The sequence below is a fragment of the Psychrobacter sp. H27 genome (assembly GCF_059072655.1).
On sequence record NZ_JCACRX010000001.1, the window covers coordinates 2,537,543 to 2,652,885 of the forward strand.

Annotated in this window: 120 protein-coding genes and 2 tRNA genes (2 of these 122 running past the window's edge); 88 read left to right on the forward strand and 34 right to left on the reverse strand. The window is 42.1% G+C overall.

The window, feature by feature from the left end:
* From AC5JPY_RS10355 to AC5JPY_RS10365, 3 genes are all read left to right on the forward strand, one after another.
* On the forward strand, positions 1-298 hold the 3' portion of the coding sequence (locus AC5JPY_RS10355) for a TPM domain-containing protein (RefSeq protein ID WP_493852413.1). 881 nt of this gene lie to the left of the window's left edge; the window shows 298 of its 1,179 coding nt (coding positions 882-1,179); the start codon falls outside the window, past its left edge; the stop codon is at positions 296-298.
* A gap of 68 nt (positions 299-366) precedes the next feature.
* Positions 367-915, forward strand: coding sequence for a TPM domain-containing protein (locus AC5JPY_RS10360; RefSeq protein WP_493843681.1), 549 nt, complete (start codon positions 367-369; stop codon positions 913-915).
* Positions 916-1,147: 232 nt separating this feature from the next.
* Entirely contained in the window at positions 1,148-2,146 is a 999-nt protein-coding gene (locus AC5JPY_RS10365) for an adenosine deaminase (protein WP_493852414.1), read from the forward strand.
* Positions 2,147-2,245: 99 nt separating this feature from the next.
* Here the strand turns inward: AC5JPY_RS10365 and AC5JPY_RS10370 are convergent, their stop codons facing one another.
* Positions 2,246-3,046 carry an NAD-dependent deacylase gene (locus AC5JPY_RS10370; protein ID WP_493852415.1) on the reverse strand — a complete coding sequence of 267 codons (801 nt, stop codon included), beginning with the start codon at positions 3,044-3,046 and terminating at the stop codon, positions 2,246-2,248.
* Between the two features lie 35 nt (positions 3,047-3,081).
* Between AC5JPY_RS10370 and AC5JPY_RS10375 the strand changes: the two genes are divergently transcribed.
* Positions 3,082-3,441 (forward strand): hypothetical protein, encoded by a 360-nt coding sequence (locus AC5JPY_RS10375; RefSeq protein WP_493852416.1) that lies wholly within the window; start codon positions 3,082-3,084, stop codon positions 3,439-3,441.
* 604 nt (positions 3,442-4,045) lie between these two features.
* On the opposite strand, the gene AC5JPY_RS10380 is transcribed toward AC5JPY_RS10375, so the two are convergent.
* Positions 4,046-5,515: an ATP-binding protein gene (locus AC5JPY_RS10380; RefSeq protein WP_443527192.1), complete on the reverse strand. Its 1,470-nt coding sequence runs from the start codon at positions 5,513-5,515 to the stop codon at positions 4,046-4,048.
* Position 5,516: 1 nt separating this feature from the next.
* Positions 5,517-6,236, reverse strand: a complete 720-nt coding sequence (locus tag AC5JPY_RS10385; protein ID WP_493852417.1) for a heavy metal response regulator transcription factor — start codon at positions 6,234-6,236, stop codon at positions 5,517-5,519.
* Positions 6,237-6,456: 220 nt separating this feature from the next.
* Here AC5JPY_RS10385 and AC5JPY_RS10390 point away from each other — a divergent pair, with 220 nt between their 5' ends.
* The 14 genes from AC5JPY_RS10390 to AC5JPY_RS10455 all read left to right on the forward strand — a co-directional run bounded on the left by AC5JPY_RS10390 (position 6,457) and on the right by AC5JPY_RS10455 (position 19,505).
* Positions 6,457-6,783: a hypothetical protein gene (locus AC5JPY_RS10390; protein WP_189585232.1), complete on the forward strand. Its 327-nt coding sequence runs from the start codon at positions 6,457-6,459 to the stop codon at positions 6,781-6,783.
* A gap of 134 nt (positions 6,784-6,917) precedes the next feature.
* Entirely contained in the window at positions 6,918-7,196 is a 279-nt protein-coding gene (locus AC5JPY_RS10395) for a hypothetical protein (RefSeq protein ID WP_201588556.1), read from the forward strand.
* Between the two features lie 105 nt (positions 7,197-7,301).
* Positions 7,302-7,895, forward strand: a complete 594-nt coding sequence (locus tag AC5JPY_RS10400) for a c-type cytochrome (protein WP_371532719.1) — start codon at positions 7,302-7,304, stop codon at positions 7,893-7,895.
* A gap of 139 nt (positions 7,896-8,034) precedes the next feature.
* Positions 8,035-8,670: a DUF411 domain-containing protein gene (locus AC5JPY_RS10405; RefSeq protein WP_371532718.1), complete on the forward strand. Its 636-nt coding sequence runs from the start codon at positions 8,035-8,037 to the stop codon at positions 8,668-8,670.
* A gap of 118 nt (positions 8,671-8,788) precedes the next feature.
* Positions 8,789-10,489, forward strand: a complete 1,701-nt coding sequence (locus AC5JPY_RS10410; RefSeq protein WP_290176791.1) for a copper resistance system multicopper oxidase — start codon at positions 8,789-8,791, stop codon at positions 10,487-10,489.
* Between the two features lie 25 nt (positions 10,490-10,514).
* The gene (locus AC5JPY_RS10415) at positions 10,515-11,657 is read left to right on the forward strand and encodes a copper resistance protein B (RefSeq protein WP_493852418.1); all 1,143 of its coding nucleotides are present in this window, start codon (positions 10,515-10,517) and stop codon (positions 11,655-11,657) included.
* Between the two features lie 27 nt (positions 11,658-11,684).
* Positions 11,685-12,170: a DUF305 domain-containing protein gene (locus AC5JPY_RS10420; RefSeq protein ID WP_290176789.1), complete on the forward strand. Its 486-nt coding sequence runs from the start codon at positions 11,685-11,687 to the stop codon at positions 12,168-12,170.
* Between the two features lie 476 nt (positions 12,171-12,646).
* The gene (locus tag AC5JPY_RS10425; RefSeq protein WP_443526904.1) at positions 12,647-12,880 is read left to right on the forward strand and encodes a DUF5676 family membrane protein; all 234 of its coding nucleotides are present in this window, start codon (positions 12,647-12,649) and stop codon (positions 12,878-12,880) included.
* 140 nt (positions 12,881-13,020) lie between these two features.
* Positions 13,021-15,690 (forward strand): copper-transporting P-type ATPase, encoded by a 2,670-nt coding sequence (locus tag AC5JPY_RS10430; protein WP_290176788.1) that lies wholly within the window; start codon positions 13,021-13,023, stop codon positions 15,688-15,690.
* Positions 15,691-15,767: 77 nt separating this feature from the next.
* On the forward strand, positions 15,768-16,040 hold the full coding sequence (gene tatA, locus AC5JPY_RS10435; protein ID WP_240216650.1) for a Sec-independent protein translocase subunit TatA: 273 nt from the start codon (positions 15,768-15,770) through the stop codon (positions 16,038-16,040).
* Between the two features lie 58 nt (positions 16,041-16,098).
* The gene (tatB, locus tag AC5JPY_RS10440) at positions 16,099-16,470 is read left to right on the forward strand and encodes a Sec-independent protein translocase protein TatB (RefSeq protein ID WP_240216649.1); all 372 of its coding nucleotides are present in this window, start codon (positions 16,099-16,101) and stop codon (positions 16,468-16,470) included.
* A gap of 113 nt (positions 16,471-16,583) precedes the next feature.
* On the forward strand, positions 16,584-17,300 hold the full coding sequence (tatC, locus tag AC5JPY_RS10445) for a twin-arginine translocase subunit TatC (RefSeq protein ID WP_443526905.1): 717 nt from the start codon (positions 16,584-16,586) through the stop codon (positions 17,298-17,300).
* Between the two features lie 147 nt (positions 17,301-17,447).
* Positions 17,448-18,740 (forward strand): ATP-grasp domain-containing protein, encoded by a 1,293-nt coding sequence (locus tag AC5JPY_RS10450; RefSeq protein ID WP_240216647.1) that lies wholly within the window; start codon positions 17,448-17,450, stop codon positions 18,738-18,740.
* Positions 18,741-19,082: 342 nt separating this feature from the next.
* Positions 19,083-19,505, forward strand: a complete 423-nt coding sequence (locus tag AC5JPY_RS10455; RefSeq protein WP_371532716.1) for an ion channel — start codon at positions 19,083-19,085, stop codon at positions 19,503-19,505.
* A 120-nt stretch (positions 19,506-19,625) separates the two neighbouring features.
* Here the strand turns inward: AC5JPY_RS10455 and AC5JPY_RS10460 are convergent, their stop codons facing one another.
* The gene (locus tag AC5JPY_RS10460) at positions 19,626-20,123 is read right to left on the reverse strand and encodes a hypothetical protein (protein WP_443526826.1); all 498 of its coding nucleotides are present in this window, start codon (positions 20,121-20,123) and stop codon (positions 19,626-19,628) included.
* 264 nt (positions 20,124-20,387) lie between these two features.
* On the opposite strand from AC5JPY_RS10460, the gene AC5JPY_RS10465 reads away from it, so the two are divergent.
* Positions 20,388-20,777 (forward strand): DUF6122 family protein, encoded by a 390-nt coding sequence (locus AC5JPY_RS10465; protein ID WP_290176786.1) that lies wholly within the window; start codon positions 20,388-20,390, stop codon positions 20,775-20,777.
* A gap of 209 nt (positions 20,778-20,986) precedes the next feature.
* Here AC5JPY_RS10465 and AC5JPY_RS10470 read toward each other — a convergent pair whose 3' ends face one another.
* From AC5JPY_RS10470 to AC5JPY_RS10490, 5 genes are all read right to left on the reverse strand, one after another.
* Positions 20,987-21,580 carry a hypothetical protein gene (locus AC5JPY_RS10470; protein WP_290176785.1) on the reverse strand — a complete coding sequence of 198 codons (594 nt, stop codon included), beginning with the start codon at positions 21,578-21,580 and terminating at the stop codon, positions 20,987-20,989.
* The gene (locus AC5JPY_RS10475) at positions 21,577-24,642 is read right to left on the reverse strand and encodes a tyrosine-type recombinase/integrase (protein ID WP_443526827.1); all 3,066 of its coding nucleotides are present in this window, start codon (positions 24,640-24,642) and stop codon (positions 21,577-21,579) included. The genes AC5JPY_RS10470 and AC5JPY_RS10475 overlap by 4 nt, the downstream gene beginning before the upstream one ends.
* On the reverse strand, positions 24,642-27,179 hold the full coding sequence (locus AC5JPY_RS10480; protein ID WP_371532714.1) for a hypothetical protein: 2,538 nt from the start codon (positions 27,177-27,179) through the stop codon (positions 24,642-24,644). The genes AC5JPY_RS10475 and AC5JPY_RS10480 overlap by 1 nt, the downstream gene beginning before the upstream one ends.
* A 118-nt stretch (positions 27,180-27,297) precedes the next feature.
* A complete protein-coding gene (locus AC5JPY_RS10485) occupies positions 27,298-28,473 on the reverse strand; it encodes an Arm DNA-binding domain-containing protein (protein ID WP_371532758.1) in 1,176 nt (391 codons plus the stop codon).
* Between the two features lie 2 nt (positions 28,474-28,475).
* Positions 28,476-28,691 (reverse strand): hypothetical protein, encoded by a 216-nt coding sequence (locus AC5JPY_RS10490; protein ID WP_021813684.1) that lies wholly within the window; start codon positions 28,689-28,691, stop codon positions 28,476-28,478.
* Between the two features lie 124 nt (positions 28,692-28,815).
* Here AC5JPY_RS10490 and AC5JPY_RS10495 point away from each other — a divergent pair, with 124 nt between their 5' ends.
* The 5 genes from AC5JPY_RS10495 to AC5JPY_RS10515 all read left to right on the forward strand — a co-directional run bounded on the left by AC5JPY_RS10495 (position 28,816) and on the right by AC5JPY_RS10515 (position 34,710).
* The gene (locus tag AC5JPY_RS10495) at positions 28,816-29,037 is read left to right on the forward strand and encodes a helix-turn-helix domain-containing protein (RefSeq protein ID WP_225735171.1); all 222 of its coding nucleotides are present in this window, start codon (positions 28,816-28,818) and stop codon (positions 29,035-29,037) included.
* A 225-nt stretch (positions 29,038-29,262) separates the two neighbouring features.
* Positions 29,263-29,541 carry a hypothetical protein gene (locus tag AC5JPY_RS10500; protein ID WP_371532712.1) on the forward strand — a complete coding sequence of 93 codons (279 nt, stop codon included), beginning with the start codon at positions 29,263-29,265 and terminating at the stop codon, positions 29,539-29,541.
* A gap of 31 nt (positions 29,542-29,572) precedes the next feature.
* Entirely contained in the window at positions 29,573-29,893 is a 321-nt protein-coding gene (locus tag AC5JPY_RS10505; protein WP_427568370.1) for a hypothetical protein, read from the forward strand.
* Positions 29,894-30,031: 138 nt separating this feature from the next.
* The gene (locus AC5JPY_RS10510) at positions 30,032-32,086 is read left to right on the forward strand and encodes a hypothetical protein (protein ID WP_493852419.1); all 2,055 of its coding nucleotides are present in this window, start codon (positions 30,032-30,034) and stop codon (positions 32,084-32,086) included.
* A 38-nt stretch (positions 32,087-32,124) separates the two neighbouring features.
* Positions 32,125-34,710, forward strand: coding sequence for a hypothetical protein (locus tag AC5JPY_RS10515; protein ID WP_493852420.1), 2,586 nt, complete (start codon positions 32,125-32,127; stop codon positions 34,708-34,710).
* A gap of 298 nt (positions 34,711-35,008) precedes the next feature.
* Here AC5JPY_RS10515 and AC5JPY_RS10520 read toward each other — a convergent pair.
* Positions 35,009-35,085, reverse strand: a tRNA-Arg gene (locus AC5JPY_RS10520).
* Positions 35,086-35,452: 367 nt separating this feature from the next.
* Here AC5JPY_RS10520 and AC5JPY_RS10525 point away from each other — a divergent pair.
* The 4 genes from AC5JPY_RS10525 (at position 35,453) to queF (ending at position 39,166) form a co-directional block, all read left to right on the forward strand.
* Positions 35,453-36,115, forward strand: a complete 663-nt coding sequence (locus AC5JPY_RS10525; protein ID WP_493852421.1) for a c-type cytochrome — start codon at positions 35,453-35,455, stop codon at positions 36,113-36,115.
* Positions 36,116-36,426: 311 nt separating this feature from the next.
* On the forward strand, positions 36,427-37,389 hold the full coding sequence (locus tag AC5JPY_RS10530; RefSeq protein WP_493852422.1) for an ABC transporter ATP-binding protein: 963 nt from the start codon (positions 36,427-36,429) through the stop codon (positions 37,387-37,389).
* Positions 37,390-37,418: 29 nt separating this feature from the next.
* Positions 37,419-38,192 carry an ABC transporter permease gene (locus AC5JPY_RS10535; protein WP_319051792.1) on the forward strand — a complete coding sequence of 258 codons (774 nt, stop codon included), beginning with the start codon at positions 37,419-37,421 and terminating at the stop codon, positions 38,190-38,192.
* A gap of 89 nt (positions 38,193-38,281) precedes the next feature.
* A complete protein-coding gene (queF, locus tag AC5JPY_RS10540) occupies positions 38,282-39,166 on the forward strand; it encodes an NADPH-dependent 7-cyano-7-deazaguanine reductase QueF (RefSeq protein WP_493852423.1) in 885 nt (294 codons plus the stop codon).
* A 100-nt stretch (positions 39,167-39,266) separates the two neighbouring features.
* On the opposite strand, the gene AC5JPY_RS10545 is transcribed toward queF, so the two are convergent.
* Positions 39,267-40,985 (reverse strand): proline--tRNA ligase, encoded by a 1,719-nt coding sequence (locus AC5JPY_RS10545; RefSeq protein ID WP_493852424.1) that lies wholly within the window; start codon positions 40,983-40,985, stop codon positions 39,267-39,269.
* Positions 40,986-41,563: 578 nt separating this feature from the next.
* On the opposite strand from AC5JPY_RS10545, the gene AC5JPY_RS10550 reads away from it, so the two are divergent.
* Positions 41,564-42,304 carry a DUF4230 domain-containing protein gene (locus AC5JPY_RS10550; protein ID WP_493852425.1) on the forward strand — a complete coding sequence of 247 codons (741 nt, stop codon included), beginning with the start codon at positions 41,564-41,566 and terminating at the stop codon, positions 42,302-42,304.
* A gap of 22 nt (positions 42,305-42,326) precedes the next feature.
* On the opposite strand, the gene AC5JPY_RS10555 is transcribed toward AC5JPY_RS10550, so the two are convergent.
* Positions 42,327-43,949, reverse strand: coding sequence for a cryptochrome/photolyase family protein (locus AC5JPY_RS10555; RefSeq protein WP_493852426.1), 1,623 nt, complete (start codon positions 43,947-43,949; stop codon positions 42,327-42,329).
* Positions 43,950-44,130: 181 nt separating this feature from the next.
* On the opposite strand from AC5JPY_RS10555, the gene AC5JPY_RS10560 reads away from it, so the two are divergent.
* From AC5JPY_RS10560 to AC5JPY_RS10595, 8 genes are all read left to right on the forward strand, one after another.
* Positions 44,131-44,883, forward strand: coding sequence for a phosphoribosylanthranilate isomerase (locus tag AC5JPY_RS10560; RefSeq protein ID WP_493852427.1), 753 nt, complete (start codon positions 44,131-44,133; stop codon positions 44,881-44,883).
* A 130-nt stretch (positions 44,884-45,013) separates the two neighbouring features.
* Complete coding sequence (trpB, locus tag AC5JPY_RS10565) at positions 45,014-46,288, forward strand: tryptophan synthase subunit beta (protein ID WP_319051732.1); 1,275 nt, start codon at positions 45,014-45,016, stop codon at positions 46,286-46,288.
* Positions 46,289-46,445: 157 nt separating this feature from the next.
* The gene (locus AC5JPY_RS10570) at positions 46,446-46,934 is read left to right on the forward strand and encodes an HNH endonuclease (protein WP_493852428.1); all 489 of its coding nucleotides are present in this window, start codon (positions 46,446-46,448) and stop codon (positions 46,932-46,934) included.
* Between the two features lie 24 nt (positions 46,935-46,958).
* A complete protein-coding gene (trpA, locus tag AC5JPY_RS10575; protein WP_493852429.1) occupies positions 46,959-47,783 on the forward strand; it encodes a tryptophan synthase subunit alpha in 825 nt (274 codons plus the stop codon).
* Between the two features lie 380 nt (positions 47,784-48,163).
* A complete protein-coding gene (gene accD, locus AC5JPY_RS10580) occupies positions 48,164-49,108 on the forward strand; it encodes an acetyl-CoA carboxylase, carboxyltransferase subunit beta (RefSeq protein WP_319051791.1) in 945 nt (314 codons plus the stop codon).
* A 181-nt stretch (positions 49,109-49,289) separates the two neighbouring features.
* Entirely contained in the window at positions 49,290-50,648 is a 1,359-nt protein-coding gene (locus tag AC5JPY_RS10585) for a bifunctional folylpolyglutamate synthase/dihydrofolate synthase (RefSeq protein ID WP_493852430.1), read from the forward strand.
* Positions 50,649-50,823: 175 nt separating this feature from the next.
* A complete protein-coding gene (locus AC5JPY_RS10590) occupies positions 50,824-52,077 on the forward strand; it encodes a LysM peptidoglycan-binding domain-containing protein (protein WP_493852431.1) in 1,254 nt (417 codons plus the stop codon).
* Between the two features lie 304 nt (positions 52,078-52,381).
* A complete protein-coding gene (locus tag AC5JPY_RS10595) occupies positions 52,382-52,915 on the forward strand; it encodes a DUF2726 domain-containing protein (RefSeq protein WP_319051728.1) in 534 nt (177 codons plus the stop codon).
* 149 nt (positions 52,916-53,064) lie between these two features.
* On the opposite strand, the gene AC5JPY_RS10600 is transcribed toward AC5JPY_RS10595, so the two are convergent.
* From AC5JPY_RS10600 to gatC, 14 genes are all read right to left on the reverse strand, one after another.
* Positions 53,065-54,030, reverse strand: a complete 966-nt coding sequence (locus tag AC5JPY_RS10600) for a DUF1853 family protein (protein ID WP_493852432.1) — start codon at positions 54,028-54,030, stop codon at positions 53,065-53,067.
* 102 nt (positions 54,031-54,132) lie between these two features.
* Positions 54,133-54,312, reverse strand: coding sequence for a hypothetical protein (locus AC5JPY_RS10605; RefSeq protein ID WP_493852433.1), 180 nt, complete (start codon positions 54,310-54,312; stop codon positions 54,133-54,135).
* A 100-nt stretch (positions 54,313-54,412) separates the two neighbouring features.
* A complete protein-coding gene (locus AC5JPY_RS10610; protein ID WP_493852434.1) occupies positions 54,413-55,306 on the reverse strand; it encodes a hypothetical protein in 894 nt (297 codons plus the stop codon).
* Positions 55,307-56,527: 1,221 nt separating this feature from the next.
* Positions 56,528-57,676 carry a RelA/SpoT-related domain-containing protein gene (locus tag AC5JPY_RS10615; RefSeq protein ID WP_493852435.1) on the reverse strand — a complete coding sequence of 383 codons (1,149 nt, stop codon included), beginning with the start codon at positions 57,674-57,676 and terminating at the stop codon, positions 56,528-56,530.
* Positions 57,663-58,106 carry a Panacea domain-containing protein gene (locus tag AC5JPY_RS10620; protein ID WP_493852436.1) on the reverse strand — a complete coding sequence of 148 codons (444 nt, stop codon included), beginning with the start codon at positions 58,104-58,106 and terminating at the stop codon, positions 57,663-57,665. The genes AC5JPY_RS10615 and AC5JPY_RS10620 overlap by 14 nt, the downstream gene beginning before the upstream one ends.
* A gap of 1,245 nt (positions 58,107-59,351) precedes the next feature.
* On the reverse strand, positions 59,352-61,901 hold the full coding sequence (locus AC5JPY_RS10625; protein WP_493852437.1) for a DUF927 domain-containing protein: 2,550 nt from the start codon (positions 61,899-61,901) through the stop codon (positions 59,352-59,354).
* Between the two features lie 25 nt (positions 61,902-61,926).
* On the reverse strand, positions 61,927-62,442 hold the full coding sequence (locus tag AC5JPY_RS10630) for a KilA-N domain-containing protein (RefSeq protein ID WP_493852438.1): 516 nt from the start codon (positions 62,440-62,442) through the stop codon (positions 61,927-61,929).
* A 3-nt stretch (positions 62,443-62,445) separates the two neighbouring features.
* The gene (locus AC5JPY_RS10635; protein ID WP_493852439.1) at positions 62,446-62,730 is read right to left on the reverse strand and encodes a helix-turn-helix transcriptional regulator; all 285 of its coding nucleotides are present in this window, start codon (positions 62,728-62,730) and stop codon (positions 62,446-62,448) included.
* A gap of 114 nt (positions 62,731-62,844) precedes the next feature.
* Positions 62,845-63,621, reverse strand: coding sequence for a hypothetical protein (locus AC5JPY_RS10640; RefSeq protein ID WP_493852440.1), 777 nt, complete (start codon positions 63,619-63,621; stop codon positions 62,845-62,847).
* A gap of 116 nt (positions 63,622-63,737) precedes the next feature.
* Positions 63,738-64,979, reverse strand: a complete 1,242-nt coding sequence (locus AC5JPY_RS10645) for a tyrosine-type recombinase/integrase (RefSeq protein ID WP_493852441.1) — start codon at positions 64,977-64,979, stop codon at positions 63,738-63,740.
* 161 nt (positions 64,980-65,140) lie between these two features.
* Positions 65,141-65,217 (reverse strand) — tRNA-Pro (locus tag AC5JPY_RS10650).
* Between the two features lie 114 nt (positions 65,218-65,331).
* Entirely contained in the window at positions 65,332-66,858 is a 1,527-nt protein-coding gene (gene gatB, locus AC5JPY_RS10655; RefSeq protein WP_493852442.1) for an Asp-tRNA(Asn)/Glu-tRNA(Gln) amidotransferase subunit GatB, read from the reverse strand.
* The gene (gene gatA, locus AC5JPY_RS10660) at positions 66,858-68,354 is read right to left on the reverse strand and encodes an Asp-tRNA(Asn)/Glu-tRNA(Gln) amidotransferase subunit GatA (RefSeq protein WP_493852443.1); all 1,497 of its coding nucleotides are present in this window, start codon (positions 68,352-68,354) and stop codon (positions 66,858-66,860) included. The genes gatB and gatA overlap by 1 nt, the downstream gene beginning before the upstream one ends.
* Positions 68,355-68,448: 94 nt before the next feature.
* Entirely contained in the window at positions 68,449-68,763 is a 315-nt protein-coding gene (gatC, locus tag AC5JPY_RS10665) for an Asp-tRNA(Asn)/Glu-tRNA(Gln) amidotransferase subunit GatC (protein WP_443526862.1), read from the reverse strand.
* A 615-nt stretch (positions 68,764-69,378) separates the two neighbouring features.
* Here gatC and AC5JPY_RS10670 point away from each other — a divergent pair.
* From AC5JPY_RS10670 to rplQ, 33 genes are all read left to right on the forward strand, one after another.
* Positions 69,379-70,416: a rod shape-determining protein gene (locus AC5JPY_RS10670; protein ID WP_319052277.1), complete on the forward strand. Its 1,038-nt coding sequence runs from the start codon at positions 69,379-69,381 to the stop codon at positions 70,414-70,416.
* Positions 70,417-70,633: 217 nt separating this feature from the next.
* Positions 70,634-71,491: a rod shape-determining protein MreC gene (gene mreC / locus AC5JPY_RS10675; protein WP_493843638.1), complete on the forward strand. Its 858-nt coding sequence runs from the start codon at positions 70,634-70,636 to the stop codon at positions 71,489-71,491.
* 154 nt (positions 71,492-71,645) lie between these two features.
* Positions 71,646-72,131, forward strand: coding sequence for a rod shape-determining protein MreD (mreD, locus tag AC5JPY_RS10680; RefSeq protein WP_493843637.1), 486 nt, complete (start codon positions 71,646-71,648; stop codon positions 72,129-72,131).
* A 143-nt stretch (positions 72,132-72,274) separates the two neighbouring features.
* Positions 72,275-72,928 carry a Maf family protein gene (locus AC5JPY_RS10685; RefSeq protein WP_493852444.1) on the forward strand — a complete coding sequence of 218 codons (654 nt, stop codon included), beginning with the start codon at positions 72,275-72,277 and terminating at the stop codon, positions 72,926-72,928.
* A gap of 167 nt (positions 72,929-73,095) precedes the next feature.
* Positions 73,096-74,700, forward strand: coding sequence for an Rne/Rng family ribonuclease (locus AC5JPY_RS10690; protein ID WP_493852445.1), 1,605 nt, complete (start codon positions 73,096-73,098; stop codon positions 74,698-74,700).
* 419 nt (positions 74,701-75,119) lie between these two features.
* A complete protein-coding gene (gene rpsJ / locus AC5JPY_RS10695; protein WP_010196670.1) occupies positions 75,120-75,431 on the forward strand; it encodes a 30S ribosomal protein S10 in 312 nt (103 codons plus the stop codon).
* A 42-nt stretch (positions 75,432-75,473) separates the two neighbouring features.
* The gene (gene rplC, locus AC5JPY_RS10700) at positions 75,474-76,112 is read left to right on the forward strand and encodes a 50S ribosomal protein L3 (RefSeq protein WP_319052266.1); all 639 of its coding nucleotides are present in this window, start codon (positions 75,474-75,476) and stop codon (positions 76,110-76,112) included.
* 14 nt (positions 76,113-76,126) lie between these two features.
* Entirely contained in the window at positions 76,127-76,729 is a 603-nt protein-coding gene (rplD, locus tag AC5JPY_RS10705) for a 50S ribosomal protein L4 (RefSeq protein WP_319052267.1), read from the forward strand.
* Positions 76,726-77,076 carry a 50S ribosomal protein L23 gene (gene rplW, locus AC5JPY_RS10710; protein ID WP_319052268.1) on the forward strand — a complete coding sequence of 117 codons (351 nt, stop codon included), beginning with the start codon at positions 76,726-76,728 and terminating at the stop codon, positions 77,074-77,076. The genes rplD and rplW overlap by 4 nt, the downstream gene beginning before the upstream one ends.
* An 11-nt stretch (positions 77,077-77,087) precedes the next feature.
* Positions 77,088-77,915, forward strand: a complete 828-nt coding sequence (gene rplB, locus AC5JPY_RS10715) for a 50S ribosomal protein L2 (RefSeq protein ID WP_319052269.1) — start codon at positions 77,088-77,090, stop codon at positions 77,913-77,915.
* Positions 77,916-77,927: 12 nt separating this feature from the next.
* On the forward strand, positions 77,928-78,203 hold the full coding sequence (rpsS, locus tag AC5JPY_RS10720; RefSeq protein WP_010196682.1) for a 30S ribosomal protein S19: 276 nt from the start codon (positions 77,928-77,930) through the stop codon (positions 78,201-78,203).
* A 10-nt stretch (positions 78,204-78,213) separates the two neighbouring features.
* A complete protein-coding gene (gene rplV / locus AC5JPY_RS10725) occupies positions 78,214-78,543 on the forward strand; it encodes a 50S ribosomal protein L22 (protein ID WP_021813373.1) in 330 nt (109 codons plus the stop codon).
* 3 nt (positions 78,544-78,546) lie between these two features.
* The gene (gene rpsC, locus AC5JPY_RS10730; RefSeq protein WP_057758704.1) at positions 78,547-79,269 is read left to right on the forward strand and encodes a 30S ribosomal protein S3; all 723 of its coding nucleotides are present in this window, start codon (positions 78,547-78,549) and stop codon (positions 79,267-79,269) included.
* A 3-nt stretch (positions 79,270-79,272) separates the two neighbouring features.
* Complete coding sequence (rplP, locus tag AC5JPY_RS10735; RefSeq protein ID WP_025644399.1) at positions 79,273-79,686, forward strand: 50S ribosomal protein L16; 414 nt, start codon at positions 79,273-79,275, stop codon at positions 79,684-79,686.
* Positions 79,686-79,883 carry a 50S ribosomal protein L29 gene (rpmC, locus tag AC5JPY_RS10740; protein WP_102094164.1) on the forward strand — a complete coding sequence of 66 codons (198 nt, stop codon included), beginning with the start codon at positions 79,686-79,688 and terminating at the stop codon, positions 79,881-79,883. Before rplP ends, rpmC begins: the two co-directional genes overlap by 1 nt.
* A complete protein-coding gene (rpsQ, locus tag AC5JPY_RS10745) occupies positions 79,880-80,155 on the forward strand; it encodes a 30S ribosomal protein S17 (RefSeq protein ID WP_319052270.1) in 276 nt (91 codons plus the stop codon). The genes rpmC and rpsQ overlap by 4 nt, the downstream gene beginning before the upstream one ends.
* 182 nt (positions 80,156-80,337) lie before the next feature.
* Positions 80,338-80,706 carry a 50S ribosomal protein L14 gene (gene rplN / locus AC5JPY_RS10750; RefSeq protein WP_010196702.1) on the forward strand — a complete coding sequence of 123 codons (369 nt, stop codon included), beginning with the start codon at positions 80,338-80,340 and terminating at the stop codon, positions 80,704-80,706.
* Positions 80,707-80,714: 8 nt separating this feature from the next.
* Entirely contained in the window at positions 80,715-81,032 is a 318-nt protein-coding gene (gene rplX / locus AC5JPY_RS10755; protein ID WP_011279796.1) for a 50S ribosomal protein L24, read from the forward strand.
* Between the two features lie 21 nt (positions 81,033-81,053).
* Complete coding sequence (rplE, locus tag AC5JPY_RS10760; RefSeq protein WP_443526867.1) at positions 81,054-81,590, forward strand: 50S ribosomal protein L5; 537 nt, start codon at positions 81,054-81,056, stop codon at positions 81,588-81,590.
* A gap of 12 nt (positions 81,591-81,602) precedes the next feature.
* Positions 81,603-81,908: a 30S ribosomal protein S14 gene (gene rpsN / locus AC5JPY_RS10765; protein WP_193006033.1), complete on the forward strand. Its 306-nt coding sequence runs from the start codon at positions 81,603-81,605 to the stop codon at positions 81,906-81,908.
* Between the two features lie 11 nt (positions 81,909-81,919).
* Positions 81,920-82,318: a 30S ribosomal protein S8 gene (rpsH, locus tag AC5JPY_RS10770; RefSeq protein WP_319052272.1), complete on the forward strand. Its 399-nt coding sequence runs from the start codon at positions 81,920-81,922 to the stop codon at positions 82,316-82,318.
* Between the two features lie 176 nt (positions 82,319-82,494).
* Positions 82,495-83,028, forward strand: a complete 534-nt coding sequence (gene rplF, locus AC5JPY_RS10775) for a 50S ribosomal protein L6 (protein WP_201599217.1) — start codon at positions 82,495-82,497, stop codon at positions 83,026-83,028.
* 11 nt (positions 83,029-83,039) lie between these two features.
* Positions 83,040-83,390, forward strand: a complete 351-nt coding sequence (gene rplR, locus AC5JPY_RS10780) for a 50S ribosomal protein L18 (protein WP_319052273.1) — start codon at positions 83,040-83,042, stop codon at positions 83,388-83,390.
* A 2-nt stretch (positions 83,391-83,392) separates the two neighbouring features.
* Positions 83,393-83,908 (forward strand): 30S ribosomal protein S5, encoded by a 516-nt coding sequence (gene rpsE / locus AC5JPY_RS10785; protein WP_010196711.1) that lies wholly within the window; start codon positions 83,393-83,395, stop codon positions 83,906-83,908.
* Between the two features lie 20 nt (positions 83,909-83,928).
* Positions 83,929-84,108 carry a 50S ribosomal protein L30 gene (rpmD, locus tag AC5JPY_RS10790; RefSeq protein ID WP_057758718.1) on the forward strand — a complete coding sequence of 60 codons (180 nt, stop codon included), beginning with the start codon at positions 83,929-83,931 and terminating at the stop codon, positions 84,106-84,108.
* Positions 84,108-84,548, forward strand: coding sequence for a 50S ribosomal protein L15 (gene rplO / locus AC5JPY_RS10795; protein WP_443526868.1), 441 nt, complete (start codon positions 84,108-84,110; stop codon positions 84,546-84,548). The genes rpmD and rplO overlap by 1 nt, the downstream gene beginning before the upstream one ends.
* Before the next feature lie 19 nt (positions 84,549-84,567).
* Positions 84,568-85,899: a preprotein translocase subunit SecY gene (gene secY, locus AC5JPY_RS10800; protein WP_443526908.1), complete on the forward strand. Its 1,332-nt coding sequence runs from the start codon at positions 84,568-84,570 to the stop codon at positions 85,897-85,899.
* A gap of 30 nt (positions 85,900-85,929) precedes the next feature.
* Entirely contained in the window at positions 85,930-86,046 is a 117-nt protein-coding gene (rpmJ, locus tag AC5JPY_RS10805) for a 50S ribosomal protein L36 (RefSeq protein WP_010196721.1), read from the forward strand.
* A 251-nt stretch (positions 86,047-86,297) separates the two neighbouring features.
* A complete protein-coding gene (gene rpsM, locus AC5JPY_RS10810; protein WP_021813384.1) occupies positions 86,298-86,654 on the forward strand; it encodes a 30S ribosomal protein S13 in 357 nt (118 codons plus the stop codon).
* Positions 86,655-86,674: 20 nt separating this feature from the next.
* A complete protein-coding gene (gene rpsK, locus AC5JPY_RS10815) occupies positions 86,675-87,064 on the forward strand; it encodes a 30S ribosomal protein S11 (protein ID WP_045454458.1) in 390 nt (129 codons plus the stop codon).
* A gap of 48 nt (positions 87,065-87,112) precedes the next feature.
* Positions 87,113-87,754: a 30S ribosomal protein S4 gene (gene rpsD / locus AC5JPY_RS10820; protein WP_443526869.1), complete on the forward strand. Its 642-nt coding sequence runs from the start codon at positions 87,113-87,115 to the stop codon at positions 87,752-87,754.
* Between the two features lie 80 nt (positions 87,755-87,834).
* Complete coding sequence (locus tag AC5JPY_RS10825) at positions 87,835-88,842, forward strand: DNA-directed RNA polymerase subunit alpha (protein ID WP_201599219.1); 1,008 nt, start codon at positions 87,835-87,837, stop codon at positions 88,840-88,842.
* 19 nt (positions 88,843-88,861) lie between these two features.
* Positions 88,862-89,221, forward strand: coding sequence for a 50S ribosomal protein L17 (gene rplQ, locus AC5JPY_RS10830; RefSeq protein ID WP_021813387.1), 360 nt, complete (start codon positions 88,862-88,864; stop codon positions 89,219-89,221).
* 85 nt (positions 89,222-89,306) lie between these two features.
* Here rplQ and AC5JPY_RS10835 read toward each other — a convergent pair whose 3' ends face one another.
* Entirely contained in the window at positions 89,307-89,927 is a 621-nt protein-coding gene (locus AC5JPY_RS10835; protein ID WP_319052276.1) for an L-threonylcarbamoyladenylate synthase, read from the reverse strand.
* 260 nt (positions 89,928-90,187) lie between these two features.
* A complete protein-coding gene (locus AC5JPY_RS10840) occupies positions 90,188-90,916 on the reverse strand; it encodes an elongation factor P hydroxylase (RefSeq protein ID WP_443526870.1) in 729 nt (242 codons plus the stop codon).
* Positions 90,917-91,115: 199 nt separating this feature from the next.
* Here AC5JPY_RS10840 and AC5JPY_RS10845 point away from each other — a divergent pair, with 199 nt between their 5' ends.
* The 6 genes from AC5JPY_RS10845 to lysM all read left to right on the forward strand — a co-directional run bounded on the left by AC5JPY_RS10845 (position 91,116) and on the right by lysM (position 95,640).
* A complete protein-coding gene (locus tag AC5JPY_RS10845) occupies positions 91,116-91,709 on the forward strand; it encodes a YceD family protein (protein ID WP_443526871.1) in 594 nt (197 codons plus the stop codon).
* Between the two features lie 318 nt (positions 91,710-92,027).
* Positions 92,028-92,210: a 50S ribosomal protein L32 gene (gene rpmF / locus AC5JPY_RS10850; protein WP_057758809.1), complete on the forward strand. Its 183-nt coding sequence runs from the start codon at positions 92,028-92,030 to the stop codon at positions 92,208-92,210.
* 423 nt (positions 92,211-92,633) lie between these two features.
* On the forward strand, positions 92,634-93,602 hold the full coding sequence (gene fabD, locus AC5JPY_RS10855) for an ACP S-malonyltransferase (RefSeq protein WP_443526872.1): 969 nt from the start codon (positions 92,634-92,636) through the stop codon (positions 93,600-93,602).
* Positions 93,599-94,327 carry a 3-oxoacyl-ACP reductase FabG gene (fabG, locus tag AC5JPY_RS10860; RefSeq protein WP_057758813.1) on the forward strand — a complete coding sequence of 243 codons (729 nt, stop codon included), beginning with the start codon at positions 93,599-93,601 and terminating at the stop codon, positions 94,325-94,327. Before fabD ends, fabG begins: the two co-directional genes overlap by 4 nt.
* 260 nt (positions 94,328-94,587) lie before the next feature.
* Positions 94,588-94,824: an acyl carrier protein gene (acpP, locus tag AC5JPY_RS10865; protein ID WP_057758815.1), complete on the forward strand. Its 237-nt coding sequence runs from the start codon at positions 94,588-94,590 to the stop codon at positions 94,822-94,824.
* Positions 94,825-95,130: 306 nt separating this feature from the next.
* Entirely contained in the window at positions 95,131-95,640 is a 510-nt protein-coding gene (lysM, locus tag AC5JPY_RS10870) for a peptidoglycan-binding protein LysM (RefSeq protein ID WP_071003170.1), read from the forward strand.
* A gap of 122 nt (positions 95,641-95,762) precedes the next feature.
* Here lysM and queG read toward each other — a convergent pair whose 3' ends face one another.
* Complete coding sequence (gene queG, locus AC5JPY_RS10875) at positions 95,763-96,935, reverse strand: tRNA epoxyqueuosine(34) reductase QueG (protein ID WP_443526873.1); 1,173 nt, start codon at positions 96,933-96,935, stop codon at positions 95,763-95,765.
* Positions 96,936-97,132: 197 nt separating this feature from the next.
* Between queG and AC5JPY_RS10880 the strand changes: the two genes are divergently transcribed.
* On the forward strand, positions 97,133-98,956 hold the full coding sequence (locus tag AC5JPY_RS10880; RefSeq protein ID WP_443526874.1) for an NAD(P)H-hydrate dehydratase: 1,824 nt from the start codon (positions 97,133-97,135) through the stop codon (positions 98,954-98,956).
* 15 nt (positions 98,957-98,971) lie between these two features.
* Here the strand turns inward: AC5JPY_RS10880 and AC5JPY_RS10885 are convergent, their stop codons facing one another.
* Positions 98,972-99,469: a DUF4124 domain-containing protein gene (locus tag AC5JPY_RS10885; RefSeq protein ID WP_443526875.1), complete on the reverse strand. Its 498-nt coding sequence runs from the start codon at positions 99,467-99,469 to the stop codon at positions 98,972-98,974.
* 970 nt (positions 99,470-100,439) lie between these two features.
* Here AC5JPY_RS10885 and AC5JPY_RS10890 point away from each other — a divergent pair.
* The 8 genes from AC5JPY_RS10890 (at position 100,440) to AC5JPY_RS10925 (ending at position 108,178) form a co-directional block, all read left to right on the forward strand.
* On the forward strand, positions 100,440-102,152 hold the full coding sequence (locus tag AC5JPY_RS10890) for an acetolactate synthase 3 large subunit (protein ID WP_443526909.1): 1,713 nt from the start codon (positions 100,440-100,442) through the stop codon (positions 102,150-102,152).
* Positions 102,152-102,649, forward strand: coding sequence for an acetolactate synthase small subunit (ilvN, locus tag AC5JPY_RS10895; protein ID WP_319052058.1), 498 nt, complete (start codon positions 102,152-102,154; stop codon positions 102,647-102,649). Before AC5JPY_RS10890 ends, ilvN begins: the two co-directional genes overlap by 1 nt.
* A 149-nt stretch (positions 102,650-102,798) precedes the next feature.
* Positions 102,799-103,815 (forward strand): ketol-acid reductoisomerase, encoded by a 1,017-nt coding sequence (gene ilvC, locus AC5JPY_RS10900; protein ID WP_238038758.1) that lies wholly within the window; start codon positions 102,799-102,801, stop codon positions 103,813-103,815.
* Between the two features lie 255 nt (positions 103,816-104,070).
* Positions 104,071-104,496, forward strand: coding sequence for a hypothetical protein (locus AC5JPY_RS10905; protein ID WP_443526876.1), 426 nt, complete (start codon positions 104,071-104,073; stop codon positions 104,494-104,496).
* Between the two features lie 369 nt (positions 104,497-104,865).
* The gene (locus tag AC5JPY_RS10910) at positions 104,866-105,078 is read left to right on the forward strand and encodes a cold-shock protein (RefSeq protein WP_057758834.1); all 213 of its coding nucleotides are present in this window, start codon (positions 104,866-104,868) and stop codon (positions 105,076-105,078) included.
* Positions 105,079-105,330: 252 nt separating this feature from the next.
* Positions 105,331-105,903 (forward strand): DUF421 domain-containing protein, encoded by a 573-nt coding sequence (locus AC5JPY_RS10915; protein ID WP_443526877.1) that lies wholly within the window; start codon positions 105,331-105,333, stop codon positions 105,901-105,903.
* 445 nt (positions 105,904-106,348) lie between these two features.
* Positions 106,349-107,098, forward strand: coding sequence for an electron transfer flavoprotein subunit beta/FixA family protein (locus tag AC5JPY_RS10920; protein WP_443526878.1), 750 nt, complete (start codon positions 106,349-106,351; stop codon positions 107,096-107,098).
* A gap of 147 nt (positions 107,099-107,245) precedes the next feature.
* The gene (locus AC5JPY_RS10925) at positions 107,246-108,178 is read left to right on the forward strand and encodes an electron transfer flavoprotein subunit alpha/FixB family protein (protein ID WP_443526879.1); all 933 of its coding nucleotides are present in this window, start codon (positions 107,246-107,248) and stop codon (positions 108,176-108,178) included.
* Between the two features lie 206 nt (positions 108,179-108,384).
* Here AC5JPY_RS10925 and AC5JPY_RS10930 read toward each other — a convergent pair whose 3' ends face one another.
* Positions 108,385-109,179: a TrmH family RNA methyltransferase gene (locus AC5JPY_RS10930; RefSeq protein WP_443526880.1), complete on the reverse strand. Its 795-nt coding sequence runs from the start codon at positions 109,177-109,179 to the stop codon at positions 108,385-108,387.
* A gap of 105 nt (positions 109,180-109,284) precedes the next feature.
* Positions 109,285-110,268 carry a class 1 fructose-bisphosphatase gene (locus tag AC5JPY_RS10935; RefSeq protein WP_493852446.1) on the reverse strand — a complete coding sequence of 328 codons (984 nt, stop codon included), beginning with the start codon at positions 110,266-110,268 and terminating at the stop codon, positions 109,285-109,287.
* Positions 110,269-110,652: 384 nt separating this feature from the next.
* Between AC5JPY_RS10935 and AC5JPY_RS10940 the strand changes: the two genes are divergently transcribed.
* Genes AC5JPY_RS10940 through AC5JPY_RS10950 form a run of 3 tightly spaced genes read left to right on the forward strand, consistent with a single transcriptional unit; the run spans position 110,653 to position 113,537 of the window.
* Positions 110,653-111,726 (forward strand): aspartate carbamoyltransferase catalytic subunit, encoded by a 1,074-nt coding sequence (locus AC5JPY_RS10940; protein ID WP_493852447.1) that lies wholly within the window; start codon positions 110,653-110,655, stop codon positions 111,724-111,726.
* 58 nt (positions 111,727-111,784) lie between these two features.
* Entirely contained in the window at positions 111,785-112,996 is a 1,212-nt protein-coding gene (locus AC5JPY_RS10945) for a dihydroorotase (protein WP_493852448.1), read from the forward strand.
* A 22-nt stretch (positions 112,997-113,018) separates the two neighbouring features.
* A complete protein-coding gene (locus AC5JPY_RS10950; protein ID WP_493852449.1) occupies positions 113,019-113,537 on the forward strand; it encodes a DUF2127 domain-containing protein in 519 nt (172 codons plus the stop codon).
* A 75-nt stretch (positions 113,538-113,612) separates the two neighbouring features.
* Here AC5JPY_RS10950 and AC5JPY_RS10955 read toward each other — a convergent pair whose 3' ends face one another.
* Positions 113,613-114,887 (reverse strand): cation:proton antiporter, encoded by a 1,275-nt coding sequence (locus tag AC5JPY_RS10955; RefSeq protein ID WP_493852450.1) that lies wholly within the window; start codon positions 114,885-114,887, stop codon positions 113,613-113,615.
* A gap of 135 nt (positions 114,888-115,022) precedes the next feature.
* Positions 115,023-115,343, reverse strand: partial view of a DUF2254 domain-containing protein gene (locus AC5JPY_RS10960; protein ID WP_493852451.1) — the 3' end only. Its footprint extends 1,299 nt past the window's final position; the window shows 321 of its 1,620 coding nt (coding positions 1,300-1,620); its start codon lies beyond the right edge, outside the window; it ends in the stop codon at positions 115,023-115,025.

The window sequence follows — 115,343 nt, forward strand, 5'->3', positions numbered from 1 at the left end:
CCGAGTGTTTGGCTCGATTGTCACGGCAGGTGGATTTTTTGCTGGTTCGTTGGCATTAGGCGGCGGCTTTTTTATGACGCTGATTATGGCGATATTTATATGGATGTTCTTGATTTCGCGTGGCGGCGGTGGTGGTAAAGGCGGCGGCGGTAAAGGTGGACGCAGAGGTGGTATGATCTTCTTGCCTGGTATGGGCGGTGGAAGTGGTGGCGGCTTTGGCGGCGGTGGTTTTGGTGGCGGCGGCTTCGGCGGCGGCGGTGGTGGTTTTGGTGGCGGCGGCGCTGGTGGCTCGTGGTAAGTGCCCATTAAGTTCTACGTAATAGACCAAAACAACCATCAGAACGATATATTTGAGGAAATAATATAATGGCAGAAAACCACGCTACAAACTCCGTTTCAACTTCTAGCTCGACATCCAGCTTTGCTCGCTGGTGGCGTCAGGTCTTGTTTGTCCCGTTACTACACAGTAAGTGGCTAACAGCAGCAGCTCGGGCACGTCTCACAGAAGCAGTGACACGAGCTGAGCTTGGACACCGCGGTGAGGTTTTTTTGATTGTAGAAAATCACTTGCCTATTCAAGATGCCTATCACATGGATTGCCGAGAGCGTGCGATTGATTTGTTCAGTGAGTATCGAGTTTGGGATACTGAAGAAAACACAGGCGTTCTAATTTACGTCAATATCTGTGAGCATCAGCTAGAGATTGTCGCTGACCGCGGTATTAGTGCTCACGTTAGCCCGACTGTTTGGCGTGCCATGTGCGAAAAGGCAGTATCAGGTATTGCCAGTCAAAAAACAGAAGAGAGTTTGGCTGACTTACTCGATGAGGTAGGACAGCTACTGCGTCAGTATTATCAGCTCGAACATGACCCAGCAGGCAATGAGCTGTCTGATACCGTGGTATTTTTAAAATAGCAGTGACCTGTAAGCTGTGTATATGATAGTTGGCTCTATAAATAGGGTGACTGCTTGATTTACATGAGCAAAGGGTATGAGCAAAGCGTTTTGTTTTAGGCGATATGATTTTGATGCTAAAATAGAGCCTCTAGCGATAAATAATGCCTGATATATGTACGGTTGGAATACAGTACAAGAATATATAGCATTGATGACAAGCACGTCTCGATAACACCATTATTGGAATACTATGATTGAATTAATAAAGAAACTACCAAAAGCTGAGCTACACCTACATATTGAAGGGTCATTGGAGCCTGAGCTGATGTTCAGACTGGCCAAAAAGAACAATGTGGAAATTCCTTACAAAGATATAGAAGACGTACGCAACGCTTACAACTTCACCAATTTGCAAACCTTTTTGGATATCTACTATGCGGGTGCAAATGTATTACTTACCAAAGATGATTTCTACGATTTGACGTGGGAATATATTTTGAAGTGTGTCGAAGACAATGTCGTTCATACAGAGATATTCTTTGATCCGCAGACACATACAGAGCGCGGCGTGCCATTTGATGCGGTAATCACAGGTATCAAAGAAGCGTTAGCAGACGCTAAAGAAAAGTATGGCATCACTTCTTGCATCATCATGTGTTTCTTGCGCCATTTATCGCAAGAAGAAGCATTTGAGACCCTAGAGCAAGCACTAGATTACAAAGATGACATCATCGGGGTTGGTCTTGACTCTTCAGAATTGGGTAACCCACCATCGAAGTTCAAGGAAGTCTTCAAAAAAGCCAAAGAAGAAGGCTTTAAATTGGTGGCACATGCAGGCGAAGAAGCAGATTTTTCATATATTTATGAAGCACTTGATCTGCTAAATATCAATAGAATCGATCATGGCGTACAGTCTATAAAGAGCCCAGAGCTGATGCAAAGACTCAAAGACGAGCAGATGCCGTTGACCGTTTGCCCAAACTCAAACATCGAATTGAGAGTGTTTGATACTTATAAAGAACACAATATCAAAGAGCTCTTAGACTATGGTCTCAATATCAGTGTCAATTCAGATGACCCTGCGTATTTCAAAGGCTACGTGAACCAAAACTTTATCAATCTACATGAGAATCTACCAATCACAGAAGAAGATATTGTCAAATTGGTAAAGAACTCTTTTAGATCTGCGTTCATCAGTGATGAGCTAAAAGACGCTTATTTAGCGAAAGTTGATCTGGCGCTGGATTAGGCGTTACAGAATTTTTAATCGAAAAGGCTTAACGGTTTTTATAAATCGTTAAGCCTTTTTTATTGTTTATCCCGCAATAATATTTATCAGTAGTAGCTATTATAAAGACGTAATCTCTTCTATAAGTAATGGCAAGATGACGCCAGCCTTTTCTGCTAATGTGATATCGACTATGGTATTGGGTGTTGGGTCGGGGTTTATCTCAATGAGTTGCGCGCCGTTTTGTTTGGCTAACTGTGATAACCCAGCAGCAGGGTAGACCAAGCTTGAGGTACCGATACTAATAAACACATCACATTTGGCAGCTGCTTTTTCTGCAGTCTCCCACGCCTGCGCGGGCAACGTCTCTCCGAACCATACAATATCTGGTCTAATATAGCCGTTGCAATGTGGACAAGTAATCAGCTCATCTTCAAAACTTACAGTATCTTGGCCATCGTATGATGCTCTTAATGGATCTTGGTAGGGTATCTCACACTGTCCACAACGATTGCGCCATAGATGACCGTGTAAGTGAGTAAGCGTACTGCCTGCTTGCTCATGCAAATCATCGACATTTTGGGTGATAAGGGTCACTTGCTGATCGGAGGTTTGTGCATGATACTGCCACTGGGCCAGCGCATGATGTGCTGAGTTAGGTACTTTGTCTGCGACTATCTGTCTGCGCCACTGATACCATGACCATACTAGCTCTGGATCTCGAGCAAACGCATCAGGTGTGGCTAAGTCTTCGACACCGTAGTTTTCCCACAGTCCAGTTTGTTTATCTCGAAACGTAGGGATACCGCTCTCTGCTGAGATGCCAGCCCCAGTCAAGATACAGATACGTGATTGTGCTGCCAACAGTTTTGCTGCACGTTTTACTTCTGCTATTAACGCTGGTGATAATTCTGCTAACATGAGCCAACCCTTGCTAATAATGGATATTTTTTCTTATGATAGACGGAATTTGGTGGCTTGTCATACTGTTTGCGGTCATTGCAATCTTGTGGTTTATTGCAAAGTCCCGCGGAGTAAAGACAAGTAAAAAGAGTGGTAACCAGTCAAAAAGAACAACACCTAATGATGCCTTGCACAAGACATCCGCATTATTAAAGCAGTATTTCCCTGATTACAACGTTGCCCGCAAGGTGAATCATTTGCTTATTAGCAAACAAGGCAGAAAAGTCGCGATGATTACGATCGATAAGAAGATTGCCGCAAGTCAGCGCCGTCTAGGAGATGTGCCAGTGATCAATTATCACCGTGTACCCAGCCGTGCTCAACTGACTGCCAATTTGCAAGAGGCAGAGTAGGCTTGTATAAAGTATATGGACACAGAAACGCCAGCACTTAGAAGTATTACCTTGCTATGTACTTATCTGTAGCAGATAGTGGATGTCATGCTAGGGAAGGGTGAAACACAATGATTGGTGCGCTCGGCGGGAATCGAACCCACGACCCTCGGCTTCGGAGGCTGGAACCACCATATTTCGTTAAATGACTTTGATGTATATAAACCTACTATACATTATAAATAAAGGGATAGGAAGGATTTTATGCCATGACGTTTAGCGTATTTTAAAGTATTTTATAGCAACATTGATATCAATTTTGGTCACTAGTTAAGTATATAATTAAATCATTTTTTATAGTATTAATGTACGTATTTTATACTTAACTTTTTCAGAAATTACTGATTAAGCGAATTATTAACTCATCAAAGTAATATTGGAAGAAATTACTGTAGAAATGGGCTGCTATAATTTCGAAAAAATAGTCAGGTATTTCAGCCGTAGTTTAGATCTTAACGATTTTTCGAATGCGTTGAAGAAACGGTTCTGGACTACACTTGCAAATACTCTGATATTGAGTTTTTGACAACAACGTTTTGAGTTTATCTTCTTTTGATTTACCTTGTTAAGCCATCAATAATCCTACAGTAACCTCAAAAAAATACTCATCTTTGATAGTGATACCAACCGTACCTTTATGTGCATTAGCGATAGCCTGCACGATAGACAATCCCAACCCTGTACCTGCATACTTATGGCTAGTTCTATCATGACGATAAAATCGCTCGAATAATTTATCGGCTTGACTCTGATCTAACGGTTTGTCTAAACGATTGGTTATCGTTAGTCTTAACCATGGCTGCTGTGAGGGCCGAACCTCGTCTTCTGCTACATTAATTGAGGTGGTTGAGGTGAAGACGGTAGCGGATATCATGATAGTACTATCACTAGCTGCGTAATAAATGGCATTTGACATCAGGTTGGCAAACAGCCGTTGCAATAAGCCTTCATCACCTAATACTCTTTCGAAATTACCCGATTTCTCAAAAATTATCCCTCGATCTTCTGCAATCATTTCATAGTAATCAACGAGCTTTGTAATTAAGCTGACTGTATCCACGTGACTGATTTGCGAGTCACTTAATCCTTTCTGAGTTTTTGCCAGTAGCAACATATTGTTTATCATAGCCGACAGCTGCTCTAACGTATCATGCTGATGATGTAGCTGCTCAATGTATTCATCGCCAGCTCTTGGCTTAGTTAACATGACCTGCGTTTGTGTACTAAGCGTCGCTATTGGCGTACGTAGCTCATGAGCGATATTGTCTGAAAATCGTGACAAAGATTCAAAGTTGCTTTCAAGCTTGACCATCATCGAATTATAAGACTCTGCTAGTGGCCGCAGTTCTAACGGCATATCGTCAACCCCAACTCTTTCGTCTAACCTTTGGAGGTTTATGCCTTTCATTTTTTGTACGATAGTGGCCAGAGGAGCAAAACCCCAATAAACACTTAATGCCGCTACTGAAACTAATAATAAGGTGATGGCAGTAAGTATCAAGCTCAGCTGGCGATTGAACTGGATAAGATATTGATGATGCACATCGATAGGTAATGCAATAAACGCCAAAACCTCTTGATTTGGAATAATAATTGCTCGGTAATGCCTATTATTTATCTTGATCATAAACTGCTGATCGTGATGATCCTGCCATAGTGATAACAAGCTAAAATCGGGCGGTAAATTATGAATGAAATTACTAGGGTCACTGGATAATAATTTGCCTTTTTTATCTGCTACTAAGGTTTTTAAATCATAATCTAGCCAAGAGGAATGCAAGTGATTGTCATTAATGAGTGATTGGGACTTTGACACTGTGAATGGTTCTATGTGATCGTTAACATCAATCATGCGTTTGCGCAGGTTAAAAGCCGCATGGGTGATAATCTCTGAGTCCATTTGCTCAAAGTGTCCACTCACAGAGCGCTGCACCCACGCATAGATGATGACCTGAGAGATGATAACGAAGACTGTCAATAAGAAAATAGTTCGCCATAGCAATGACCAGCGCCGATTTTTGAGTTTATAGTTCATGCTATTTAGAATAGTCTCCGTCCGCACCACTTTGGACTTCAGTAGCTAGTGCCTCCAATCGGTAACCCATACCACGCACAGTATGAATCAGCTTCGCCTCATGCTCATCGTCTATTTTTATACGAAGCCGCCTGATCGCCACATCAATCACATTGGTATCATTTTCAAAGTTCATATCCCATACTTGAGAGGCGATGACTGAGCGTGGTAGGACTTCACCTCGGCGCTCTAATAAAAACTGTAATAATGAGAACTCTTTTGCGGTCAATTTAATAGGCTGGTCTCTTCTATGTACGGTACGCTTTGCAATATCCATTTTGAGATCTGCTATTTGCATGATCGTACTTTGATAATCGACTTGATTGGCACGTCGCAATAAGCTTTTTATTCTGACTATCAATTCTGCAAATGCAAAAGGCTTGGTTAAATAATCATCGCCACCAATCTCAATCCCTCTTATCTTATCGCTTAAGTCATCTTTTGCCGTTAAAAATAGCACGGGAGTATGCTTACCTGCAGCTCGGTAGTTACGCACCAGCTCAAAGCCACTAACATCCGGTAGCATGACATCCATCAGTATCACGCTAAATTCTTCAGTCATCAATGCGTGATAGCCATCTAGGCCTGTTAGATGATGATCCACAATAAACCCAGCTTCAGTTAAGCCTTTTTTTATATATTCGCCAAGCTTCAACTCGTCTTCTACCAGCAGTACTTTCATAGTAATTCCTCAGTACGATTATAATTATTTAATGTTTTAACCCACACAGATGACAAAACTGACTGGTAGCTGACAAAGATGTCATCTGTTCGTAATCAGATTGTCAGTCTTCTTTTGCTAATCTGTATGAATGAAACATAGTTGTTCATACCTAGCGACTATGAATTATTTTCACAGGTAATCAATTCAAATATCTAACAACTTACAAAAGAGGTTTTACATGAAAACATATGGTTCATTCAAAAAAGCAGTACTGCTATCGGCTTCTGTACTTATTGGTATTACTGCGGCTAATGCGCACACTACCGAGCTAAGTACTTCAGTCATCAATAACTGTGATGCGGTTACTGACTTTGCAAAAAACTTGGATCACAACGATGCTCAAGTTTCTAGTACGCAAATGAAGCGCTATAATGATGCACGAGTGGCTTGTGAGATCGAACACAAAGATCAGCATCTACAGTCTGAAAAGTATTTCGTAGATAAGTATGGACGTGATCGTGATTCTAATGCTGCCTCAATACTAAATGAATACAAGCAACATTAAAAACTAAAAACAGCAAGATGACAATATTGTAATCTTGCTGTCATCTCTCTGTCAGAATCAATGAAGTATGCTTTAAAATAACTTAACACCCCAAAGATTTTTTGACTTTATACCAAATCAAATAAGGATTTACCATGTCATTATTCAAATCAATGCCACTATCTAAATCAATCGTAGCCACTGCTATAGCCTTAGTTGTTTCAACGTCAGCTTTGGCACATGACCCAAAAATGCATGCGCAGAAAGATCAGATGAACTGCGAAAAGATGGAAAAACACATGGATATGATGGGAAAAATGGATCATAGCAAAATGGATATGAACGATCCTGCTATGAAAGCCATGATGACCAACATGAGCAAAATGAAAGCGATGTATCAAAAGCACTGTGTTACTAGTAAAAGTGACTCTTAGGCATTGATCTTATAGAAGTGGATCGTAGAAATTCAATATTATTGTTAGATGGTTTTGTCGAGCAGTAATTGGATATTAACAAAAATGGATTTTTAGGACAAACCTATGAAGTTTTTACTAGGAATACTGTTTACCGTCTTTGTCGCGATTGTGGGTATTTTTATTGTAGTGACTAGTGGTGTGATAAATATCGGCGCTGATCAAGCCCATAGTCCGCTAGTTTACAATTTTTTAGAGACTGCCCGCACGCGTTCAATAGCGAATGCTAGTAAGGACATTACGGTTCCCAACTTAGAAAAGACAGAAATGATCAGCTCGGGCGGTGCCGATTACAAAGATATGTGTGCAGGGTGTCACTTGTCTCCTGGGGTGGAAAGCACTGATTTTAGCGCCAGTTTATATCCTAAGCCGCCAAGTTTTACCAATGTTGACTTGGTTAAACGCTATAAGACCGATGCCGGTGCTCAGCAAGCTTTTTGGGCCATCAAACACGGCATTATGGCATCAGGTATGCCAGCATGGGGCGCTTCGCACGATGACGATAGAATGTGGGCAATGGTTGCTTTTATCAGATCGTTACCTGACTTAGATGAAAATCAGTACACCATGCTAACGACTAGGATAGACGATGATGTGTTGGACATGTCATTTGATGGTGAGATGGATATGTCTGGTGATGGATCCGGCATGCAACATTGATTATTCGTAAGAAATGCAGTACTCAAGAGTGCTGCCTTTTGCGATTTGAGTTTTAAGCTTTACCAATACCACTTTGGTCAGTGTTACGGCTTTAATTTTTATAAATTTGATCGTCAGATAAATGCTCAGGAGTGATTTTATGAGACGCTATACCAATATATTTTCTAGTGAACACAACCGGTTATCTGGTCGTGTTCTTTTAGTGATGATGACATCTTCACTATTATTAGCGGCTTGTAGTCAACCTAACGCTGCTGCTGACTCAACACCAGCGACTGAGCCAACTACCGCTACGCAAACCGCGCAAACAGAGCAACCAAAAGCGGAAATAATGCCTGTCAGTGCTCATTCAGACACCCAGCCAACTATCCTAAAAAATATCTCAGTCACCGTTTATAAAGATGCCAATTGTGGCTGCTGTAAAGAATGGGTCGGTTATGCCGAAGGTCATGGCCTAAATGCAACCGCACAGAACGTCGAAGATTTGTCCTTGTTTAAAGAGCGCTACAGCGTACCGCAGCAGATGCGCTCTTGTCATACCGCTGTCACTACTGACGGCTACGTATTTGAAGGTCATGTCCCTGCCAAATATATGGCACAGTTCCTAAAAAACCCACCAAGTGATGCGATCGGTCTTGCCGTACCTGGGATGCCAGTTGGTAGCCCTGGTATGGAATATCAAGATAAATTTATGCCGTATAAAGTGATGCAGCTTAACAAAGATGGCTCAACAGCCATTTATGCAACCATTGAGTCACCGCAGCAGCAATTATAGTTTGAGTGACGTTTAAATAGCTTATCCAGCTCTACTAATGGGCTGTCGAAGACATAAGCTTGACTGATAAATATATAGACTCAACTCCCATTTCATGGATTAAGTTAGGTAAATAATTATGAACAAGAATATGCTTAACCGCAGGCGTTTTTTGACAGGGTCCTCTACTCTATTAGGGGCATCCATGCTATCCACACTGCCATCTATTGCCAATAGTGCGCTCGGTAAAGGTCAACAAAACGTAGCCGTCAACAGTGATAAATCTGACCATATCGTACCTATCCTAACCGGTAATGAGTTTGACCTGTATGTCAGCAAGAAGCCCGTTACTGTCAATGGCAAGTCGAGTATGGCAACCCTCATCAATGACTCGCTGCCAGCGCCAACGCTAAAGATGCAAGAAGGTGATACCGTGACCATCCGTGTCCATAACCAGATGAATGAGTCGACCTCTATTCACTGGCATGGCTTGCTCGTCCCATTTGAGATGGATGGGGTGCCAGGTATCAGCTTTGATGGTATTCCTGCGAACAGTACCTTTACCTATAAATTCAAACTCATTCAATCGGGTACGTATTGGTATCACTCCCATACTGGCTTTCAAGAGCAAACTGGAATGCGCGGCGCTATCGTCATTGAGCCTAAAGGCCGCGAACGTCATCCAGTCGCCGAAGATCACGTGATTTTATTGAGTGATTGGACACATCGTGATCCGCATAACTTGCTAAAGCTATTAAAGCAGCGCGCTGACTTTGATAACTACCACTTGCCAGATTTTAAAAAGCTATTGTCTGATATTGCCGCAACAGATTTAGAAGCCGCTTATGACAAGCGCAAAATGTGGAATAAGATGCGCATGATGCCGACAGATTTTACGGATCTGTCTGGTGAGAAGACATTCACTTACCTTATGAATGGTAAAACCACCGCCGCCAATTGGACACAGCTAGTGAAAGCGGGACAGCCCGTCAAACTGCGCTTTATCAATGGCTCGGCGCAGACGATATTCGATGTGCGTATACCGGGTCTGAAGATGACAGTCGTCTCAACGGATGGTAATGATGTCGCGCCTGTCGATGTTGATGATTTCCGCATTGGGGTGGCTGAGACTTATGATGTCATCGTCACGCCGACCAAAGATGCACATACCATATTTGCCCAAAACATTGATCGTTCGGGCTATGTCGCGACCACGCTTGCGACCAAAAAAGGCGCTCGTGCTGCAATACCTGCTATGGATAAGATCGAATGGCTGACCATGGCTGATATGATGGGGGCTATGGGTGACAAAGGCTACAAAGCAAAGCACGCTAAGACCGAGTACGACTTTAAATCTGATATGCGTGTCGACAGTCCACGTATGAACCTCGATGACCCCGGTATTAACCTGCGTGATATTAATAGAAAGGTGTTGACTTATGACCAATTGCGCTCCGTGGATGAGCAAGTACTGGCAGAGCAGCGCAAACCTACTAGAGAGATCGAATTACATTTGACTGGCAATATGGAACGCTATATTTGGGCGTTAGATGGTGTCATGTTTAAGGATGCAACGCCTGTCAATATTAAACCTAACGAGCGCGTACGCATTACCTTAGTCAATGACACCATGATGAACCATCCGATGCACCTGCATGGTATGTGGAGCGACTTGCGAACCCCATCTGGAGACTTTCAGGTACGTAAGCATACGATTGTGGTGCAGCCAGCGCAAAAGATTAGCTTCGATGTGACGGGTGAAGTTGGACGATGGGCATGGCATTGCCATCTGCTTTATCACATGGAAGCCGGTATGTTCAGAGAAGTTGCCGTCGTTTAACAAACCTTCGAATATGAGGCTTATTATGAAAATATCTAAGAAAAATCTGCCATTCATTGGTTTGTCATCGCTAGTCTTGCTCACATCATCGTTTGCAACGGCTGCTGATATGTCTGGTATGGATCATAGCGGTATGGATATGTCAGGCGATATGTCTGGTATGGACCACAGTGGCATTGACATGTCAGGCGATATGTCTGATATGGATCACAGCGGCATGGATATGTCTGGTATGGATCACAGTGGCATGGACATGTCGGGCGATATGTCTGATATGGATCATAGCGGTATGAGTATGTCGGGCGACATGTCTGGTATGGATCACAGTGGCATGGACATGTCGGGCGATATGTCTGGTATGGATCACAGCGGTATGGATATGTCAGGCATGGATCACAGCGGTATGGATATGTCAGGCATGGATCACAGCGGCATGGATATGTCTGGGATGCAAGGCGGGCAGCCGCCAGCCGATGCTCGTAGTCCAGACTATTCAAATGGGGTTCCCTACGGGCAGTATGGTAAGCCAATGATGATGGGCAGCATGCCATTATGGGGAGTATCAGTAGACGACTTGGGCTATCAGTTTGATGAGGATCAAATCAACTTCGAGGCGACGGGTTGGTATGGTACTGACAGTAATCGTATCAGGCTACGCACGGAAGGTAGTGCTCAGACTAAAGATGATAAAGAAATCGATAGCTTGAGCTCGCTTGCTTATTGGAAACCACTGAGCATTTTCTGGAATGGTGAAGCTGGTGTCGCTTACGATACTGAAAACGATAACGCTGCCCTTATGGCAGGTATTGTCGGTACCGCGCCGTATTTTATCGAAACAGATGCGAGAGCCTATTTATATACCGATGGTCAACTTCGTCTTGATTTAGGCGCAGAGTACGAATGGCGTTTGGATCAGCATTGGGTGGTCATACCGGAGGTGGGACTGACTGCCTTTAGTAAAGATGACCATGATAATGGCATTACCAAGGGCTTTAATGAAATGGAAGCCGAGGTTAGGCTGACTTATGAGACGTTCAGTCGCCAGCTAGCCCCTTATGTGGGTGTGAGTTATGAGACAGCGCTTGGCAAGGCTCGTGGTCAACGACGTCAAGAAAATGAATCGGTTGATAGCAGTAGTTTGACTGCGGGGGTCAAATTCTGGTTCTAATATTATTAAAATAATAGGGGATATACTATGAATGCTTCAGATCAAAACACCATGGATCATCAACAGGGCATGAACCCTTATGTAAAGTTCACTCTGATGATTGTGACGTCTACGATTGTGATGTACATCATGATGTATTTCAATACTTATGAATGGGATCATATTTATTTTAGTGAAACCCGAGCTTACATGGCGCTCTACATGGGTGCCGGTATGGCAGTGGTCATGTTGGCATTTATGACGAATATGTATAAGAAGACCAAAGTCAATTTAATGATCTATGGTCTAAGCGTATTGATGTTTGCTGTTGGTATTTGGGGTGTTAGATCACAAGCAACTGTCGATCAAGTCGATTGGATGCAAGCGATGATACCGCATCACTCGATTGCCATTCTCACTAGTAGTCGCGCTGATATTGAAGATCCGCGTGTACAAAAGCTTGCTGACGATATTATTAAAGCGCAAAAGCGTGAAATCGCTGAGATGAAGCAATTGATTGATGAGCTTGAATAACGATCTATACTGATAGGAATATTTTAAACAAATAAAATAATGGTCTATCAAATGATAGACTTAAGCATATAGGTCTTTTTATTCAAAGCTACTTTCACTACAGAATCAAAACATTGCTCATGAAAAAGCAATAAAAGGCTGAGTATGCATGGTTCACTTTCCCTACTGGCCTTCTGGCTGCTGCAATTGTTGTCTCTTTTAGTGCTTACTCCTATATCAAAATCTCTAACGCTTACCCGTCAGCTGGCGGTGCTGCGACGTACTTGCATCAAGTATATGGAGACTGTTTGACGACCGGTTTTAATGCTCTACTGATGTAATTTTCTATAATTATTGCGCAAAGCTTTCTGGCTCGGATGCTCGGGTCATATACCATACCGTTGTTTGGTAGTGACGAAAGCGGTGTATAGCATCCACCAAGGAGAGTCAAGATAAACGAATTGAATTCAAAAGCGAATACTTTAAGAATTGGTCCTGTGGGCAATAGCGTTTCTCTGTTTCTGCTCATTAGCTATCTCTTGTGCATAGGCTTTGGCCTACTCGCACCTGAGCAGATAAGCATGCATGAGGCTTGGGCACCGCTGCTACCTGGTTTTGAATGGCTGACATGGTCAGGTTTCCTAATTGGATTTGTCGAATCCTATCTTTATGGTTGGTATTTTGCGATTGTGTTTGTACCGCTATATCGCTGGTTTGCTAAAGCAGGATGAGTCTAGCGTAGCCATTGAATCTTCGGCTCAGATAGGTCAGCTATGCTGAGAAAGACGAACAGTGCACCAATCTTGAATGGGATCAAAAGCTAGCGACTTAGCCCTAAACTATCATTGCAATCAATAACGGGAACATAGTCATGAAACACGATACGACAAAAAATACTTCGGACAGCGAAGCCCCTGATTGCTGTGACAGTACAGCGAATACAGGCATAGAATCTAATAAAGATACCACTTACGATAAGGTGCCAACTTGCTACAGTGGAACCATTTATACCTGTCCGATGCATCCGGAAGTCAGAGACATTACAGATAGAGGCTGTCCCATATGCAAAATGTCTCTTAAACCTGAAGACACTGTTGCCGAGATGGTAGCAATGAAAGATGACCATGCAAGCTGCCATAGCATGTCAAATACCGATGCCCATCCTACTAAAGAGAGTAATTACGACAAAGTACCTGAAAATTATAGCGGAACCGTTTATACCTGTCCTATGCATCCAGAAGTGAGAGATGTGGAAAAAAGCGATTGCCCAATATGCGGTATGTTTCTCAAACCTGAGAACGAGGTTACTGATGAAGACAGTCATGCACACTGTCATGGAAAGGATACTTCTAACAGCACTGATGTAAAATCTATCAAAGGCGGTAAATACGACAAAGTTCCTGCTGATTATGATGGCACGGTCTACACCTGTCCTATGCACCCTGAAGTCAGAGATGTTGAGAATAGTGGCTGTCCAATATGCGGCATGGCACTTGAGCCTGAAACGCTTACTATCGGTGAAGAAGATACCTCAGAGCTCGATGATATGACTCGTCGATTCTGGGTTTGTACAGTACTGACTGTACCGCTATTAATATATGTGATGAGCGGTATGTTTGACGTAAACGTAGTTAATTTCAGTCAGTATGGTATCTCATCACAGATCTTACAATGGGCTGAGTTAGTGCTTGCGACCCCTGTCGTGCTTTGGGGCGCCGCCCCGTTTTTTGTCCGTGGTTGGCAGTCTATAAAAAGCCGCAATCTCAATATGTTTACTTTGATTGCGATAGGCGTAGGCGCTGCTTATATTTTTAGTATTGTCGCGACCTTTTTTCCCAATATTTTCCCAGACAGTTTCAGAGACGCTAATGGTCAAGTCGGTGTGTATTACGAAGCGGCAGCTGTCATTGTAACCTTAGTACTTTTGGGTCAAGTATTAGAGCTCAAAGCCAGAAGTCAAACTTCAGGCGCGATTCGAGCATTGCTTGAGCTCGCACCGCCGACTGCAAGACGTGTCGATGAAAATGGCAACGAAGTCGAAGTCTCGCTTGATGAGGTCGTCACTGGCGATAAGCTACGGGTTAAACCGGGTGAGAAACTACCCGTAGATGGTACAGTGATCGATGGCAATAGTAATGTTGATGAATCAATGGTAACGGGTGAGCCAATCCCTGTGTCAAAAGCACAAGGAGATACGGTTACTGGCGGTACGGTAAATGGCACTGGAACGCTATTGGTCGAAGCGGTCAATGTTGGAGCAGATTCGGTATTATCCAAAATTGTACAAATGGTTGCCGAAGCTCAGCGTAGCCGCGCACCTATACAGAAATTGGTAGATAAGGTAGCTGGGTGGTTCGTACCGATCGTGCTTATCTGCTCCGTCATTACCTTTATTGTCTGGGCGATATTCGGCCCTGAGCCCGCTATGGCCTTTGCACTGGTCAACGCTATTGCAGTGTTAATCATCGCTTGCCCTTGTGCTTTAGGACTCGCCACACCTATGTCGATTATGGTCGGTACTGGCAAGGGTGCTCAGAATGGCGTGCTTATCAAAAATGCTGAAGCGTTAGAGAGTATGGAAAAAGTCGATACTATTGTCGTCGACAAGACCGGAACACTGACCGCTGGTAAGCCCGAGCTTACTGCAATTGACGCGCAGGTAGGTCAAGATGAAGACGAGTTCCTCGCATTGGTAGCCGCAGTAGAAAGTGCAAGCGAGCATCCTTTAGCAGAAGCTATCGTTAGAGCGGCTCAAGAAAGATCACTCATTATTCCTAAAGCTACTGACTTTAATTCGACTACTGGCGAAGGCGTACAAGCCGTGGTCGATGGTAAGAAAGTCGCTATTGGTAACTCTAAGCTTATGGAAAGCCTAAATAGTTTTGATAATGAGCTGTCCATTAAAGCTGATGTCCGTAGAAAAGACGGTGAAACGGTAATGTTTGTGGCTATAGATGGTAAAGCTGCTGGTATTATTTCAGTTGCTGACCCTATTAAACCAAGCACCAAAGAGGCTATTTCACTGCTTCATGACGCGGGACTAAAAGTCGTCATGCTAACGGGTGATAACGAAAAAACCGCGCAGGCAGTCGCCAATAAATTAGGTATCGATGAAGTCCATGCCGACGTCTCACCAGAGGACAAAAACCGTATCGTCAAAGAGATGCAAGATAGCGGTAAATTGGTAGCAATGGCAGGTGACGGTATCAACGATGCGCCCGCACTAGCGCAGGCTAATGTTGGTATCGCTATGGGAACGGGTACCGATGTGGCGATGGAGAGTGCGGGTATCACCCTGCTAAAAGGTGATTTAATGGGCATTGCTAAAGCTTATAAGCTTAGCCACGCCACCATGCGCAATATCAGACAGAACCTGTTTTTTGCCTTTATTTACAATGCACTTGGTGTCCCAATTGCCGCAGGTGTGCTCTATCCCGTATTTGGGCTTCTACTTAGTCCAATGATAGCAGCGGCAGCTATGAGCTTGTCGTCATTCTCGGTGATTGTTAACGCGCTTAGACTACGTAGGTTGGACTTGTGATATGAATGTTAGGAAAAATTGTCAAAACGTAATGCCCAATACGGGTTTTATTAGAATTTAAAAATAAGGATACTGTTATGGGTAGTTTTTCTATTACACATTGGCTGATTTTGTTAGTAGTCGTAGTGGTTGTATTTGGTACCGCTAAGCTCAAAAACGCGGGTAAAGATTTAGGCGGTGCGGTAAAGGGCTTTAAAGAAGCGGTAAAAGATGAAGAGACCGAGCATACTCGCAAAAACCGCGCACTTAGTCATGAAGGCAATCTGCCAGTACCAGATACTGACTCAAATACACAGGCTGATGATATAGAAATCAACCCTGCTACCACTGATAATAAGCAGAAAGTATGAAATGCGCCGCTATAGATGGCGATACTCAATAGCCTATTAATTAATATATTTGTCTGTTATGTTTGATATCGGGTTTTCCGAGTTACTCTTGTTTGGCGTCATAGCCTTAATCGTATTGGGCCCAGAAAAACTGCCGCAGGCCGCACGTACGGCTGGGCAATGGTATGCCAAACTGCGCCGTACAGTATCCATTTTACAGTCTGAAATAGAAGCTGAGCTTGATCTGGCTGAAACGCGCCAACAAATGCAAAATGAGCTTGCAAAAATCCGTCAGACTGAGTCAGATATGAAGCGTGAACTAGCAGAGATGCGCGGTAGTATGCAAAAGTTTGAAGACTCGCAGAATCAAAGCTTAGACGCTTCACATCAACCAACCGATCCTCATCAGCCAAATATTTCTTCTTCACCTATAGAAAAGGTGAATGAATGAGCTTATTTAAACGCCAAAAAAATCGACAAAAAAAGTTAGCGGATACAAATATTAAAGCCCCAGACACTGCCCATAGTGATGAGGCTGATAATGTGCTGAATGCGCTCAGTGATATGCCTATTACTGAACACTTGATTGAACTACGCAAGCATCTCATCAAAATATGCGTAGCCGTTTTGATTGTTTTCTTAGCATTGGTAGGGTTTTCGCGTGAACTCTACAACCTTTTATCAGACCCTCTAGTTGCACAGTTGCCTGCGAACTCGACTATGATTGCCACTGACATTACCTCAAACTTTATGGCACCTATTCGCTTGACAATTTTCGTTGCTGCATTTGTAGTGATGCCTTATATTCTGTATCAAATTTGGTCATTTATAGCTTCTGGCTTATATAAAAAAGAGAAGAAAATTGCCATTCCTGTGCTGTTTTCTTCGATATTTCTATTTTATACGGGTGTTGCCTTTGCCTACTTTGTGGTACTCAAAGGCGTATTAAAGTTCTTTATCCTATTCGCTCCGCAGAATGTCATACCTATGACCGATATTGATAGTTATCTGAGCTTTGCACTCAAGTTGTTTATGGTGTTTGGACTGACTTTTGAGATTCCAGTGGTTACTTTACTATTGATAATGTTCGGTATCGTATCCACTCAGAGTCTAGAGAGTAAGCGCCGATATATCATTGTTGGTTGTTTTGCTGTGGCAGCTGTAGTTACACCACCCGATGGTGTCTCAATGCTATTGCTAGCGATTCCGATGTGGCTACTGTTCGAGTTAGGTTTGTTTTTAGCAAAAGTGCTAATCAAAGAAGAGCATAAAACTGTTTAACCTCGCAAAGTAGCTATGGCGCACAATGACTATTTTATAAAACAACTATAAAAACAACCTTATCTTAAACATTTCAAATACCTTTTTTACTTTGGCTGTCTTCTAAACCTTATCAGCATACCCACTAAACTTAGTAATGAGATTTAAATGGAACACCTAAGCAATAACCAAGATAAAGTGAATGACAATCTTGCAGATCAACTTAATAAAGAGTGCTATTGCCGTACTTTAGATCGTAAAGTACTTAATACTAGCCTTCAAAATCAATTGTCAGACACTAGAGACAACCCAATAGGAGCTAATGAGCTTAATAAAATTTTTTCAGCAACACCGGTGTTTGTCCCCAAAACAGAGATAGAGACAATGGTGCGAATTGTCGCAGCTATTGAGTCGGCTGCTAGACTTCCATCTTACCAACAGCAAGTATTGTCATGGGCACCCAAAATTGCTGCTTTCGATCCAGGGCCAATAGGAGCCTTTATGGGTTATGACTTTCACTTAGGTAGCGATAGCCCTCAACTTATTGAGATCAATACTAACGCTGGAGGCGCATTTTTAAACGTAGCACTTGCCCGCGCACAAAAACAATGCTGCCACCCTTCCGAGCAAAGTGCTGATACTACTAAAATGCTTGATGGCTTTGAAGAAGCCGTCACTAACATGTTCATACAAGAGTGGCAGCGACAATCGGCTACTGCCATGCCTAATCGCATAGCTATTATCGATAATGATCCCAAAAGTCAGTTCATGTATTTAGAGTTTCAGCTGGCTTGCCGACTACTTCAAGCTAAGGGCATTGATACCGTTATACTTGATCCGTCTGAAATTAACTATGTTGATGGCAAGCTGACAGCGCATGGTAAGCCCATTGATATGATCTATAATCGGTTGGTCGACTTTGCATTTGAAAACCCTAACCACGCCGTGCTTAAAAGTGCCTATCTAGAGGGTGCGGTAGTAGTAACGCCTAATCCTCATGTCCATGCTATATTTGCGAATAAGCGCAACTTAGCCTTACTATCCGATCCGCAAACTTTGCAGTCGTGGGGACTAGATAATGATGATGCAAAATGTCTAGAAAGGGCAGTGCCAACTACCAAAATGGTTATAAAAGAGGATGCAGCAGAGTTATGGCGTACTCGGGGACAATTGTTTTTTAAGCCAGTTGCTGGATATGGAAGCAAAGGCGTCTATCGCGGTAGCAAGCTCACTCGACGCGTTTTTGAGAACATTCTGGATGAGGATTATATTGCACAGACCTTTATACCTGCTACAGAGCGATCAATAAAAATCGATGATGTTGTGACGACCAAAAAAGTAGATATACGTCTTTATACCTATGCAGGACAGCTGTTACTAACTGCTGGGCGTATCTATCAAGGTCAAGCGACTAATTTTCGCACACCAGGGGGTGGATTTGCGCCTGTTTTCCAAGTGTGATCATTTGGGTTTGGCTTTTAAGCAGTGTTTACTATTTGGATTATTCTAAGTACTAATGCAATAATCAAAATATCATGCTGAACTGGAAAAATGATGATTCAACTCTTTATTCATTACTTTCTGCATCAAAATAATTGGCTTAGGATTACTATATCCGATACTGAATAAAAGGGATACGTTATCTTATGAGGCGAAACGGGCATAAGTTTTTCTGGCTTATTGTGCTTACACCGATAGGAAGAAACAACTACAGTTGATAGATAGAGCGTGGTAATCTGTGCCGTTCCTTCGACTATAACATGACTTTCTTGAAGAGGGTAAAAAGTGGTTCTGGCAATCATAATGGCAGCGATTCTGATCGCTGTCTGCACGACAATACATTACGGCGCGTTAAAGTTCTCGTCACAGTTTGTGACGCCGTCTCGCCGTCTAGGACACTGTCTTGGGGTCGCAGTCGGCTCAATCGTACTTGCCCATACGTTCGAGGCGTTGCTCTACGCTGCTGGCTTCTGGTTTGCTGTGCACGACCTTGAGGTCGGTAACCTCGTATCGTCCTCATCTAGCGATGGTAGCTCTCTTAATTTTATGGACTACTTTTACTTTTCGCTAGTCAACTTCACAACGCTTGGGCGAGGCGATCTCATGCCCAACGGACATCTACGATTCATGACTGCTATGGAGGCTTTCCACGGTTTCCTATTGATTACAGTATCCGGAACCTTTGTTCTTCAGATCATGAGTGGTAAAAAACCCCTTTCAAATTAGCTAAACGCCCTCTCAACGATATATCGAGCAGAGTTTCATACCTCAGGTCAGGTCAGGTCAGGACATGGATGTTGACTGTTCCGGAAGCGCTTTGAGAGAATGTGGTTGTCTTTACTCGATCTACTCGCGTTCGGTACGCTTCGAAACCAGCCACCTAAGGAACATCCATTTGACAGCGTAGATTAATATTATCGGAATGACCATCCACTGAAAGAGCGGCAACGCACCTATGCTTAGTAACGGAACATCAGGCATCAGACCACTATAATTCCACCTTTGGCCAGCTCCAGTTGCCCAGTATTCAAAGAGTATTGTCACAATCAGGCCAACGCCAAGGTATATCGATAAAGTCGACAGAAGCCACTGCTTTGAAATCCAGAACCAGTCTTTTACAAACAACGCCCCAAGCACGTAGGCGCCAAAGGCAATATTGGCATCACCGAAGGTCGCACGTGTACAAAGCCAGACCACCTCCCAGTGGCTCGCTTCTGCCATGCCTGAGAAGAACGGTACCTGTGCCATCTCCCAAAAAAAATGGAGAAAGAAACTTACGCTCCACACCATCAGGGCAAGCACAGCTAACGCTGCTGCTCGGCACGATTGGTTTACAAGAGTCATAATTCCTCCAAAAATAGCCATAGCAATAAATACAGTTGCATGTTTACTCGTTCCTCATTACCAGACCGAGTTACCGTTTACTGGCGTCTCTCAACGGTAGATTAGCATGTTACCTGCTGCGCGTGTTTATCACGGTCAGATGACCAACTTCCGTATGCCAGGTGGTGGATTCGCGCCTGTCTTTCAGGTGTGAAGGTATACCTCAGATCGTGTATGATACTCTTAGAACACTTTCTAAAACACCCTCTTAAATCGGAAAAAGCGATGACTCAAACCGTTATCCATTATTTTCTACACTTTGGTATGCCGTTTATCATCGCCTATATGTTTTTTCGTAGTGACTATAAGCGAGTTTATTTGATCCTATTAGCAACCATGCTAGTTGATTTAGATCATCTGCTAGCGACACCTATCTTTTCGCCCAATCGTTGTAGTATTAATTTCCATCCGCTACATACTTATTATGCGATGGCAGTATATGCGGGCATGTTGTTTTTACCAAAGCCCTATAAGGTAATTGGTTTAGGGTTATTACTACATATGTTGACTGATTTAAATGACTGCATAATGACCTATATTAATTGTCCGCAGTGTTTGAGTCAGGCTCCTGCCCGTGAGTTGGTAGCGTGGTTAGGCAGAGCTATTAAGTTTTAATACGGTTGTGAATACATCCCTTTGTATCTCTCTCATAAATCATCTCTTTAATGACTCCTAGAAGTAGATATATCGCTATCCAATCCTGAATAAGTCCTCGCATTAGATCGCTTGTGTTCCAATTCGAGGATTAAGGTTGTCTAGCTTGTTACTCTAAGCTTAGTGAGATAGCTCTGTTTCTAATCAGGCATAGCGGAAAGAACTAACCGCTACTTCTTTAGTTTAGTATGACTATTCAATGTGCCACGTGTTGTATCAAGCAGATCGGCGACGTTATTTAATAAAATGTAATCTTTTGGGGTTTTTGATTCCCTATTGAATATTTCACTCCATATCTGACTTTTATACTCTTGCGTTATTGTTTTAAGACTTGGATACATAAGCCCAGGTTTAGCTAACGAGAGTATTGATATTGCTCGGATAAAGTCCATGTATATAAAGTCAATCACATCCTGATCAAATTCTTTCTTAACTTGTTTCTTATGCTCAGGCTTAGAGTCTTTTTTAGAGGTTTTATAACTTAAGAAAATAGTGTTGTTGTTATTAAGATCTTTTAGGTTAAATACAGGTAAAAAACAACCACCAATGAGTAAATACTCATTCACATCATTATTCACTAACGATACATTATGAATAGGTACACTGTTATAACAATCAAACTTAGTATGCATAGATTTAATATAGGCTTCTTGACCACCAATTAAGTAGGCTTTCACTATTAGCTTATTTAGTTGGCTAGCCAACGGATGAAGACTAATTTTAGTGCTATTGTTAATGCTGATAGACTTTGCTGACAGATTCATGGCTTGTGATCTCCTAAATTAATTCTTTGCCCTATCATAATGAAAGCGTAATGACAGAAAATTTGTAAAGTTCTAACGGTCCATTGCTTGATTGGGAGATTTGATTTCTCTCTATTATTAAGCCTAGTCTGCTCAGTTTGGCTAGATAGTGATAATTCAGCACGGATCTTCTTTTTGTATACGTTGCCGTTCAATTTATCTGCTACATTACAATTTTTTATTTGAGATGAGGCAAGTAATTTCATTACAGGTTGCCATTCCTTTTTATCGTCATCTTTAGCTTGTGCATAATGGTATATTTTTAAATTAATATTCTTCTTTAAGACTAGTTGTCTCAGTATTTGTATATAACTATATAGATCCAGAGCTTCATTAAAACTAATATGATTTTTGTAGTATTGAGAGTTCGTAAGCGTAAGCCCTACAAACTGAAGCATAGGTTCTCGATTGTCTTTTATCTTATATAAGTCACGAAATTTATTGGTCATCTGCATGAGCATGTGGTTGTCTTCAGCATACCTATCGAGAACTGGTAATAAACTCCTGTTATCATCAGAGGCAAACAATCTGGAATTACCGTGTGTGGTTTTAAACGCAGAATCGTTTCTGAGCCGTCTAGCATTCTCAAGCCACATTTCAAAAGTATTTTGATCAAGTTTATAAACATCCATTTTTTCCTTGAAATCTTCCTCTCTATTATGTACCTCTAGAATCTGACGAACTTCATCGAATGAGTATCTTTTTGGCTTTGTAGATTTTTTATCTGCTCTCTTTAGTCGTTTACTATGTTTTGGTTTAGGCAGTGGTTTAAGTTTGAGCTTGTTAAGCAGATAGTCATTAACTGCAACAGGTGAAGCGGCTAACTGCTTTTTCAAACGTCTAGGAATGCTTATTAATTCATGGTGTTTAGACGTTAGGTGGTAATCCATATGCCAAAGTAACAATCCAATCTGAATGTCAGTCAAATGAACATAAGATTCAAAAGTGGTACTAGGACTGGCATGACCAGCAACCCCTGCTAAGGCATAGATTTTTTTGTATTGTAGTGATGTCTCAATATAAGCTAATATTTCACAAGACTTTTCTTCGTCATAAGGTAATAGGTCTTTTAAAGCCTGAGTACATTTGTGTCCCTTAAAATTATTAGCTTGGTCATACATAAATGACATTAATTGAAAATTAGTCAAAAAGCTGTGTCTTAGATGATGAGTCGTAAGATGAGGAAGTCCTGTAACAGTTTTAATTAACTGAGATAAAATTTTAGATAAATCACTGGCACGATAAGCCATACCCGCTTGGTTAGCGATTAAGGTGTCACCTTTACCCTCACCACGAATAAGCTCGACTTTTCTAAAAAACAACATATCTGAATCTGTCAAAAGTTGTTCTAACAACGTCCGTCTTAATGCAGAACCCGTTTTATTATTACCATATTTGTTGTCACGCACCTCTAGATAAGCTGAAGTTATAGCCACATCTTTTAATCTAATCTTAACTATCTCACCTATTCTAAGTCCACAGCGTTGACCTAAAATCAGAGCGAGCTTTACCGCTTCTAGCTCATCTTTAGTCATTTCAAGATTGTCAGCACTGCTAAGAATAGCCTGAAACATAGTTTCTGAAAGATAACCTGTCCTATGATGTGCTCTCTTGGTAGACGAAAGAGGTGCAATAGGTTCAATATTATGTTGATTAACTAAATATTCATGAATCTCATCAATACGAGTAGCAATAGTATTCTTAGCGTCTTTTGACTTCCCAAGTTCAATAAGTTCGCTATAAAATTGAATATAATCCTCTTCAGTGTGCTCCTCAAGAGCAACACCCTGCGTCAGAGATAACCAACGATTCGTAATAGTGCCGCTGTAAGTCTGAACACTACTTACTTTTTTGCAAGTTACTGTTTTCGTCAGTAACCAACCTACAATTGCGATCTCACTTAAAGGAGCATCGCTCGTGGATAAACGTTCATATAGCTGTTTGAGGCCAGCTGAGAATGTAGTCATTGAGATTTTTTCATCTTTATTCTTTTTGAATAGCTTAGCAATCTCGACAGTGATAGTAGGGTTAGCTTTTCTAGGCTCTACAACGACATCGTTATGATACTCAATGCTAGTAGTTACATTGGCAAGGGTCTCATGAGATATGTTAAAGATTAGAGACTGCCAATTGGCTGTTGACAGACCATAGGTAGAGTCCCAACCAATTAATAGATACCAAGTATGTTCTGGCAGATCTAAAAATAGATAATCTTCTAAAACATAGACTGCACCTATTAAAAACTTCTTTAAAGTCATAGATAGTTGGTTTTGACTAAGAGATTTAGTCATCTGCAATGTTTGGTATAGCTTATGAATATCAGTACTAAGCGATACCTTTTTAGTCTTGCCCTTTTTGTTATAGAGCTTAATTAAATAGCTCGTTAATGGCGATAAAAAGACTTTTACTTCATGTACAGCTGTTGAATCGTTGTAAGTGTTAGTATGGTAGCTATCGTCATCAATAATGAGTGTTGTCACAGGCAGTTCAAATATGCTTTCTATAGTTAATGATTTGTCACTGATGCGAGATATAAGCGTTTGTAATATTAGCTTTTTTAATACAGCACTATGGAAAATTAACGATAGCATTAAATCTGTGATAGTAAGCTCATAAGCTTTGCTAGCTATACCATCTATCCAATACAAATAAAAATCTAATATTTGTTGGTTTTCAGAAAAGGTTACTTCATTTCTAAAAGACTTTGGACGGTATGAGGTAACAATAAGCTTTGGAAAACCAATATCAATGTCCTTATTTTCAATATAATCTTGACAGCACTTTACTGCTTCGTTATATCCTTCTACATAACCAAGATAGCCCTGAAAATGTTTGTTTTCTAATAATCTTTTATCAAGCTGCTCCCACATAGCATTAAATATTGTTTGAGGATCATTTGATGCAATAATTTTGTCAAAATCTATAGACTCTCTAACTATTCGTTTAGACAAGTTTTTACGCTTTAAGGTTTCTTTGCTTCTATTCTCTGCACGCTCCTTGATACCTGATTTACGCTGAGCCATTAATTATTCTCCAAATAGATAATTTTAAAGCCGTTATACTCAAGTATTTTATTAAGCTCATAAGCAAACCTGCGCAACTCACTTCTTTTAAGACCACTATGCTTATCGTAGTAATCGAAACCAAGTTCATCAGCATGCCCCATCCAAGCTCCAATAACATCATGACCAAAACTATCAGATAATGATGAACTGCTTTTAGCAGAAAAGATTCCAACTTCTGGGCTTTTATATGAGCGTATAAAATGACGATGCCAGTTTGACGGTAACTCTAAAATCCTAGATAGTCTTTCTTGAATAAATGTTTGAGTGAGACTGACTTCAGTAATAGTATTAGTTTTTTCATCCAGCTTTAGATAACTGATAAGTCCAATATTGCTAGCAAGAATATTTGAATAAATATCGCATAGACTATTATCTAGATTATTTAAAATAAAGACATTTGTCTTTAAATACTTGATGTACTGCTCAATCTGATGATTTGCTATATCAGGTAGATAAATATATCTACCTCGAGTATGTTGGCGGTTTTCCTTGTCGCTGATGAAATATTTCTTGGTTCTAACATCTATATCTATAAGCCTACCAAAAGGTTCACGCACTGGACGATAACCACTTGAAACCGATAGCAAAATATATAAGTAATCAGTAAAGGTATTATGTAGGTCAACTATAGATCTAGAGTTTAGGGTATTCCTATCTAGCAATGAAGAATTGATCCGAGTGATTAAATCGCTAACTATAGATGTTAAGCGGCCTTCTTGTACGGCTAAAACACTACCTATCTGTTTGTCCCAGTAATTTATTTCTCTATCATCAGGTAATTTAAAAAATAGATATTCCTGATTTTTTTTTGATTCATCGTTGACCTTATCAAATGTTATTTCATACAAATGCTCATTAAAGTCGTCCTGGCAAAGGAATAAATCTAGTTGGCTAACATTGAAATAAGGAAGTGCCGAAGAATGGTGTATTGGTTTACTAATTAGGACATTGATTAAAGCGTGATCTCGTCCACTGTGTATAAGGAAGTGCTCTAAATAATTCTTAATTTTATTAATAGTTAATCTAGTTTTGCTTTTCTTATTTAGAGCTTTTAAATTTTCATTAGCCTTGTTTCTAATTTCTTCTAGATCCTTTATGCTTATGTCATGTAATAGATAATAGTGTATATCACCAATAACGGTAGGGTAGATAAGATGAAGGATGGAACTATTTTCTGCATATAGTTTAGAGTCCCAGCTTTCTTGAGCTTTACTACGAGTAGGTGTGAATTCCAGTGGATACCGATAGCACAGGTAACTCTTCTTTAAATCTTCGGATATTAATAATTGAGGTCTACCTGTCAATAGAACTATTAGTAAATACAAAGAAGCTTGATGGTCCAGATCATATTCAATATTTGAAGGTTTTTTTTCGCTGTTCTCATTATCATTTATCCTTCTGAGATCTAAACTCATCAGATTTCTCAGCAAGTATTTGACTAAAACCTGTATTTCATCAGCATGTGCAACATTTACATCAGTTACCTGACTTAAAGTCCGTTGATGTCTACAGTTAACTTGTTGTTCAGCTCTAATTTTATCTAAATAGTAGTTTGTAGGCTGCTCGAAACTGACTTGTTCAAATGATTGCTCTTCATCGTCTTGTCGTTCTCGATCTTCAAATCCGTTTTCTTCGCTAGTATTTTCTGATATGTAGGTAAGATCGCTAACGGTATTACCAGTGATGTCATCCTTATCTTGTAAGATAGTTATAATCTTATGAGTCTCAGTCGTTACTCGGGTAATACCTGAGTCATTTTTAAAGTAGTTTTCGAGTGGTAGGATATACTCATACAGATATTTGGCTATACGTTCGTTAATCTCAAACTGAGCATCGCTAGAGAATAATGAAGCTCCTGCGCTTAATAGCTTATTCTTATATCTTCGCACCTCTAATTCGAATGTTTTTGGAGATCTATTTAGCCATCTAGTGTAGTTATCATCTTCTTGCGTTTGAATAAGACGCTCTTTAATATCTTGCAGATTTTTCGACTGAGTGACGTCTGGTAAAAACGGAACTAAAAATTCACGAGTTTTGTTCGTTAAAAATCTGCATTCATCGAGCGTAGTTTCAATTCGACTATCATAGTCAGTTAACTCAACCATCCTTAAACATAGAAAAAAGTAGACAGCACGGATAGTATTTATTTTAGACGAGTCTGCTCGATGGATTAAAAAGGTAATTAGATAGAGCTCTTTTAAATGCAGATGAGGCTTTCTAATATTTTCTAAAAATACTTTATGAGCAATTCCATTTTCGTATATCTGTAATTCATGCGTCTTCGTCAAATTACTATCCACATCTAATGTTTTTATCCATTCAGACAATGTTCGATACTCATCTTTCAATTCTGATCTAAATTGCTCAGGTAAGGTATCTTTTAAAAATTTTAGCTCGATAAGTAATATTTCAAGATCATGGCCATTAGCGAAATCAAGGAGATTTAGCTTCAACCAATCCTTAATATTTGTAGAGTTACTATCTTTACTAGCCATTATTCTGCTACCGTTACAAGGCATTCAAATAACTGTAGCTTCATTAATGTAAAGCATCCAGCATTAAAATCGAAAAAAGACATCTATTTGGATGTCTTTTTGTTAAACATAGGTATTTTCATGGATTTTGTATTATACCTCGCTCTATCAGTAGCTTATCTAAAGCACTCCCATCCTGACGAGTTAGATTGGGCACATAACGTGAATACACTGTGAATAACATTGTAGTGCTGCTATGACCCATTTGCGCAGCAATCCACTCAGGAGACTCGCCTGCAGCAAGCCAAAGAGTGGCAGCCGTATGTCTACTTTGATAGGGATTACGTATATCAAGCTCTAGATATCGCAATAACGGATACCAAACTCTCTTTGTCACATTGCGATGACTCAAAGGAGTACCTGCTTTTGTACTAAAAACAAACTCACTTCGATGTTTAGTCAAGCTCTGCTGCTCAATCAATGCATCGTAAACCAGTTGATTCATGTGGATAATACGATTAGAGCTGGAAGTTTTAGTGTCACCTATAACACCTCCAACAATTGCTTGATCAATAACGATTTGTCTACGTTCAAAGTCAATATTTTTCCACGGTAAACCGTCAATTTCACCTGTCCGCATGCCTGTAAAAAACCGTACTGTGAAATATGGCTTATAGTCTACTCTGACGTTGTCAATGATGAGCATGACTTCCTCTAAGGTAAAAGGACTAACATTACTTTTAGGTACACTTAGTGGCTTTATATTCTTCCAAGGGTTCTCAAAATCAAAACGCTCAGATGCTTCGGTAATCACCATACGTAATGGCGTCATAATGTGGTTGATTCGAGATGCTGATAAAAGTCGTCCACTATTTCCTTCCTTGACTAGATTACCCCGAAAAGCCATTATTTTAGCTTTGTTAATGGTATTTAGTGGCACATTGCCAAAATAGGGAAATAGATAAATCTTAAGTATGTTTTCTACATTAGTTATCTGAGAGCACCGCCATTCCGGTTTTTTTTCCTCTAACCAAACTCTGCTAAAGCAATCAAATCCTGAGCTTGAGTCCTTATGGCTATTCGTTGATCTCATGAGCTCTAAGCTTTGAAACTGCTCAAGCTTTTTACTCTGCGGAAAATAGTTTTCATATCGAAAACTACCTAGTTGAATCTCTGCTTGCATTTTACTAACGAAATTTTCTAGACGCTTTCGATTAGGCTTAGTGTCTGCCAGTAAGGTTTGCTCTCTACAACGTTGGCCTATGTATCGGAAATCTACATATAGGTTGCCATTACGGCTATTGATACTCGCCATGATTACGCTCCCGCTGCAAATGGAATGTTATCGTCGTAGCCTGTCAGCATTAACTCTTCAATCTTTTGCCATATGAAAAGAATTTTTCTACCTCCAAATGGTTTGATGTAATGAACGCCCTCAATGAATACCGCATCCTTAAGTTGATTGCGTATTGTCTTGCTGTCATATTTAATACGTTGTGACAGCTCTTCGGTTGTTAAATAGGTATAACTCATAGTAAAATCCTTACTAAAGATTAAAGTGTTATTATCTAATAGCTTTATGACCTGCTATAGAACATAATTTACACTAAAAATCATCTTTTGCAAGACATTTTTATCTACAGTAGGTTATTTTATTATGGAGGAGGTTATGGTGAAATGTAATTTATCTAGAATTATGGGCGAAAAAAGACTTAAGATTGCCGATGTGTCTAGAGATACAGATGTCAACAGAGGCACAATCACACGTATGTATAACGAAGAAGCGACCAGAGTGGATCTAGAGGTAGTAGAAAAGCTATGCTTATATTTGGATATTGAAGTGGGCGACCTTTATGAGCTAGTTAAGGAAGAAGAATAAACTTTCCTCCTTTTAAAATTCAAGATAGTGCTGCGCTTATCAGTTATTACACCAAATAATACGCAGCAATATAGTTTCTCAAATGAGTTAAATGTTCTATTAAGTAATAAAAAGTTCTATAGAAGGTTATTTTGAGTTGCATCAGCTCAAAATATATGTATAATTCAATCTGTAGGGAGTCATTACGACTAACAGAAAGAAATATTAATCTACAGGAGATTATACATGAACACCTTTATTAAATCGCCGCATGCTTCAATCTGGTTAAGCGCCGAAGCGATATCGCTATCTACCAAGCTTATGGTAAATCTGCAAATACAACAGGGCTCGCAGTTAGCAAGAATGCTAGGGGTTAACCCCCTTTTCTACAATGATGAAGCGGTTAGGATATGGGTCCAACGTGAGCTCAATGAGGGGTTAGTGCTAAATCATTATGCATTAACGAATCTTGAAACCAAATTTTTGGCCATTATGAATCATTACGAGATTCCTTATTCGTTGTGATTACTATCAACTATTTGGTTTGGAGATAACCATGAGCTTAAAACTTATTTTTAGCGCCAATGCAGATCAGTCCGACATACAACTATGTGAAGACTATTGGGCATACGGGCATGATGGATGGTATGTAGAGCATATAGAAATGCTCTGTAGACAGTATAGTGTTGATTATCATGTTTTGTTTGGTGTATTAGCAGAGTGTCAGGCTTACTTAGATGATGTGCACTGTGAGTACTGTGGACGGCCGTATCAACTTGATGTACCAGCGGATATACCTTATATCAGAAAACGATCATCTTGGTTCTGCGAATCATGTATTAGCTTTGCTGGTGGTCAGCTTACAATGGGCAGGTAACAATTTGAAATGTACTTGATAACCAGATTGCTAATGCTCTCTGGTTTTTTTGATTAAGGATTTCTATATTTATCTTCTCTAAACATTCTTTCATGCTACTATTTTCAGTATACTGATATTAGTGAAGGTAGTTCAGCTATGGCATTAGAAGGTGGTGGGTTTGCAGATAAATTCGGTAATAGCTACGAAGAATTTTGGGTTGCTGAGCAATTATTAAGACTAGTTGAGGAAGAGATAACCTCCGTAACTGTAGAGCCATTAGGTGAAGATGAAACAGGCGTAGATTTGATTGTTGAAAAATCAAACGGATCTAGAGAGTTTCATCAATGTAAATCTAGTCACAATAATTCGGATGTATGGACCTTATCATCACTAGAGATTTCGGGTGTATTGATAAAAGCCTTTAATCAAATACAGAGAACAGATTGTACCTTTAAAGTCGTATCTCCATTATCATTCACTCAGCTATCCCAACTAAGTTTGAGCGCTAAAAATACAACATCTAATCCTCAAGATTTTATTGAACTTCAGGTTGACCAGAGCGGTAAACGTCGAAAGTTATTTGAAGATTTGTGTCATAAGTTAGGTTTAAACATTAATGTAGAGATTGATATTGCAAAAGCTATTCAGTTTTTGAAAAATTTTGAGGTTATTGCTTTTCCTGCTAACTCTGAATCTCAACGTAATATTATTGGAAAAATCGATAAGAATTTTAGTAGTAACTCTAATAACATAGTTGACTACTTAAAAAATTATCCCACTGATAACAATTTACGCTCATCAATTACATCGTTTCAGCTCCTCGAAAGTATGAAAGGCCAAGGTTTTAACCAAAGAATTTATGAAAACGACACAAGATTATTCCCTATTATAGAGCGTGTTAATCAGGCTTTTCGAGATTCAATTACACCCTTTTTAATTGAAGGTAGTTTAATTGAGCGTTCTGAAATGGCAAATTGTATTGACTCAATAGATAACTATCCAATTACCTTGATTAAAGCAGAAGCGGGTATGGGTAAAAGTGCTTTTCTATTGCAGTTGTGCGATGAGATGCAAAAGAAGGGTCATATATGTCTACCAATACGATTAGATCGAAACCGTCCTAAAAAAAATGCAGATGCTTTTGGAGATGATTTAGGTTTTAGCCATTCACCTGTATTTAGCTTAAATAAGTTTGCAGGCGCTAAAAAAGCTATTATTATTTTGGATCAATTAGACGCCATACGTTGGACAGCTAGTCACTCAAGCAGTGCTTTACAAGTCTGTCAACAAATTGCGTATCAAGTGATTCAACTAAGGAAAGATAACTATGATATTAGTCTAGTTTTAGCTTGTAGAGACTTTGATTTAAACGAAGATATTCAATTACAAAGTTGGATTTCAAGTCTAAATAATAAAGTAGCGCATATAACAATAAAAGAGCTATCTGTTGTAGAAGTTAAAAAATTACTTTCACCATACGAAAATTATGACTCGTTATCACCTGTCAAGCAGACTATTTTGAAAATTCCAATATGGTTAAGTTTTTACATACAGCTTATAAAGAATGATCAGGGCAGCCTCAATTTTAACAGCAAAAGCGACCTTATAAGTTTGTATTGGGTTGATAGATTGAAGCAACTAAACAATGCTATAAATGATTTAAGTTCGGCTAACACCATTATTGATGACTTTATAGAAAAAGCAAGCCGAGAGATGCAGTTTTCTATATCAATTAACGCTTTATGCAGTCACAATCCCAATGTTCTTGAGGCAATAATATCTGTCGGTATTTTTAATAAGACAGGTAATCAGGTTAGCTTTCAGCATCAAGCACTATTCGATTACCACTTGGGAAAACGCCTTTTTGATATTGCTCGACAGTCAAGCGACGACTTTCTTAAAGAAATTGGCTCTAAGTCTGAACAAACACTAATACGAAGAGAGCATATCAAATATGCCTTAAAACTATTATCACAATCCAGACAATCAGTGTTTTGCGAAAATATTTCAGCATTGTTTGATAGCTCCGAAATTCGTTTCCATATCAAGTACTTAGCTATAAATATGGTTGGCGAGATCAAAGTTATTAAAACGCCTATGCGTAATTTGATTACAAGTCTTATAAATAATGAAGAGTTAAGTCAGCCTTTTATTGACCATGCTTGTTTTGGACATTCACAACTAGTTACGGTGCTTTCAGAAAAAATATAATTTCCAGATGGCTGAATGGATCTGACTCGGAAATTGGTTTGGCTATTCGATTGTTAAGCTCTATAGCTGACAAAGCACCTGATATTGTTTTAAAAGAAATTGAGCCATTTATCGGTATATCTGAGGAGTGGAATAATAGATGCTATTCTGCTTTGAGCTGGAACATTCAAAATGATTCAGAAAAGATGTTTGAAGTACGCAAAAAGCTTTTACAACTAGGTTGTGCAGTCAATTACATTGATTGGAATGAGTTAGCAAAAAGCTATCCGAGAAAGGCGATTGATTTAATACAGTTAATTTTAGAAGGTTATAAAGAAGAATTAACAGACTCGAGTCTGGATATAAAGGAGTCTGAAGAGTCGGTTAAGCATCTACACCGAAAGGTATGGAGAGAAGGTCAAATCGAAGACTTAGAAAGTATCTCAGAAGCTCTGCCTTACGATGTTCTTAAAGAGTTAATGCTTCAGGTCTTCGAAATAATTAATAGCTCAATTAATGAAAGCTCTTATACAAGAATATGGCTCTACAGCGCAAGACATTCATTTAATGAACATAGAGATTCTTTAGTAAGAGGTGTATTAGGTATTTTTTTCGAAGCAGGTAAACAGTATACAGATAAACCAGATGAGCTATTCAATTTACTGACGTTATATTTAACGAATAAGCATCCAGTTGTAGAGCACATTATTGCAAATCTGTTGCTCAATCTACCCATTGGGTATTCTGATCAAATTATTAAATGGCTCCTAGATAATCCGACTACTAGGTTAGCTTGTGGGAATGATTATGAAGAGCCGAGATGGGTACTGGCTGGAAAATTGATTGATAAATTTTCACCATATTGTGAGGACGAGATTTTTAATTGCCTTGAAATTGTAATATCAGGTATCGGGCTTAGTAAAGATCTTGAGAGTATAGAGTATGCGTTGGAGATGAGAAGAAAATTTGGAAACTTTTGGACAAGTTATTGGGGAGAAGCTCAATATTTCTTACTTAATAAACTTGATGATAATCGTATCAGCAAAAAATCCATAGACTTATATAATGTTTTACAAAGAAGATTTAAAGGTTGTAGCGATACTTATTTTTATTCATATGATTCTTCATATGGTGGTGCAGTTGTTTCACCTATACCACAAGCGAATAAATTATCTGATAGAGCATGGACAAAGCTTATACTCACAAACGAAGAACGTTTCAGTACTTGGAAGATGAAACCTTTAGATAGGGGGAATATTACAGAATCCAGTATACGCGCATTTTCTAATAGTCTAAGTACAGCTGTAAAAAATGAGCCTGAGAGGTTCGCAAAACTATCATTAACACTGCCAAAAAATATCAATGAGAAGTTTATTGAGAATATTTACTATGGACTGGCAGATAACAATTCATCTAATTTAGCGGAAGATTTTAAAGAAAGCTGGCAACCTTGCCTATTAGACCTTCGTTACAAAGTTATTAGACATTTTGAAGGTTTTGATGAGAGTCAAGCACTGACAAGATTATTAACAGATACTCCAAAGATTATAGACCATCCTGATATGCTAGATAAGCTTATTGATATTGCTCTTCACTCATCCAATCCGAACAATAACAAGCTCAATGTATATGACCCTCAAGAGGGAGAAGGTGCTGAGCACACTACTGCTGAGAGTCTAATGCAAAATTCTATAAACTGTTATAGAGGGATTGCATACGGTGGTATTGCCAAAATATTTTGGGATAATGAAGAGTATGCACGGGATAATCTGAGTTTGATTGACTCTGCTATAAATGATCCTCATCCAGCTGTAAAAATAGTAGCAGTCAGATTATTGACTCCTTTCTTAAATTACGACATAAATTATGCATTGCAAAGGTTTCTAGATTTATGTAAATCTGACTTAAGAATGAGCTGTGCTTATGAATCTTATAATTTTTTTAATTCAGCTTTCATAGATAAATTTAAAGATCAGTATATAGATTTAGTTAGACTTATGCTTACTTCTGAGTACGAAGAGGTTCGTAGGCAGGCTGGCACACAAATTTTCGCCCGTTACTTCTTTAACGATTTATTTGCAAAAGAAATATTCTCTGTTTTAATGGCTGATGAGTCAGTTAAGCTAGGTGTTGCTCAAGTTTTAGTTCAACTTCTGACCACGGATGATTATGCAGAACAAGAACATAAACTAGTTGAAGTATATAGGTCCTTACTTAACGATGATTCACAGAAAGTAAGAGGAAATTTGCTATCTTGTATTCGAGAAAAGAATTTTTGGAATAAAGGTATTACTGAAGAACTAGTTGATATATATATGAACTCTCAAGTAGTGAACAAAAAGCTATACCATTTATTTTACGCTTTAGAAAACCATGTTTTATGTTTAAGTGATTTTAAAAGTATGTTATTACAGTTATTTATTGAAATAGCTACAGCCAGTCTATCTGATGAAACTAAACAAATTGTTTACAGTGAAATGGATAAATTAACCAAAATATTGCAGAGAATATATGATGAAGCGGTCGATGATGAGGATGATGTTACTCTGAGTCTATGCTTAGATGTTTGGGATAATTTATTAAAGTCAGATAGCTATGAGGTGAAGCGAGCAACTAGGTATATTGAAAATGGGTTGCTAAGTTAGCGATTAACTACCTCGACAATGGAGTCGATAACCATCACCGACCTTCAACAACCTTGGTCACAAAATGGTCACCGTTTGGTCACCGAGCAGGTGGTCACCAATTTTTAAAGGGTAGAGTGCATGCCCACAAACTTATCGCGATTATGTTATTAAAGAGTAGACTGCTTCTTAAGGGTTGATGAAGACACAATAGCTAGGCTTTATAGATAAAGGTTTTAAAGGAAATTATAGACACAAAAAAACCTCAAACAATATAATGTTTGAGGCGAAACTTGAATAAAACTTAAGCTATAAATAATGGTGCGCTCGGCGGGAATCGAACCCACGACCCTCGGCTTCGGAGACCGATACTCTATCCAACTGAGCTACGAGCGCATATGATAACGGTATGCCAGAGTGTCACGCTTAGATCAGCATGATAACCAGCATAAAGTGCCTGTAAATAAAGACCGCTTAGTCTAACAAATAAAATGCATAAAGCCAATGAATGACAGCTGTGATTGAGGTTTTTTGAGAAAAAACAGTCAAGTCATTAAACAAGCATGGCAATTTACCTGCCTTTTCCCTTATAATGTTGGGGAGAATTCATATTTATAATCACCGATTACAAGTGCGCTGGCACGCGGGATGGCTGTCTGCTATTGAGGACTTAGAGGTCATCAAAGGAGGACAGACAGAATGTCCGAGCCGTCTCAGCCCTTGTATACGTAATAAGAGAACGTGACGAATGAGAAAAGTAGTTATGTTATCGGCAGCTGCCATTCTAGGAATCGCTAGTATCGCGGTGAGCCAAGCTGAAGATATTGTAGACACTCCTGTATCTGTGTCTGATGTAGCAGAAGGACAAGATGCTGTAGAAGAGGCGCCGCAGACGTTAGGTGGTGAGCCTATAGCCGCCGCAGATACCACAGATGGCGCTGCGACTACAGACGAAGCAGCACTAGCAGACGGCACAGAGGCAGCAGCAGATGGCGAAGAAACCGCCGCTGTAGCACCCGCCGCTGACGAAGAGCCGATCCCGCAAGACACACCGCAAGTCCAAAAACTGATCGCGCTGTACCCGAATCTAATTGCTCGTATTCAGCCTGTTGCTAATGTTTGTTTTGAAGACGATGAGGTTTGTGATGTAACAGCACGTGCTGCTGGTCCATCAGCGGGTGATGGTCCTCGTGATGGTAAAGCTGTCTATAACGCGGTATGTCAGACTTGTCACACAGCAGGTTTGCTGGGTTCACCTATCTTTGGTGATGCTGGTGCGTGGGGACCACGTATAGCAAAGGGTAAAGAAACCTTATACACTCATGCTATCAACGGTTTTAATGCGATGCCTGCCAAAGGTGGCGCGGATATTCCTGATGAAGAAGTCCAAAACGCTGTAGATTATATGGTTGCAGAAGCCAGCTAATTCTTATTAACTATCTCTCAAAGCTTTTAGGATAGTTATCTATAAAGCGCCTATTTCAGCAATGAGGTAGGCGCTTTTTCATGATGAGTATTATTAATACGGTACTTCGAATATAAAGCAGTTGAAATTCATCATTGGTAGCCTCATTTTATGAGATTGTACCGTCTCTTCTAGGTAGTAGAGTGTGTTGAACATTCTCATACTCTTGCGTTTCTATATGGCTTTTGCCCATATGACAGTCGAATGTTCAACACAGCCTATTATTCTAAAATGGCACTTTATATACACCGATAACAAATAAAGAGGTCTTCATGTCTGATGTACCAGCACTTTCTATCCAAGGCTTATCCAAGACCTACGATAACGGTTTTTCGGCTCTAAAAGGGGTCGATCTAATGGTACCACAAGGTGGGTTTTTTGCGCTGCTTGGCCCAAACGGCGCAGGTAAATCTACGATGATTGGTATTATTAGCTCACTGTTCAAACCAACCACAGGCAGCGTGCATATCTTTGGGACAAATCTACTAGAAAACCCTTCGATTGCTAAGCAATACCTTGGCGTAGTACCGCAAGAGTTTAACTTTAACATGTTCGAAAAAGTCGAAGATATCTTGATTACTCAAGCGGGTTACTTCGGTATTCCTGCCAAAGAAGCCAAACCACGGGCGAAAAGGCTACTTACCGCACTTGGGCTGTGGGATAAGCGCGACAGTAAATCACGTGAGCTGTCCGGCGGTATGAAGCGCCGTCTGATGATCGCACGAGCATTGATTCATAAACCAAAGCTATTGATTCTTGATGAGCCAACGGCGGGTGTTGATATCGAGCTGCGCCGTTCCATGTGGGAGTTTATGCAGCAGATTAACATCGAAGAAAACACTACAATTATTTTGACGACTCATTATTTAGAGGAAGCGGAGCAGCTATGTAAACGCATTGCTATCTTGGATCATGGTGAGATTCGTATCAATACAGAAATGAAAGACTTGTTGGCACAGCTGTCAGTAGAGACGTTTGTTTTTGATTTGGACACGCCGCTCACTGAGCAGTTGGCTTTGACTGGGGTGACGGACATATTACAACCGGACGAGCAAACACTAGAAGTCACATTGACAGAAGGCGAGTCATTGAATGGTGTCTTTGACCAGTTGTCTGATAAAGGCATTAAGGTAGGAAGTATGCGTAATAAAGCCAACCGATTAGAAGAGTTGTTTATGCGCTTGGTAGACAAAAATATTGAAAGTGCAGACAGCATGAAGGAGGCGGGATTATGAGTCAGGAATTAACCGATCATAATAAAACCATGTCATTGAGCAAAAAGTGGATTGCGTTTCGTACGATATGGTTCAAAGAAGTACGCCGCATTTTGCGTATTTGGCCGCAGACGTTACTACCGCCAGTGATCACGATGAGTCTGTACTTTGTCATCTTTGGTAAGATGATTGGCTCGCGTGTGGGTGAGATGGGCGGCGTGCCATACATGCAGTTTATCGTACCTGGTTTGATCATGATGTCGATCATTACCAACAGTTACTCGAACGTGGTGTCGAGCTTTTTTAGTGCCAAGTTCACATCTAGTATTGAAGAGTTACTGGTATCGCCTGTATCCAAACATGCCATTTTGATGGGTTATATCAGCGGTGGTATTTTCCGCGGACTGGCTATTGGGGTCATTGTTTCGATAGTGGCGTTATTCTTTACCGATCTTGGTATCGAGCATTTATTTGTAACGGTGTTTACGGTGCTTGGCACGTCGATTTTGTTCTCACTAGGCGGTTTTATCAATGCGGTGTTTGCACGCTCATTTGATGATATCTCTATCATACCGAGTTTTGTATTAACCCCATTGACCTATCTTGGTGGTGTTTTTTATTCGATGGAGAACTTATCGCCTTTTTGGCAAAATGTCTCGCTACTGAATCCTATCGTGTACATGGTCAACTCATTCCGCTACGGGATTCTTGGCTATTCTGATGTCAATGTTTGGTATTCGATGGCAGCGATTTTTGTATTCTGTGCGATATTCTATACGATTGCTTATCGCTTACTAAGCAACGGTTCGCGCGTGCGCTTGTAGTATGCATGATGCAAAAGGGTAGTACAGATACTATCCACTGAATGTATTAGTTATAGCAAGTTTTTAACAGTTTAATATTAGGAAGACAGATGAGTATCCACGGTATCTTGGGTGAGCAAACCACAGACTATCCTACAGAGTATAGTCCAGAGACGCTATATCCTATTGCACGTAGTATGGGTCGTGATGCGATTGGCTGGCAGGATGACAAGTTAACGGTTGGTGTGGATTGGTGGCAGGCGTTTGAGATGTCTTGGTTAAATACACAAGGTATCTCGCAAGTGGCGATTGCGCGCTTTGGTATTCCTGCTAGCTCGCCATTTATCGTAGAGTCAAAGTCACTTAAGTTGTATTTGAATAGTATTAACTTTACTGAGTTTGCCAGCTGGAATGATGTACAGACGTTGATTGCCAAAGACTTATCAGCCTGTCTGCAAGCTGACGTACAAGTAGAGCTATTTGGCTTGAATGACGACTTAAATGACAAGGCCACAGGATTGCTGATTGCTCAGCCTGAAGGGGTTTGTATTGATGATGCTCTCGCGAATAGCAGTGAGAAAGTAAGGTTAACTGAGCATCCTGATGCGTCATTGCTGAGTACTAACGAAGTAGAGGCGAGCGGTACAAGCATAGCAAGTGATGGTACGCAGCCGTATACTTTTTATTCTAATCTACTGCGTAGTAATTGCCCAGTGACCAATCAGCCAGACTGGGGCACTTTAGCCGTATCCATAACGACTGACAAGGCTTTTAATAACGCTCATATGCTGCGTTATATATTGAGCTTCCGTCAGCACAATGGCTTCCATGAGCAGTGTGTTGAGCAGATATTTGCTGACCTGAGCCGTTACTATCAGCCAAGCGAGTTGATGGTTCGCGCATGGTATACGCGCCGCGGCGGTATCGATATCAATCCTTGCCGTGTAAGCGATATTGATCTATTACCTAAGCCTAGTCGTTTGATTCGTCAGTAGCGCTGGCATTACTAGTGCTAGAGTACGAACCACGCTAAGTCAACAAAAAAGCGCCTATCTCATAAGATAGGCGCTTTTTTTATCGTTATTATTGATACTGCTATTTGTTGGTTACTTTTGCCATGACTTCTTCGCGGCTTAGCATCTGTTTTTCAGCTTCGCGGCGGTTGACGTACTCGTACTTGTCTTCTGCAAGGTTACGATCTGAGACGACAATACGATGCGGAATACCAATCAACTCAAGATCAGCAAACTTGACGCCTGGACGCTCGTTACGATCGTCGAGCAGCACATTGATACCTTGAGACTTCAGCTCTTCGTACAATGCTGTTGCTGTTTGCATAACGGTTTCTTCTTTTGACTTCATCGGTATGATAGCGACTTCGAAAGGTGCGATTGAGTCATCAACCGTTGGCGTTTTTGGCCACATGATGCCATTGTCATCGTTGTTCTGCTCGATTGCAGCAGCGATGATACGACTGACGCCAATACCGTAGCAACCCATCATGAGAGTCACAGGCTTGCCGTCTTCACCAGAAACCGTACAATTCATCGCTTGTGAATACTTATCACCCAATTGGAAGATATGACCCACTTCGATACCACGTTTGATTTTTAGGCTACCTTTACCATCAGGAGAAGGGTCACCTTCTTGCACATTGCGTACATCAACGACACGCGTGATGCTGGCGTCACGTTCCCAGTTCATACCGATAGTGTGCTTATTGATTTCGTTGGCACCGCAAACAAAATCTGACAATGCTGCCGCTGAGCGATCAACAAATACTGGCATATCTAAATTGACACCGATATAGCCTTTATGCAGACCCGCTGCCTTTAACTCTTCGTCAGAGGCGAGCGTTAGTGGAACGTTGGCTTCTTCAATCTTTTCAGCCTTGATCGTATTGAGCTGATGATCGCCGCGCAATACGACAGCGATTAGCTGTGGCTCATCATTTTCGGTATGACCGTGTACGATTAATGTTTTGACCGTGTTTTCTAATGGGATGTCTAAGTGCTCAGCGACCATTTTACAAGTGGTCATCTTTTCTGTTAGTACGTCTTCGCGCTCCATGCTAGGTGTCTGACGCTCAGCGGTGCTGACAGATTCAGCCAGCTCGACGTTGGCTGCATAATCAGAAGAGTCCGAAAACGCAATATCATCTTCGCCGCTATCTGCCAATACATGAAACTCATGTGAGGCAAACCCGCCAATAGAGCCTGTATCTGCTTGTACCGCACGGAAATCTAAACCCAGACGGGTGAAGATACGGGTATAAGCGTCATACATGTCATCATAAGTTTTAGCCAATGAGGTTTGATCCACATGAAATGAATAGGCATCTTTCATAGTGAACTCGCGTGCACGCATCACACCGAAGCGCGGACGAATCTCATCACGGAATTTGTTTTGAATCTGAAAGAAACTTATAGGCAGTTGCTTGTAGCTACGCAGCTCACCTTGTGCGAGGTTGGTGATGACTTCTTCATGCGTTGGACCCAGCACAAAGTCGCGATCATGACGGTCTTTGAAACGCAGTAGCTCAGGACCATAATCATCAAAACGTCCAGTCGTCTGCCAAAGCTCAGCTGGCTGAGTCATTGGCATCAGTACTTCTTGCGCCCCAATATTTTGCATCTCTTCACGAACAATACGTTCGACCTTTTGCAAGATGCGCAAACCCATAGGCAACCAAATATATAACCCAGAAGCGATCTTACGGATAAGACCAGCACGCACCATCAATTGGCTTGAGGCGATGTCAGCATCACTTGGGGTTTCTTTTAGTGTAGCAAATAAAAATTGACTGGCTTTCATAAATAAAGCGTAACCTTATCAACGATAAAAAAATAAGAAATAGTAGGATGTTGAGCGTATGGCTAATCGTTTCGTTGCCGCCGCAAGCTTACCTTTATTACTTAGCAATAATCTAGGGTATTTCCTAGTTACTAATATGCTCATGTAAAAGCACATTAGTAAAAACCACTCTTGTAATAGAGCGGTAAATTTAGACTGATATATCATGATGTCGAAATGCAAAGTAGTCATGATAAATACTCAGGTCAAAACCCGAGAAGCACACTTATGCTGACATTTTATACATACAGTCTGACTATGTTAGGTAAAGTTAGCCTAAGACGCAATGACTTTTTGTCTTTTCAGACCGAACGCTACGTAAAGGCTCTGATAACAGCCAAATAATTAAGTTATCCCTATGATTTTATGGCAAACCGTAAGACACTTTGTAGACAGCTCCGCCAGATATTATGTAGAGGATTGGTAGTCGTTACTTGAATCTACTGCACAATAGTCGCATTTATACCGTGAGCACTTGCTTTGGCTCTACAGCACCATTGGTCTTATAAGAACGATGCAATACTATAAAGGGAGTCTCTATGAACAGTCCTGATACCAATCATACCAATGGCACCGATCAACCAGTCAAGAAACCTATTGCTACGATGTCTTGGGTGATACTACTCATTGGCTTGGCTGCAATCGTTTTTGCTATTTATAGTGCACAAAACGTGACAGAAGAAGAGCCAATAGAGACCATCACACGAGAGGGCGTGGTGACACAAATTCAGCAGCTCAACCGTTTACATACCGTTGCATTTAGTGTGGATACCGTGATTACCAGTGAGCGACCGGGCAGTTGGATGAAGCTATGGCAAGATGAACAAAAAGCATTGTTCATCGCTCATGGGCGCGTAGAGGCAGGAGTAGATCTGAGTGCGCTAACACCTGAGATGGTACAAGTGGTACAGCCTGCTCCAGCTGATACGAATAAAGAGCAAGTCGCTGATCCTAACTCATCAGCTGCCACTATGACGCAAATCAATATTACCTTACCACCTACAGAGATATTTTCGGTATATTTGGATGATATCGAGATTTATGACTGGCAGACTGGTGCTTTTGGCATGATGCAGGTCGATCCTAAGATACTGGATGAAGCACAGCGTATGGCAAAAGCAGAGGTGCTAGAGCGTGCTTGCAGAGGCGACGTGATGAATACGGCGCTGCAAAATGCCCAAACGCAATTGCAGCAGTTATTTACATTGACAGGTGCTATTGTGACGGTGACCACGCAGGGTGCAGGCGCCTGTCAGTTGCCCGCAACTACGAATAGCTAGTCTGTTGGTTGTTTTCTTAAACTTAAGCTTCTTTCTTGAATTCAGCGATGGCCAGTTTTCGGACTGATTTGTGTTCGACCATTGGCGCAGGGTAATCAACATCGGCAAACTCCCCATCTTCTGACAGTGCTTTACGCATTTTGTCTTCACTATGCAAGGTGCTCGCGGGGATATCTTTTAGTTCCGGTAGCCATGTTTTGATGAACAATGCTTTTTTGTCATGCGTACTGCCTTGGCTAAAAGGATTCATAATACGGAAGTAGGGCGCTGAGTCGGTACCTGTCGACGCGCTCCACTGCCAGCCGCCATTATTGGACGCAAAGTCACCATCGATGAGCTGCTGCATAAAGTAGCGCTCACCTAAGCGCCAATCAATCAATAAGTCCTTGGTCAAAAACATCGCTGTGACCATACGCAATCGGTTGTGCATAAATCCAGTCGCATTTAAGCAGCGCATTGCCGCATCAACGAGTGGCACACCGGTCATGCCGGTATACCATGATTTAAAATCATCTTCATCGTATGACCAACTGACTTTGGTATCGGTGTCTTCTTTGTACGCTTTGTGACGAATCAGGTTGGGCTTGTCAACCAGCACATGACGATAGAAGTCGCGCCATGCAAGCTCACTTATCCAGCGGTTGATGTCTTCATTATCGCTATCATTGCCGTGCAGTTCTTCTTGAGCTTTGCTTGCTTGTAGATAGCAGAATCTAGGGCTGATAGAGCCTATAGTGAGATAAGCCGATAGCTGACTGGTAGCATGCAGATGTGGTACATCACGGCTGACATCATAATCATTGATATCATCAGCGATAAATGCCTCTACACGCTGGCAAGCAGCAGATTCGCCTGCAGGATAGGCGTCTCTTGCGGCAGTCAACTGGGTTTCTATATCGATATGCGCTAATGAGTCTTCTTTCTCTAGCGTTTTTTGATAATCATTGAGTATTTTTTTACTGAGTGTTTCGATATCATCGATTGTAGTCGCCATATGTTTTGACGATTTTAGATTGAGCTTATCATCGCAGTCGACCGCTGATGCATCATGCATCTGGATGGTGCTCACGTCCAAGGTATGTCGCCATTTCTTATAAAACGGCGTGAAGACTTTATACATACTGTCGCCGTCGTTGGTCGTAATGCTCAGCGGTGGTAAAATACACTGATCATGCCATCGGACGAACTCGATGTCGTCTTTTGCAAGCTGGCCTTTTACCTGCTCATCACGATCGATCTCATTGCCCTCATACTCATGATTGGCCATAACGCAGCTGATATCATTGTTACTGCATAAGCTTGTTAGAGCCTCTATACAGTCAGAGAAACTAGGACAGAGCTGTACGATCAAGGTAATATTGAGTTTTGATTGCAAGTCCTTTGCTAGATTAGGCAAGGTGCGAATAATATGATCGACTTGGACAAGAGAAGTGTCATGCTCTTGCCACTGCTCAGGTGTCAAAAAAAACACAGCAGATACTGATGCATTGTCCTCATTAGCGCGTTCGCACAGCGCTGCCAATGCGGTATTATCATGAAGGCGTAGGTCCCGACGAAACCACATTAAGTAATGCAACGGACTATCGCTACTGCTACTGTCGCTATTCTTATTATTGCTACCACTGTTGTTAGTAGTCTTAGACATCAAAGTATCCCTATATTAATCAATCGCAATCATAAACAAAACTGGTGATAAAAGTATGCTAGGATAAGTTTTTGGATGCAATGGCTTTGCCGTTTGAGTAACAAATCATCATCATATCTAACGATTTACCTTTAGCTCAAACCTATCTGACACCGTTATAATCAGTGTCATGCTTAGGAAGATGAAGTCTCAAAAGATAAGCAGTTCTAAAGAAATCATCAGTCTTAAGAAAGAAAAAGTACCAAAAATCAAAGGTCACGACATGCACGTTAAGTTTTGCGGGTTTACTCAGCTTAGTGATATTCAGACGGCGGCACAGTTAGGTGCTGACGCGGTCGGTTTGGTGTTTTATCCGCCAAGTCCACGTGCGGTCACGATAGAGCAAGCACAAATTCTAAGCACTGCCGTGCCTGCTTTTGTGAGCGTTGTGGCGTTAGTGGTCAATATGCCTGAAGATGAGCTAGTCAAATTAGCAAACGATGTACCTTTTGATATCATTCAGTTCCATGGTGACGAAACGGCTGAACAATGCGCGCAGCTGGCAAGCATGGTCAATAAACGCTGGATCAAGGCGCTACGTATCAATGCAGAGCAAGACACGCCCGATAGCGTTCGTGCTCGGATCGCACAGTTTGCTAGTGCAGGTGCCAGTAGTATTTTGTTAGATGCTTATCATCAAGCGGCATACGGCGGTACAGGACAGCGCTTTGACTGGAGCCTTATTCCACAAGACAGTACGCTGCCAGTTATATTGGCTGGTGGTCTCGATGCGCAGAACGTTGCAGAAACTTCTAATCTGTCCATCTATGGCGTCGATGTCAGTGGCGGCATCGAGAGTGATAAGGGCAAAAAAGACGCTGCCAAAATGCGTGCCTTTATGAAAGCAGTCAAGCGTGACCGATGGCAAAACGAAACGGTCACTGACGTCGCTTAAGTTTTTTATGATAGGTGATTTTCTATATATAATAGGCTTATCTGATCGTTATTCCGATCTTTCTGTTCGAATCTTATTTTTCCCTTTATATTTATTCTAAAAAATACCACTTATTACAGTAGGAATTATCATGAGTCATGTCGCTAATAAAGATTTATCTGATACAGCACAGTCTGTAAACACCTTTACCAATCCTGAAAATGTACAGGACTTTAACCAGTATCCCGACGTACGTGGACACTTTGGTGTACATGGTGGCCGTTTTGTCTCTGAGACGCTAATGGCTGCCCTAGAAGAACTAGAGACGCTCTACACCAAAGTCAAAGCAGATCCAGCGTTTTGGGAAGAGTATCACAACGATTTGGTCAATTATGTCGGTCGTCCAACACCGTTGTATCATGCCAAGCGTCTAAGCGATGAAATTGGCGGAGCGCAAATTTACTTTAAGCGTGAAGACCTTAACCATACAGGCGCGCACAAAGTAAACAATACGATCGGTCAGGCATTGCTTGCCAAAATGTGCGGTAAGAAACGCATTATTGCTGAAACTGGCGCAGGACAGCATGGTGTCGCGACGGCAACGATTGCAGCACGCCTAGGACTAGAATGTATCGTCTATATGGGTGCCGACGATGTCGAGCGCCAAAAGATGAACGTCTATCGTATGCGCTTGCTTGGTGCGACAGTTGTGCCTGTGACCTCTGGCTCACGTACGCTCAAAGACGCAATGAACGAAGCCATGCGTGACTGGGTAACTAATGTAGATAGCACCTATTATATTATCGGTACGGTGGCAGGGCCTCACCCTTATCCGCTATTGGTTCGTGATTTCCAAGCGATTATTGGTAAAGAAGCCCGTATCCAGCATTTAGAAAAAACAGGCAAGCTTCCTGATGCATTGGTCGCTTGTGTGGGTGGTGGCTCAAACGCTATTGGTCTGTTCTTTGATTTCCTAAACGACACTGATGTCAAAATGTATGGCGTCGAAGCCACGGGCGATGGTATCGAGTCAGGTCGTCACTCTGCGCCATTAGCTGCTGGTCGTATCGGTGTATTGCATGGTAACCGCACCTACCTAATGGCAGATGATGATGGTCAGATTCAAGAGACGCATTCTATCTCAGCGGGTCTTGACTATCCTGGTGTTGGCCCAGAACACAGCTTCCTAAAAGACATGAAGCGTGTTGAGTATGTTGGCTGTACTGATAAAGAAGCGCTAGAAGGTTTCCATGAAGCCACGCGTAAAGAAGGTATCATCCCTGCGCTTGAGACTGCTCATGCCGTCGCTTATGCATTGAAGCTGGCTAAAACCATGACCCCTGATCAGACGATCGTCGTTAATATGTCAGGTCGTGGTGACAAGGATCTGCATTCAGTCATGAAGGCAGAAGGGATTGAGATGTAGTAACGAGTATTTTAAATAAGTAATTATCTTCTATAATTGATCGTAATGCCTTCTACTAAAAAAGTAGAAGGCTAAATAATATAGCTAATGAAATCTTATAGTCTTCAACTACTGAACTCTCTCTATCCTATTTTCTACCTACAAGAGGTATAGGTTGATGGCAAAAGTCACACCTTCTATGGCAAAAAACCAGATTAAACGTAGTTTGCTTCAGATCGTAGATTCACATCCGAATAAAACGCAAAAACAGAAAATATGGTGTTATTTTAGTAATTGTTGTGCGTATTGTGACGTAGATATTGACCCTAATAGTCGTCAGGGACATCTTGATCATCTATTAGCGGTTCAAGATGGTGGTAGCAATGATATCTATAACTTTGTATTGGCATGTCACATTTGTAATGGCGATGAAAAAAGAGAGACGCAATGGCGTGAATTTTTGATTAATAAGTGTAAGAACTTATCTGATAATGTTTATATGGAACGAGTAGCAAAGATAGAGACATGGCAAGAACAGTCAACTATGAGTCAAATAGATTCAGAAATATTGGCTAGAATGGAAGCTATTATAGTTGAAGCTAAAGCTAACTTTGATCAGTCAGTAGAAAAGATGCGTATATTGCGTGACTTTATAACTACGAATTAATTTGATAATAATTAAGAGAACACTATGACCCGAATTGAAAGTACCTTTGAAACCTTAAAATCACAAAACAAAAAAGCCTTGATTCCTTACGTGATGGCAGGTGACCCTAACCCTGCAACCACTGTCGGTCTACTGCATGACTTGGTCAAGCATGGCGCAGATATGATCGAAGTTGGCTTACCGTTCTCTGACCCAATGGCAGATGGTCCGACTGTTGCATTGGCTGGTGAGCGTGCATTAGCAGCAGGTACCAGTACGCGCGATGCGCTTAAGATGGTCGCAGAGTTCCGTCAAACGGATACGCAGACGCCAATTATCTTGATGGGTTATCTCAACCCTGTAGAGATTATCGGCTATGACAACTTTGTGGCACTATGTGAGCAGTCAGGTGTTGACGGTTTATTGATGGTAGATTTGCCACCAGCTGAGGCGGGCAGTTTCACTCAGCATCTAACTGACCATGCGATGAATGAGATTTTCTTGCTATCGCCAACGACGTTGCCTGAGCGCCGTGAGCAGGTATTGACCCATTGTGGCGGTTATATATATTACGTATCGCTAAAAGGCGTGACTGGTTCAGCCACCCTAGATACAGATGATGTTGCCACGCAAGTTCAAGCGATTAAAGCAGAGACAGACCTGCCAGTATGCGTCGGTTTCGGCATCCGTGATGGTGCCTCTGCAAAAGCAATCGGTACTCATGCCGATGGTGTCATCGTGGGTAGTGCGTTGGTACAGAATTTTGCAGATATTGATGCCAACGATACCGCGGCAGTTGCCAATGCCCAGCAGAGAATCATGGAAAAAATGGATGAGCTACGTAGTGCGCTGGACAGTTTAATTGCTTAGTAGCTATTGTTTTAGCATTGCTGTTATCTGAAGGAATAGTTATTTGAAACGGCAAAGTCAAATCGTCGCTATTGTCTTCTTAAAGACTTTACTCAAGTGCTTTACGTGAAGACAATACTAAATGACTTTGCTAAATTTAGTTTACGAGTGTAAACTAACATGATTATTATATGGCGTCTGATAGCAGTGTATTGTGAGTGATTATCCTCATAATTGCATCGTCTATCAACAAGCATACCGCCAGAGTACCGACATATTAGCTTAACCTCTGATATGTCGCATAACTGCTCATGTTGTGACTGGGTTTGACGCTTTGTTTAGATGACCATTACACTCTCAATGACAAGCCAATGAGCAAACTTGTCAATAAGCCTTTTATGATGGCAAATAATATGACTGATACAATAACAAAATCTGAAAACAATACTGCTAACGCTGAGCCAAATAACACAGGCAAGCAGTCATGGTTCAATCGTCCTATCCCGGGTATCAAGCAGCAACTGACTGCACCACTGACGGCAGTAGAGACTGAGCCGTCAACTAAGTGCAGTAACTGTCACTCGATGATTACTAATACAGCACTAATTTTTAACTGTTATGTGTGCCCGCATTGTGATCATCATCTACCAATGAGTGCTCGTGAGCGCTTGAACTGGTTACTTGACCAAGTAGATGGGGAGACTGGTCAAGAGTTCACGGCAAAAGACCCGTTGAGCTTTGTGGACAGTAAGCCGTATCCTGCACGTATGAGTGAAGCACAAGAAAAAACAGGTGAGTCTGAAGCGCTGGTTGCTATGTATGGCAAACTGCGTAATCTTGATATCGTCGCTTGTGCCTTTGATTTTCGCTTTATGGGTGGCTCGATGGGATCAGTCGTTGGTGATCGGTTTGTCCAAGCTGCCGAAAAGGCGCTAGAGCAAAAGATACCTTTGGTTTGTTTTGCAGCCTCGGGCGGTGCGCGTATGCAAGAGGGTCTGTTGTCATTGATGCAAATGGCACGCACAGCAGCGGCGATTGAACGCTTAAAAATCGCTGGTATTCCATATATTGTAGTATTGACCAATCCTGTCTACGGCGGTGTCACGGCGTCGCTTGCGATGCTGGGTGATATCCATTTAGCAGAACCAAAAGCCATGATCGGCTTTGCTGGTAAGCGTGTGATCGAGCAGACCGTTCGTGAGACATTAGAAGAGCCATTTCAGCGCGCTGAGTTCTTGTTAGAGCACGGTGTGGTAGATGAAGTGGTGCATCGTCATCAACTGATTGATACGATCTATCGTTTGCTCGCAAAACTATGCCGCGTACCGAACGTAGATGCTCAGTAGCATGAATGGCTTGGTAGTCTGAGCCATTTATTGAGTGCATAACCGCATAGCTGCGTGCTACTATCTACAGCATATGCAAGACCCCTAATAGCATTTATCGTCATTGCACGGTAAATGCTATTTTTGGTTTTAGCCAACACACATAGTTTATCTCTTATCAAATTTTATATAGGTTTTATTCATGTCTGATTTTTTAGCGTCTAATCTTAGTAGCCCTAACGACAAAGTTGGCTTGGCTAGCTTGACCGAATGGCTAAACTATATGCAGCAAATACATGTGTCTGCGATAGATATGGGACTGTCACGCGTCCTGCCTGTCGCCGAAGCGCTAGGCGTAGTACAGTCAGCCAAAGATGATGCTTATGTTTTCACTGTAGCAGGCACCAATGGTAAAGGCTCTACGACCGCTGTCATCGCTGAAATGTGTAAAGCCGCAGGTTATAAGACAGCGCTATACCAGTCTCCACATCTTAGTGTCTTTAACGAGCGCGTGCGTATCAATGACGAAATGGTCAGCGACGAGACACTGATCCACGCATTTAGTAAGGTAGAGTCAGCTCGCTTAGCGTGTGATTTGACCTTGTCGTTTTTTGAGATGACAACGCTTGCAGCACTACTGATATTCGCTGAGGCTGACTGTGATGTTTGGGTGTTAGAGGTGGGGCTCGGTGGCAGGCTTGATGTCATCAATATCATCGATCCTGATATGGCGGTAATTACCAATATTGGTATCGATCATGTCGACTGGCTAGGTGATAATGTCGAGGATATCGGACGCGAAAAAGCAGGTATCTTACGACAAGGCATTCCTCTTATTTATGGAGCTACTGAAATGCCGTCTAGCGTGCAAAAATCCATCGATACCCAGCAGGCAACTTGCTATCAGATTGGACAAGATTTCAGCTACCGCGATATTGACTCAACGACTTGGCAATACAGCAATGTGGCTGTCACCCTGCAATTACCTCGTCCTGCACTATCCTTGACAAATACGGCCAATGCCCTATCGGCAGTGCTCGCAAGCCCGCTAAAGGTTAATATCAGCGCTATTGAGCACGCGCTACAAACGGTCAAACTGGCTGGGCGCTTCGACCATCGTGAGAGTCATGGTCGACATTGGTTGTTTGATGTGGCGCACAATGAGCAAGGCGTTGAGTTTTTAATCGCGCAATTGCTACCATTTTGGCAGCAGCATGTGGCAAAACATAGCAGCCAAACTGATAAAGGTATGCCAAAGATAAACATGCTGTTCTCTATGTTGGGTGATAAAGACATCGATATGGTGGTGCAGCGTCTGACTCAAGCAGGTCTACCGATTAGTGATTGGTATTTGGCTGAGATTGACTATCCACGTGCTGCGAGCACTGAGCAGCTAGAGGGTGTGTTGGCTAAGTATATTGATAGCGACAACATCCATGAGTTCGATGGTTTGCACGCAGCGACTCATACAGTGGTAGAGGCCAGCCAACCGCAAGACCTCATTGTAGTATGTGGTTCGTTTCATACCATTGGCGAGGCATTGAGTGCACTTACCATATGATAATTTAAGTTAAAATCACGCCGGTTTAATGTTAATCTTAGTCGTAGCCGGATAGCAGACAGCACAAAAAATATGCTTTATAATCAAAATGATTTGTAAGACTGGTAGGCGATAGTCGGCACAAATCTTGAACACTGATGGCATTAACTGGCGGCAAGCGATATGTCTTGTATCAATGGTACTATTGATACAAGACAGTCAAAGCACCGCCCAATCAACCTTATCACCAACTAAGAGACGTAAACGGATGAACTTTTCGAGACAAGCCTTATTGGGCATTGGGATGATTCTAGGCGGTAGCGTGATGCTATACGCCATGGTGCAGCAGATCGGTGAGAGCAATCAGCTAGAGCCTGCAACCGCGCTGATAGAAAAGCCAAGTGTTGAAGAAGAGGCGCCGCAGCCGCTAACGACTGATATAGAGACAGAAAAACGCATCCTTGCGCAAAAGCAAAAAGAACGGGCTGCGCGTGTCGCAGAGCAAGAAAAGCGTGCAAAAGAGTTTTTGACCGAGCAAGAAGTTGCTGAAGCAGAAGCACTGGCCAAAGCCCGTGCCGAGAGTCAGCAGTATGTGCAGAACATTGCTGCGACGAGTGAGCAGACCGATGATTCAGCAGATGCAACCAACACGCAAAGTAATGCGACAAGCAAAGAAGTACAAGATGCTGATAAATTGATCAAAGCCGCGGACGATGCAGTAAAAGAAGCAAAGGCGAAAAAGCAGCAAGAGGCTCAAGAGCAAGCCGCAGCCAAAAAACTGGCAGAGAGTAAAAAAGAAGCAGAAGCAAAGAGACAGGCTGAAGCTAAAAAGCAAGCTGAGGTGCAAGCAGCCGCTGAAAAAAAGCGGGAAGCAGCCGAAGCGGCTAAAAACGAACCACCAAAATCGCCCTCTGATTATCAAGTAAAAAAAGGTGATGGACTGATTAAACTGGCAAGGCAGTACAATATGCCTGTCGAAGTATTGGCTCAAGCAAATAATATCTCACCATCGACCTCACTGCAGCTGGGTCAAGAAATCACTATACCATCTCGTAGCCAAGTACAACGTCTAGAGCGTGAAGCGGTAGCAGCTGAGCAGGCGCGTGAGAAGAAGCGCGAACAAGAAGAAGCGCTTGCGAAGAAATCTGCCGATGCCAAACGTGATGCCCAGCAAAAACTTAGCGAAGCGCGTAAAGAAGTAAAAGAGACCGATGCAAAAGGTAGCTTTGGAGTACAAGTGGCGTTAGCGGATAACCAAGCCAAAGCAGACCAATTAGCGAAAACATTCCAATCCGCAGGCTATCAAGTAAAGACCAGCCCTACCAGTCGTGGCGTACGTGTTGTCGTCGGTCCTGAACGCGGCAAAGTTGCTGCATTGGCACTAAAAGACAAGATCAATAGCGATCCGAATGTCAACACGACGAGTGCTTGGGTACTATACTGGCGTTAAGCCATAGACTAAAAGGCGTAGCGATGCAGTTGTGTTGGGATAAATGAAACACGCTTCATGATACCGAGCTAATATGTGCTGGTCTAACATCTACTGATTTATCAAAACACGACATCTACTGTCGTGTTTTTTGTTTTATTGTTTGCCGATTGAGGTAAGCTTGGGTACGATGAGCACCATTTTATTATTTGTTTTTGTATAACTTGTCAGCCTATACAGGTTGCCGCGTTGTGATTGGTCAGTCATTGATGTCATTTGATGCAAATTACTGACAGATCATATTCATATTGTATAAGGTAAAACCATGTCATTTGGCGTTATATTTTTAATATTGGCCGTTGGGTTTTTAGGGCTGATTACGTTACCGAAACTGTCAGCCAGACGACGCCCAGTCGTTGAGCCTGACCCAAAGCCTGTGCGCGGCGACGAGCTGGCCATCTGGCCATTTGCACCGATGCCGATCATGACAGATACCGAGGTCATATTTTTTAATAAACTAAAAAATGCACTGCCTGAGTATCATATATTTGTACAAGTTCAGCTGTCACGAATCATTGAAGCCAATAGTGATGAGACATCTGAGCGCAGCTTTTGGTTCAATCGTATCTGTCGTCAGAGTGTTGATTATGTGATTGTAGATATTGATGCTCAGACCACGCTGCTTGCTATTGAGCTGGATGACTGGACTCACAATAGTAAAGCGCGGCAAAAAGCCGATGACAAAAAAGACAAAGCCCTTGCGAGTGCAGGTATCGCTATTGTCCGTTTTCACGCTGAGCGTATGCCGAGTGCCGATATGCTGAGATATGAGCTGATGCAAGTCATCGAGAGTTATTGAGTAGCTCATTAAATAGATCTGACGCTTGAAACAATATTGTTATTTAAGCCATACCGTCCAAACCATGTTCCTTATTACAGTACTGTTTGAGCTATTAGCCTTTAATCTACCTAAGCTAACTAAGTTGGTTTATCGATTTAATCTGGGTTTTATTCTGATTCTGTGTCTGAGTTCAGCCGTCTTGGGTAAATGACGATGGGTCTATCACCCTCAAAGTACAAACCTGTCCTAGGTAACTCGCTATCTGACCAACCTAGCTGCTGCTGACGGTCATTGTAAAAGCTGCGCTGAGTAAACCACTCAATATAATGCGCAGCTCGCAAAGCTGTAATGTCAATCGTAGCAAGACCTGCCTTGTCCCTCTTGTCACACCATTCATGTATCGGAAAGCTGGGTGTAAGCCACAAAGGCCACTCATAATCGCCAAGGTCAGTCGTGTTAATCGGTAAAAAGAATCGTCCTTTTATCACACCATAGCGCTTATCGATTTTTACCTTTCCTTGATCTTCAGTATCTACCCACACCGCTCGGAACTGCTTAGTCTGCATGTGCGTCATCTTGCGTTGTAGATTATCGTTGGAGTTGATCCCCACCCAGTTCTCAGGTTCAAACGGCGCAGACCCCATAAAGAATTTAATCGCCAGTTCCCAATGTTCGACCAGATTCTCTGCATGATTGTATAAAATCAAATCAAGTTCACCGACCGTCTGCTTACCATTATACAGCTGCACATTATTCGCCAGTGTCTCATACGGATGCAGGTTACGCGCATAGCCATCCTCTAACCAAAATGACAATAACCCTTCAAAATGAAAGCCCAAGCGATTGGGACTAGAACGCTTGAGTAAATAGCGAGTCAGTTCTTGGTAGGCGGTAGTGGTGTCTAACTCTGTGAGTCTATTCTCATACGCCTCAAACTGCGCCTGCCAAAATTGCGCACTATGTACAGCAACCGTATGTGTATTCTGATGCGGAGCAAAGTCTAGCCACTGCGTTAAAACATTGGGACACGCCAGTACATAAGCCAAATCGCGCACATAAGGTCGGCGGTAACGCTCCCAAGGTGCGTGGTCTGTAGAGCGCATGGAGGTAGGCTGAATGAGAGAGTCTGACATAGAATAAACCAGTGTAAAGATGTAGCATTTACCCTAACGGCTCGCTCTATAAAAGTCTATAGATGACAAGTATCTGCTAGGGTAGTGCTCAGTCTCTTGGCGTTAAAATACGATATTAATGTAATGGATATGGATGTTGATATCAGGGGGTGATAGCAGGTAAGGTAAAAGGATACTGAGTATGGTTTTTAGTACTGGTAGTAGCCACTTTAATAAGTAACTAGGAGCGTTATGCGGTGGCTGTTGTTCTGAATGAAGTGGGGTAGGATCTTGCTGTGTCATGTTTAGCTCCATACTTGCCATAACTTAATTGTTGCGGCTTATGGTTGCTAGTTTATGAAGTAAGGTCGTTCGATAGTTCTATATAGAAAATGGCAAAGTTCTATAGAACTTCATCAGCTTTCTTTAGCCATTTTGCGATGAAGTCTTTTTTAACAGAGAGTCCTAACACCTCAGCCTTAGCTTGAATAAGTTTATTAAGTTCTCCGTAAGGGTCGGCTAGATCTGCTTTGTCATATTCTGCCATTTTAATAAGTGTAGTCACTAAGGCTTGCATAGAACCTACGCTTTTATGATGTGTTGGTTCGTCATCAGTCGGTTTGTTCATTTGAGTTACCTTGCTATCTATGTATAGTTCTTTAATAACTTTTGGCTTATCAAGGGTCAAATCATAAGCGGAAGGTTTTAGGTTTAAAACTTTGCTTAATTCCTTAATATCAATATAGACATCTTCTCTTTCAATGATAATTGTGTCTTTCAAATCTTCATGACCGAAAGTACCTTCATAAACTGGTTTTTCGTTAAATAGGTTAGCGTGCCAGCCCGTTAAATAAATCTTGCCTTCTGAATCAACTCTATTAAGGACCTCTGCTTCATAAGTACCAAAATACTTGGAATCATTTATATGTAAAATAATCCCAGCATTTTGTTTTAATATAAACTTATTATTATCTAAATTTCTAAAAACAGACTTCCAACTGTCTTTGTTTGTGTTGGTAGAAAAAGCACCCCTCATAAATAGTGAATGGTCATCGCGAAAGTAACCATCAACGTACCACTTATTTTGAATATTCTCATGTTTACCATAAAAGTTATTATCAACTTTAGCTTGCGTAACAATATAACCTTCGAAACGGTAAACTGGGGTTATTTCTCCATTGTCTAAGGTTTTTTGTAAAAATTTCTCAGTTCCTAATATTTCAAAGATTGAGCCTTTAATTTTATTTTCTGTTATTGCTATCATTTCATCTAGTGATACATAACCTTTCACATTCACACCCCTACACCCTTAAATCAAAGTAGGTGCAAGGCAGTGACAGCATAAGAGTGTGTAAATAGCTGTCGTTCGGGTAATTAGTCCTAGCCTTACAGAGTTTCTATTATTCATTGCTCAATGAAGTATCATATAACTACCAATCAAATTTAGCACAAAAAAAAGCCAACCATTGAAAACAATGATTGGCTTTTCTCTTTACTGCTATGTTTGGTCGGAACGGCAGGAAGTAAAGTAAATTCCGTATGCCTTGAAATATATAGGGTTTATTGTTTTTAATATTGACGATACCAACAATAATACCAACAATAATACCAACAATAATACCAACAATAGTTTTTGATAATGCCCTTTTTTAGCTGTTTGCTGCTTCATTGGATATTATTTTGTAATTATTTTTACTGTTTGCCGTTTCAACATTTCTCAACACGGTAGGGCGGTGTAATTGTTCAGGACTTGGCAAGCGGTGACCGCTGCCTAAGTAGTTTTTATGCGTCCGAGTAATTAAAAATTTAGGGGGTTGCTTTTTGTTTGCATGGGGTTTAATTGCTAATGATTGCACGCGCTCGTTGAGTACCATTTTGATAGGTGCAAATATCGCACGTTTTATGTGCGTCTGGTAATTCGCGCCAATGGCTGTTATTGATTAATCCAAAACTGGATAAACTCCATTGGTGGTTAGGCGCAAGATTGCACTTATCTGCGTTCCCCAAGCTTGGGGGTAACTAATCAGTAATTTTTTACGTATTACAAAAAAGGCGCTCACTTGTCGCAAAATCCCCCCTCTTTTTATGGGCTCTAAAAAGTTGGGATGCTTTAGATAAATGTGAGCAAACTTGCGTATATGAAGTCAAATTGATACATGTGAAAATGTCCGTTGAAAGTGGTGTGGTAGGAAATAACGAAGAGAAGATATAAGAGTTGATAGCTAAAGATGGTTGTTCTTAGGAAGGTGAATAGCTTGTTATATGAAAATGTACCTTAGATCAAGTTTCAATCTATACTTGCTTTAAGGAGGAATTCAAGATTATTTTTTCGAAAGCTTATGCCTTTATCTCAAATAGTTTATCTAGTTTGGATTTTAGTGTGACCGCTTTATTTGAATTACATTTCCAGCTTAGGAACTTCTCCATTTAGGGGAGTCGAAAGTTTATCCTAAATTTTGAGCTCATTGGATAAAGAACATATAAAGTTATGATAGGGAAAGTTATTAAAGATAATAAGCTAATCTACTTTTAAGCCTTCAGATAACAGCTGATTGTACCTACTAATAAAGTCCTCACTATTTAGGAAGTAATTTGGGTAAGCCTCATTAACATTATCTACTGATACTAACACCACATCGAACCTATCGCTGTCTTGGTGCTTTTTCTCCAGTTGTGCATAGTTTTCGTTAGCTCTCTGCTCGTCACTATAAGGCAATACCCTAGTTTCATGAGACTCTAAGTCTAACTGTATTAGATAACATTTGATCTTAGAGTCATCTTGTAAAGGTACAGAAATAATGTCCTTGAATGTCCTACCTACCTCTTTCAGCTTCTCAATAATTTTTAGTTCTTCGTCAAGCTTATTCAATTCGGTACATATTTCAAATTTTGTTAATTGCTCGCAGCTCTCAGGTAACAATTCCCCTTCTGCTTTTGAGAATAGTGCGCTTGTAAGAAGAAAAAAAGATTTGTACTGCTCATCACCTTTTCCAGTCTTAAATGAGATGCGTTTTAACGAACCTAGAATTTCTACAGTGGTTGCCCATTCATGTTGAATTTTGGTACGTATCTGCAACTCTATCCTAACAAACTTACCATCAGATATTTCACATTTAAAAATTTGATGAACCCCTCTATAGCCATCAGACTTTGGCTTTTTGATGCGATCATTAGTTTTAATTTCTTCGTCTATGCAAACTGCTCTTAAAATTTCACAATCATTTTCATCATTAATAAAATCATTTAGATCATTCATATTAGTTAAAATTATTCTAACACCAGCTAAATCATCCATTCTCGACAATTGCATTCTAGGCATTCTGTCTAGCTTTATCATTATGGAGTCGAGTCTTTTAACACGAGAAGAAACAATACTGCTTTCTAACAATCCTAAGCGCTTTAATTTACTTTCTAATAACGGAGCAAACTTCTGAAGGGCTAATGTATGGTTTTCTCTATACTGCTTAAGTTTAAGAAGTGCCTCACTATACTCTTCTTTGTCTTTATCTTCCTTTCTGCAAGAACGTATAACATCCCCTGCCTTTCTAATATCTTTTTTAGATACAAACAAAGAGAGTGGCGCTTCTTCTGAAGCGACACTCTTTTTAACATCATCAAACTCTGTTTTTATTTCTAGATTCATAATTACGTTATCAAACTTTGCCATCTAACATATCTTGCAGATTGATAAGCGTGTTCAGACTTCCTTTCGACCATGCAGTTTCTGGTTGATGTGTCATCCAAGATAGCTCCATGCCACTATAACCGCCATAAGTATCAACTATTTTATCCAAAAAACTGATTACATGACGATCGTTTGGATCAATAGCTTGAGGTTCATTCCACATATCTAAACCTAAAGAGCTTATACTGCTAGCACCGAACTTTTTAAACTCATGATAGATTTCAGGTAAGACAGGACCATATTGCCAACGCTCAAAATACCCATCAAACAAAGGTGTTTGATATGATTTTAAATACCATGTTTGAGCAAAAAACATTAACTTTTGCAACTTCATAGGGGTTAAGTTATGCATTTTTCCATAATTTGCTTTTTCAATGAAAGCATTTGCAATAGCAATAGCTGAATATTTCATAATAACCTCCTTAGGTTGATTAGCGAATATTTAGAAGAAAGAGACATTGAGGAAGTTACAACTGGAAGGGCATATATTCTACAATATGCTAAAATATTTAAAGAGTACATTTAGAAAAGGTAAATATAATGTAACTTCAATTCGAAGTAGGTAGATCAAACTAAAATATATCTTCAATTTTTTTAAGCTGTACATTATATCATGAACATGATATAGACAGCTATGAATTTGTAGCTAAAATATTAACACTTAGCGAACATATCCAGTTGTAGCTGGCGATCAAGATATACTCAAAACTGAGACTATTTTTTCACCTAATAGTACGATATTCTTAATTTTGAATGATGACCAAGGTTTGATGCTGTGGCTAGTGCTGGCATGGTGATTATCTCTCAAGGTTATCTAAATCATTAAGAAAATTATATAATCTTAACAAGATCAATGGCTATCACATGTAGTGGTCAAAATTATTGGTATAGTTTGGACACTATTTGGATTCCAACAGTTGGAGTATATCTTATAAAGCCCTCGCTGTGACCTGCTTAACATGCATAATCACAGCCATTTCTATGGACTCAAAAAAGTCAATTAGTCCCTGAATGGATACATCCAAATCTGGACACATCTATCTCTTCCTAAGATGTCCGAAAACTCACGTAAACCTAAATCATGTTTGATCCTCCCACCTTTGGGGTTATCTTTGACCCATTACAGCTCTACTATAATTTAGCCCTAAAATTGCCTTGTAGCACATGATTGGTAAGTGTCTGCGCTCCATTAACTTTTTATCAATCCGTATCTAAATAGTTAACCTAAATCATGCTTAATACGCACCTGTGCTTTGCTCATCTATCTTGTTTTACGGCTCTAACCTATTTCATTGATATAATTCCGCTATAAGCTAATAATAGCAATGCTTTGCACTATAGTAATCCTTATTATTTTTTTAAAATCGGTAAAACTTGGTAAAACTAAATTCATTTTGTAGCTATACATTTCTACACTTTTAGCTGTGTGGTGATATTCCCCATACAGTTTTAAACCTTAACAGGCTGCCAGTGCTCAAACTGATCTCACGATAAACATCAGGCACAAAAAAAGGCAGACGATAAACGCCTACCTGTGATTATTTTTTCTTTACCTTAGTTTTTTGCTTGGGACACTTGGGACAACGGGACAACGCCGGTAATTACTGGCTTTCAGCTGTCCCAGCCCTTTTTTAGCCTTTGGGACACTTGGGACAGATTAACAAATTGAGCCATTCTGTCCCAGCTGTCCCAGTGGTGTTTTAGTGCTTGGGACAGGGTCTAGCCCTTGCTGTGTATAGCTTGTCCCAGTTGTCCCAGCTGTCCCAGTGCTTTTTGTAGTTTCACAACTTAATATCTCACCTTTGACCGCATAAACACGCTGGCGGTTCTTTTTGAATGGTAAAGGCACTCTACACGTTTTACGGTCACTTTCAGTCACATTCAATAATCCAGCGTCATCTAATACTTGTAAGACTTTGCTTTTGTTAAATGGTGAACAGACTTCATCAAAGGTACTGGTAGAGAAATAATATTCCCCTGTGTCGTAATTGTGATAACCAGCACGGTTGGTTGTCTTGGGTTCAAAGTCTTGGTACGTGTGAATGTGGCACGGTTGAAAACGACTTGATCCGTGCTGTTCAATAAATGCCTTGATATGATCTATGATTTGGCGCTGCTCATGCTCACCATCACGCCCGTAGTTATCGAGCCAGTTATCTAAGCATGTCATCACGGCTGTCGTTGCTTGTCCTGCTTGCCACCCTGTAATACCTGCGCTTGTTGCTATCTCTCCAGCTGCACTCACGATAGCGAACCGTTTAGCCACTCTATGCGCCTGTGCTGTCAGGTCGCTGTACTGACTCATAAAGTCATCTACAAGCTGCCCAGCGGTGGCGGTGGTCGCTGCTTTGTCACTGGTGATATGTTCTAGCCATGCAATGCCAGCTGATCCATAGTAAGCGTGTGACAGCTCTTTAATCCTATCAGCTTGTGCTTCGCTTGTATCTGCCAGTACCAAACTATCAAAGGTCTTTAACCCCTTGCCAGCATCAGCATCAATATGCGCGACTCGAACCTCAATACCTGCATTGGTTTTCTGTCCTGCTTGCGCCATGAAGTTTTGTAGCGACTCCTCACCATTGGACAAAAAGATAATGCGCCATGTTTTGGCTATGCGATTGTGTCCCGTGGTGGTGCTGCGCCCTTTACCTTGACCATTAGCCAGCATGTAAACGGTTTTACCTACTATTTTGGGATCACATTCGCTGATCTCATCAAGTGGCAGAAAACTGTCATTGTGCTCGCTTGCTGTGCCCTCTAGGGCGTTGTCTGTGCTGCGCCATGTCTTAACGTACCTGTCAGGGTTGCCCCATACACTAGCAGCCAGTTTAAGCGATAGGGACTTGCCCATGCTTGATGAACCTAAAAAGTGAAAACCGCCCCCGTCATACTCTAATAACTCCAGTAATTGACCTGCAAACGCGCAAGCAATAGAGAACACAAAACGGCTTTGTTCTGCTAGTGGCTTGCATAAGTTATCGCGCCATTCGGCTAATGTGCCTTGCTGGGTTAGGGTGCTGTTAATGCTATTTGCAGACTGATAGACAATAAGCTGCTTACCATCGCTGCCTATGGCTCTGTCAGGTAATATATATTGCTTATCATGCCAGCCCAACTTATCCACGCATAACGCCCGTTTGTGGATAGGGTAGTTTTGAATATAGGTATCTAAGTAGCTGCGCTGTTTGGGGTTGGTGGTAATGTTCAAGCCTTGACTAGCCAGCTCTTTGCGATACTCACGGGCATCACCTTGAAGTAGTGATAACGGCATTGACCATTGATGTTTTACGTTGTCATCGTCACGCCATTGCAATAACCGCCCCCATGTACCGCTACTGGTGTCTCTTGTCTTAGCGATAACCTCAATCGGTGAACAAACAAACGCCTTAAACTTGAAAGTGATGTTTGCTGGGTCATCATCGTTATACTTCACGAAAAACAGCCCATCGTGGTAAAGCTCAAAACGCCCATCACTGTAAATCATTGGCTCATTCAGCTGGGGATCATCGCGCCATTCAGGATAGTAGGCAGTATCTTGTAAATTGATTAGCTGGGTGTCACTGTCTGCCAGTATCGCTTCATAGCTGTCATTTTGTAGCATAGTGACGATATGAGCCACAGTAACCAATGCTTGCGCCCTCACACCTGCCAATAAGTTTATCAAGCCCTTGTCATCAAGTGTCATAGGTACGGTAACAAGTGAACCGCTGCTCCAGTGCTGCACCATCTTTTTAAGGCATTGCTTTGTTTGTTGAGGGCTAATGATGATTGTTTTATCACTATCTATCAGGTAGCTGTAAACCTCGATACCATCATCTAGATCATTAAAGGCTATCACCTCACTGGCTTTGTTTGGCTCACCAATGACGATAGCGCCATACCCTGTAGGATCAATAACAATAGGCTTTGCTTTGCTGTTGGGTGTGTAGAATACCGCGCCTACTATATCGCCTTGTTTGTCGGTCAATGCTAAGCCTATGGTGTTGGCTGTTGGTTCGGTTTTGCCAATTTGTTCACCATAATATATAGTAGTATCACCTGTAACGAATAGCAGCCGTTCAGGTTCTAGCATGTCATTGAGTTTGATTAAAAACGGATCGTTTGCCAGCTGGTCCTCTGTAGCTGGCTTGCAATCCTGTAAGAGAGTATGAGCGCCCATGTTGTCCGCATGGGCTTTTTCACGGGTATTTGTTGGTGTGGTGGTCATTTAGTCCCCCTTGCTCTTGACAGGCTCAGCTGGCGCGTGGCTCTATAAAAAGGCTAGGTTGCATCTGTCTCAGGGTGCTATCAATATCTTGCTTTATTTGTGGCTTGATCTGCTTACCACCAATGCAAAGGAAACGTCCTGCGCTAGTTAGTCCATCATCAACCACCTTTAGATCATGGCATAAGTCATTGAGCCGTTGGCTAAGTTGGTTTTGCTGATTAGCTATTGAGTCAAAGGCGCGTATAACCAATAATTGAAAGCGTGGGCTGATCCACATCGCATAGCTATAGACTAGTTCACGGCATACGAAAGTACCTTGCTGCTCTGAGTCACCACCTTGAATAACTTTGTAAGCTATTGAATTTGTTCCGTTGCTCATATCTGAGCAACGCTCTATTTCATAAATTAAGCCCTTTGTGACTTCCAATCTTATAAAATTTGCTGGCTTGTGCTTTTTATCACTGCCACTGGCTCTATGTAGGTCATTAAGTGAGTAAAGCCCGTCTTTCATACCTATATTATTTTCTGAGATAGTAAGCATAATCTACACCTCGCTTGTAGTTGAGGTGTGAGAGTTGAGCCATTCGTGAACGTCGGCATAGCTCCATGCGGTCATGGTGGGGCTTAGCTTCTTACCAGCTGGGAAACGTCCATCTTTTGACCATTCAAAAAGAGTGGTTTTGCTAAAGGGCAGGAATGGCAAAATGTCCTTAGCTCTGCCCATGCCTGTAGTCGGCAAGTACTGTATAGGATTGTTTGCGGTGGCTAGTTTGGTGTCGTTCGCGGTGTTATCAGTAAAAGCGATAACAGAGGTTTGTAGATGTGTCATTTTTATAGCTCCATGTCAGCTGTAACGGTGTGCTACGGCTTTCAACATGGCTCTATGATATGTAGTGGAACTTCACATGGGTTCTATAGTAGATAGCAAGTTATCTATAGTAGATTACTTTAATGGCTTTATATTATTAATACGTGACAGCCATTTGCCTACGGCTTCGCTCTCAAGTGTTAAACCATCATTTTGCAGTATTGTAGTAATACTAGCGTTTAAAGACGGTTTATTTTGGCTGTATGGTTTTGAGTTATCTAAATTAGAAAGTTGAGCCATTGCATACATTACCCTATCTAAAGCTCTATAGGCTTGATGAGGTACTTTGCTTAAGTCATCAGCTGACTGGTTTATCTGTCTATCTAATTTTTTCTTAAGTTCAGCTAATTCTGCTTCAAGTTCAGTTATACGCTCCTGATCTGATTGTTTAATTTTCAGGCTATTTGCTTTTATTGCATCATTGAAAGGTGTATTAGGCACATCAACTATTTCAAAATTAATTAACTTTTCTTCCATCAAAGGAGGGAATAGTAATAGTTCGGATTTTTTTAAGAAACTATATGGACAACTTTTTATGTAGGCTCGCAGTTCTGAACCAACATCAAAACATAGCCACTCAAAGCTTTTATTACCTTCATATATCCAATCTTCATTATGCATGAATAATATAGCTTGAATTTCTCGCAAATAGCTATTAATTGAAGAAGAAGTTTCAGGCATTATTTCATAGTTAAAAATATAATAAGATCTAACGCTTTGAATATCATAGTGAATTAGAAACGATACAACGCTATATAATGGCTGATTATTATCTTGTGATAGCTGACAAATAAAATCTTCAAAGCTTATGTAGTTTTCTAATGGTTTGGTTACTTTGTGCATCAAGTCCATAATCACACCCCTACACCCTTAAATCAAAGTAGGTGCAAGGCAGTGCCAGCCTAAAGGTGTGTGAACGGCTGGCTTTCGGGTAATTAGTCCTAGCCTTGCATAGTTGGTACTAAGCCTTAGCCTAGATTTTGTTTTTGTCCTTTAAAGTCTGCACGGATCACGTTGTCTATTTTTCCAGCGTAAGCATTATCAATGAAGTTTGCCCAGTCATTCATCATATCTTTTCTGTATGGTAGGTGCTGCGCTCCATTGTATGCCTTGCTGATCTTGTTCTCTTTTTCATGTGCCAGCTGTAGCTCTATCGCTTCGTGCATGTATTCTTGTTCGTGTAGGGTAGTGCTGGCAAGTCCACGGAAGCCGTGCCCTGTCATACGTCCTTTATAACCCATGCGCCATAGGGCAGTGATAAAAGCATTGGTACTGTATGGCTTACGGGTTGAGGTATTAAAGAAAACATATTGATCCGAAAAACCTAGCGCCTTGATCTGTTCTAATAATGCCATTGTTTGCGGTGACAATGGTACTAGGTGCGGTCTATCCATTTTCATTTTGTCGGCTGGTATGCGCCATATTTTGGCTTTATAGTCTATCTCTGACCATTCCATGAAGCGCAATTCTTGCGTTCTTACAAACGTATAGCACATAAACCATAAGCCCAGCTTTACCAGTAGATCACCCTCATAGGCGTTAATGTCTTGTAGTAGCTTTGGTAATTGCTGGCTAGTGATACGGCTATGGTGCTTCACCTTATGCGGTTTTAACGCTTCGGTTAGGTCGGTGGCTGGGTTGAGATTGGTTAAGCCCTCACGTATGGCTTGTTTGAATATCTGCCCCGTTTGACGTATTGCACGCCTTGCCATGTCAGCTGCGCCCCTCGCTTCGATAGCTTTACCAATGGCTAAAACATCAGGCGCGGTTATGTCCTCTATATTCATGTGACCAATAACGGGTTTAATATCGCGCTGGTACTGTGAATAGTCACGGCTATAGGTGGTAGGGGCTATATGCGCTTTGCGGTCATCGTGCCAACGCTGCGCTATGGTATCGAATGCCCTTGATCCGTCATTGTCTGCTTGTGTCTTTTTCTTATCGTCTTTAGGGTTCACACCATCAGCTATCAAGCGTTTAATCTCAATATTACGCTGGCGTGCATTTTGAAGGCTCATTACTGGATAAGTGCCAATAGTGAGGGTTTGCTGTTTACCTTGCCAGCGGTAGGCGCTGATCCATGACTTAACGCCCGTATAACGCACCCATAATTGCAACCCGTTACCGTCACTGTGTTTATCAGGTCGTTTTGTATCAATAGAGGTGGGGCTAGGGGCTAGCTTGTTGATACTGGTATGGGTTAGGGGCATGGGGTCTATCCTTTGTTGGTATTATTGTTGGTATTGCTCGATACCAACAATAATACCAACATTCTATATGGAACGCCATACACCTATAAGATAGTGAAAACCTGAAAAACGCCCAAAATAAAGGGCAGACGGTCTATGACGGTCTGCCCTAAATCTATGTTTGGTCGGAACGGCAGGATTTGAACCTGCGACCACTACACCCCCAGTGTAGTGCGCTACCAGACTGCGCTACGCCCCGAATGACTGACTATTTTACGCAAAATTATGTATATTGCAAGGGCTATTTATACTAGCCAAAATCTACTACATCATTCTACGTATCACAGCCAGTATTGCTATTGCGCAGGTAGCTTTAACCCAATAGCTCTTTTAGGATTTGGTTGACTTGCTGCGGGTTGGCACTACCGCGACTGGCTTTCATGACTTGACCGACCAGACCGTTAAAGGCTTTTTCTTTACCGCCGCGATATTCTTCTACCATCGCTTCATTTTTTGCAATGACGTCTTCGACCATGGCTTTGATAGCGCCCGTGTCAGTTTCTTGCTTGAGACCTTTGTCTTTGATGATCTTATCTGCCGCGTCATCATCATTGCCACCTTCGCGCTCATATAGAGCACTAAAAACTTTCTTGGCCAGTTTGCCAGATAGCGTGTCATCTTTAATACGTTTTAGCATACCAGCCAACTGTTTGGCGCTGATAGGAGAGTCGACGATGTCTTTGTCATCTTTGTTCAGTGCGCCTAGCAAGTCGCCCATGACCCAGTTGCCAGCCATCTTGGCATCTGACTGACCGATTTCAGCCACCACATCTTCGAAGTAATCGGCAAGTTGACGACTACCAGTCAGGATACGTGCGTCATACTCTGACAGACCAAGCGCTTCTTCGAAACGTGCACGACGAGCAACTGGTAGCTCTGGCATCGCTGCTTTGATGGCATCAACCGTATGCTGCTCGATACGGACAGGTAGCAGGTCAGGATCAGGGAAGTAGCGATAGTCGTTAGCGTCTTCTTTGGTACGCATGGTACGCGTTTCGTCGCGCTCTGGATCATATAGCATCGTCGCTTGAACGACTTTACCACCATCTTCAATGATATCGATTTGACGCTCAATCTCACGGTTGATAGCACGCTCGATAAAGCGGAATGAGTTTAGGTTCTTTAGCTCAGTACGTGTACCAAGATCAGCGCCTGGCTTGCGCACAGAGACGTTACAGTCACAGCGGAACGAGCCTTCAGCCATTACAGCGTCTGAGATGCCAAGCCACGTGACCAGCTGATGAATGGCTTTGATGTAAGCCAATGCTTCGTTCGCTGAGCGCATGTCTGGCTCAGATACGATTTCGATCAGTGGTGTACCAGCACGGTTAAGATCGACACCGGTCATACCGTCGACTGCGTCATGCACTGATTTACCTGCATCTTCTTCTAGATGCGCGCGGGTGATACCCATACGTTTAGGGTATTCGTTCTTCTCGCCCTCATTGACCACGACATCGATATAGCCAACGCCGACGATAGGATTGGCCATCTGAGTGATTTGATAGCCTTTAGGTAGGTCAGGGTAAAAGTAGTTTTTACGGTCAAATGTATTAAACAGACCCAGCTCAGCATTGACACCAATACCGAATTTTAACGCGCGATCGACCACGCCAGCATTTAGCACTGGCAATACGCCAGGCAGTCCCAAATCGACGATACTTGCCTGGCTGTTTGGCTCATGACCGAAGTCAGTCGGCGCACTTGAGAATATTTTACTTTCTGTGTTTAGCTGGCAGTGAATCTCGATACCGATGACCACTTCATAACCATCAACAAATAGCTCTTTACGCACGGCGGGTTCACGGGCGGCATTGTTATCAGTAGTTGCTGTGTTCATTATACCGTCTCCTTTGCGATGGCTGAGTGTTGTAAGTGATGGTCTGTATGCTGCTGGAACAGATGCGCAGTTGTGAGCAGTTGACTCTCTTGCCAGTGCTTACCGATTAACTGTAGGCCAATAGGTAGACCTTCTTTAGTCAAACCAACTGGTTGGCTAAGTGCAGGTAGACCTGCTAAGTTGACCGCAATGGTGTAGACATCACCCAAGTACATCGTTGCAGGGTCAAGATCTTCACTCAGCTTATAAGCTGCTGTCGGTGCTGTTGGGCTAGCAATCACATCACAGCTAGCAAAGGCTTCATCGAAGTCTTTGACGATTAGGCGACGAATCTTCTGTGCTTTTGTATAGTAAGCATCGAAGTAGCCAGCCGATAGCGCATAAGTGCCGGTCAAGATACGGCGCTGTACTTCAGGGCCAAACCCTTCAGAGCGTGAGCGTGTGTATAGATCGATCAGATCCGTTGGGTTCTCACAGCGATAGCCAAAACGTACGCCATCAAAGCGTGATAGGTTCGATGATGCTTCAGCAGGCGCTAACATATAGTAAGTGGCAAGCGTGATCTCAGGATCAGTGATGTTCACTTCTACAATCGTCGCGCCCAGTTCTTCGTATTTTTTCAAGGCAGCACGGGCTGCTTGCTCAACTTCACTATCAAGCCCTGCGCCAAAGTATTCTTTTGCCACACCGATACGAAGACCTTCAAATGGCTTATCACTAGCAGCAGCCTGAGCGTCATTGATATCTTGTACGTAGTTAGGCATCTCATGTTTGATAGAGGTGGCATCACGCGGATCATGACCAATCATTGGCTGTAGCAGGTAAGCGCAGTCTTTTGCGCTACGTCCCATGCTACCGGCTTGGTCTAGACTTGAGGCATAGGCAATCATACCAAAGCGTGACACACGGCCGTAAGTAGGCTTGATACCGGTTAGTCCGCAGAATGAAGCAGGCTGACGAATAGAGCCACCCGTGTCACTACCGGTAGCAACTGGCACAAAACCAGCGGCAACCGCGGCAGCACTACCACCTGATGAGCCACCAGGGACGCGCTCTAGGTTCCAAGGGTTCTGTACCGTACCGTAGTACGAGCTGCTGTTGTCTGAGCCCATCGCAAACTCATCCATGTTGAGCTTGCCCAAGCTAATCATGCCAGCGTTGTCGATGTTAGAGACGATGGTCGCGTTATATGGTGAGACAAAGTTATGCAGCATCTTTGAACCACAAGTCGTCAATACGCCTTGGGTACAAAAGATGTCTTTGTGCGCCATAGGCACGCCAAGTAGCGGACGCTTATCGCCTTGTGCACGCATCTCGTCTGCTGCTTTTGCTTGTGCACGTGCAGTCTCAGAAGTATGCGTGATAAAGCTATTGATCTTGCTGTCTAGTGCGTCGATGCGCTTGATATAGTGCTCGGTTAATTCCGCGCTGCTAAATTGTTTGTCTTGCAAGCCCATAATGAGCTGATCGGTACTTAATAGATGAAGTTCAGACATAAGGTGTCGTCCGTCAAAATGTTAATAGCATAAAATAAGATGAGATAATGGCAAATACGTGATTAAGCGCGCTAATCACTGTCATGTGACATGACTATTCGATCACCTGTGGTACCAGATACAAGCCATCTTCAACGGCAGGCGCTACCGATTGATTGCGCTCGCGTTCGATATCGTGCTTGGCCACATCGACACGTAGCTCTTGGCAAGCTTCGTGGATATTGGCTAATGGCTTGATGTCTGTGGTATCTACGTTAGATAACGTGTTCATAAGTTTTAATACTTTACTGATATCGTCGGCATAGCTATCGGCCGTGCTTTCATCGACACCCAAGCGTGCAAGGTTGGCCACTTCTAGGATTTCTTCACGGCTGACAGTGTTGTCAGACGTTGCTGATTGCTGAGACATAGTTTCTCCAGTTAAGGACAGTTTTTGTTAGAGTAGGGGTAGGGCGAATATATAAGCGCTCAAATGTAATTGGTTATAAAGTTGGCTTATTATAAAGCATCTGACTCAAGTTTACAGAGTATGAGGCTTGATTGATGCACAATATCAACCAAGATGGACTGATGATATAAGGGTATATAAACAGAGCGACACAAACATTTGCAAAACTACGCGTATAATTGGCGATTGATTCTCAATTGCTCCCCAATTAGGTTCTAAAATACGTTACAGTATGCATCTGCTGTTAAGTAAAACAATCATCTGCCTGTAGAGCCTTGTTAGTTATCAGAATAAATGATGTTTCATTGAATGGAATGATAGTCACTATTATTTCAAACTTTGTAACAACTTTTGGCGTCTAAGACAAAAATCCTTGCTTACTGATGCAAATATCTATGTTTTTTTCGAGCTAAATCGGTATAATTTAGCTCAGTTTTTCATTTCATCATTATTGCTTAGGTTTGACGAGTTGCGATGACTTAATTTCGCTGCCGTTACTGTCTAACGATGACCTGCTCAACACTGACGAGTAACCCCTCAGTCAATCTCATTCGCCTCATTCGTAAGACGCTGGATATATTAGTCATGAACCTGTTTGGATTTTTATCAAATAATATCGCTATCGACCTCGGTACTGCGAACACCCTAATTTTTATTCCTAATAAAGGCGTCGTGCTTGACGAGCCCACGGTGGTCGCGTTACGAAGCAATCGTACTCAAAACCCGACCGTCGCTGCTGTTGGTATTGATGCCAAGCAGATGTTAGGCCGTACGCCTGCGAATATTACAGCGATTCGCCCGTTGAAGGACGGCGTGATTGCTGATTTTGAAGTGACGCAAAAAATGCTAAAGCACTTCATTGCTAAAGTAAAAGCCAAGCGTTTTATGGCGCAGCCTAACGTGGTGGTCTGTGTACCCTGTAAGTCTACATTGGTTGAACGTAAGGCGATTCGCGAAGCGGTATCATCAGCGGGCGCAAGCAAAGTGTTGCTACTAGAAGAGCCTATGGCTGCGGCTATCGGCGCTGGCATGCCTGTTCACGAAGCCAGTGGTTCTATGGTCGTTGATATTGGTGGTGGTACGACTGAGATTGCCGTTATCGCGCTGTCTGGTTGTGTCTATGCTGAATCTATTCGCATCGGTGGCGATATGTTTGACGAAGCGATTATCACACACGTACGCCGTACACACGGTTGTGTGATCGGTGAGACGACCGCTGAGCGCATCAAAAAAGAAGTCGGCTCTGCATTGAATGAAGACAGCAAGCTAGAGGTAGAAGTGCGTGGTCGTAGTATGGCAGAAGGCGTACCAAAGACCTTTATCGTCAATTCAGAAGAAGTGCAAAAAGCATTAACCGACCCATTGAGCGGTATTATCAGCGCTGTAAAAGTAGCCCTTGAGCAGACACCGCCAGAGTTATCATCAGACATCGCTGAGCGTGGTATTGTATTGACGGGTGGCGGCGCATTGTTACGCGATCTTGATAAGCTTATCTCACAAGAGACAGGATTGCCAGTGACTGTAGCAGAAGATCCATTAACCTGTGTTAGCCGCGGTGGTGGTATTGCGCTTGATTTCATCAATAACAAAAGCTTGAACATGATTTTTGTTTAAGTAGCGTTTACTCATGAGTGTGAGGTTGTCGTTATAGCGTCTATCATGCTTTATGACAGCTAAATATTCTGTGAGATCGCAGTTTACAATATTAAAGGTAGCCAGTTGTGCTGCCTTTAATTGCATTGAACCATGCTAGAACCCAATATTATCGATAAACACTCACGCTCTAACCCCGTGCTATTGCTCATTTTAGAATTCTTAAATTAGACGACTTATGACCCCAAGTATTTTTGCGCGCCAGGCATTATCACTTCGTAAGACTGCTATCGTATTGATAGTGGCCTCAGTACTGATGTGGTTTGATAGCAAAAATTCGGAATGGTTCAATCCAGTGCGTAACACCAGTCATGCCGCTATGCAGCCTATTTATGAGCTGTCTTTGTTGCCCAGTTATGCCAAGCATTGGGCGAGTGGTAGCCTACAATCAAAAGAAGCACTGCGCCGCGAAAACATGCAATTAAAATCGCAACTTATTCATGCACATGCAAAGCTGCAGCAGCAAGATTATATCTTGGCACAAAATGCGCGCTTGCAAGGTATTTTGTCGACGACCAAACCCGAGCAGTTTGATCTTAACTTGGCTCAAGTTATTGGTACCGATACCAACCTGCTCAGACAGATTGTTGTGCTCAATAAGGGCGAGCAAGATGGCGTGCAAGTTGGACAGACAGTCATTGATGAAGATGGTATTTTGGGGCAGATTATCAATGTCTATCCTAATACCAGCCGCTTACTACTGATTACTGATGAGCAGCAGTCAGTTGCAGTCACTGTCAAGCGTACTGGTCAGCGGGCTATCGTGACAGGTCAGGGTATCCCGTCTGCGTTAAGCCTTAACTATGTCTTTAAGACCTCAGATGTACGCGTTGGTGATGAGTTGGTATCGTCGGGATTGGGTGGACGTATCCCAGCAGGCTATCGTGTTGGTCGTATCGCTCATATCAAAGACGAGCAAGCCGATAATTTCAGAAGTATCGAAATTACGCCCGCTGCCAACTTTATTGATAATGCCTATGTGTTGATACTCCAAGACAAGATGCCCAATAAAAACAATACTATTATGAGTCAGTAAACATTGATCGCATCATGTTTAGCGTAAAGCTATCGAATAGCTTGCTCGTTAGGTAACTCTGTTATCAAATGGTACTCACAGTATTTGCCCTTTTAGTATTCATCCCACAATAAATATAACAGTCGCCACCACACAATCGCTAAGGTAAGTACTCATGTCGTATCCTGATTCTGAGAATTCAACGGCGCTATTGATTGTGGTCATTGCCCTAAGCTTTATCGTTGCCTCCTCACTTAATGTCTATCCATTAAGTCCTAGTATGGCAACCTTGCGCCCTATGGTTATGATTATGGTGCTGATCTATTGGCTTCTATTTCAGCCGCGCTATGTTGGTATCTTTACCGCATTTACTATTGGGCTTATTGCAGACTTACTGATGGATACACATTTGGGGCAGCAAGCGTTTGCAGCGGTTGTGGTTGCCCTTGTGATCAAGATTGTCAGCATCTATGTCAGGCAGTTAAACACAATTAGTGCGTGGTTGATCGCCAGCTTAGGGTTGTTCGTTTTCCAGTTGAATTTATGGATACTGCAACTGTTTGTCCAAAACGTTTTTGTCGCAAAATCTGCTCTATCACTCATCATGAGTATTATCAGCTGGCCACTTATACTGTTGGCGCTACGCAAATTCGCACGTTAATGACAGCGCTGTTATTAATGGTTGCTATCAATGGTTGCTATCAATGGTTGCTATCAATGGTTGCTTTGTCACAGTCGCTTTTGCATTTGCCAATCTATTCAGCAAACCCATACATTATATTTTGATAAATAAAGAGAAAAGCGATGAATATTATTTTAGCGTCTGGTTCGCCGCGTCGTCGAGAGTTACTAACCAGAGCACAGTTAGATTTTAGAGTTCTAAGCGTAGACATCGATGAGACCAAGCAAGTTGATGAGTTGCCAGAAGACTATATCGAACGTATGGTCGCGACCAAAGCTGCTGCTGCTATAGAGCAATTAAACCAAACACTGAATATAGATGAGGATAGCTTTGCCGAGTCAGTTGTTATTCTGACCTCCGACACCATTGGTGTACTGCCGGATGGTAAGACAGTCCTGGTCAAACCAGTCGATCGCGAGCATGCTTATCGTATGTGGCAGCAGATGTCTGACAATGTTCATGAAGTGTGGACAGCTGTGCAAGCAACTCGAGTACAGTTGCTATCAAAAAAAGAAGGCCATACACCAGGCCGTATCAAAGACTTTCAGGTTGTTGATCAGCAGCAATTCACTGAACGTACAGAGGTGACCTTTATACCGCTGACCACGCAGATGATGAGCGATTACTGGGATAGCGGAGAGCCCGCTGATAAAGCAGGCGGCTATGGCATTCAAGGTTTAGGTGCCGCTTGGGTTGACCGTATTAACGGCAGCTATACCAATGTTGTCGGTCTGCCATTGGCACAAACGTTGGCATTGATCAAAAATATGTCATAGGGTAGCGAGAACACATAGTACAGGGTGAACGCAATCAACCTACCATGTCGAATATGCACATAATGACACGGTAGGGTAATGGGCAAGAGCAAGCAGCATTTGTTACACTGTCAAACGAATAGGCGATGAACGCCTAATAAGAAAGCTAAAAGATAAGAGAAAAAACTATGTCCGAAGAGCTGCTGATTAATATTAGTCCAATGGAGTCCCGTGTTGCGGTTTTAGACAACGGCATCTTGGGTGAGATTTATATTGAGCGACATCACAAACTGGGTTTGGTAGGCAATATCTATTTGGGTACGGTTGTACGTGTCCTTCCTGGTATGCAGGCAGCTTTTGTCGATATCGGTCAGTCAAGAACTGCATTTTTGCATGTCAACGATATGCAGCGAGAGCCACGCCCAGTCGCAGAAAATAAAAATAAAACGGTTGCAGAAACCAAAAAAGAAACCGGTGATAGTAGATCGGCTATAGAGACCTCTGCAGACAACTTAGAGGTAACCCCGCCAGTTGTCAGTGCAAAAAGTACTGAGGTCGTGCCTGCGTCGAAGACTTTGATTCAACACCGTTTGCACGAAAGCCAGCGTATCTTGGTGCAGGTGACCAAAGATCAGTTGGGTAGTAAAGGCGCGCGTTTAACGACCAACATATCGCTACCATCACGTTATTTGGTTTATTTACCGTCAAGCGATCATATTGGTATATCACAGCGTATCGATGGTGACGAAGAACGTACGCGTCTAAAAACTGAGCTGAGTAGCTTGATGCAGACAGTCAACCTAAAAGGCGGTCTCATTGCTCGTACTGCTGCTGAGCGTGTTCCTGTCGATAAGCTAGAAGAAGACATCTATTATTTACTACAGCTATGGCGTACTATCTGTGCGCGTCGTCAAGAGATCAACCACAACCAGAGCTCAGAGCTTATTTATCAAGAGTTGTCTCTACCGCTGCGTTCTATCCGCGACCTAGTGCATGCTGATACCGAAAAAGTCATCATCGATAACACACAGATTTATGAGCAAATAAGATACTTTGCCAAAGAGTTTGTACCATTTGTATATGACAGAATCGTGCATTATACGGCAGAGCTGTCATTGTTTGATGTACACCGTGTCGAGGATGACTTGCGTGATGCCCTAAAACGCCGTGTTGATCTAAAATCTGGTGGGTATCTAATCATCGACCAAACAGAAGCAATGACCACTATTGATGTCAATACGGGCTCTTTTGTGGGTGGTCGTTCATTAGAGGACACCGTCTATAAGACCAATTTAGAAGCCACACATGCCATTGCGCGTCAGTTGCGTCTACGTAATCTGGGCGGTATTATTATCCTAGATTTTATCGACATGCTGGAGCAACAGCACAAAGATGATGTACTAGAGAGCCTACAGTCACAGCTTACTCAAGACTATGCCAAAACCAAGATTACACAAGTCAGTGAGCTTGGATTGGTGGAGATGACACGTAAGCGTACACGTGAGTCATTAGGTCAGCAGCTTTGTGAGCCTTGTTCTACCTGTCAGGGTCGCGGGTTCGTAAAAACCGCAGAAACGGTTTGTTTTGAGATATTCCGTGAGATCATGCGATGTGCTCGTACATATAACTCTCCCAAAAAATTCACGGTAGTGGCTCATGCGGCAGTTATTGACTTACTACTCACAACAGAGTCAGACACAGTAGCCGATTTAGAGTATCTACTAGGTAGAGTGATTACTTTTGATGTAGAAAACCTATATACCCAAGAACAGTACGATATTGTTCTGGATTAGCGATATCAATAGTTATTATTAAGCGCAGTTAATAGGTCTAAGTAATAAATAAACTTATATGTGAGAAATTTTCAGAGTTGGTATATGAAACTCTCAAATATATTGCCCTTGCAATGACCAAAATACTGTGTATAATATACACCACTGAATTATATACGCGCAGCTGAACAGAAAAGCTGGCGCTATTACAGCTGGAGCATCGTTTCTAGCACTATTTCATTATGCCTTTGCTGACATCCATTATAGGAGGGTCGGCGGGGCTTTAAACTATTTTGCTTTTGGCACGCTATAAGTTCGGATAAAGAACTCATTCTGGTTAAGAACAGAAGGCCGCTTTAAGTGAATATTTAACCAAACTGCTTTTGATCATGATCTTGCAACGCAAGAATGACGAAAGCACATATTAGGAGCTTGCTGGCATGGCTAACCAGAGAATCCGTATCCGTCTTAAGTCTTTTGATCATCGTCTGATTGATCAATCTGCACAAGAGATTGTTGATACTGCAAAGCGCACCGGTGCGCAAGTTTGTGGTCCTGTACCGTTGCCGACTCGCATTGAGCGCTTCAACGTTCTAACCTCACCACACGTTAACAAAGACGCTCGTGATCAGTACGAAATCCGTACTCATAAGCGTATGGTTGATATCGTTCAACCTACTGACAAAACTGTGGATGCGCTAATGAAATTAGATTTAGCGGCGGGTGTTGACGTTCAAATTGCTTTGGGTTAATGCACACCCAACCCATTAATATAAGATATAAAGAGGTCTAAAATGGCGATCGGTTTAGTCGGTAAAAAGTGCGGCATGACCCGTGTCTTCACTGAAGCAGGCGCATCTATCCCTGTAACAGTAGTTGAGGTCGATGCAAACCGCATTACTCAAGTAAAAAGTACTGATGTAGATGGTTATCAAGCCATCCAAATCACTACAGGTACCCGTCGTGACAGCCGCGTAACTGCAGCACAAAAAGGTCACTTCGCTAAAGCTGGTGTTAAAGCTGGCCGTGGTGTTTGGGAATTCCGTGCCAACGAAAGCGATCTTGAAGGTCGTGAGATTGGTGGCGAGATTCTAGCTGATTTGTTCGAACAAGGTCAGATGGTTGATGTGACAGGACAGAGCAAAGGTAAAGGCTTTCAGGGTCCAGTAAAGCGTCACAACTTTAGTATGCAAGATGCTACTCATGGTAACTCAGTGTCTCATCGTGCGCATGGTTCAACTGGTCAAAACCAGTCACCAGGTAAAGTATTCAAAGGCAAGAAGATGGCGGGCCAGATGGGTAACAAGCGTGTTACTGTTCAAGGCCTAGAAGTGATTTCGGTTGATGCCGAAAAAGGGTTACTTGTCATCAAGGGTGCTATCCCAGGTGCCACCGGTGGCGATGTTATCGTACGTCCGTCAGTCAAAGCCTAAGCAAGGGGATTAACGTGGATTTAAAAACAGTTACAGGTGCGGCGGTTGAGCTTTCTGATACGGCTTTTGGTCGTGAATTCAACGAAGCACTAGTGCATCAGGTCGTCACCGCTTATTTAGCTGGTGCTCGTCAAGGTACACGCGCACAAAAAACCCGTGCCGAAGTTTCTGGCGGTGGTATCAAGCCATGGCGCCAAAAAGGTACTGGTCGCGCTCGTGCGGGCTCTATTCGTAGCCCAATATGGCGTTCAGGTGGTCGTGCATTCGCTGCAAAACCACAAGATTGGTCACAGAAAGTAAACCGTAAAATGTATCGCGGTGCGATGCAGTGCATCCTAGCAGAATTGATTCGTCAAGAGCGTCTGATTTTGGTAGAAGAGTTGAGCGTTTCTGGGCCGAAAACTAAAGAACTGATTGCAAAGCTAAATGAGCTTGGTGCACCTCGTGCATTGATCGTCACTAAAGAAGTTGACGAGAACTTATACTTAGCTGCTCGCAACATTCCACACGTCAACGTACTTGGTACAGGCGAAGTGGATCCAGTGAGCTTGATCGCATTTGATAAAGTGATCATGTCAGTTGAAGCTGCGAAACAATTTGAGGAAGCACTAGCATGAACAACGCAAGACTTTATCAGGTCTTAAGAGGACCTGTATTCTCAGAAAAATCTCAAATGCTTGGCGACTCACTTGGTGTGCAGGTATTTAAAATTGATTCTAATGCTACTAAGCTTGAAGTCAAGAAAGCAGTTGAGTTGATGTTTGAAGGTGTTGAAGTTACTAAAGTAAACACTTTGAATGTTAAAGGTAAGACAAAGCGTTTTGGTAAAAGCATCGGCCGTCGTAACGACTATAAAAAAGCCTATGTTACCTTAAAAGCTGGTCAAGATGTACAAATGGCTGATGCTGGTGAAGACGTAGCGAACACTACTACTTCTACTAGTGAAACAGCGAATAACGAATAAGGATTACACTCATGCCTATCGTAAGAGCAAAGCCAACATCACCAGGCCGTCGTTTTGTTGAAAAAGTGGTGCATCCACACCTTTATAAAGGTCGTCCTTATGCAGCGCTTCTAGAATCAAAAAGTAAGTCAGGTGGTCGTAACAATAATGGTCGTATCACTACTCGTCACATTGGCGGTGGTCATAAGCAACATTATCGCATTATCGACTTCAAACGTACTAAAGACAATATCCCGGCAACGGTAGAGCGTATTGAATACGATCCTAACCGTACTGCACATATTGCACTACTTAAGTATGCTGATGGCGAACGTCGTTACATCATTGCTGCTAAGAAACAAGCAGTTGGTGATACTGTAATGTCAGGTGAGACGTCTCCAATTCGTCCAGGTAACTGCCTACCGCTAAAAAACATCCCATTGGGTACTGTGATTCACAATATCGAGCTTAAAATCGGTAAAGGTGCACAGATGGCTCGTTCTGCGGGTGCTAGCGTTCAGTTATTAGGCCGTGACGGTATCTACGCTATTATACGTCTACGCTCTGGCGAAACACGCCGTGTACACGTAAATTGCCGTGCTGTTATTGGTGAAGTTTCTAACACTGAAAACAACTTGAAATCACTTGGTAAAGCTGGTGCTTCACGTTGGCGTGGTGTTCGTCCTTCAGTTCGTGGTGTCGCTATGAACCCGGTTGATCACCCACATGGTGGTGGTGAAGGTCGTAACAAAGGTCGCCATCCAACTAGCCCTTGGGGTCAGAAGTCTAAAGGACTTAAAACGCGTCACAATAAGCGTACTGACAACATGATCATCCGCCGTCGCGCCAAGAAGAAATAAAGGAAGAATTTCATGCCTCGTTCATTGAAAAAAGGTCCATTCATAGACGCGCACTTATTTGCTAAAGTTGAGAATGCATTAGACACCAACTCACGCAAGCCAATTAAAACTTGGTCGCGCCGCTCGATGATCCTACCACAAATGGTTGGCTTAACTTTATCTGTCCACAACGGCCGTACTCATGTACCGGTTATCGTAAGTGAGCAGATGGTTGGTCATAAACTAGGTGAATTTGCCCCGACTCGTACGTATCGTGGTCATGGCATTGACAAAAAAGCTAAGAGATAAGGTGCTTACCATGGAAGTAACTGCAAAATTACGCGGTGCCGCCATATCGGCACAAAAAGTTAGACTCGTTGCTGATGAAGTTCGTGGCAAATCTATTGAGCGTGCTTTGGATATCCTAACGTATAGCAATAAAAAAGGCGCTGTGTTTGTTAAGAAATGTCTTAACTCAGCCATCGCCAATGCCGAACATAATCACGGCCTAGATATCGACGACCTTAAAGTCGCTACTATCTATGTTGATGAAGGCATTACGCTAAAACGTATCCTACCACGTGCCAAAGGTCGCGCTGATCGTATCAGTAAGCGTACTTGTCACATCACTATAAAGGTAGGAGAATAAGTTATGGGTCAAAAAGTACATCCAATCGGAATTCGTCTTGGTGTTGTAAAAAAGCATAACGCAAACTGGTATGCTAACCCTAAACAATACTCAGAATACCTAATCAACGATATTCAAGTTCGTGAATATCTACGCAAGAAGCTAGATAACGCAATGATCAGCAACATCATGATCGAGCGTCCTACTGGCGCTGCTAAGATCACCATCGCCACTGCGCGTCCTGGTATCGTTATCGGTAAGAAAGGCGAAGATATCGAAAGACTTCAAAAAGAATTGACCAAAATTATGGGCGTACCTGCTCAGGTCAACATTGAAGAAATCACGTCACCTGATCTTGATGCACGTTTGGTAGCAGACGGTATCGGTAGCCAGCTTGAGCGTCGTGTTATGTTCCGCCGTGCGATGAAGCGCGCCGTACAGAACAGCATGCGTTCTGGTGCTAAAGGTATTAAAGTTGAGCTGTCTGGTCGTCTTGGCGGTGCTGAGATTGCTCGTAGCGAATGGTATCGTGAAGGCCGTGTGCCATTGCATACACTTCGTGCTGATATTGACTACTCGTCAATTCGTGCAGAGACAACTTACGGCACCATCGGTGTTAAAGTTTGGATTTTCCGTGGCGAAATCCTTGACGGTATGAATAGCGTTTACAATCCCGTCAAAGAAGAGCAGACTCGTGCGCCAAAACGCCGTGGTCGTGGAAACCGTCGAAACTCAGACAGAGGTTAAACTATGTTACAGCCAAAACGTACCAAGTTTCGTAAAATGCACAAAGGTCGTAACACTGGGCTAGCTCATCGTGGAAGCACCGTTGCATTCGGACAAATTGGTCTAAAATCATTGACGCGTGGTCGTATGACAGCTCGTCAAATTGAAGCAGCACGTCGTACCATCACTCGTAAAATTAAGCGTGGCGGTAAGATTTGGATTCGTGTATTCCCAGACAAGCCAATTACCAACAAACCATTAGAAGTACGTATGGGTAAAGGTAAAGGTCCAGTCGAGTATTGGGTATGCGAAATCAAGCCTGGTAAAGTGCTATATGAAATTGAAGGGGTATCTGAAGAGCTTGCTCGCGATGCTTTAACGCTTGCTGCAGCAAAACTGCCCTTTAAAACTACCATTGTTAAGCGGACGATAATGTAATGAAGATCAGTGAATTACGTGATAAATCATTAGAAGAACTGACCCAGTTACTTGATGAAAAGCAACTTGATGCTTTCCGTATTCGTATGGCTAAAGCAACTGGTCAGTTGGGTAATACCCATGAAGTTAGAGACAATCGTCGTACGATTGCCCAGCTTCAGACTTTGATTAACGAGAAACAACGAGGCGACTCATGAGCGATAACAATCAAACAGCTACCAATGCTAGCGTAGTGACAGGACGAGTTGTCAGCGATAAGATGGACAAGTCCATCACAGTTTTGATTGAGCGTCTGGTTCGTCATCCTTTGTATGGCAAGCAGCTTCGTCGTTCTACTAAAATCAAAGCACATGATGAGAACAACGTTTGCCAACAAGGTGACCTTGTCCGTATCAAAGAAACGCGTCCAATCTCAAAAACTAAGTCTTGGACTTTAGTTGATGTGGTTGAAAAAGTAGAAAAAATCTAAGTAAATTGCATTAAAAGCCAGAAGCTGTTAAAATAGCCGCCTTTTTAAGGATGCTGATTGCGCCGAGCGTATATCACTCACATGAAGAGTAAGTCGCGGCTATTTCTATTAAAATGCCGTCTACTCATTCTGTGCTAGCGGCAGCAACTGGTTTTTATTGCTCATACGTGTGGAGTAACGCTATGATTCAGGTTGAGTCAATGCTGGAAGTTGCAGACAATAGCGGTGCAAGGCGAGTTCAGTGCATTAAAGTACTGGGTGGTTCTCATCGTCGTTATGCATCAGTTGGCGACATTATTAAAGTAACGGTTAAAGAAGCCATTCCTCGCGGTCGTGTTAAAAAAGGCGACGTGATGAATGCAGTAGTTGTACGTACCAAAAAAGGCGTTCGTCGTCCTGATGGTTCTGTGTTACGTTTTGATGACAATGCTGCGGTATTGTTAAACCAAAACAAAGCGCCGATTGCAACTCGTATTTTTGGACCGGTAACTCGTGAACTACGTGGTGATCAGTTTATGAAAATTGTATCACTAGCACCAGAAGTATTGTGAGGTAATCCATGTCAAAATTACGTAAAGGCGATACAGTTATCGTGATTGCTGGGAAAGATAAAGGCAAGCAAGGTACTGTACAAGCTGTAAAAAATGATCGTATTAAAGTTGAAGGCATTAATATTGTTACTAAACATCAGAAGCCAAATCAGGCAACTGGCGTTGAAGGTGGCATTCTTAAGCAAGAAGCTTTTCTGCATATTTCAAATGTCGCAATCTTAAATGCGCAAACCCAAAAAGCAGACCGTATTACTTATCAGTTTGGCGAAGACGGCAAGAAACAACGCGTCTATCGTTCAAACGGTGAAGTAGTGGCGACTGCGTAAGACACTAAGGGTGTAATGGTAATGGCAAGATTAAAATCTTTATATAACGATGAACTAAAGCAACAAATCAAAGAAGAACTTGGTTTGGGTAACGTGATGCAAGTGCCGAAAATCACTAAAATCACACTTAACATGGGTGTGGGCGGCGCGTCTCAAGACAAGAAATTGCTTGAAGGTGCTGTAGCTGATATGACCGCTATTGCTGGTCAAAAGCCTGTTGTCACTAAAGCGCGTAAATCAGTCGCTGGCTTTAAGATTCGTGAAGAATGGCCAATTGGTTGTAAAGTAACGCTACGCGGTGAGCAAATGTACGAATTTTTAGATCGTCTCGTTGCCATTGCAATTCCTCGTATTCGTGATTTCCGCGGTTTTTCACCTAAAGCCTTTGACGGACGTGGTAACTACTCATTGGGTATCAAAGAACAGATCGTATTCCCAGAAGTAGATTTTGACAAGATTGATCGTATCCGTGGTATGGATGTGACTATCACCACGTCAGCTCAATCTGATGAAGAAGGTCGTGCGTTGCTTAAAGCATTCGGCTTCCCATTTAAATAAGGTAAAGACGTTATGGCAAAGAAGAGCATGATTAACCGCGAATTAAAGCGCGAAAAAATGGTTGCTAAGTATGCTGAAAAGCGTATCAAGCTAAAAGAAACTATCAGTGATATGACTGCAAGTGACGAAGCTCGTATGGAAGCGATGTTAGAGCTACAAGCTCTTCCACGTAATTCATCACCAGTACGTCTGCGTAATCGTTGTGCTATCACCGGTCGTCCTCACGGTTACTTCCGCAAGTTTGGCTTATCACGCAATATGCTGCGTGAGCGTGTCATGCAAGGCGATGTGCCTGGTGTTCGTAAAGCAAGCTGGTAAGGAGTAACTATATGAGTATGCAAGATACCGTTGGGGATATGCTAACCCGTATCCGTAACGCACAAATGGCTAACAAAGTATCGGTAGCAATGCCGAGCTCTAAATTACGTAAATCAATTGCTGATTTGCTAGTTAGCGAAGGTTATGTGGCTAGCGCTGTTGTTGCTGAAGAAGAAAACAACAAAGCGACCCTTACTATTGAATTGAAATATTTCGAAGGCCGTGCTGTCATCGAAACTATTCAACGTTATAGCCGTCCTGGTCTACGCCAGTTCCGCGGTAAAGATGAAATCCCTACTGTTAAGCAAGGTATGGGTGTTGCTATCGTATCTACTAGCCAAGGTATCATGAGCGATCGTGCTGCACGCGCTGCTGGTATCGGTGGTGAAATCGTCGCATTTGTAGCGTAAGCTATACGACGATGAAGTCTACTTGATGAGTGTTAGGCTTCTATTGATTGAGTAATGTTAAATTATTTCAAATTGATAGGTGTCTAACATAGTCAACTATGCTAAACTAACACGCTTTTTAGCCTGTTAGTTTTTTCGCTAATATAAAGAAGTTAAATTTTTTAAGGAATATTCCTATGTCTCGTGTGGCTAAAGCCCCAGTGACGCTGCCTAACGGCGTAAGCGTTACTTTGAACGATCGGCAGGTCGAAGTTAAAGGCAAGAACGGTACTATGTCTTTACACCTGCATGAATTGGTCGAGCTGAAACAGGAAGATGATGCTATCATTTTCTCACCTACAGTCGATTCAAAAGAAGCTATGATGCACACTGGCACCATGCGCGCTCTTATTAACAACTATGTTAAAGGCGTCAACGAAGGCTTTGAAAGACGTCTTCAGTTAATTGGTGTTGGTTATCGTGCTCAAGTTGCTGGTAACAAGGTAACTCTAAACGTTGGTTACTCTCATCCAGTAGAGTACACGTTACCTGAAGGTGTGTCAGCTGAAACCCCAACGCAAACTGAAATTGTTTTGAAATCAAACAATAAACAGCAGCTTGGTCAAGCAGCGGCTAATATCCGTGGTTTCCGCCCACCTGAGCCTTATAAAGGTAAAGGTATTCGTTATAGTGACGAGCATGTGATTCGCAAAGAAGCTAAGAAAAAATAAGGTGAGTTGAAATGTTTGATAAAAAAGCAGCTCGTCTGCGTCGAGCTAAGAAAACACGCGCACATATCCGTTTCTTAGGCGTTCATCGCTTAACGGTTAACCGCACGTCAAAACATATTTATGCCCAGATTATCTCTCCAAATGGTGGTGAAGTGATTGCTCAGGCATCTACCTTAGACAACAGCTTGCGTTCAGGCGCGACTGGTAATGCTGATTCAGCAACGTCTGTAGGCCAAATGATCGCAGAACGCGCAAAAGCAGCTGGCATTACTAAAGTTGCCTTTGACCGTAGTGGTTTCAAATATCATGGTCGAGTTAAAGCTTTAGCAGAAGCTGCTCGCGAAAACGGATTGGAGTTTTAATCATGGCTAGAAATGATAAAAATGATAAAAATGAACAGACTGACGGTCTAGTAGAACGCTTAGTTACCGTTGATCGCGTTGCAAAAGTTGTTAAAGGTGGTCGTATTTTCTCTTTCACTGCATTGACTGTAGTGGGTGATGGTAATGGCCGCGTTGGTTTTGGTCGTGGTAAAGCACGTGAAGTGCCAGCTGCTATCCAAAAAGCACTAGAAGCTGCTAAACGCAATATGATAACTGTTGAATTAAATGATGCAACTTTGTATCATCCGATCAAAGCACGTCATGGTGCTAGTAAAGTCTATATGCAACCTGCATCTGAAGGTACTGGCGTAATCGCTGGTGGCGCAATGCGTGCTGTATTAGAAGTTGCTGGTGTCAAAGATGTTTTGACTAAATGTTATGGTTCTACCAATACTGCTAACGTTGTTCGTGCAACGTTTAACGGTTTACGTGATATGTCAACTCCAGAGAAGATGGCAGCTAAACGTGGTAAATCTGTAGACGAAATCTTGGGTTAACTTAGACTAGGTGAGTTACGATGAAAAAAATGAAAGTCACTCAATTTAAATCGGGTGCCCATCGCCTAAAGAGCCACAAAGCGAGCTTGAAAGGATTGGGTTTACGCCGCATTAATCACACTGTTGTAGTAGAAGATACTCCTTCAACACGTGGCATGGTTAATCGCGTTAACTACATGGTAAAAGTGGAGGAAGCGTAATGGGTCTTAGATTAAATGAATTATCACCAGGTGTTGGCGCAAAGAAAACTGCCCAACGTCGTGGTCGTGGTATCGGTTCAGGTCTTGGTAAGACTGGTGGTCGTGGTGTAAAAGGTCAGAAATCTCGTTCAGGTTCTAGCGTTCGCTCAGGATTTGAAGGTGGTCAAATGCCTTTATATCGTCGTCTACCAAAATTTGGTTTTACCAGTAAACTGGCTATGAAGACTGCTGAAGTACGTCTTTCTGAACTGAATAAAATTGATGGTGATGTGGTTAGCCTTGAGACACTTAAAGCTGCTAACCTTGTCCGTCACGACATGAAGCGTGCCCGTGTTATGCTATCAGGCGAAGTCACCAAAGCTTATACCTTTAAAGGTATCAAAGTGACTAAAGGTGCTAAGCAAGCGATCGAAGCTGCTGGTGGTAGCATCGAGGAGTAGTAACGTGTCAAAACAATCAATGTCATCGACTGGTATACCGCTTAATCCATTCGCATTTATACGTAAGTATGATGAGTTATGGTCGCGTTTATTATTCTTAATCGGCGCATTGATTGTTTATCGTTTAGGGTCACATATTCCAGTGCCGGGTATTAACCCGGTCAACTTGGCTGATCTGTTTTCGCGCAACGAAAACACCATTTTGAGCATGTTTAATATGTTCTCAGGTGGTGCGCTAGAGCGTATGTCTATCATGGCACTTGGCATTATGCCATATATCTCAGCATCGATTATTGTACAGATGATGTCTGCAGTATTGCCATCGCTTGAGGCTCTCAAAAAAGAGGGTGAAGCAGGACGACGTAAGCTAAACAAGTACACCCGTCAGGGAACGCTTGCTTTAGCACTAGTACAGTCATTAGGAATGTGTGCTGGTTTGATCAGCCAAAACCTTACTTTATCATCTGGTTTGACCTTTTATATTCCAGCTGTTACTTCATTAGTAGCGGGCGCAATGTTCTTGATGTGGCTCGGTGAGCAGATTACAGAACGTGGCGTTGGTAACGGTATTTCAATGCTCATTTTTGCGAGTATTGTGGCTGGTACACCAGGTATGATTTCGCAATCTATCGAACAGGTCAATCAAGGTCAGATGAACTTGATTGTACTATTTATTTTTGTATTACTGGGAATTGCGGTAACTGCAGGTATTGTTTATATTGAACGTGCTCAGCGCCGTGTCCCTGTTAACTATGCTCAGAAACAACAGCAAGGCCGCAAAATTTACGCTCAGCAGCAGTCACATTTACCGTTGAAGCTTAATATGGCAGGGGTTATCCCAGCTATTTTTGCAAGTTCTTTATTGTTGTTTCCTGCAAGTTTAGGGCAGTGGGTAGGTCAATCAACTGACCCTACCTTTGTACAAAAAATATTGCAAAATATGGCATTGGTGTTGTCTCCAGGACAGCCGTTGTATTTAGTATTGTTCGGTGCAATGATTATTTTCTTCTGTTATTTTTATACGGCATTAGTATTTAGCCCTCGTGAAGTAGCAGAAAACCTTAAACGTAGTGGTGCTTATATCCCAGGTATTCGCCCAGGACAACAAACTCAGCGTTACCTCGATCATGTATTAAACCGACTGACCTTTATTGGCGCGATGTATATGACGGTTATTTGTTTAATGCCAATGGTCGTCCAGTCATCGTTTGGTGTACCGTTTCAACTTGGTGGTACGTCGCTACTGATTATGGTGGTTGTGGTAATGGACTTCATCTCGCAGATTCAAGCGCATTTGATGACCCATCAATATCATGATCAGACGTTAATTCAATCGCCCACTCAACCTTAATGAGCGGTACGATATTTCAAGGAGCATGCTATGAAAGTTCAAGCATCAGTTAAGAAGATTTGTGGTAGCTGTAAAGTTGTGCGCCGTAAAGGCCGTGTACATATCATTTGTACGGCAGAACCGCGCCACAAGCAACGTCAAGGTTAATATCTAGTATCATAAAGTTTTAAACTTTTATTACTATATAAATTAATACTTGAAAAATAACGGCGGATGGGATATCATCCGCCACTTGCCGTGTTTATACAGAATGTTTTATAATGGTTTTTAAGTACAGGATTTTACTAAATCCTAGTATCAAAAGTTATTATAGAGTGTGTAGTATCAACAGCAACAATTCTGAAAAATAATGCCTTATTGATAAATAACGCTTATTTTTCTTTAATGGAGAGAAATCAATGGCTCGTATTGCCGGCGTAAACATTCCGGATAATAAGCATGCTGTTATTTCACTAACTTACATCTTTGGTGTAGGTCGTACCACTGCTCAGAAAATCTTAGAAGCAGTTGGCATTGCCCCTACTACTAAAGTTAGCCAGTTAGATGATACACAGTTAGATGCTATCCGTGCACAAGTTGCAAACTACATGACTGAAGGTGACCTTCGTCGTGAAGTTTCAATGAATATCAAGCGTTTAGTTGATCTTGGTTGTTACCGTGGCATCCGCCATCGTCGTAACCTACCAGTTAGAGGTCAGAATACCAAGAACAACGCTCGTACTCGTAAGGGTCCGACACGCCCTCTCAAAAGATAATTAACTTAGGAAGCTAAAAGATGGCAAAAGACACTCGCAGTCGCAAAAAGGTGACTCGTCGTTCAGTATCGGAGGGCATTGCCCATATCCATGCGTCTTTTAATAACACCATTGTTACGATTACCGATCGTCAAGGTAATGCATTGGCTTGGGCCACTTCAGGTGGACAAGGCTTCCGTGGTTCACGTAAATCTACACCATTTGCAGCTCAGGTTGCAGCTGAAGTCGCTGGTAAAGCGGCTCAAGAATACGGTGTTAAGAATATCGACGTTTTGGTCAAAGGACCAGGACCGGGTCGTGAGTCTGCGGTAAGAGCACTAGGTGCATTGGGTTATAAAGTTAACAGCATCTCTGATGTAACCCCAATCCCACACAATGGTTGCCGTGCGCCGAAAAAGCGCCGCGTCTAATATTAAAGACGAAGCTTTTTATTCCAAAAGCTTATAGGAGACATAACAATGGCCCGCTATATTGGACCAAAACTGAAATTATCACGTCGTGAAGGTACAGACTTAGGTCTTAAGTCTGGCGTTAAACCATATGACGTAAAAACGAAAAAAGCTGGTCGTCCACCAGGTCAGCACGGTGTAAGCCGTAACAAGACCTCAGAATACGCTCTACAGCTGCGCGAAAAGCAGAAAGTTAAGCGTATTTATGGTGTATTAGAGCGTCAGTTCGCTAACTACTACAAAGAAGCTGCTCGTAAGCGCGGTGCTACTGGTGAAAACCTTTTAGCTATGCTTGAGAGCCGTCTAGATAACGTTGTATATCGCATGGGCTTTGGCTCAACTCGCGCTGAAGCACGTCAACTAGTTAGCCATCGTACCGTAATGGTAAAGAAAGCTGGCCGTGATGAGTTTGTTCGTGTGAACATTCCATCAATTCAGCTTCAAGATGGTGATGTCATCGCTATCCAAGAGAAGTCTCGCGAACAGCTACGTATTAAAAACGCTATTGAACTAGCGTTACAACGTGGCATTCCAGAATGGCTTGATGTTGATCACAGCAAATTACAGGGCACGTTCAAAAAAGCGCCTGATCGTATTGATCTACCTGCTGAAATCAACGAAAGCTTGATCGTTGAGCTATACTCTAAGTAATAACGTAATGCTCAATGTTATGAAAATAACATTGAGCACTCAACGTTAATTAAACCAGTTTAATAAATCGAGGTGACATCATGATGCTAAATGCAACTGAGTTTCTAACGCCGAATGCCATTAATGTGGATACGGTTAATGAAACGATTGCGAAAGTCACGCTCGAACCGTTAGAACGCGGCTTTGGGCATACCCTAGGTAATGCTCTGCGTCGCATCTTGTTATCTTCATTACCTGGTGCTGCAGTCATTGAAGCTGAGATTGATGGTGTTGACCATGAATACTCTACGCTTGAAGGGCTACAAGAAGATGTACTTGACTTGCTTTTGAACTTAAAAGGTTTGGCAATTACGCTTCATGACCAAAATGAAGTATTTTTGACCTTGGATAAACAAGGTCCAGGCACTATTACTGCTGCAGACATCGCGTTACCGCACAATGTTGATATTATCAATCCAGAATTGGTTTTGGGTACATTGAGCGACCGTGGTCATCTTAAGATGCGTTTGCGCGTAGTGATGGGTCGTGGATATGAGCCAGCAAACCAGCGCCGTGAAGATGGTGATACTAGAGCAATTGGACGCTTAAAGCTTGATGCAAGTTTTAGTCCTGTGCTACGTGTTGCTTATCAGGTTGAGAACGCTCGCGTTGAGCAGCGTACTGATCTTGATCGTCTTATCGTTGAGCTTGAAACTAATGGCACTATAGATCCAGAAGAAGCAATTCGTAAAGCAGCAACTATTTTACAGCAACAGATTTCTATCTTTGTTGACCTAGAAGCTGAAGAAGCGCCTGAGCCTGTGAAAGAAAAAGAAGAGGTTGATCCGGTGCTATTACGCCCTGTGGACGATCTTGAACTAACGGTTCGCTCAGCCAACTGCTTGAAAGCTGAAAACATTTACTATATCGGTGATTTGGTACAGCGTTCAGAGACTGAACTTCTAAAAACCCCAAATCTTGGTAAGAAATCATTAACAGAAATCAAGGACGTATTAGCGTCTAAAGATTTAGAGCTCGGTATGCGCCTAGATAACTGGCCACCAGCTGATTTACGTGTTGATGATCGCTTTTCTTATCGTAGCCGTTAAACTTTAAGGATTTTTGACTATGCGCCATCGTAAGAGTGGAGTCAAGCTGGGTCGTACCGGCAGTCATCGTAAGGCAATGTTTCAGAACATGACTAACTCATTATTTGAGCATGAACTGATCAAAACAACTTTACCAAAAGCTAAAGAACTACGTCGCGTTGCCGAGCCATTGATCACTATGGCTAAAGAAGACAGCGTTGCTAACCGTCGTTTGGCATTCAGCCGTATGCGTAGCAAAGCTATGGTAGGCAAATTATTTGGCACGTTAGGTCCTCGTTACCAGACGCGTCCAGGTGGTTATTTGCGTATCGTAAAGTGTGGTTACCGTGATGGTGACAATGCGCCAATGGCTTATGTAGAATTGGTTGATCGCGACTAGTTTTGCACCATAGATATATTTCATAAAAAAGCTCCAATTCAATTGGAGCTTTTTTTTATCTAGAATTTGGTTAATTGTTATCTGTTTAAAGCAACAATGAATCAACGTCAGCAGCACCCTGTCTAATCACTTCAGGCTGACTATTGGTCATGTCTACAATGGTGGTAAGTTTGGTTGTCTTTATGCCTGCATTGATAAGACCGTCTATTTGATTACCTAACAAGTCTTCAATTTCAAACGGATCATCTAAAATATCGTCTCTATCAGGAAGAATCAAAGAACTGGTCAAAATAGGTTCATCCATCGCTTCCAATAGCGCTTGGGCAATAGGATTGCTAGGCACACGAATACCAATCGTTTTCTTTTTTGCGTGGGCGAGTTTCTTAGGCACATCTTTTGTAGCATTGAGAATAAAAGTAATTGGCGCTGGCGTATGCGCTTTAAGCTGTTTAAATTGTACATTGTCGACTGTAGCGTAGTTTGCAATCTCACTAAGATCACGGCATAACAAAGTAAATTGATGCTTGTCATCAAGCTCGCGAATTTGCTTTAGCTTAGTCAAGGCGTCCTTTGCGCCCAACCGACAACCAAAAGCATAACTGGTATCTGTTGGATAAATGATCAGTTGATCCTTGCGTAGCATATTGGCAGCTTGTTCGATGAGACGTGGCTGCGGATTTTCTGGATGAATATAGAGTACTTCCATAATAATTCCTTATTTTATAGTTATTGGTTTTTTTATTAATACAAATAATTTGTCAGCTGGTTAAAGCTAATTTAATCAGAAGTAGTGTCGCTGAACACTACTTCGTATGTTGCTAATGCAATCTACTCAAAAATGCTATTTCAATTATCAGTATAGCTCAAAGCCAATAGAGCTTTAGTGGTAAGGCGTTACCAATCGTAGAAAATCGTTAACACCAAAAAAATGAGTAGCTCAAATAAAAGCCTTATTGGCGTTTGATATTATTTATCTTTGCAAGCACGGAGTAGGGTGCTGAGTAATGTCTTAGCATCACGTGGTAAAATTTTTGGATTTTCAAGATAGGTTTCTACTTGTTGATAGACGTCATTAGCAAATGCACTCTCGCTAGTGTCAAAGTCAGCAAACAAGTTATCTTGTGAGACTTGAAAATGTCGCCCACATGCTAGAGTAAATAGACACTCTAGTGCTTGCGGCTTGATTTCTACACGCTCAAATGCCTGCTGCTGAGCTGCTGTTCGACCGTCTGGGGCATACCAGTAGCCAAAATCAGGTAGTCGCCTACGAGCCTCACCAGCCACACACCAATGACTGATTTCATGCAAAGCACTTGCAAAAAAACCATGGGCGAATTCGATTCTGGCAGGTTGATTACCTTGAATAGGAAAGTATTCAGGCTCACTATTACTACGGACCAATACGACCTGCTGCTCACTGAACAATGTATTGAACAGACTTATCAGCCAATCAGTAGCTGCACGCTCGCTATCAGTCGCTTCTACTGCTTGACGACCGTACTCAAGATTGATGCTAGACAGTTTTTGCCACTGACGTTTCCATTCTTTTAAGCATTTATTACTGTCAGAACATTCTGACTTAGTAGATGTTTTTGCTAGGTCGCTGTTTTGCTGAGTAATGCGCTCGACAAGTACATTAACGTCAATAGAAGAAAGTAAGTTAGAAAAATCAGTTTTGTTGTTAGACAGATCCATAAATAAAATATTGACTCAATAAACATTAAAAAATAGGCACCAAGAACAGAAAGATTATCTGAATGAAAAAGGAGCAAGTATAGAGGTTTAGATAGTTTTTCTGTCAAAAAATATTAACATACTACCGCTAGCGTAGCCTGATACTTTCCGTTAGTATGGCAGGCAATATTATACACCGTTTTTATGAATGAGGCCTCGCATGTCAAGCACTTCAGAAACCAAGCCGTCAGCACCTTATGCTGATAATAAAAAAGCGTCCGTATCTACTAGCATGCCTGAGCACATTTCATTAGATAAATGGGCTGATACGGGTTATGAATGGTCGGGAGAAATTGATCCAAAACTATTTGATCGTCTTGCTACTACACTAAGTACAGAGCATGAACAATCACATATCCAGTTGAATGCGACGCTTTATCGCCGCAATAATGTTTTGCATCTGGCATTCACTTTGGCAGGTGATGTCTGGTTGACGTGTCAACGTTGTTTACAGCCAATTGCGATAGACTTGTCTGATGACTACGATATTGCGCTACTTGAAAACGATAGCCAAGTACGCTTGGTCAATGATGAGCAAGATTACTTGTTGCTCGATGAAATCGTCACTGAGCAATCTCCTGAGCGTTTATTGCCATTCAAAAAACTGGTAGAAGATGAGATTTTGCTCAAAACACCAATGGCGCCAAAACATGACGACTGTGAAATGTCAGTTGAGCAGTTCGGCGAGCTCCCAGAAGAAGAAGAAACCGAAAACCCTTTTGCAGCTTTAGCTTCATTAAAAGGCAAATTATAAATACAGAATTGACTTGCTAGATGTATTTATTGAGCCTTTTGTCTGCTTTGCACAGAAGAGTGCAAGGCAGGGCTTTATTAATTCAATAAACATGCGTATAATGTCCGGTTTATTGCATTCGAGCAACCTGTTGCGTGCTGATAGAAGCTGACTAGGTAAATTTTTCATAAATTTCAGACATAGTTAGCGCTTTATGTAAGTGACAATTTATTTAACTAATGATGCTTAAGACTTAGGTTGTTATGATTATATAGCCTCTGTCAGTATCGACTAAAGCTGAATTTTAAGCTTATCCCTTTTAAGTATAGGAGCTATATCATGGCTGTTCAAAAAAGTCGTAAAAGCCGTTCTCGTCGTGACATGCGCCGTTCACATCACCGTATGGAAATTGCTGAACTAAGCGTAGACGCTACTACTGGTGAAAAACATCGTCGTCATCACATGACTAAAGATGGTTTCTATCGAGGCCGTCAGCTATTTAAAGTAAGTCAAGACGCCTAAGACATTGACTCTATGATAATTTGAGCAAAGCAGTGATAGTACTGGTGACTGTCATTGTTTTGCCTGATTATTATTAGTCAATAAGCTTCGAGCTAAAAAAGCCAAGTTATTTCGCTATCATATATTATGTGGCTGGATAACTTGGCTTTTTGTTATTTATGACTCTACTCATTACCTAAACGAGCTTCTGTTCCCTAGTAGATAATAGAGCATGATAACGTCATTAGTCTTTTGGTTCGCACAGCGCTTCACTATCATCGTTTGATACGCATCCGCTATGATAATGGCTTGCGTCAGTGTATAGTTTACTGACAATCCGTTGTCGTAGACAGGTAGTCGAAGTAGCAGCTTTGTATAACATCTAATAATATAATAAACCCCATTGTTTTTAGGGATATTCTAATCAGATAAGGAATATTGGTTATGACTTCTGTACCCGATATGGTAAAAAAGCAACCCGCTCGTATCGCGGTTATTTTTCCTGGTCAAGGATCTCAAGCCGTCGCAATGACAAGTGAGCTTGCTGAAACTTACCCAGAGATACGTGATACGTTTACCGAAGCGAGTGAAGCGCTTGGTGAGGATTTGTGGGCAATCTGTCAAGATGAAGATAAACTCAATCAAACTCAATACACTCAGCCAGCGCTATTGACAGCTAGTATTGCTATTTGGCGTGTCTTACAACAACAACTTAAAGAAACGCCTTGTTATTTAGCGGGTCATTCTCTTGGCGAATATAGCGCGTTATGTGCTGCCAATGTGATATCGCTTGGTCATGCCGTGACCTTGGTACATAAGCGTGGTCAGTTGATGCAAGAGGCTGTTGTAGGGGTTGATACTGCTATGGCTGCCGTATTAGGACTTGAAGACAATAGAGTCGAAAACCTATGTGAACAAGCAACAGAACATGTTGAAGCTGCTGTAGTTGGTGCTGCTAATTTTAATAGTCCAGGGCAAGTGGTTATTTCGGGTAATGCTGCGGGCGTCAACGCTGTTATCGACAAAGTAAAAAATACTGGCAAAAAATCTGTGCCCCTAAAGGTAAGTGTGCCATCTCATTGCGCACTGATGGAACCTGCAAGTAATGCCTTAGCTGAGATATTAGCAGAGATCAAATTTGATCAGGCTACTATCCCTGTAATTCAAAATCGCCATGCGCGTGTTGAGACCAGTGCAGCGGGCATCAAGCAAGCCTTAACTGAACAGCTAAGTGAACCTGTATTGTGGTCAAAGACTATGCAAGAGTTGGCTGACAAGCAAATTAATATATTAATCGAGTGTGGCAGTGGTAATGTCCTCAGCAATTTGGCGAAGCGTCAAGCACAGCCGATCGCAAGCTATCCGACTGACAAGCCTGCCCGTCTAGAAAAATTATTAGAGGTGTTATTATGAGCCGTACGATTACATTAGTGACTGGTGCTAGCCGCGGTATTGGAAAGGCAGTTGCTAAACGCTTTGCGAAAGAAGGACATTTCGTCATTGGCACAGCCACTACAGAGAAAGGTGCTGAGCTGATTGATGATTATCTTCACGATACTGGCGGTATTGGCCGTGTTTTAGATGTACGTGATACTGCCCAAATTGATAAACTGTTCGAAGAAATCGAAAGTGTCTATGGTGCGGTACAGGTACTCGTCAACAACGCAGGTATCACCCAAGATGGTCTACTGATGCGTATGAAAGATGAAGACTGGGAAAACGTCATCGATACCAATTTGACATCAGTATACCGTATGAGTAAGCGTGCAGTACGTGGCATGATGAAAGCACGTCGTGGTCGCATTATCAATATAACCTCCGTCGTCGCTCAAATGGGTAACGCAGGTCAATCTAACTATGCTGCGACCAAAGCCGGTGTAGAAGGGTTCAGCCGTACGCTTGCACGTGAAATCGGTTCACGCCAAGTGACTATCAATTGCGTCGCACCAGGTTTGATCGAAACGGATATGACAGATGAGCTTGATGAGCGCCTATTGAACTCTATGCTAGATGCTGTTCCTATCAGCCGTCTTGGCCAGCCAGAAGACATTGCAGCAGCCGTACATTTCTTAGCCAGCGATGAGGCCAGCTATATCACAGGTGCTGTTATTCCTGTCAATGGTGGCATGTATATGTAGGCGTTACACAGTTATAATAAAAAACTGTGTGAACGAGTGTAAACTATAATAAAGGGTGCTATAATGACGGATACTTTTGAGTCAAAGCCCTGTATGATAGCAGGTCTTTATTAGACATCAGACAGATTGTACACTATGTCATAGAGTACTCAGACAGCAATGCTGATCTGGCAAATACATTTTATATACCATGCTATAAAGCTTAGATTAAGCGCTATAGCAGTTTATCAAAAATAATAGATGATAACGGAGTGATCTATATGAGTAATGATATCGAACTAAGAGTAAAAGCAGCAGTAGCTGAGCAATTAGGTATGAATGTTGAAGACATCAACAATGATGCTTCATTCATGGAAGACTTAGGTGCAGATTCATTGGACCTAGTTGAACTGGTTATGTCTTTTGAAAGTGATTTTGGTATCACTATTCCTGATGAAGATTCTGCAGAATTGACTACTGTTCAAAAAGCAATCGATTACGTACAAGCTCAGCTATAATTTGCTACACAGTTGATAGTTTTGTGATGCCGCTTATCTTGTAGATAGGCGGTTTTTTTATGCGTCTGTTCTTCTTTATATGCTGACTATGCTAGATATACTGGTTTTCATATGTATGAACTTTGGACTATTGAGTTGTATTAACATAAGCTACGTCAATCCAACATTACTCAACATACTCTTACTATTTACTTTATTCTCCTTTGTCTATACTCATCATGGTAATTAGAAATAGAGCAAGACAATGCTTTATTACACATCATCAAAAAAACAACGATGAATAATAAAAATTTAAGGAGTAGTTATATGGGTATGTTCAGTTTCGCAAAGGATATCGGTGACAAGATTTTTAACCGTGATGACGAAAAGCATGACGCAAAATCTGAAACCAAAGCAGATGCTAATACACCAGTACAAAGCAGTGAGCCTTCAGCACAGTCAGTTGCTAACATCTTGCTACGTCGTATTCAGCAGCAAAACCTAAATATCAGCAATCTAAAAATCAAATATAATGGTTCTACAGATACCGCAGAGATTAGTGGTAATGCTAAGACTCAAGCTGATCGCGAAAAAGCCATCATCGCTATTGGTAATGTGCAGAACGTCGCAAAAGTTATTGACAATATCGACATCGAAGAAGATGCGCCTGAATCAACTATGTATACCGTAAAGTCTGGCGATAGTTTATCTAAAATTGCTAAAGATGTTTATGGCGAATCTGGTGATTATATGAAAATATTCGAAGCCAACAAGCCAATGCTATCTGATCCAGACAAAATTTATCCAGGTCAAGTACTACGCATTCCTAAGCCATAATTCTCAAAAGTGCTTAGAGATTGAGTAGAGTCGACTAAATATAAAAAAGCCTCTTATGTTTAAGAGGCTTTTTTTGTGGGTTTCTATCAGATCAAATAATGAGTTCACATATTTATTCGTATCTATGAAGTGGTTAGCTCGCTATTAGGATTTAATTTTTTATACTGCTCATCCAATGCCCATTCGATATGTTCGTCGAGCATAGCATTATGTATAGTCAACTTAGATTTCAGTTGCTCAACCACTTCCAAACTGGCATTGGCGTTGCCCAAACCAATCGTGATATTACGCAAAAAATTGATATAGCCTGTGCGTCTAAGGGGACTACCTTGTGTATTTTTTAAAAAGTCCGCTTCCTGCCATTGCCATAATTCAAGCAAACTGCTGTTATCAAGACCATGTCTTGGCGCGAAGTCCTCGACGGTAGTAAGGTTGGCGTATCGATTCCATGGACATATCAGCTGACAATCATCACAGCCGAACACCCGATTGCCAATCGCGCGTCGGTACTTGATATCAATAACACCATCGTGCTCAATTGTTAAATAAGAGATACAGGCAGATGCATTAAGCTCATAAGGCGCTACAATCGCTTGAGTAGGACATATGTCAATACAAGCGCTGCAACTACCACAGTGTTCCTTAACAGGCTCATCATCGGGTAATTCAAGGCTCAAAAACAACTCACCCAGCACAAAGAATGAGCCCGCTTGTTTGTTGATCAATAACGTATGCTTGCCTGTCCAGCCAAGACCTGCAGCATCTGCGATAGGCCGCTCAAATATAGGCGCAGAATCGCTGAAAGGTCTGAAGATAAATTCTTTTTCTGCACCGATACCTAGATGTTGCCATTCAGGAAGCATGGCTTCGATATTCAAGGCCAATTGCTTCAAGCGGCTACGCATCGTCTTATGATAGTCACGTCCTCTGGCGTAACGCGCGATGATGCCTTGATTGGGATGATCGTTGTCCGTGACAGCACGCGGCGTCGGTGCCTGAGTGAGATAATCCATTCGTACACTGATAATGGTCTTTGCACCATCTACTAACTCCTCGGGATGAGCACGCAGATGGTGGTTGTTATGCATGAACTGTAATTGACCCTCGTAGCCTTTACTCAGCCACTGCTGTAACTGTTCAACTTGCTGGGTAAACAAAGGATGGTGGACAGATAGAAATCCACAGTCAGCAAACCCTAGTGCTTGTGCTTGCGCTTTTATCCATTGCTTAACCTCTGCTGTGGTTGAAAATACATAGGCGTCGCTAATGGCAATCTTTTTTTTATCAGTATGCATAAATATAGATGCTTATTTGGTTCGATTGGAGGTTTTGTGTTTGATCATAAGTGATGGGTGTACCGATATGATAAGCCAGTGAGTGACGAGCGCAAGTATAAAAGAAAATAAACCTACAGTCATATCGATACATAAGTCGATATTAGCTTTTGCTAAGCTAGTACGAAATATAAGAAAAGACCAGTAGAGGACATAAAATGAAAAATCAAACCATTATATTACCCATAAAAAACACAAAACCTGTGGCATTGTATAGTAGCAAGCAAGTATATGCGATGGAGCAAGCATGGTTTGTAGAAGGGTACGATAGCTTTTGGCTAATGAAACAAGCCGCTTGGCAGATGACGCAACGGATAGAACAGCTTTACGAGCAAAAATACTTTGAAAACAGTCATCCCAATATTCATGTTTATCATCATGATACTTGTCCGCATCGGGCATGCATCTGGGTAGGAAAGGGTAATAATGGCGGGGACGGCTGGCTCATTGCTCATTATTTGCAGCAAGCAGGCTGGCAAGTCGAAGTAATCACTGTCGGTTTTGATAAAAGTGATCTTGCCATAAACAGTCAGACAGTAATTGCTAATCATAAAAATAGTGATAGCAGTAACATGACTGATGCTACCAAAGCGCTACAGATAGCCTTATCTGCCAATTGCAACTATCGACGTTTTGAAGAGATCCATAATCGTCAAGATAGTTCAAACGAAAGTATCTTATCTGCGGATATGCATATCGATGCTCTCTTTGGTATTGGACTTGATCGTGCGCCAGAAGGTATCTACAAAGAAGCGATTAATACTTTCAATGATAGTACGCAACGATATAAAGCATTAGCAGTGGCAGTCGATATTCCAAGTGGGTTGGTGGCCTCTACTGGTGAAGTGTTCGACCGCGTTGCGATACAGGCTGATGTGACTTTGTGTCTGATAGCACGCAAGTTCGGTCTGCATACCAAAGATGGTACAGATTATAGCGGAGAAGTCACTGATATACCGCTCATACCTTATGAGTTGACGCAACCACAAAAAGCTAGCAACCATACGATAGCCAATGAAAGCACGAGCCCAGCATCTGAACCCATTGCTATGCTGCTGAAGGCTGCACATAGTATGCAGGCACGCCGTCAAAACAGTTATAAAGGCAGCTATGGTCACGCACTCGTTATCGGCGGAAATCGTATTGATGGCTCACAAGGTATGGGCGGAGCCGCGATACTCGCTGCGTCTAGTACGATGGCTACTGGTGCTGGAAAGATAACGGTTGCCTGCCATGAGGCTTTTCATTGTGCATTGTTAACCTCGTTGCCAGATGCCATGACCATTAATCTGCACGATACAGATAGCGTGAAGACCTTAATAAAACAAGCCAGCGTTGTTGCTATCGGTATGGGATTAGGCCGTGACGAAAAAGCAAAAGCACTATTCATCGATTATATAAAGGCAGCTATAGAGTATGAAAAATCAATAGTGATTGATGCTGATGGGCTTTATCATTTAGCATCGCTGCATATGGACAGTCATGAACTGGTAAAAGAGCTACAAGAATACAGCTTGTATCATCAAGTTTGTATGACACCGCATAGTGGGGAAGCGGCTAGGTTACTTGATCAAAAAATCAGCGAGGTAGAGCGTGATAGACTGCAAGCTATAACACAATGCGCTAAGGTTTATGGTGGTGACTGGGTACTAAAGGGAGCAGGGTCATTAGTGTTGGAGCAAAAATCAGGGCGAAAGCAGGTATACGTCTGCAATGCCGGAAACGCTGGTATGGCAACGGCTGGCATGGGTGATGTATTATCTGGTGTGACTGCTGGATTGTTGGCGCAGCAGGACTTAGTATCAGCGTCGCGCAGCTTGCATCAAGCAGTACTTATACATGGGTTTGCAGGGGATGTGTTGGTCAACCAAACGGGCGATTGTTATAGTAACAATATGCTATTGGTCGGACAGCGAGGGCTACAAGCTCAAGATATGCCAGCAGCCATTCGCCATGTTATGCAGCTAATGATTGTTGAGTAATCATCGCTACAAAAACTAGGTCGTAGCGCTACCACAGTACTGATTGATTGCTTGTTGTACGCGCTCACGTTTTAGCTCAATTTCACGTCCATCTAAGTATTGACGTTTGCCATCTGCATCCATCTCATAGATACGTCCGCCAACATTTAGGTTGGTTAGGTTATTGCGCAGCGATTGACAGCGCTGGGCATTGGCCTGTGCTTCTTGTTCTTTAATACGTGCTTCAAGAGCGGCTACACGCTGCTCTTCTGCCGTTTGGGTATTATTGCTTTGGCTGGCATCTGTTTTGCCTGCCATTTCTCCAGCGTTGTTTTGTCTGCCGTCACTACGAAACTCAATCAATTCGATGTTTTTGCCATTCTGCGGAGCATGTTGACTGTACTTGACTTCACCATGTGCACCAATGGATTTATATACCTGAATAGCCTGACTGGCATTCATAGACAGCATTAGCATACACGCAGTGCTCGTTAGCAGTTTGGCAGCAGTAGTGATTATAGATGCATATGCCATAGTGGCAATCCTCTTGTTTGGTAGAAGCAGATAGGTATAAGGTTAAATATAACATTTAAGCCTGTTATTGATAGTAATAACCTGCCGACTTTTGATTTTAGCAAAAAATACTTATCAATGTATATTACTTAATAACTAATAGTTAGGTATAGGGTTTAGAAGTTTTTCTTGACAATAGGGTCTAAACCATCGAATATAAGAGCAGTTGATTGGTCAGTGAGCGGCTTTTATGATATTGCCGTGGCACTTGTGAATGCAAACTACGGGTTACTTATCGGTAGCTTACGCAGTTTTATTTCCTTTGTGATCATGATTAGCAGACGTAGTGGTCAAGCGACTACTAACCGCTAATCATCGTCTCCGGACTTATCTGTCTACAATGACTAAGATAAACTTATTATTTAAAATGTACTACATGTGATTCTATCAGTTGTGTTAAACATAAGGTAAGTATAAGGTTTTTTAAAAATCTATCGTAAGGGTCAATACGCTTGCGAGACAGCCAAATTATTGGCTATAGAATTTATCTTATTTGTTTATATCTATACGGCTGTACCAATGAATTTGTCATCAGTGCTTGCTTGTATTCACTTGCAATAATAAGCCTCTTTTTTAGATGCACTCGTATCTTGTCACTGTATATCGATAAATGTCCATCACAAAGCTGACCTTAAATACATTGCTGTGTTTGAGTGATTTGTTGTCTTCAAAAACAACGTAACTCAATACATTAGGCAAATATTCTTGATATGGACAAGAATTGGCAGTCATTTTACGAACTTAGAAGTAATGCCTACATGGATTCTCTCTCCTCATAAAATACTGCAAATTCTCGCCGCAAAAAAAGGTGATGACAGTGACGCAAACCACGCAAAGTCCGAATATGACGGGACATACCCAAACGGGTAATGCCGCCAAAAATTTTGAAGAAAAGCAACAACGTCTCGCAGAGGGCAGTGCAGAGCCTGTAATGCTATCGGGCGCTGAAATGCTGGTACAAGCGCTGACTGACGAAGGTGTCGAATACATCTTTGGTTACCCAGGTGGTGCTGTTCTACACATTTATGATGCGCTGTTTCAGCAAGAAGCCGTTGAACACATTCTAGTACGCCACGAGCAGGCTGCGGGTCACATGGCAGATGCTTATTCACGAGTGACTGGCAATACTGGTGTGGTGCTCGCAACCTCAGGTCCTGGTGCAACCAATACCGTTACTGCAATTGCTACTGCCTTTATGGACTCAGTACCGATGGTAGTGATTTCAGGTCAGGTACCAAGTAGCCTAATCGGCGAAGATGCTTTCCAAGAAACAGATATGGTTGGGGTGTCACGCCCTATCGTTAAGCATAGCTTCCAAGTACGCCATGCTAGCGAAATTCCTATGATTGTCAAAAAGGCATTCCATATCGCGCAGTCTGGACGTCCAGGTCCTGTGGTTATTGATGTGCCAAAAGACATGACCGCCCCTAGCGAAAAACATGCCTATGAGTACCCAGAAGAGGTATTTATACGTTCGTACCAGCCTTCGCTCAAAGGCCATAGTGGTCAGATTAAAAAGGCGGTTGAGACGTTACTCGCGGCGCAGCGTCCAGTAGTGTATGCAGGCGGCGGTGTGATCTGGAGTAAGGCGCACGAAGAGTTGACTGACCTTGCGCATCGTCTAAATCTGCCAGTGACCAATACATTGATGGGTCTGGGTACTTTCCCGGGCTCAGATGAGCAGTTCTTAGGCATGCTCGGTATGCACGGTACCTATGAAGCCAACATGAGTATGCATCATGCTGATGTTATTTTGGCAGTCGGTGCGCGTTTTGATGATCGTGTGACCAATAACGTCAAAAAATTCTGTCCTAATGCGACTATTATTCATATCGATATCGATCCCGCTTCGATTTCAAAAACCATTCTGGCGCATATTCCTATCGTAGGCGATGTGAAGTCGGTCTTAACGGACATGCTAGAGATTGTTGGTCAAGACAAGCAGCTAGAGCAGCATGCCCTACTAGATTGGTGGTCACAGATCAATGAGTGGCGTAAGCGCCATGGTCTGCGTTATGACACCAGTACAGACAATGGTATCAAGCCACAAAGCGCAGTACAGGCTCTAGATAAAGTGACTAATAGTAACGCTATTATCACCAGTGACGTCGGTCAGCATCAGATGTTTGCAGCACTTTACTACACGTACAATGAGCCTCGTCAGTGGTTGAACTCAGGTGGTCTAGGTACCATGGGTGTGGGCTTACCATATGCGATGGCAGCAAAGCTTGCTAACCCTGAGCGTGACGTCGTTTGTATCACAGGTGAAGGCTCTATTCAGATGAATATCCAAGAGCTATCAACTTGCCTACAGTACAACTTGCCAGTAAAAATCCTAAACCTAAATAACGCCCAGTTAGGTATGGTGAAGCAGTGGCAGGACATGTTGTATGAAGGTCGCCACGCCCAGTCTTACATGAATTCATTACCAGACTTTGTCAAATTGGCTGAAAGTTATGGTCACGTTGGTATCAAGATCACTGACCCTGCGACCATGGAAGCGCAATTGGCAGAAGCCATGGCAATGAAAGACAAACTGGTATTTATCGATGTTTATGTCGATCGTAACGAGCATGTATATCCAATGCAAATCGCTGGGCAAGCTATGCGTGATATGTGGTTAACAAAAGGGGAGCGTACCTAATGCAACAACAACATCTGATTTCGGTATTGATGGAAAACGAAGCGGGTTCGTTGTCGCGTCTAGTCGGCTTGTTCTCACAGCGTGGCTACAATATCGAAACGCTAAACGTCGCACCTACTGATGACCCAAGCATCTCTCGCCTAACATTGACAACTATTACGTCACCAGAGAGAATCGAGCAGATCACCAAACAATTGCATAAATTGATTGAAGTGGTTAAAGTGCACAATCTAACAGAGAATGTACACGTCGAGCGTGAATTGATGCTGATCAAAGTACGAGCGACTGGTAGTGTGCGCGAAGAGATCAAACGTAGTGCAGATATTTTCCGTGCGCAGATCGTCGACGTCAATGCCAATTTATATACGATTCAAATCGTTGGCGACAAGGCAAAGCTTGACGGCTTTATCGATGTGCTCGGACGTGAGCGCATTATGGAAGTGGTTCGCTCGGGTGTGATTGGTATTGCTCGCGGTGAAAAGACGCTGAGTATTTAATACTCATTACGACCTATTTTAATCAAGCTCTACTTTAATCAAAAACTATTTATCTAAATCAACAAGACGCTTATGCCAGTGACTATATTAATTACAGCATAAGCGTTTACTATCCATGGCAAGCCATGATTGAGACAAGGACTCTATTTATGAACGTTTTTTATGACAAAGATTGTGATTTATCAATTATCCAAGGTAAAAAAGTTGCCATTATCGGTTACGGTTCACAAGGCCATGCGCACGCGCTTAACCTACAAGATTCTGACGTTGATGTGACGGTTGGTCTACGTGCCAACTCAGGCTCATGGAAAAAAGCTGAAAATGCCGGTCTAAAAGTTGCTGAAGTAGAAGAAGCGGTAAAAGCTGCTGACGTTATCATGATTTTGACACCTGATGAGTTTCAAAAAGAGCTCTATAACGACGTCATCGAGCCAAACATCAAAGAAGGCGCGACATTAGCTTTCGCTCATGGTTTTGCTATTCATTACAATCAAGTGGTACCGCGCGGTGATCTAGATGTCATCATGGTTGCGCCAAAAGCACCAGGTCATACCGTACGTTCAGAATTTACTAAAGGCGGCGGTATCCCAGATCTTATCGCCATCTATCAAGATGCTTCTGGTCAAGCCAAACAACTAGCACTATCGTATGCTGCTGGTGTCGGTGGCGGTCGTTCAGGTATCATCGAAACTACGTTCAAAGATGAGACAGAAACGGATCTATTTGGCGAGCAAGCAGTGCTTTGTGGCGGTGCAGTAGAGCTAGTAAAAATGGGCTTTGAGACACTAACAGAAGCAGGCTACGCACCAGAAATGGCTTACTTTGAGTGTCTACATGAGCTAAAGCTAATTGTTGATTTGATGTATGAAGGCGGTATCGCTGACATGAACTATTCAATCAGTAATAACGCTGAGTATGGTGAATACGTTACGGGTCCTGAAGTTATCAATGAGCAGTCACGTGAAGCTATGCGTAATGCGCTAAAACGCATCCAATCGGGCGAATACGCGAAGATGTTCATCTCTGAAGGTGCAACCAACTATCCATCAATGACAGCACGTCGTCGCAACAACGCTGAGCATCAAATCGAGACAACTGGTGCCAAGCTACGCGGTATGATGCCTTGGATCGGTGGTAACAAAATTATCGATAAAGACAAAAACTAAATCGATATCACTCTAAAGTATACTGCTAGATAGTCCTACAACCCGTGTTATCACTCGATAGCACGGGTTTTTTAAGTCATGCTTGGTAGAGACACAAGTTATTATATGTGCTGGTTGAAAAGTAGTAATAACTGCCCAATATAAGCAGTCATCTCTGCACTGTCCAAAGTGCTTTTACTACGCTTATTTGTCTTTGAATAACAGATGCAGATGGGTGTCTCATTCTTATTTTCTACAGATTACAGGTTGTATGTTGTGCAAATATATTATCCAGACTGGCTAACGCCGCAATTCGTGTATGTGACTCTCAGCGCTGTGGTAGCAGTTTTAATTTGGATAGAAGGGGAGATGCTCAAAAAAACAGATGGCAAATTGCCCAAATCTAAATTTTTTCAATTCAGCTCGCTTTTAGATACGATATGGTTCTTCATCTCTGTAGTCGCTCTATATGTGATTGATTTGGCACCGTTAGCGATTGCGGTTCCTGCTGCTTATGGTATCTATACTACCTTCGGTTGGATATATGGCACACGGTTACTAAAGCGCAAAGGAATTCCAGACTCTCCGAAAGACCTTGTGATACCAGCCAAATATATTGCCTATAGCCAATCGTTCTCATTAATCTTTTTTGCGTTATGCTTGTTAGTATTAAGTGCACCATGGCTACCTATATCGCAATAAGTAATGATTAGTATAAAGTCCTAGAATGGTTTGATTGTTTGAGTTGTTGATAGATCCACTAACACGTCAGTTAGTATAATAAAGATTAAAAATCATTTAATATCAGCATGATATGTTTATAAATATGTTTTATCCTAAGTCGAAATAATAGCTAAAATTTATTTACAAAAATTATTAATTTAGACTGTTACCCACATCGAAAACTGTTATAATCAGGCTGTACCCGAAATATTTTAGGTAAAAATTTTGAATTTTCTTTTAGATTATTTAAGGTTTTTATGATTGCATCAAGCAAAAAATACGAAGGTATATATCAATTAATCGGTGATGACACAAGTCTCGCCAACAGTTAAAGAGTCAGGAAAATTTATGTCAGATAAAGTTGAAGGCACTGTAAAGTGGTTTAATGAAGCTAAAGGTTTTGGTTTTATCGCTCAAGACAACGGCGGACAAGACGTATTTGCTCACTACAGCGCTATCCAAGGTAACGGTTTCAAAACTCTAGCCGAAGGCCAAAAAGTGTCTTTCATCTTAGGTGATGGCAAAAAAGGCCCACAAGCTGAGCAAATCGAAGCTATCTAATTTTATTTATTATTAAGTTGGCTTCTTAAGCAGACTTGATAACAGTAATATGACTAATATGCATTGATTACTTTGTTTGTTAAAACAATAAAAATACTGTATCGACTTTAAAGAAAAGCAACCTCTTATCAGGTTGCTTTTTTTGTATCATCATATTTATAGCAGAAAGATTTGTAAGAAATATCGTTGATATTTTCACAAGTATCATCAGTTCGTAATAGATACTGACTAAACTAAAAATAGGGTTCTATGATGAAATGGGAAACTTGGCTTTCAATTGACTGGCAACAGATACTAGGTATTTCTATATCCGCAGTAGGTTTTTATTTGGGTCTGATGCTGTTTACACGCCTCATGGGTTTACGTAGCTTTTCTAAGCTATCAAGTCATGATTTTGCTATGACTGTCGGTATTGGTAGTATATTGGCCTCTACCGTATTGTCTGATGAGCCCTCTCTACTACAAGGGTTGTGCGCTGTTGCGGTGCTGTTCGTGATTCAAGGCGTGGTCTCAGTGGTAAGGCGTAAAATAAAGCCACTCAAAGCGCTAATAGACAATCAAGCTATCATATTGATGGCACATGGTGAGTATTTTCCAGATAATTTGCAAGAAGCTAACCTAAGTACGAGCGATGTCCAAGAAGTGCTGCGTAAAAACGGTATCAAATCTAAAACTGAGGTATTTGCTGTCATAATGGAAACGACAGGGGATATGAGTGTTATTAAAAATAATGAAGTAACTCCTGATCGGTCATTATTTGATGATATACGTGATAGTGAATTGCTGATTGGTTCTAATGTCAGCTCTAACGAAAATAACCAGTAACAAGTGCTGAGTCCCTATCTATTAACGCTAAAGAGATAAATAATAACAAAATGTTAAGTAAGGCTAGGGCTGAGAATGCTATAAAGGTATCAGTAATTACGACTGTCAATTAAAAAAATCGTGGAATAACGTGCTTATAGACCAATTATTTTAGAATGGTGACAAATTTATGACGCATTATTCACGGCGTTGTCTTGACCTTATCTGCATGCTGACGCAAGATACATAGGTCTGATAATAACGGTTGGCTTAGCTTTAGCAGATTTATCGATAAAGTACACATTGCTAATATGATTGTTGATATTGGCTTGTATTTCTTGAGTAATCATATTCTGTTGATGTAGTAATAACCTTGAGTAGTATTTTGAACGACAATTTGAACCACAACGAAAATTTGGTTCTTAACTGATATTTTTAATTCATAACATTAATAAACGAGGAACGTATGAAAGCATTAGTAGCGGTCAAGCGTGTCATTGATTATAACGTAAAAGTTCGTGTAAAAGCCGACAACTCTGGCGTTGACTTATCAAACACTAAAATGTCAATCAACCCTTTTGATGAAATCGCAGTAGAAGAAGCGGTTCGCCTAAAAGAAGCTGGCGTCATTGATGAGATCATTGTTGCTTCAATCGGTCCAAAAGAATCACAAGAGCAGATTCGTGCAGCTTTAGCACTAGGTGCTGACCGTGGTGTATTAGTAGTAAGTGACAAAAAACCATATCCATTACAAGTTGCTAAGATCTTAAAGAACATCGCTGAAACTGAAAGCACTGATATTATCTTGCTAGGTAAACAGGCGATTGATGATGACAACAACCAAACTGGTCAAATGCTAGCGGCATTGATGGGCATCGGTCAGGGTACGTTTGCATCAGAAGTGAAGGTTGAAGGCGATAAAGTAAATGTAACACGTGAAATCGATGGTGGCCTGCAAACAGTCGCACTTGATTTACCAGCGGTCATCACGACTGATTTACGTTTGAATGAGCCACGTTATGCTAAATTGCCTAACATCATGAAAGCTAAGAAAAAGCCACTTGATGAAAAAACGCCAGCGGATTTCGGTGTTGATATGGCATCTAAGCAAGAAATTATTAAAGTCGTGCCACCTGCTGAACGTAAAGCTGGTATTACAGTAGGGTCAGTTGATGAGTTGGTCGATAAGCTGAAAAACGAAGCAAAAGTTATTTAATATTTTAATGACTGAATGATTTGTTACGGCATATCTTGTACAAGGCTATGGATTGAGCCGTTCTATATGAACTAATAGCCTCTCAAATAGCATTGTACACAAACAACCGCATGAATAGATAACACGAATAAATAAAGGATTAAAACCATGGCAATTTTGGTATATGCAGAACACGACAATGCCAGTCTAAAAAAGGCAACTTTGAATACTATTGCTGCTGCTAAGCAAATGGGTGATGATATCCATGTGTTGGTTGCAGGTAGTGGCGCTCAAGCGGTGGCTGATGAAGCGGCTAAAGCAGAAGGCGTGACCAAAGTACTATTGGCTGACAACGCGGCTTATGAGCATCAACTAGCAGGCAACGTTGCGTTACTGGTTGCAGATATTGCTAGTAACTATAGCCATGTCTTGGCTGCTGCAACGACTACTGGCAAAAACTTTATGCCACGTGCTGCAGCATTACTTGATGTCAGCATGCTGTCAGAGATCTCTGGTGTGGTAGACGCACAAACGTTTGAACGTCCTATCTATGCAGGTAATGCAACAGCGACAGTAAAAACGACAGAAGAAAAAGTCGTACTAACCGTACGTACCACTGCGTTTGATCCAGTAGCAAGCGAAGGTGGTTCAGCGACTGTCGAAACTATCGATAACGTACAAGAAACTGGCAAAGCAAGCTTTGTGAACGAAGAGATGGCTAAGTCTGACCGTCCAGAGTTAACGTCAGCTGGTATCGTAGTTTCTGGTGGTCGTGCACTAGCGAACGGTGAAAACTTCACTAAGTATATCGAGCCACTAGCAGACAAGCTAGGTGCTGCTGTTGGTGCATCACGTGCTGCTGTTGATGCAGGTTATGTACCAAATGATATGCAGGTCGGTCAAACGGGTAAAATCGTTGCACCGCAGCTGTATATCGCAGCTGGTATCTCAGGCGCGATTCAGCATTTGGCTGGTATGAAAGACTCTAAAGTGATTGTCGCTATCAACAATGACCCAGAAGCTCCTATCGCTAGCGTTGCTGATTACTTCCTAGAAGCAGATCTATTTGAAGCATTACCTGAGCTAACCAGCAAGGTATAGTATATAGTCACAGAACTACTAAATGGCTACGGCGTTACCCTCCTTAGATATATTACTTGTACAATCTGCAGTCGGCTGCCTTGTATCCGTTTTAGACTTCTATAACTATATCAGTAGTAGACAGATAACAAAAAACCCACTATCAATTGATAGTGGGTTTTTTCATGCTTGATAGACTGGGTTTTAATAGTAGTTATAAATAGACGCTAAGAGTATTGTCTTTGACGTAAGGTCTCATATAGACATAAAGACCCTGCAATGGCTACGTTTAAACTCTCTTGACCATTTGGCTGCGGTAGCGCTATAGGCGTCGCACATTGCATTAGATCGTCACTAACGCCTTGACCTTCATGACCCATAATCCAAGCCACAGGTGCAGATAAGTCGTGATCGTAAATGATAGTATCTGTATGTGAGCTAGTCGCCAATAGCGGTACCTGTACTTGATCCAGGATATCTTGCGTACTTAAGCCCTCAAAAATAGTCAGTGCAAACTGTGCACCCATACCGGCTCGTAACGTCTTAGGAGACCAAGCTTGAGCTGTAGCACTGGTACATAGGATATTGCGAATACCAACGGCAGCCGCTGTGCGCAGTAGAGTACCGACATTTCCGCTATCTTGTACATCGTTTAAGATCAGGCAATCCTCATCGATCATCGGCAAGCTAGGCGTTGGTACCTTGATGATCGCCATAATATCGATGCCAGTACCTAAGCTACGTATGCTCTCATAAAGCGCGTCTGACAAAACAAGAATAGGCGTATAAGTGGGCAGACGAGTGAGCACTTGCTGAACCTCGGGATGACTACGCGCTGATTCAGATAGTAAGATTTGAACAAAGGGATAGTCACTACGCAGTGCCGCATCTATTAAATGGACGCCTTCTATAACGGTCTGACCGTTCTTTTTGCGTTGGCGCGCTTGTGCTAATAGCGCTTTTACAAGCTTTACGGTTGTGTTCTTATCTGAGGTAATCAGCTCGGTGGGATTGTGTACCATAGTGGATCGCTTAGAGAAGAGTAAAGGAGTCGTTTGGACAACCAGCAAAAGGTCTATTTTTGATTTAGCAATCTGCTGGCTGTTTCTAACATGGGCGCAAACTAATTATTTTTCAGAGTAGTTTAGGTGCAAGTCTTTCACATAATTGACTTCGTTTTTGCTGCCGAGTACCACAGGGACACGCTGATGAATATCGGTCGGTTCAATGTCCAGGATACGATTGACAGCGTCTGTCGCACCGCCACCTGCGCGCTCTATTAATAGGCTCATTGGATTGGCTTCATACATCAAACGCAGCTTACCTGCTTTATGAGCGTATTTGGTATCAAACGGATAAGTGAAGAGACCACCGCGACATAAGATACGATGAACGTCACCAACCATAGCAGCGACCCAGCGCGTGTTAAAATCGCGCCCGCGTACGCCGGTCTCACCTGCGATTAGCTCATCAATGTACTGTTGCATCGGCGCGCGCCAATAGCGATAGTTAGAGCTGTTGATGGCATATTCGCTCGTGTCAGCATCGATTTGGACATTGTCTTCTATCAGCACGTAGTCAGACGTTTCTGGATCTAGGCTGAACATAACGACTTTGTCTGCGATGGTCAGCGCTAGTACGGTAGAGGTACCATATAGTAAGTACCCTGCGGCTAGCTGCTTATTACCTGCTTGTAGATAGTCGCTGTTTTCGCTGGTTTGACCTTGACGCTCATAGGGCAGAACAGAAAAAATGGTACCCACTGCCATATTGATATCGATATTTGATGAGCCATCTAATGGGTCAAAGAGTACCAATAGGCTGCCGTCGTTATTAGCAGGAGTAGCGTCATCTAGCTCTTCTGATGCAACACCAGCACAATGTGAATTGTTTGCTAACGCCTCTAGTAATAAGTCATTGGCCAGTACATCGAGTTTTTTCTGGTCTTCACCTTGAACATTTTGGTTGCCAGCTTCGCCTAAAATATCTGCCAACGCACCTTTTCTGAGTAGCTGTGAAATCGTCTTGCCGACATCAGTGACGGTGGTAATAACATCGTTGAGCGCAGTGTTGGTAGCATTTTCGTTGAGATAGTCTGCTAGGGTGGTCATGAGGTTTCCTAATAAATGGTATAAAACGTAAAAATGGATGGCATCGGAGTAAAGAAGAAGGTGCTATTTGGCACACTCTAACGGGTTAAATATTTAATTAGCCTGTATGGCATCTTTGTCGTGACTACAAAATCAGCTACACTATATCTATTGTTATTCATTTATAGTTTTGTCAGACTTATTCTCTATGAGAATGCAGTATGTCTGCTTATGCTTTCTGACTGACTGCTGATGCTGTTTTGGTCACATTTGATTACGGTAAATTGTAGCAAATAAGCATCAAAATGTCCTTTGTATCTATGCTTATCAGTGATAAATGATCGAACAAAGATAAATAAGTGATTGCTATAGACTCATATAAACCCACAATGAAGACTTGTCATTATGTCAAATTCTATCGATAGTAGCGCTACCCAAGCAGTTTCGCCAACTGATTATGCAAAATTTGATCCTAATACCATTCACCATAGACTCAATACCTCATTGAGCCGTCCGCAGCTCAATACTGATGGCAGTATCCGGCATTTTCTAGGTGTGGAAGGCCTCAATAAAGCGCAGCTCAAAGCAATCATCGCAAAAGCAGAGACTTTCTTTGATGATAATGGTCAATTAATCAACCGTCCTGAGTTGGATGGCTATACCGTAATGAATTTGTTCTTTGAGCCATCGACTCGCACGCGAACGACGTTTGAAGTGGCAGAAAAGCGATTGGGCGCCAATGTACTCAATATCGATATTGAACGTTCAAGTACGAAGAAGGGCGAGAGTCTACGCGATACGCTATGGAATCTACAGGCAATGACCGCAGATATCTTTGTGGTGCGTCATTCAGCGTCGGGTGCTGCGCACTTCATGGCCACAGAAGTCACGCCTGATATCGCGATCATCAATGGCGGTGATGGCTGGCATGCGCATCCTACCCAAGGAATGCTTGATATGTTGACCATCCACCGTGAGGCGCCGCGTCCATTTGAAGAACTGTCTATCGCAATCGTTGGTGATATCAAGCATTCACGCGTGGCACGCTCTGATATCAGTGCACTGCAAACGTTAGGCGTGACAGACATTCGTGTTTGTGCGCCGCGTACGTTACTGCCCAAAGGTATCGAGCGTTTTGGTGTAACCGTGTATGAAAGTATGGATGAGTGCGTCACGGACTGTGACGTCATTATGGGATTGAGAATACAAAATGAGCGCATTGGCTCACCGCTTTTGGCATCATCCAATGAGTATTACAAGCATTACGGTATCACGCCAGAACGAGTCGCGCTTGCCAAACCTGATGCATTAGTCATGCATCCAGGTCCAATGAACCGAGGCGTTGAGATTGCTTCTAGCGTGGCAGATGGCACACAATCTGTCATCTTAAAGCAGGTAAACAATGGTATTGCCATACGTATGGCAGTCTTATCGCTTGCGATGGAGGGCCAGCGCGCTCACCAAGCGGCTGGTAAGTAACAGCCCGCTGCGCGACTTATTCTCATTTATTTCATTTTATTGATACGGTAATAACGTTATGTCTACCATGCTTGATACTGATGCACCTATCCTTGACCATTTACCAGCAGCATTCAGAGATGCGCTACCACAATCTGCAATAAACAAGCTATCTACTCTCAAGGCTGGGCAAGAAAAATGGCTACTACCGCCTTTGGTAGATTTATGTGCTCGTTTACGTGAGCCAGGTCAGCAGCAACACGGCACGCTAAAATCAGAAGGCAGCGCTGCTCGTGGTAATGGGTTCTTGCATGTCGTTATCCCGCCAGACACCAATCCTATTTTAGAAAACGGTTCACTCTTAAAGGGTTTGCGTGAGCGTGCGCTTGGTGATGGTGGTATTCATTTACACGTTTTGGGTGCGCTGACTGCAGGTTTAGAGGGCGAGCGTCCTTCTAATATAGCAGGTCTAAAAAAAGGCGGCTGTATTGCTGTGTCTAATGCTCGCAGACCGTTTCGCAATGATTTGGTGCTATTACGTACCCTAGAATATGCAGCGACCTTTGGTATGAAGGTATTCTTTTATCCTGATGAGACAAGCCTGTCTGGAGATGGGGTTGCTCATGAGGGCTATATTGCCTCTTATCATGGTCTACAAGGGATTCCTTGGATTGCTGAAACCGTTGCCTTATCTACGCAGCTGCTCATGGTTGAAGAGACTGGAATCGCCGCTCACTTTAGTCAGCTATCATGCAAGTCCTCTATTGAGCTTATGCGCTGGGCAAAAGACAAGGGTCTACCTGTTACGTGTGATGTTGCAATGCATCAGCTGTACTTAACCGATGACAATCTTGAAGGCTTTAATGCACAAGCTTACGTGTTGCCACCACTACGTAGTAATACTGACCAGCAAGCTATCCGCCGTGGACTAAAAGACGGCACTATCGATGCGATCTGTAGTCATCATGAGCCGTTGAACAGTACGGCAAAAAAAGCGCCATTTGCTGAGAGTACGCCTGGTATCTCAAACTTTGATACTTTTATGGCGCTGGCGTGTCAGCTGGTACATGATGAGGTCTTAACACTCGCACAATTGGTCGATAAGATCTGTCTCAATCCTGCAAAAATCGCTGGTATCAGTGAGCAGTACGAAGCCATTGGCGGCGCTGTATTGGTTGATCCAACTATCGAGTGGCAAGTGACCGCACAATCTATGTTATCAAATGGCAAGAACACGCCATTCTTTAATCAGCAGTTGCAAGGCCGAGTCGTGGAGACGTTCTTTGGTTAATTGGTCCCGAAAGGATGACAGCTTGCCGCCATCCTCGAAGGACAAAGAGGTTGATGTTGACGACCATCTAGACAAACCATACAGCACTGCTAGTGAGCCCATCAAAGCGGTAGCGGTTTATGAAGTGGTTAAAGGCGTTGGGGCGATATTGGGGGCGGGCGCACTATGGTCGTGGCATACCGATCTTGACCATTGGCTAAAGACAGCAACAGACTCTTGGGAGCAAACTTTTGGTCAGCTGCTTGCACCGCAAATCGATAGCGCGGTACGTATCGCTCAACAGGCGAGCAAAAACTGGTTATTATTTTTATTATTGATATTTGCTTATGCCAGCCTGCGTTTTCTTGAAGCGTATGGCTTATGGCATGATAAGACATGGGCGTATTGGTTTGGCGTGCTGGGCTATGGCATATTTATTCCTATAGAGGTCTACTATCTGATTGTTAGCCCATTTGATTGGTTTAAGCTTGGCATACTTATCTTTAATCTAATCATTATTATGGTGGTATACCGTAGTATGAAACAAAAAGGTCTGATATAACCCTTGTATGCATGGAAAAGCCAGCGCAAGAGGCAGCTCTTGCACTGGCTTTTCTATGTCTACTGCACTTAACGATTATACGTCTATGGTTTTGTCTTCTGTGCGAATGCTTTTTGCAACTTTGCCGACGCTGAGGCCTTGTACCAAGATAGAAAATATCACGACGGCATAAGTAAGGGCCAATAAGATATCGCGCTCTGTACCAGTGGGCAGTTGTAGGACTAACGCGACAGAAATACCACCACGTAGTCCGCCCCATGTCAGCACTTTCCAAGCACCAGTAGGCAGGTCCAATTGACGATGAAAAGTTTTGGTCGTCATACCCACCACAATGAACCGAGCAATCAGAGCAATCAAAATGGTCAAGCCGGCTGCAATGAATAAATTGCCAGAATAAGCTATCATCACTACTTCTAGACCGATGAGCACAAACAAAATCGCGTTTAAAATCTCATCGATTAATTCCCAAAATAGGTCAATGTAGTGACGCGTCTGATCACTCATTGCAAGCTCCCGCCCGCGATTACCAACCATCAATCCCATCATAACCATAGCGAGCGGTCCTGATAAGTGCCAGTGGCTGGCAAGCGCATAGCCGCCAATGACACCAGCTAAAGTCAATAGCACCTCTTCTTGATAGCTATCTATGCTCTTGAGCAAATAGTATAAAATTGCGCCAAGGACCAAGCCAAAGACCACACCGCCACCAGCCTCGACAGCCAACGTATGTACCACATAGTTGGCAGTTGGAATATCACCACTGGATAGGATACCGAGCAGCAGGACAAAAATGACCACACCGATACCATCGTTGAACAATGACTCACCAGCGATGACGGTCTCGATGCTTTTTGGCGCACCAGCTGATGAGAGAATACCCATCACAGCAATAGGGTCGGTAGGGGATATTAGCGCACCAAATAATAAGCACCACAGAAACGGTAAACCAAAACCAAACAATGGCAACATAAAGTAGATGGCGGTGGCAATCAGCATGGCTGATACCACAGTGCCAATACCAGCTAGTATGCCGATAGGTAACTTGTAGCGTCTAAGGTCATTAATATTGACGTGTAATGCGCCTGCAAATAGCAGCATCGAGAGCATACCGTCTAATAGTACTTCGGTAAAATCAAGCTGCTCTAACAGACTGACTTCATAATCAATCAGCTGATCGAACCCCAAGAACCCCAAAAATATCGCGCCGATAGACAATAATATAGAGATGACCATCACACCGATGGTGGTGGGTAAGCCAATAAAACGGTGATTGATATAAGTCAGTGATGCAGTAATTGACAAAAATATGGCGCTGATTTCAAGTATGGTCAAGCTGGTTGCAGATGCCATAAAGCAGGTCTCGTATGTATATAAAATTTACCCTAAGCCAAAGACTTATAAGTGCTACGTAACTGTTGTTCTGTCATCTATCAATATTGGCGCACCAAGTCAGCCAGTACTCTATTTCATTGACTGGCCATACACTCAGCTTGACTGCGATTCTAATGCTTGGCGGATATTGATAGCAAACTCGCTGACGTAATCAAAGTGTTGATGCCGAGCATCCTCATTGAGAATAAACTGCTCGGCCTGATCACACATAGCGATTAGATCATCTATCAACTCTTGATAGCTCAAATTTTCTTCACCAGCTCGTTTCACCAGTTTTAGCTCATGCAGTAGCGTCTGCTGCTGTGCACTGTTCACCCGTGCATAGTTCAGATTGACCATGGCTCGGCACAGTGCTTTTAACACCATTAAGTCAGCCGCCGCATAACGGCGTATCTCACCAAGCGACACATTGAT

Excerpts from the sequence above, each read along its gene's own strand:
- AC5JPY_RS10360 (WP_493843681.1), top strand. The coding sequence starts at position 367 with ATGGCAGAAAACCACGCTACAAACTCCGTTTCAACTTCTAGCTCGACA.
- AC5JPY_RS10365 (WP_493852414.1), top strand. The coding sequence starts at position 1,148 with ATGATTGAATTAATAAAGAAACTACCAAAAGCTGAGCTACACCTACAT.
- AC5JPY_RS10370 (WP_493852415.1), bottom strand. The coding sequence starts at position 3,046 with ATGTTAGCAGAATTATCACCAGCGTTAATAGCAGAAGTAAAACGTGCA.
- AC5JPY_RS10375 (WP_493852416.1), top strand. The coding sequence starts at position 3,082 with ATGATAGACGGAATTTGGTGGCTTGTCATACTGTTTGCGGTCATTGCA.
- AC5JPY_RS10380 (WP_443527192.1), bottom strand. The coding sequence starts at position 5,515 with ATGAACTATAAACTCAAAAATCGGCGCTGGTCATTGCTATGGCGAACT.
- AC5JPY_RS10385 (WP_493852417.1), bottom strand. The coding sequence starts at position 6,236 with ATGAAAGTACTGCTGGTAGAAGACGAGTTGAAGCTTGGCGAATATATA.
- AC5JPY_RS10390 (WP_189585232.1), top strand. The coding sequence starts at position 6,457 with ATGAAAACATATGGTTCATTCAAAAAAGCAGTACTGCTATCGGCTTCT.
- AC5JPY_RS10395 (WP_201588556.1), top strand. The coding sequence starts at position 6,918 with ATGTCATTATTCAAATCAATGCCACTATCTAAATCAATCGTAGCCACT.
- AC5JPY_RS10400 (WP_371532719.1), top strand. The coding sequence starts at position 7,302 with ATGAAGTTTTTACTAGGAATACTGTTTACCGTCTTTGTCGCGATTGTG.
- AC5JPY_RS10405 (WP_371532718.1), top strand. The coding sequence starts at position 8,035 with ATGAGACGCTATACCAATATATTTTCTAGTGAACACAACCGGTTATCT.
- AC5JPY_RS10410 (WP_290176791.1), top strand. The coding sequence starts at position 8,789 with ATGAACAAGAATATGCTTAACCGCAGGCGTTTTTTGACAGGGTCCTCT.
- AC5JPY_RS10415 (WP_493852418.1), top strand. The coding sequence starts at position 10,515 with ATGAAAATATCTAAGAAAAATCTGCCATTCATTGGTTTGTCATCGCTA.
- AC5JPY_RS10420 (WP_290176789.1), top strand. The coding sequence starts at position 11,685 with ATGAATGCTTCAGATCAAAACACCATGGATCATCAACAGGGCATGAAC.
- AC5JPY_RS10430 (WP_290176788.1), top strand. The coding sequence starts at position 13,021 with ATGAAACACGATACGACAAAAAATACTTCGGACAGCGAAGCCCCTGAT.
- tatA (WP_240216650.1), top strand. The coding sequence starts at position 15,768 with ATGGGTAGTTTTTCTATTACACATTGGCTGATTTTGTTAGTAGTCGTA.
- tatB (WP_240216649.1), top strand. The coding sequence starts at position 16,099 with ATGTTTGATATCGGGTTTTCCGAGTTACTCTTGTTTGGCGTCATAGCC.
- tatC (WP_443526905.1), top strand. The coding sequence starts at position 16,584 with ATGCCTATTACTGAACACTTGATTGAACTACGCAAGCATCTCATCAAA.
- AC5JPY_RS10450 (WP_240216647.1), top strand. The coding sequence starts at position 17,448 with ATGGAACACCTAAGCAATAACCAAGATAAAGTGAATGACAATCTTGCA.
- AC5JPY_RS10455 (WP_371532716.1), top strand. The coding sequence starts at position 19,083 with ATGGCAGCGATTCTGATCGCTGTCTGCACGACAATACATTACGGCGCG.
- AC5JPY_RS10460 (WP_443526826.1), bottom strand. The coding sequence starts at position 20,123 with ATGACTCTTGTAAACCAATCGTGCCGAGCAGCAGCGTTAGCTGTGCTT.
- AC5JPY_RS10465 (WP_290176786.1), top strand. The coding sequence starts at position 20,388 with ATGACTCAAACCGTTATCCATTATTTTCTACACTTTGGTATGCCGTTT.
- AC5JPY_RS10470 (WP_290176785.1), bottom strand. The coding sequence starts at position 21,580 with ATGAATCTGTCAGCAAAGTCTATCAGCATTAACAATAGCACTAAAATT.
- AC5JPY_RS10475 (WP_443526827.1), bottom strand. The coding sequence starts at position 24,642 with ATGGCTCAGCGTAAATCAGGTATCAAGGAGCGTGCAGAGAATAGAAGC.
- AC5JPY_RS10480 (WP_371532714.1), bottom strand. The coding sequence starts at position 27,179 with ATGGCTAGTAAAGATAGTAACTCTACAAATATTAAGGATTGGTTGAAG.
- AC5JPY_RS10485 (WP_371532758.1), bottom strand. The coding sequence starts at position 28,473 with ATGGCGAGTATCAATAGCCGTAATGGCAACCTATATGTAGATTTCCGA.
- AC5JPY_RS10490 (WP_021813684.1), bottom strand. The coding sequence starts at position 28,691 with ATGAGTTATACCTATTTAACAACCGAAGAGCTGTCACAACGTATTAAA.
- AC5JPY_RS10495 (WP_225735171.1), top strand. The coding sequence starts at position 28,816 with ATGGAGGAGGTTATGGTGAAATGTAATTTATCTAGAATTATGGGCGAA.
- AC5JPY_RS10500 (WP_371532712.1), top strand. The coding sequence starts at position 29,263 with ATGAACACCTTTATTAAATCGCCGCATGCTTCAATCTGGTTAAGCGCC.
- AC5JPY_RS10505 (WP_427568370.1), top strand. The coding sequence starts at position 29,573 with ATGAGCTTAAAACTTATTTTTAGCGCCAATGCAGATCAGTCCGACATA.
- AC5JPY_RS10510 (WP_493852419.1), top strand. The coding sequence starts at position 30,032 with ATGGCATTAGAAGGTGGTGGGTTTGCAGATAAATTCGGTAATAGCTAC.
- AC5JPY_RS10525 (WP_493852421.1), top strand. The coding sequence starts at position 35,453 with ATGTTATCGGCAGCTGCCATTCTAGGAATCGCTAGTATCGCGGTGAGC.
- AC5JPY_RS10530 (WP_493852422.1), top strand. The coding sequence starts at position 36,427 with ATGTCTGATGTACCAGCACTTTCTATCCAAGGCTTATCCAAGACCTAC.
- AC5JPY_RS10535 (WP_319051792.1), top strand. The coding sequence starts at position 37,419 with ATGTCATTGAGCAAAAAGTGGATTGCGTTTCGTACGATATGGTTCAAA.
- queF (WP_493852423.1), top strand. The coding sequence starts at position 38,282 with ATGAGTATCCACGGTATCTTGGGTGAGCAAACCACAGACTATCCTACA.
- AC5JPY_RS10545 (WP_493852424.1), bottom strand. The coding sequence starts at position 40,985 with ATGAAAGCCAGTCAATTTTTATTTGCTACACTAAAAGAAACCCCAAGT.
- AC5JPY_RS10550 (WP_493852425.1), top strand. The coding sequence starts at position 41,564 with ATGAACAGTCCTGATACCAATCATACCAATGGCACCGATCAACCAGTC.
- AC5JPY_RS10555 (WP_493852426.1), bottom strand. The coding sequence starts at position 43,949 with ATGTCTAAGACTACTAACAACAGTGGTAGCAATAATAAGAATAGCGAC.
- AC5JPY_RS10560 (WP_493852427.1), top strand. The coding sequence starts at position 44,131 with ATGAAGTCTCAAAAGATAAGCAGTTCTAAAGAAATCATCAGTCTTAAG.
- trpB (WP_319051732.1), top strand. The coding sequence starts at position 45,014 with ATGAGTCATGTCGCTAATAAAGATTTATCTGATACAGCACAGTCTGTA.
- AC5JPY_RS10570 (WP_493852428.1), top strand. The coding sequence starts at position 46,446 with ATGGCAAAAGTCACACCTTCTATGGCAAAAAACCAGATTAAACGTAGT.
- trpA (WP_493852429.1), top strand. The coding sequence starts at position 46,959 with ATGACCCGAATTGAAAGTACCTTTGAAACCTTAAAATCACAAAACAAA.
- accD (WP_319051791.1), top strand. The coding sequence starts at position 48,164 with ATGGCAAATAATATGACTGATACAATAACAAAATCTGAAAACAATACT.
- AC5JPY_RS10585 (WP_493852430.1), top strand. The coding sequence starts at position 49,290 with ATGTCTGATTTTTTAGCGTCTAATCTTAGTAGCCCTAACGACAAAGTT.
- AC5JPY_RS10590 (WP_493852431.1), top strand. The coding sequence starts at position 50,824 with ATGGTACTATTGATACAAGACAGTCAAAGCACCGCCCAATCAACCTTA.
- AC5JPY_RS10595 (WP_319051728.1), top strand. The coding sequence starts at position 52,382 with ATGTCATTTGGCGTTATATTTTTAATATTGGCCGTTGGGTTTTTAGGG.
- AC5JPY_RS10600 (WP_493852432.1), bottom strand. The coding sequence starts at position 54,030 with ATGTCAGACTCTCTCATTCAGCCTACCTCCATGCGCTCTACAGACCAC.
- AC5JPY_RS10605 (WP_493852433.1), bottom strand. The coding sequence starts at position 54,312 with ATGACACAGCAAGATCCTACCCCACTTCATTCAGAACAACAGCCACCG.
- AC5JPY_RS10615 (WP_493852435.1), bottom strand. The coding sequence starts at position 57,676 with ATGGCAAAGTTTGATAACGTAATTATGAATCTAGAAATAAAAACAGAG.
- AC5JPY_RS10620 (WP_493852436.1), bottom strand. The coding sequence starts at position 58,106 with ATGAAATATTCAGCTATTGCTATTGCAAATGCTTTCATTGAAAAAGCA.
- AC5JPY_RS10625 (WP_493852437.1), bottom strand. The coding sequence starts at position 61,901 with ATGACCACCACACCAACAAATACCCGTGAAAAAGCCCATGCGGACAAC.
- AC5JPY_RS10630 (WP_493852438.1), bottom strand. The coding sequence starts at position 62,442 with ATGCTTACTATCTCAGAAAATAATATAGGTATGAAAGACGGGCTTTAC.
- AC5JPY_RS10635 (WP_493852439.1), bottom strand. The coding sequence starts at position 62,730 with ATGACACATCTACAAACCTCTGTTATCGCTTTTACTGATAACACCGCG.
- AC5JPY_RS10640 (WP_493852440.1), bottom strand. The coding sequence starts at position 63,621 with ATGGACTTGATGCACAAAGTAACCAAACCATTAGAAAACTACATAAGC.
- AC5JPY_RS10645 (WP_493852441.1), bottom strand. The coding sequence starts at position 64,979 with ATGCCCCTAACCCATACCAGTATCAACAAGCTAGCCCCTAGCCCCACC.
- gatB (WP_493852442.1), bottom strand. The coding sequence starts at position 66,858 with ATGAACACAGCAACTACTGATAACAATGCCGCCCGTGAACCCGCCGTG.
- gatA (WP_493852443.1), bottom strand. The coding sequence starts at position 68,354 with ATGTCTGAACTTCATCTATTAAGTACCGATCAGCTCATTATGGGCTTG.
- gatC (WP_443526862.1), bottom strand. The coding sequence starts at position 68,763 with ATGTCTCAGCAATCAGCAACGTCTGACAACACTGTCAGCCGTGAAGAA.
- mreC (WP_493843638.1), top strand. The coding sequence starts at position 70,634 with ATGACCCCAAGTATTTTTGCGCGCCAGGCATTATCACTTCGTAAGACT.
- mreD (WP_493843637.1), top strand. The coding sequence starts at position 71,646 with ATGTCGTATCCTGATTCTGAGAATTCAACGGCGCTATTGATTGTGGTC.
- AC5JPY_RS10685 (WP_493852444.1), top strand. The coding sequence starts at position 72,275 with ATGAATATTATTTTAGCGTCTGGTTCGCCGCGTCGTCGAGAGTTACTA.
- AC5JPY_RS10690 (WP_493852445.1), top strand. The coding sequence starts at position 73,096 with ATGTCCGAAGAGCTGCTGATTAATATTAGTCCAATGGAGTCCCGTGTT.
- rpsJ (WP_010196670.1), top strand. The coding sequence starts at position 75,120 with ATGGCTAACCAGAGAATCCGTATCCGTCTTAAGTCTTTTGATCATCGT.
- rplC (WP_319052266.1), top strand. The coding sequence starts at position 75,474 with ATGGCGATCGGTTTAGTCGGTAAAAAGTGCGGCATGACCCGTGTCTTC.
- rplW (WP_319052268.1), top strand. The coding sequence starts at position 76,726 with ATGAACAACGCAAGACTTTATCAGGTCTTAAGAGGACCTGTATTCTCA.
- rplB (WP_319052269.1), top strand. The coding sequence starts at position 77,088 with ATGCCTATCGTAAGAGCAAAGCCAACATCACCAGGCCGTCGTTTTGTT.
- rpsS (WP_010196682.1), top strand. The coding sequence starts at position 77,928 with ATGCCTCGTTCATTGAAAAAAGGTCCATTCATAGACGCGCACTTATTT.
- rplV (WP_021813373.1), top strand. The coding sequence starts at position 78,214 with ATGGAAGTAACTGCAAAATTACGCGGTGCCGCCATATCGGCACAAAAA.
- rpsC (WP_057758704.1), top strand. The coding sequence starts at position 78,547 with ATGGGTCAAAAAGTACATCCAATCGGAATTCGTCTTGGTGTTGTAAAA.
- rplP (WP_025644399.1), top strand. The coding sequence starts at position 79,273 with ATGTTACAGCCAAAACGTACCAAGTTTCGTAAAATGCACAAAGGTCGT.
- rpmC (WP_102094164.1), top strand. The coding sequence starts at position 79,686 with ATGAAGATCAGTGAATTACGTGATAAATCATTAGAAGAACTGACCCAG.
- rpsQ (WP_319052270.1), top strand. The coding sequence starts at position 79,880 with ATGAGCGATAACAATCAAACAGCTACCAATGCTAGCGTAGTGACAGGA.
- rplN (WP_010196702.1), top strand. The coding sequence starts at position 80,338 with ATGATTCAGGTTGAGTCAATGCTGGAAGTTGCAGACAATAGCGGTGCA.
- rplX (WP_011279796.1), top strand. The coding sequence starts at position 80,715 with ATGTCAAAATTACGTAAAGGCGATACAGTTATCGTGATTGCTGGGAAA.
- rplE (WP_443526867.1), top strand. The coding sequence starts at position 81,054 with ATGGCAAGATTAAAATCTTTATATAACGATGAACTAAAGCAACAAATC.
- rpsN (WP_193006033.1), top strand. The coding sequence starts at position 81,603 with ATGGCAAAGAAGAGCATGATTAACCGCGAATTAAAGCGCGAAAAAATG.
- rpsH (WP_319052272.1), top strand. The coding sequence starts at position 81,920 with ATGAGTATGCAAGATACCGTTGGGGATATGCTAACCCGTATCCGTAAC.
- rplF (WP_201599217.1), top strand. The coding sequence starts at position 82,495 with ATGTCTCGTGTGGCTAAAGCCCCAGTGACGCTGCCTAACGGCGTAAGC.
- rplR (WP_319052273.1), top strand. The coding sequence starts at position 83,040 with ATGTTTGATAAAAAAGCAGCTCGTCTGCGTCGAGCTAAGAAAACACGC.
- rpsE (WP_010196711.1), top strand. The coding sequence starts at position 83,393 with ATGGCTAGAAATGATAAAAATGATAAAAATGAACAGACTGACGGTCTA.
- rpmD (WP_057758718.1), top strand. The coding sequence starts at position 83,929 with ATGAAAAAAATGAAAGTCACTCAATTTAAATCGGGTGCCCATCGCCTA.
- rplO (WP_443526868.1), top strand. The coding sequence starts at position 84,108 with ATGGGTCTTAGATTAAATGAATTATCACCAGGTGTTGGCGCAAAGAAA.
- secY (WP_443526908.1), top strand. The coding sequence starts at position 84,568 with ATGTCATCGACTGGTATACCGCTTAATCCATTCGCATTTATACGTAAG.
- rpmJ (WP_010196721.1), top strand. The coding sequence starts at position 85,930 with ATGAAAGTTCAAGCATCAGTTAAGAAGATTTGTGGTAGCTGTAAAGTT.
- rpsM (WP_021813384.1), top strand. The coding sequence starts at position 86,298 with ATGGCTCGTATTGCCGGCGTAAACATTCCGGATAATAAGCATGCTGTT.
- rpsK (WP_045454458.1), top strand. The coding sequence starts at position 86,675 with ATGGCAAAAGACACTCGCAGTCGCAAAAAGGTGACTCGTCGTTCAGTA.
- rpsD (WP_443526869.1), top strand. The coding sequence starts at position 87,113 with ATGGCCCGCTATATTGGACCAAAACTGAAATTATCACGTCGTGAAGGT.
- AC5JPY_RS10825 (WP_201599219.1), top strand. The coding sequence starts at position 87,835 with ATGATGCTAAATGCAACTGAGTTTCTAACGCCGAATGCCATTAATGTG.
- rplQ (WP_021813387.1), top strand. The coding sequence starts at position 88,862 with ATGCGCCATCGTAAGAGTGGAGTCAAGCTGGGTCGTACCGGCAGTCAT.
- AC5JPY_RS10835 (WP_319052276.1), bottom strand. The coding sequence starts at position 89,927 with ATGGAAGTACTCTATATTCATCCAGAAAATCCGCAGCCACGTCTCATC.
- AC5JPY_RS10840 (WP_443526870.1), bottom strand. The coding sequence starts at position 90,916 with ATGGATCTGTCTAACAACAAAACTGATTTTTCTAACTTACTTTCTTCT.
- AC5JPY_RS10845 (WP_443526871.1), top strand. The coding sequence starts at position 91,116 with ATGTCAAGCACTTCAGAAACCAAGCCGTCAGCACCTTATGCTGATAAT.
- rpmF (WP_057758809.1), top strand. The coding sequence starts at position 92,028 with ATGGCTGTTCAAAAAAGTCGTAAAAGCCGTTCTCGTCGTGACATGCGC.
- fabD (WP_443526872.1), top strand. The coding sequence starts at position 92,634 with ATGACTTCTGTACCCGATATGGTAAAAAAGCAACCCGCTCGTATCGCG.
- fabG (WP_057758813.1), top strand. The coding sequence starts at position 93,599 with ATGAGCCGTACGATTACATTAGTGACTGGTGCTAGCCGCGGTATTGGA.
- acpP (WP_057758815.1), top strand. The coding sequence starts at position 94,588 with ATGAGTAATGATATCGAACTAAGAGTAAAAGCAGCAGTAGCTGAGCAA.
- lysM (WP_071003170.1), top strand. The coding sequence starts at position 95,131 with ATGGGTATGTTCAGTTTCGCAAAGGATATCGGTGACAAGATTTTTAAC.
- queG (WP_443526873.1), bottom strand. The coding sequence starts at position 96,935 with ATGCATACTGATAAAAAAAAGATTGCCATTAGCGACGCCTATGTATTT.
- AC5JPY_RS10880 (WP_443526874.1), top strand. The coding sequence starts at position 97,133 with ATGAAAAATCAAACCATTATATTACCCATAAAAAACACAAAACCTGTG.
- AC5JPY_RS10885 (WP_443526875.1), bottom strand. The coding sequence starts at position 99,469 with ATGGCATATGCATCTATAATCACTACTGCTGCCAAACTGCTAACGAGC.
- AC5JPY_RS10890 (WP_443526909.1), top strand. The coding sequence starts at position 100,440 with ATGCTATCGGGCGCTGAAATGCTGGTACAAGCGCTGACTGACGAAGGT.
- ilvN (WP_319052058.1), top strand. The coding sequence starts at position 102,152 with ATGCAACAACAACATCTGATTTCGGTATTGATGGAAAACGAAGCGGGT.
- ilvC (WP_238038758.1), top strand. The coding sequence starts at position 102,799 with ATGAACGTTTTTTATGACAAAGATTGTGATTTATCAATTATCCAAGGT.
- AC5JPY_RS10910 (WP_057758834.1), top strand. The coding sequence starts at position 104,866 with ATGTCAGATAAAGTTGAAGGCACTGTAAAGTGGTTTAATGAAGCTAAA.
- AC5JPY_RS10915 (WP_443526877.1), top strand. The coding sequence starts at position 105,331 with ATGAAATGGGAAACTTGGCTTTCAATTGACTGGCAACAGATACTAGGT.
- AC5JPY_RS10920 (WP_443526878.1), top strand. The coding sequence starts at position 106,349 with ATGAAAGCATTAGTAGCGGTCAAGCGTGTCATTGATTATAACGTAAAA.
- AC5JPY_RS10925 (WP_443526879.1), top strand. The coding sequence starts at position 107,246 with ATGGCAATTTTGGTATATGCAGAACACGACAATGCCAGTCTAAAAAAG.
- AC5JPY_RS10930 (WP_443526880.1), bottom strand. The coding sequence starts at position 109,179 with ATGGTACACAATCCCACCGAGCTGATTACCTCAGATAAGAACACAACC.
- AC5JPY_RS10935 (WP_493852446.1), bottom strand. The coding sequence starts at position 110,268 with ATGACCACCCTAGCAGACTATCTCAACGAAAATGCTACCAACACTGCG.
- AC5JPY_RS10940 (WP_493852447.1), top strand. The coding sequence starts at position 110,653 with ATGTCAAATTCTATCGATAGTAGCGCTACCCAAGCAGTTTCGCCAACT.
- AC5JPY_RS10945 (WP_493852448.1), top strand. The coding sequence starts at position 111,785 with ATGTCTACCATGCTTGATACTGATGCACCTATCCTTGACCATTTACCA.
- AC5JPY_RS10955 (WP_493852450.1), bottom strand. The coding sequence starts at position 114,887 with ATGGCATCTGCAACCAGCTTGACCATACTTGAAATCAGCGCCATATTT.